The following is a 111,779-nucleotide window of genomic DNA, read 5'->3' as shown; positions in this document are numbered from 1 at the left end:
CTCGAGCCAGCCGCCGTGGAGCCCGCTGATGCCGAGCAGGCTCACCGCCACGGTGGTGAGCATCGTCGCGCCCATCAGGAGCCAGGTGCCGCGGACGGAGCGGGCCCTGATCCACTCGGAGGCCAGACGGCTCATCTCTCTCACTCCTCGTCTCGGGGCTGTGCGGCGGTCATGCGCAGGAACGCGTCCTCCAGCGAGCCCTTGCGGGGCGAGAGCTCGGCGAGCTCGACGCCTGCGGTGGCGGCGATGTGCCCCACGTGGTCGGTGGTGGCGCCAGGGATGTCCAGCCCGTCAGGGCCGCTGTCGCTCGCCGCGAGGCCCGCGCTGGAGAGGGCCGCGCGGAGCGCGTCGCGATCAGGCGTCCGGACATGCGCCTGTGTGGTGGTGTGCGCGCTCAGGAAGGCGGGGAGCGGCTGATCGGCCAGCAGGCGCCCGTTGTCGATGACGAGCAGATGGTCTGCGGTGAGCTCCATCTCGCCCATGAGGTGGCTTGAGAACAGCATTGTGCGGCCCTCGGCAGCGAGTTCCCTCATGAGCGTGCGCGCCCAGCGGATCCCCTCCGCGTCGAGGCCGTTGAGCGACTCGTCGAGGATGACGATGTCGGGATCACCGACAAGCGCCGTGGCGATGCCCAGCCGCTGCTTCATCCCGAGTGAGAAGTCTCCAGCGGGGCGCGTGGCCGCATCGGCCAGCCCGACCTGCTCGAGCAGCTCGGCGACGCGGCCGCGGGGGACGTCGCCGGTGCGCGCGATGGAGAGCAGATGGTCGGCGGCGCTCCGCGACGGGTGCACTGCTCGCGCGTCGAGGAGCGATCCGACCACCTGCATGGGGTGGCGGAGCTCCGCGAGGCGCCGGCCGTTGATCGTGGCCGCGCCCTCGGTGGGGCGGTCGAGCCCGAGGATCATCCGCAACGTGGTGCTCTTGCCTGCGCCGTTCGGGCCGAGGAACCCGGTGACGATCCCGGGCCGCACATGGAAGGACAGGCCGTCCACGGCGGTGACTCGCCCGTAGCGCTTGGTCAGGCCGTGTGCCTGGAGCGAGGCGGCACGGCGACGAGGCGCTGTGTGGGGGATGGTGCGCGGCCTGCCGGTGAGACCGGCGGGCCGCCGGTCGGACGGGGCTCGCGGGGTGGGAGTCGTGGCGGACACGGGGCGGCTGTTCGAGGCCATGTGAGCGACACTACACCGTGCGGTGTAGGTGCTGCACTGGTCGGTGTAGGCTCCCTGGTGGACGTGGACGTGATCCCCAGGAACGACCCGGAAGGCTGATGTGACCGCCGAATCGAGCGAGAAAACGGTGCGCGAGGGTCTCGCGCACAAGCGCGCGGGGATCCTCGCCGCGGCACGTGAGCTCTTCGTGCGGAACGGGGTCGAGCGCACCAGCATGGATGCCGTCGCGGCACAGGCCGCCGTGTCGAAGCGGACCGTCTACGACTACTACGGCGACAAGCGCAGACTCCTGCTGGGCGTCATCGAGGACGCGGGCACGTCGGCGCTGCGCACGCTGCGCGCCGCGATCGCCGACAACCTGCCAGACGGCGCCGAGATCGACGACACCGCGGGCCTGGAGCGCGCGCTCGCCGACTTCGCCGTGCAGCTCGGGGCCTCGATGCTCGCCTCGGCGGACTACGCCGCCGCGGTCAAGCTCATCACCGAGAACGAGGCCATGCTGCCCGAGCTCACCGGCCATCCGCTCGGAGTCGCGCACCGGCGGGCGCTCGCCGAGCGCATCGCCCACTACGCCGAACGGGGACTGCTCGACGTCGACGACCCAGCCGTCGCCGCCGACCACTTCAACGCGCTCACGGTGCTGCTCGTCCTCAACGAGGACTACTCGACCCGGAACGACCCCGGCCGCGTCCACGACATCATGGCCGGCGGCGTCCACGCCTTCATGCGCGCCTACGCCCGGCGGCCCGATCCGCGCTGACCAGCGGCCGTCACCTGCGTCCGCGCCCGCCGATCACCGGGCGCACACGGCGCCGGCGATCCCGCGGACGGGATCGCCGGACTGCCGTCGCGGGTGCGATCAGGCCGTCGCGGCCTGGGCCTCGATGGCCAGGCAGGCCTGGATCGTCTCGACGATCGCCGCGGGCACGTCGGCGTCGGCGTAGCGGAGCACGGCCTGCGTCGGAGCCGGGTCGGACACGGCATCGCGGGCGTTGAACCGCGTGGAGTCGCTCACGTGGATCCCATGCTCCTTGCCCGCGGCGGCCGCTGCGGCGTCATGCTGCTCGACGACGGGGAGCAAGACCTCGAGCGGCACGACGCCGACCTCGTCGGGGTCGCGGCCGATCAGCTCGCAGATGGTGCGGTGGAACTCGAGGTACGTCAGGTTGTAGCCGTTGATCGGGTACCGCCCGCCGTGCTCGCCGTGTTCGATGGCTCCGACGGTGGCCTGGGCGACCTGCTCGACGGTGACCGACGACGTGGAGCCGGCGCCGACGCCCACGAAGCCCGGCTGCCTGCGGATCAGGTCGATGAACATCTGCCACAGCGGTGTGCGGCCGGGCATCGTGCCGAAGATGTACGGCAGGCGCAGCGACATGACGTCCATCGCCCCGTCGCCCTCGAGGTACGCGATCTCCTCCTGCGCGAGCCGGGTGCGCGGGTAGCCGTTGCGCGTCCGGTAGCCCAGGTCGGGCCACTGCTCGGCGAACTCGGCGGTGTAGGAGTTGAACAGCACGAACTTCTCGACGCCCGCGGCCCGCGCGAGCCGCGCCACGCGCTGCACGGGGCGCACGTTCGCCTCGTAGAAGAAGTGCGCTGACGGGGCGTCGGGAATGACGCGCTCATCGGCGCCCGCGGCGTAGACCACCGCGTGCCGTCCTGCGAGGAGCGTCGCGAGCTCGTCGTCGGACAGCGCGCTGACATCGGCCAAGACGTTCTCCACCTCGGCGGGGAACAGGTCTTCGACAGGCATGGGCGGCAGCGCCAGCGACGTCACGGCGTAGCCCCGCCGCAGCAGCTCGAGCGTGGTGTGGTAACCGAGGAGGCCGGTGCCTCCGATGACGAGGACCGAGTCCATGGTGTGGCTCCCTACAGTGCTCCGGCGCCCCCGGCGCCGTGACGGCCCGTGCCGCCGTGACCAGTCTGTTCGGGGGCGTCCGAGGCCGATGAGGGCCTAGGTCCTGCGCTGGTCGGGCCCTAGGTCCTGCGAACGGGCTCGCGGCCGAGAGCCACTTGCGGAGCGGTCCCGCACCCGCCCTACGCCGCGCGAATGTGCGGGTACTGCGCGGCCCGGCCTTGGAAGTCGAGGATCGCCGGGTTGACCACGGACCCGTCCCGCACCTCGATGGCCCGGCCGATGGTCTGGTCCTCGTCCCACGCCGCCGGGCCCGCCATAACCGTGGGCAGGAAGGGGAGCAGCGCCTCGCTGATCTCCCAGGTGGCTGACGCCCACAGGTAAGACGGGCTGTGGTCGACCCCGTAGTAGCGCACGCGGTCCCCGACGTCGAACGTCGGCGAGGCGAACGTGGTGGTGCGCGCCCATGTGAACCCCATGCCCTCGTCGCACGAGACGTCCACGACCAGGCTGCCCGGTCGGAACCCCTCCAGCTGGGCCTCGCTGAGGTAGGTGAGCGGGGCGGCGGGATCCTGCAGCGTGCAGTTGACGACGATGTCGAACGTCGCGAGGAACGGGGCGAGCGGCTCGCGCCCGGTCTCGGTGAGGACATGGCTCACGAACGGCGCGACCTCGTCATGGTCGAGCTGCGAGATCCGCACCGAGTGGATCGGGGATCCGACGGCCGCGACGCCCCGCTGCGTGAGGACGTGGACGTCGTGCACGCCGTGCGCGTTGAGCGCCGTCACGGCCCCGCGCGCGGTCGCGCCGAAGCCGATCACCACCGCGCGCAGTCGCCGCCCGTAGTCGCCGGTCGCCCCGTTCAGCTCGAGCGCGTGCAGCACCGAGCAGTACCCCGCGAGCTCGTTGTTCTTGTGGAACACGTGCAGCCCGAACCCGCCGTCGTGGGCCCAGTGGTTCATGGCCTCGAAGGCGATCAGCGTGAGCCGCCGGTCCACGGCCACCTGGGTCAGCGCGGCGTCCTGCACGCAATGCGGCCAGCCCCACAGCACCTGCCCCTCGCGCAGCTCGGCAAGGTCGGCCGCCTGCGGCTTGGGCAGGAGCACGACGTCGGCGCGCTCCAGCAGCTCGGCGCGCGAGCACACGTCGCCGACCAGCGTGCGCAGGTGGTCGTCGGTGGCCCCGAAGGCGGCGCCGTAGCCGTGCTCGAGGATCATGCGGGCGCGGAGGCCGGGGTCGATCCGCTCGAGATGCTCGGGGTGGATCGGGAGCCGGCGCTCGTCCTGTTTGCGGGACGTCGCCGGCACTCCGAGGTGGATAGCGCCGGACCTGGCGGTCATCGTGGCTCCCTCGTGCGGACCACGTGGTCCGCGCCCCGACAGTACGGCATCGGGTCGGGACCCCTGGGGTGCGGCGTCAGCGCGTGCGCCCGAGGGTCAGGACACCAGGCCCGCTCGATGCGCGATCACAGCGAGCTCCGTCCTGTCCCGGGCGCCGAGCTTGGCCAGGATGCGGCTGACGTAGGTGCGCGACGTCGCGGGGCTCAGGAACAGCCGGGCCGCGATCTCGTCATTCGTGTCGCCGTTGCCCACCCGGACGAGGACCTCGAACTCGCGCTCGCTGAGCAGCGCCAGGCGGGGGTCGGCCGTCGGCGCGGGAGGCCCGGCGGCGACGATGTCCACGAGCTTTCCCGCGATGGCGGGGGAGAGGAGCTTCTCGCCGCCCGCGACCCGGCGGACGGCATCGCGGAGATCGGGGCCGGGGGTGTCCTTCAGCAGATAGCCGACGGCGCCGGCGCGGATCGCCTCCACCACATCCCGGTCGTCGTCGAACGTCGTGAGGATGACGATGCGCACGTCGTCGAGCCGCGCGTCCTGGCGGATGAGCCGGGTCGCCTCGATGCCGTCCATCACCGGCATCCGGATGTCCATCAGCACGACGTCGGGCCGGCGCCGCAGCGTGCTCTCGACGCCGCGCCGGCCGTCGTTGGCCTCCGCGACCACGCGCAGGTCGCCGTCATTGGCCAGCAAAGTGCGCAGGCCCGTCCGCACCAGGTCCTGGTCGTCGACGAGGACGATCGAGATCACGGCCCCTCCCAGGGCAGCGTGGCGTCCACCTCGAAGCCGGGGTCGGTGCGGCGGGTGGCGAGGCTGCCTCCGAGTCCCTCGACCCGCTCGCGCATCCCCAGCAGGCCGTGGCCTGCCGGCGCCGTCGAGGTGACCGGCCCGTTGTCAGCGACCCGGACGCGCACGGCTCCGTCGTCCGCGTCGATCCGCACGGTGGCCTCCGTGGCGGCGGAGTGGCGCACGATGTTGGTGATCGACTCCTGGACGACGCGGAAGACAGCCGTCTCGATGGCGCCGGGCAGCGGCCCTTGCACGTCGTTGTCCACGGTCACGGAGATTCCGGCGGCTCGCGCGGGCTCGATCGCGGCGTCGAGCGCGGCGATGCCCGGGGTGTGGCGTGGCGGCTGCTCGCCGCGGCGCAGCCCCGCGACGGTGCGGCGGAGGTCCGACATCGCCCCCGACGTCGTCGTCCGGATCACCTCGAGTGCCCGTGACGCGTCATCCGGAGCCGTCGCCTCCCGGGCGACCTCGGTGTGGAGCGAGATCACCGCGAGCGAGTGCCCGATCGAGTCGTGGAGGTCGCGGGACGTCGCGAGCCGCTCGGCGGTGAGACGCTCCTCCGCCTCCCGGCGGTACTGCTCGGCGGTGAGCGACGCGATCTGGGTGGACTGGCGCTGGACCTCGCGCCGCGACCGGATGCTGTCGCCCAGCGCGACGGCGGCGGCCAGGACGAGGAGGTTCTGCGGCAGGTCGTAGCCCAGGACGAACGCGGGATCCTGGCCGGCGGCGAGCCGATACGTCGCGGACACCGCCACGACCACGAGGGAGCCGCCGATCGCGGCCGCGAGTCGCGCGGACTCCGCCGCGGAGAACACCGCGGCGGCGACGGGCGCGGCAACGCCGATCGGCGTGTAGCCAGCGGCGTAGTAGGCGACGAAGCCCAGGACGGTCAGCGCGACCACGAGCGTCGGGTACGCACGTCGGACGAACATCAGCGCGCCCAGCCCGACCGCCCAGAGGTAGGCCCACGCGTCGGGCCGCTCGTCGCCGACCCCTGCGCTGATCAGCAGCGAGAGCGTGAGGGCCACCCCCACCGCGAGCAGCGCGTCGTACAGCAGCCAGGGCGCAGACGCGGGCGTGCTGCCCGCTGGACGACCGGCAACGCGGTGCGCCGTCATGCGCACATCGTACGAAAAGACGCGTCGACAGGGCGGGCGGGCCCGGTGCGCCCCGCGGGGCTAGGCGGGGTCGAGTGGCGCTCTCGCCGCGGCACTAGGCGGGTCGAGAGGCGTGGCCAGGGAGGGGGCCGGATCAGGCGCGGCGGGGAACCGCCCGGCGAGCGCGGCCTGGATCTCCAGGTGGCGCACCAGGAACGCCCGCTCGTCGAGCCGCTTGCGCCGCAGCCACGCGGTGACCTCGTCGTTGCACTTGCTGGCGTTGCAGGACCGGCAGGCCGGCGCGATGTTGTCCAGCGTGTAGCGGCCGCCCCGGGAGAGCGGCAGCACACAGTCGCGCTGCAGCGGCGTGCCCGTGGCCCCGCAGTAGGCACAGCCACTCCAGGCGTGCTGGAGCGCGGTCCACTGCTCGTCGGTCAGATCATGCTCGACGCTGTCCATCCGGCGCTTGCGCTTGCGTGCCGCCCGGGCCCGACGACTTCTGACGACCGCCATCCGCCCAGGCTAGGCGCTGTGTTGCCCGACGAGCGGCAGGCCTCGCCGCACAGCGTGTGGATGACGCCTCAGCCACTGCCCAGGCGTCGCCCCTCCCGGGCGGGGGGCGCCACCCGCCGGTCCCCGCCGTCGCGGCTCGCCCCACGGGCGCCGAACGGTCGTGGCTCGGCGCCGCCCGCCACCGGGCGCCCGGGCGGATGAGCGCGCGGATCAGCGTCGTCGGGCGTGGCGCCGTGGCCGAACGGCTCGACGGGCTCGCCCTCGACGGCCTGACCGGCGCCCGGGAGCGCACGCGAGTCGCACTCCTCTGGGCGGGCACGGGCGTCCGCGCCGAGCGGGAGGCCGTCCATGTCGGAGGCGCCCGCCACGCCTGGCGTGGGGTTCACGATGCTGGACCCAGCTCCCTCGGGGAGGGCGAGATCCCCGTCCTGGCCTTCCGCGAGGTCGGCGCCCCAGGGGGCGGCGGGCTCGTCGGCGGGCTCGAATGGGCCCCCTGGGATGGCCGCGTCATCGTGACCGACCGCCTCGACACGCGCCCCGACAGGCTGCTCCCCGGCGCCGGCCTGTCTCCGGTCAGGAAGCCCGGGACGGGCGCGGGCATCCCCCTGTGACTCGTCTGCGGGGGCGTCGAACGGCGCCCCCACCAGTGGCTCCGTCATCGTCGAGCCCTCCCGTCACTTCGTCTGGATGGCGGTGATCTCCGCGAGCCCGCCGGGGCCGCCCGACGCGGTCGCCCTCACGCGGACCGTCCACCGGTTCGCCTTCGCGGCCGTCGCCACTCCGAGGAGTTGCACGAGCTGGTGCTGGTCGTCCACCCGCAGCCGACGCCACCCCACGTACCAGACCGAGTACCGGTACTCGATCCACGCGTGGGTCCCCGAGCTGAACACGTTGATGACCTCGGCGTCGTAGTCGATCCACTGGCTCTCGTCCCACGCAGACATGGCATCCCCCCGCAACCTCGGGCCGCCAGCGGCTGTGGCGGCGCTCAGTCCTATCGGACACCCGTTGCACCGCGAGCGACACCGGACAGCCCGGCCCCGGGCCGCCGCCGACCGACGTCCCGCCGACCCGTCAGGACAGATCGATACGATCGAGCCGGCCCGGGGCGTCCCGGGCCGGGAGACGAAGGTGGTGGCGCACCGATGAAGGTCGCGCGGTTGCACGGAGTCGGCGACATCCGGCTCACCGACGAGCCAGACCCGGTTCCCTCGGCAGGCGAGAGCCTCGTCCGGGTGACCGCCGTGGGGTTGTGCGGTTCCGACCTGCACTGGTTCACGGACGGGGGCATCGGCGACGCCGGGCTGACGAGCCCGCTGGTGCTGGGCCACGAGATGGCCGGGGTGGTGGTCGGCGGACCGGATGACGGCCAGCGGGTGGCGATCGACCCCGCGGACCCGTGCGGCGTGTGCGAGCACTGCCTGGAGGGCAACCGCAACCTGTGCCCGACCGTCAGGTTCGCCGGGCATGGGAAGACCGACGGCGGGCTGCGCGAGCTCATGGCGTGGCCGAGCCACCTGCTCCACCCCGTGCCGGACACGCTGTCCGCGGCGGACACGGCGGTGCTCGAGCCGCTCGGCGTCGCGCTGCACGCGATGGACTTGGGCAAGCCCCGCCTGGGCGCCACGGTCGTGGTGGTCGGCTGTGGGCCCATCGGCCTGTGCCTGGTGCAGCTCGCCCGGGTCGCGGGCGCCGGGCGCGTGATCGCTGTGGAGCCGCTGGCCCACCGCCGTGCCGCCGCCGACGCGCTGGGCGCCGACGAGTCGCTCGACCCCCGCGACCCCCAGATCCTCGACCTGGTCAGCGCGGCCACCGGCGGCGGGGGAGCGCACCTCGTCATCGAGGCCGCCGGAACCGACGAAGCGGTCGACCTCGCGATGCACGCCGCCCGCCCCGGCGCCCGGGTGGTCCTCGCGGGCATCCCGTCCGAGGACAGCACGACGTTCCCCGCGTCTGTCGCCCGCCGCAAGGGGCTGACGATCCTGATGTCGCGGCGCATGAAGGAGATGTACCCGCGCACCATCGCCCTGGTGGAGCGCGGGCTCGTCGACGTGGCGTCACTGGTCAGCCACACGTATGCGCTGGCCGACGCCGCCGAGGCCTTCCGCGTCGCGGACGACCGCACCGGGCTGAAGGTCGTCGTCGAGCCGACCGGGGACGTGGCCACCGCGTGAACGCGCCACTCGTCATCGCCGTCGACTGCTCCACCACCGCGGCGAAGGCCGTCATCTCCACGGCCGACGGCCAGGTGGCGGCCTCGGCGTCGCGCCCGCTGCTGACCGTCCAACCGCGGGCGTCCTGGCATGAGCAGGACGCTGCCGAGTGGTGGACGGCCACCCGGGACGCGATCGCCGCGGCGGTCGGCATGCTCGACGAGCCCGGGCGGGTGGCCGCGCTGTGCCTGACCCACCAACGCGAGACGTTCGTGTGCCTGGGCGCTGACGACCAGCCGCTGCGGCCCGCGATCCTGTGGCTCGACGGCCGCGCGCACGCCGAGATCGCCGAGCACGGGTCCGCCCGCGTGCACGAGCTGTCCGGGAAGCCGGGCGACACCACCCCCGCGATCTACAAGCTCGCCTGGCTGGCCCGGCACGAGCCGGAGACGCTGCGCGACGCCGCCCGCGTCGGAGACGTGCAGGCAGTCCTGAGCCTGCGCCTCACCGGACGATGGGCGACGAGCCCGGCGTCCGCCGACACCCTCGGGCTGTTCGACCTGCCCCGGCGGACCTGGTCCAACGAGCTCCTGGACATCGCCGGGGTCCGCTCCGCGCAGTTGCCGGACCTCGTCCCGGCGGGCGAGCCGATCGGCATGCTCCTGCCCGACGTGGCCGCCGCCCTCGGGCTGCCCGCGCCCGTGCCGCTGCTCTCCGGCATCGGGGACGGGCAGGCCGCCGGTCTCGCGCTCGGGGCATCCGAGCCGGGCATCGCCTACCTCAACCTGGGCACCTCGATGGTGCTCGGCGTCGCCTCCGACGGCTACCGGTGGGACCCCGCGTTCCGCACCCTCGCCGGCATCGGGCCGCACGACCACACCCTCGAGACGGTCCTCAACGCGGCCGCCTACGTCGCAACCTGGTGCCGCGAGCAGCTCGCCGGGGACGCCGACCTCGAGCAGGCCGCCGCCGCGCTCCCGCCCGGCGCCGAGGGGCTGCTCACGCTGCCTTACTGGAACGCCGCGCAGACTCCCCACTGGGACCCGCTGGCCCGGGGCGCCGTCATCGGCTGGCACGGACGCCACACCGCCGCGCACCTGTACCGGTCGATCCTCGAAGGCGTCGCCTACGAGCTCCGGCTGCACCTGGAGCGCCTCGAGGCGGCCACCGGGACGCCCGTCACGCAGATCCGGGCAGTGGGCGGCGGGGCGCGCAGCCCGCTGTGGGTGCGCATCGTCAGCGACGTCACGCAGCGCCCGGTGCACGTCTGCTCGGCCGGCGAGGCGAGCGCCGCCGGGGCCGCCGCGCTGGCCTGGTCGCACCTGACGGGCATGACCCCCCAGCAGGCCGCCGCACAGGCGGCGGGGCCACTGCTGGACGGCCACGACGTGCGTCCCGACCCCGCGACAGCCGCGCGCCACACCGCGCTGTACGAGGTCCAGCAGCGGCTGTACCCGCAACTGCGGGAGGTGTTCTCAGCGCTCGCGGACGCGCGCGACGTGCCGATCGGATGAGGCGCTAGGCCTCACTCGACCTCGCGCAGGCCCCCGGTGGCGACGTCGTACACGAAGCCGCGCACCGCGTCCCGGTGCGGGATCGCGGACTCGGCGCGGATGCGGGCGATGTTCTGCCGCACGTCCGCGTCCAGGTCGCTGAACGCCTCCGACGCCCAGGTCGGCTTGATGCCCGTCTCGGCTTGGATGCCGAGCCGGAACGCGTCGTCCTCGAAGGTGAGCATCCCGCAGTCCGTGTGGTGGACCAGCACGATCTCGCGGGTGCCCAACAGCCGTTGGCTGATGGCCAGCGACCGGAGCTCGTCCTGTGTGACCACGCCACCGGCGTTGCGGATGACATGCGCGTCGCCTTCGGAGAGGCCGAACAGCCCGTAGACGTTCAGGCGCGCGTCCATGCACGCGACGATCGCCACGTGCCGGGCGGGCGGCAGGGGCAGCGACCCCTTGTCGAACGACTCGGCGTAGCGCTGGGCGTTGCGGAGGAGGTCGTCGGTGACTGTCATCTCGGCCTTTCCAGAGGTGGCGGGGACCTGCGGGGGCGACGTCAGATTAGCGAGGTTCGTCCGGGATGGGCGGTGTGCGTCTCATCGCGCCGTAGGTCTCATCGCGCCGTGGGAAGGAGGACCTCACGCGAGATGGCGGTGGCGATGTCGGCGACCAGCCTGCCGTCGGTGGGGACGCGGAGCACCCAGTCGCCGGCGCGCTCGTCGAGGTGGGCGGCCATCGTCCCGCTGCGCCGCACGTGGAGGTCCAGTGCCGTGCCGACTTCTCGGCGGGCCAGCCGCGCGTGGGCGGTCTCGTCCGTGGCGGTGAGGAGCACGCCGTGGACGCGTGCCGAGCCGCCGATGGCCCGCAGCACCATGGACGGCTCGAGGACGCTCACGGTGTTCACGTAGACCAGGCGGCGGTGGCCCGCCGCGGCGTAGTTCTCCCACACAGCCCGCAGGTTCGCCTCGGTGAGGGCGGAGCCGTCTGGGTCGTCGGCGGGCTTGGGATACGCCGCGCCGAGGTTGTCGCCGTCGACGAGGCAGTGCGCCACACCGCGGCGCTGCCACTGCTCGGAGAGCTCGTGGGCGACTGTCGTCTTCCCCACGCCGGAACGGCCCCCGATCAGCAGCAGCTCGAGGCGGTCACGGTCGGGTGCGCCGATGGTGGTCATGGGCGCATCCAGGCAGGCGAGGCCCGATGCGGTCCACCTGATTTCGCGCCAGCAGGGCCGTCCCGTCGGGCGCTCCGGCCCGGCGAAGTCCGGGATCTCACACTGAATGGGTACCGTAGGGCGACACACCCCGGCTCGCAGGGTCGAGCTGGGCCCCCACACGTACGTCAGGTCCTCTCTCACCACGACATGGGTCACGACGCCAGAGCCAGAACGCCGCGTGCACGTGCTGCACCTCGCGGGCGGTCGGCTCTCCGTCCAGCCCTGTGGGCCTGGCAGGCCTCGATGACGCGACATCCGCGCCGCCCCGGCCGCACCTGCACATCCGGCTCCGCCCCTCGTCGCGGCGCCACCTCGACCTGAACGATCCGAGGGCGAACGCCCTCCTGCTCTGGAGTCACTACATGCAATCTGCACACACCAAGAAGCTGGCCTCCCCGCCGCCCGTCCCGCGTGGCGCCCTGCGCATCACGCCGCTCGGCGGCGTCGGCGAGGTGGGCCGCAACATGACGACCTTCGAGTTCGGGGGCAAGATCCTCGTGCTCGACTGCGGCGTCCTGTTCCCCGAGGAGACCCAGCCGGGGATCGACGTGATCCTCCCCGACTTCTCGTCCATCCGGCACCGCCTGAAGGACATCGTCGGCATCGTCCTGACGCACGGCCACGAGGACCACATCGGCGGGGTCCCGTACCTGCTGCGCGAGCGGCCCGACATCCCCGTCATCGGCTCCGAGCTCACGCTGGCGTTCATCAACGCCAAGCTGCAGGAGCACAAGATCAAGGCGAACACGGTGCGCGTCGAGGCCGGTGACGCGCACAAGTCCGGGCCGTTCGACCTGGAGTTCATCGCCGTCAACCACTCCATCCCCGACGGCCTGGCCGTGGCGATCCGCACGCCTGCCGGCCTGGTCATGGCCACGGGCGACTTCAAGATGGACCAGTTCCCGCTGGACGGGCGCCTGACCGACCTGCGCGCGTTCGGCCGCCTCGGCGAGGAGGGGCTGGACCTCGTCCTGACCGACTCGACGAACGCCGAGGTCCCCGGGTTCATGATGTCCGAGCGCGACCTGGCGCCGGCCATCGACAACGTGTTCGCGACGGCGCCCAAGCGCATCATCGTCTCGAGCTTCGCGAGCCACGTGCACCGCATCCAGCAGGTGCTGGACGCCTCGCACCGCTCGGGCCGCAAGGTCGCGTTCGTCGGGCGCTCGATGGTCCGCAACATGGGCATCGCCAGCGAGCTCGGGTACCTGAACATCCCGCAGGGGCTGGTCGTGGACTTCAAGAAGCTCAGCTCGATGCCGGATGACAAGGTCACGCTGATCTGCACCGGGTCGCAGGGCGAGCCGATGGCGGCGCTGTCGCGCATGGCCAACGGCGACCACCAGATCCGCCTCAACGCGGGCGACACGGTGCTCATGGCCAGCTCGCTGATCCCCGGCAACGAGAACGCCATCTACGGGATCATCAACAAGCTCACCGACCTGGGCGCGAACGTGGTCCACAAGGGCAACGCGAAGGTCCACGTCTCCGGCCACGCCAGTGCCGGCGAGCTCGTGTACTGCTACAACATCCTCAAGCCGAAGAACGTCGTGCCGTACCACGGCGAGTCGAAGCACCTGCACGCCAACGCCGAGCTGGCGATCCGCACGGGCGTCGACCCGGAGCGCGTGATCATCGCCCGCGACGGGTCCACGATCGACCTGGTCAAGGGCAAGGCGACGCTGTCCGGCCAGGTCCAGGCGGACCTGGTCTACGTGGACGGCGACACTGTCGGCCGGGCCACCGAGGACACGCTCAAGGAGCGCCGCCGGCTCAGCGACGGCGGGCTCGTCACGGTGCTGGCCATCGTCGACCCGGCCACGAACACGCTGGCCGAGCCGCTCGAGTACGTCACGCGCGGATTCGTCCACGACGAGATCCACCTGGAGAACGCCTCCGCCGAGGTGGAGCGCGCGCTGGCGAAGGCCGCCGCGCAGGGCATCGACGACCTCGAGAAGGTCGAGCACGTCATCTCTGGCGCGGTGTCGAACTACCTCAAGCGCAGGTCGCGCCGCGAGCCCGTCGTCGTGGCCATCGCCGTCGACGCGTAACGCTCGGAGCCAGCGGCCCGTCCACACCCGTGGGCGGGCCGCTCGTCGTTCAGGCGCGGATGTCGAACTCCTGGAGCCTCTTGCGGTCCCGCTTCGTCGACGACGCCTGCAACGCCAGCAGCTGGGCGTAGATGCCGTCCGTGGCGGCCAACTCCTCGGGGCTGCCGATCTCGTCGACCCGGCCGTCCTTGAGCGTGACGATCCGGTCCACGGCGGAGATGGTGGACAGCCGGTGCGCGATGATCAACGTCGTCCGGTTCGTCATCAGGCGGTCGAGGCCCTGCTGCACGAGGCGCTCCGACCTCGAGTCCAGGGAGCTGGTCGCCTCGTCGAGCACCAGGATCGGCGCGTCCTTGAGCATCGCGCGGGCGACGGCGATGCGCTGCTTCTGCCCGCCGGACAGCTTGAGGCCGCGCTCCCCGATGGGGGAGTCGTAGCCCTGGGGGAACGCGCTGATGAACTCGTGGGCGTTGGCGGACCGCGCGGCCGCGACCACCTCCTCGTCGGTCGCGTCGGCCCGGCCGTAGGCGATGTTCTCCCGGACCGTCCCGGAGAACAGCGACGGATCCTGGAAGACGACGCCGATGCCCGCCCGCAGATCCTCGAGCGGCAGGTCCGCGATGTCCTTCCCGCCGATGCGGATGGTCCCCGCCGTCGGGGCGTACAGCCGTAGGAGCAGGCTCACCAGCGTCGTCTTGCCCCCGCCGCTCTCGCCGACGAAGGCGATGTGCTCGCCCGGCCGGATCGAGAAGCGCAGATCGCGCAGCACGTCCCCGCCGCCCGGGTACCCGAATGACACGCCGTCCAACTCGATCTCCGCCGAGCGGCGGTCGACGGCGCCGGCCGCCGCGGGCGCGCCGGGTAGCGCCGGGAGGACATCGGCCTCGGACAGCTCGTCCATCGCCCGGAAGTAGTCGCGACTGCCGGCCACGGCGCGCTGCGACGCGTCGACCACGTGGCTCATGGAGAACACGGGTTGCCGGGCCATCGTGACGAGCTGGATCAGCAGCACCATCACGCCGATGGTGAACGCCCCGCGCGCGGTCTGCACGAACAAGATCGAGAAGATGCCGAAGAACAGCAGGTTCAGCACGGCGCGGCGACCCGCGTCCATCTGGTGCCAGTAGCGGGACTGCGCCCGCGTGGTCTGCACGGTGCTGTCGTAGTGGCGGGTGAACCCGGCCAGCTCCCGGCGCTCCTGGACGAAGCTCTTGACGACGCGGATCTGCCCGATGACCTCCGCGAAGCGGCCGCCCGCGAGGTCGAGCTCCCGGTTCTTCTCCGACTCGAACGCCTGCCAACGCGTGCTGGTCTTGGTGGTCAACCACAGGAACAGCGGGTAGATCGACGCGAGCAACAGGGCCATGGGCCAGGAGTAGTAGGCCGTCACCGCGAGCACCGCCACGACCGTGAGCACCATCTGGAAGAACATGTTGGCGAACATGTTGAGGAAGCCGGTGACCTCCGTGATGGAGCGCGACAGCCGGTTGATCACCGCGCCCGTCAGCTCGTCGTCGAAGTAGCGCTGCGGCAGGGAGAGCAGCTTGGCGAAGTACCTCGCGGACATGATCGCCCGGAGCCGTGCGGCCATGGTGTCGCCGAGGTAGCCGCCGATGTTGCTCAGCAGCGTGGTCGCGAGCTCGGCGGCCAGCAGCGCCGCCGCCAGCCACACCACCGTGGCGACGCCGGAGGCTGTGCCCTGGTTGACCGCCACGACGTGGTCGGTGGCGGCCTTGATGACGAACGGCGTCAGGAGGGCGGCGCCGGTGACCGCCACCGAGCACACGATGATCCCGAGGTAGAAGGGCCACAGCTCTCGGGTGGAGCTGAGGACCCGGATGATGCTGCGCACGGTGGCGGGGACTCCTTGCGGGTGTGGGGCGCGAGGGCGCGGGGGCCTACGGCGGAACAGCCATTCTGCGGTGTCGCGCCGACGGGCCGGACCACAGCGGATCTCCCCGGTGCGCCCGAGGGGCGTCGCGAATGTGCGCGGCTCACATTTCTTCGCAGGGGTCGTAATTGTCGCGCCAATGCGATGGTCAATGCCATTCGCTGGCATTCCTATGGGCCATCCGGTCGGGCTCCCATGGAATGCCGAAGTGGGCTGCTGTTTTCTGCTGTGTTATCATGAGCGCGCATTGCGGCCCGTCCCCACGACGAGGATCTGCGCACCCGGCGACCTCTTTCACGGAAGACGCCGTTGGCCACAGGCGCATGCACGCCGCTTGTCGTGGCGGTGATTCTCTTCGAGAGGGGACTGGTCCACCATGAGGCTCGCGTTGGCAGAAGCGGACGTTGACGAGGTGGCGGAGGCCCCCGCGGCGGACGCCACCGAGCCCGACAGCACGCACGGCTTCGTCCTCTCCGACGCGTCCGTGGAGGACGACCCCGCGCCCGTGGTCCACACCGCCGGGGCATCCGCCGATCCGGTCAAGGACTATCTGCGCCTGATCGGCCGGGTCAAGCTGCTCGACGCCGCGCAGGAGGTCGACCTGGGCGGGCGCGTCGAGGTCGGCATGTACGCCACCCACCTGCTGGAGAACCCGGACATCGCCACCCGTGCGACCCGGCGCGAGCTCGAATGGCTCGCGCAGGACGGCCGGCGCGCCAAGAACCACCTCCTCGAGGCCAACCTGCGGCTCGTCGTGTCGATCGCCAAGCGCTACACCGGGCGCGGCATGCCATTCCTCGACCTCATCCAGGAGGGGAATGGCGGCCTGATTCGCGCGGTCGAGAAGTTCGACTACAGCAAGGGCTTCAAATTCTCGACGTATGCGACCTGGTGGATTCGCCAGTCGATCACCCGGGCCATGGCGGACCAGTCGCGCACGATCCGCATCCCGGTGCACATGGTCGAGCTCATCAACAAGCTCACCCGCTGGCAGAAGCAGATGATCCAGGAGCTCGGCCGCGAGCCGACCACTGAGGAGACCGCCGCCGAGTTCGACCTCACACCCGAGAAGGTCGAGGCGGCGCTCAAGCACGCGCGCGACCCCATCTCGCTGCAGGCTCCGCTCGGCGAGACGGGGGACTCGGAGTTCGGGGACCTCATCGAGGACTCCGAGGCGATCGCCCCCGCCGACGTGGTGCAGTTCCGGCTGCTGCGCGACCAGCTCAACGGGATCCTCGACACATTGTCCGAGCGGGAGGCGGGCGTGGTGTCGCTGCGCTACGGGCTGGCTGACGGCCGCGTGCGGACCCTGGAGGAGATCGGCGCGGTCTACGGCGTCACCCGCGAGCGCATCCGGCAGATCGAGTCCAAGACCATGTCGAAGCTGCGCCACCCGTCACGTTCCCAGGTGCTGCGCGACTACTTGGACTGAGCGGCCCGTCCAGGACGGGCGTCCTGCTCCCGGTGGTGAGGCGCGCGCCGCCGGGATAGGAAAGTCGCATGGCAGAACAGCACACCCCCCAGGACCCGACCACCCAGCACCCGCGGCCCGAGCAGTCGCCTGAGCAGATCGAGCACCCGGGCCGGACCTCGCAGATGCGGCAGCGACCCGACCACGGGGAGGACTCCTACCGCGGCTCGGGGCGGCTCGAGGGCCGTCGCGCGCTGATCACCGGCGGGGACTCCGGCATCGGGCGGGCCGTGGCGATCGCGTTCGCCCGCGAGGGCGCCGACGTCGCCATCTCCTACCTGCCCGAGGAGGAGTCGGACGCCCAGGAGACGGTGCGGCTCGTCGAGGCCGCGGGGCGGCGGGCGCTGGCCGTGCCGGGCGACATCCGGGAGGAGGCGCACTGCGTCGACCTCGTGGAGCGCGTGGCACGGGAGTTCGCAGGCCTGGACATCCTGGTGAACAACGCCGCCTACCAGATGTCGCAGGACGGGGGCCTGCGGGGCATCACCACCGAGCAGCTCGACCGGGTGCTCAAGACGAACCTCTATGCGATGTTCTGGATCACGAAGGCGGCTCTGGCACACCTGGGCGCGGGCGCCTCGATCATCAACACCACCTCGATCCAGGCCTACGACCCGAGCCCGCAGCTCCTCGACTACGCCACCACGAAAGCCGGGATCCTCAACTTCACGCGGGGACTGGCCCAGCAGCTCGCCGAGGAGGGCATCCGCGTGAACGCCGTCGCCCCGGGGCCCATCTGGACGCCGCTGATCCCCGCGACGATGCCCGCGGAGAAGGTCCAGCAGTTCGGCGCGGACACGCCCCTGGGCCGGGCCGGGCAACCGGCCGAGCTCGCGCCCCTCTACGTGTTCTTCGCCTCGCAGGAGTCGAGCTACGTCACCGGGGAGGTGCTGGGCGCGACCGGGGGCCGGCTGCTGTCCTGACGGCGGGCCGCCCTGAGGCGTGTCGCCGCCCGCGCCGGGTCACGTCGCCACCTGCAAGAAGGTGACCTCCCGCCCGTCCGGGTCCTGCACGAGGAACATCCCGGAGGCCTCACCGAGCGTGACCACGTCAGAGTGGGCGATGCCCAGCGACTCCACATGGGCGACGGCGACGCCCAGGTCCGGCACACGCAGGCTCAGGTCGCAGCCCGGCGCGGTGCTGGTGACCTCGTCCTCCTCGCGGAGCTGCAGCGCGGTGGAGGGCGTCAGCAGGAACACCGACGTGCCGTCGTCCGGCTCCATCGGCTCCAGCTCCAGCATCCGCTGATACCAGAGGGTGGATGTGGGCAGGTCGGTGACCACGATGCGCAGGATCACGTGGGAGAGGTCCACAGGGCTCCGTTCGCCGGGCGCTGGCGGCCGGGGATCGCCGGCCGTCGCCGGACGCCGGGCGACCGTCGCCGGGGACGGCTCCCCGTTGCTCCGATTCTGCGACTGCCACTGGCAGGCGACAAGGGGGCCGGGCCGGGCGGCCCGTGTCCCGAGGCGCGCTAGGCGTCCCAGCGGGTGGCGTCGGCGACCTGGAGCGTCGCCCACGGGCTGATCCGGCCGGGCTCCTGGGCGAGCCGGCGGAACTCGGCGAACTCGACCCACCTGTGGTCCTCGACCTCGGTGGGGTCGGGGACCACGGGCGTCCCCACGGGGACCACGACGGCGTACACGGGGCAGATCTCGTTCTCCACGATCCCGTTGCCCATCTGCGCGCGGTAGCGGAACTCGGGGATGACGGGGCGCAGGCCCTCGAACCGGGTGATCCCCAACTCGTCCTCCAGGCGGCGCCCGATGGCCGACTCGATCGACTCGCCGGGGCCGGGGTGGCCGCAGCAGGAGTTGGTCCACACCCCGGGGAACGTCTTCTTGTCCACGGCGCGGCGGGTCATCAGCAGCAGGCCGTCGGCGTCGAAGACGTAGCAGGAGAAGGCCAGGTGCAGGGGCGTGTCGGCCGTGTGCACTGTCGCCTTGGGCGCGGAGCCGATCGGGTTCCCGGCCTCGTCGAGCAAGACCACGCGCTCCTCAGGCTCGGAGCTCGCTGTGCGGGAAGGATCGAGAGGGACGTTCGCCATGCCTAGACCATGCCACGGAAGCAGCGGGGACCTGGCGCCGGCGCAATCATGCCGCGGCCCACCCCGTCCACCGCTCCACCCGGGCCACGATCGCCGGCCCGGCCGGTGGGCGCCTGCGGTACTGCGGATACCGCTCGGAGAGCGCGTCGACCGCCTGGTCGTGCGCGGGGCCGCTTGTCACGATCTCCGCGCGCGCGTCGGCCCGCACCCACCACAGCCGCTCCCAGTCATCTCCGTACTCGTCGACGAGCAGGGCGACGCGCGGATTCTCTGTGATGTTGCGCAGGCGCCTCAGGGCCCAGGTGCGCTTGGGCTTGTGGTCGACCACCAACAGCACCTGGTCGTCGACGAGGGCGTGCACCACGGGGACCAGATGGGGCATCGCGTCGGCCCCGGTCGTCGCCAGGTAGGCGTGGTCGGCGGCCGCGAACCGCCTGCGGCACTCGTCAGGGCCCATGCGGACAGGATGCCCGCCGGAGCACGGCACGGCACGATGCCGGACATGGACGTGAGGCCTGTGGGCTCGGCGCGTGCGGTCGGCCGTGTGGCTGTGGTGGGCACGGCCCTTGTCGCGCTCCTGGCCGGCTGCACGCCACCGGCGGCCTCGCCATCGCCGTCACCCACGAGCCAGACGACCGCCGGGCCCACCCCCGAGCCGCTGCCGCCCGGCGTCACCGTCGAGGTCCGGCAGGCGCGCGTCGAGTGGGCCGACCGGATCGTGCGGGTGCGGGTGTCCAACGACACCGCCGACGCGCTGGCCGTGTCGTCCGCGGAGATCGCAGGGGCGCGGTGGGCGGGGCCGGCACGCTCGCTGGACCCCGTGACGGCGGGCGCGGGCGGCGTGGCGGAGGTCCGGGTCCGCCTGGGGGAGGCCCGGTGCGGGCAGGCGGGCGCCGCCGACGTGCTCACCCTCGTCGTCGAGGCCGACCGCGACGACGCGGCGCCCCGCCCCGTCGCGGTCTTCACCCATGTCCTCGACGACGCCGCCGATCCAGGAGGCGTCCTCACCCGTCGCTGGCAGGAGGACTGCGCCGCGGCGGCGGTGGCGGCCGGCGCGCGGCTGTCCTGGTCGCCGGGCCTGGAGGTGGTCGAGGGGCCCGCGGGGCCGCTGGCCCGTCTCACGCTGCGCCTCGAGCCCGTGCCCGGCGGGCCGCATGTCGAGGTGGCGGCCGTCGACGCGACGACGCTGCTGTCGCCCGCGGAGGGGCCGCAGTGGCGCCCGGCCCTGGCCAGCGCCGACGGCCAGCCGGTGACGGCGACGCTCGACGCGGTTCCCGCGCGCTGCGACCTGCATGCCATCGCGGAGGACAAGCGCGGCTGGCAGATGCCCGTGCGGGCCAGCGTCGACGGCGTGGCGCAGGAGGTCTTCTACCTGCCCCTGCCCGACGACAGCCGGGTGGCGCTGCCCTCGTACCTCAGCCAGGCGTGCGGGCGGTCGGCGGGCTGACCGCGCCGGTCGTCGGGGGCGCCCGCCCGACGGGGCAGACTTCCCCTGTGCCCTCCGATGTGCCCTCCGACCCGCTCACGCGGCTGCTCGCCTCCCCGCCGGACCTCCCGGTGCTCGCCAGCCTGCCCGCGCTCGTCGACGCGGTCCGGGCGCGCGGCACGGCTGTGGTGCAGGCGCCGCCCGGCACCGGCAAGACGACGCTGGCGCCGCCGGCCCTCGCCCTCGCCGTCAGCGGGCGCGTGGTCGTGACGCAGCCACGCCGGCTCGCCGCGCGCGCCGCCGCCCACCGGCTCGCCGGCCTGCTCGGCGAGCCCGTCGGCCAGACGGTGGGGTACGCGGTGCGCGGTGAGCGGCGCAGCAGCCCTGCCACGCGGGTGGAGGTGGTGACCACCGGGGTGCTGCTGCGCCGGCTGCAGCGCGACCCGGAGCTCGCCGGGGTCGGCGCCGTCGTGCTCGACGAGTGCCACGAGCGGAACCTCGACGCGGACCTGGTGCAGGCGCTGCTCGTGGACGTGCGCGCGCACCTGCGCGAGGACCTCGTGCTCGTGGCGATGTCCGCCACGGTGGAGGCGTCCCGCACCGCGGCGCTCATCGGCGACGGCACACCGGCGACGGTCGTCGAGGCCCGGGGGAGCCTGCACCCCGTCGACGAGCTGTGGCGCCCGCCCCCGCCCCGGGTCCGGCGCGTGGACGAGCGGGGGGTCACACCGGGTTTCCTCGACCACGTCGCCGGGTGCGTGCGGGAGGCGCTCGCCGAGCGGGAGGGCGATGTCCTGGTGTTCGTGCCGGGCGCGGGCGAGGTGAACGGCGTCGCCCGGCGACTCGCGGGGGTCGATGCCGACGTCCGCCCGCTGCACGGCAGGCTGCCGCACCGAGAGCAGGACCTCGCCCTGGCCCTGGGGCCACGCCGCCGGGTGGTCGTGGCGACGGCGGTGGCCGAGTCCTCGCTCACCGTGCCGGGGGTGCGGGTCGTCGTCGACGCCGGGCTCGCGCGCCAGCCCCGCACGGACCACCGGCGCGGGCTGGCCGGGCTGGTGACTGTCAACGTCAGCCGGGCGGGCGCCGAGCAGCGTGCCGGGCGGGCGGGGCGCGAGGGGCCGGGCGCGGTGTACCGGTGCTGGTCGCAGGCCGAGCATGCGCAGCTCGCGGAGCACCCGGAGCCGGAGATCATGACGGCCGACCTCACGGCGTTCGCCCTGGAACTGGCCTGTTGGGGCTCGGCTGACGGCGCCGGGCTCGCGCTGATGGACGCCCCGCCACCCGCGGCGATGGCCGTGGCCCGCAGCACCCTGGGCGCCCTGGGCGCGGTCGGCTCGGACGGGCGGGTGACCGACCGGGGGCGGGCCATCGCCCGGGTCGGTGCTGATCCCCGCCTAGCCCGCGCGCTGATCGACGCCGCGGGAACCGTGGGAGCCCGGCGCGCGGCCGAGGTGGTCGCGATGCTGTCCGCCGACGTCCGCGCGCCCGGGGGAGACCTCGTGGCCGCGCTGCGGGCGCTGCGCCATGGCGGCCCCGAGGCCCGTGCGAGCGGGTGGCTGGACGAGGTGCGCCGGTTGGAGCGCGCGATCCCCGCGAGCGGCTCAGGCGGTCGGGCCGGTGCGGCCGGGGCGCACGCCGGGGAACGCGGCCTGACCGACGACGTCGCGGTGGGGCTGGTCGTCGCCCTCGCGCACCCGGACCGGATCGCCAGGCGCCGCGCCGGCGGGTCCGCGTATCTGATGGCCTCCGGCACTGGCGCCGCGCTGCCCGCCGAGCACTCGCCCTTGCACGGCATCGAGTGGCTCGCGGTGGCCGACGCCGATCGCGGCGCGGGACGCCGTGACGCGACGATCCGCTCGGCGGCCCCCATCGACGAGGACCTCGCCATCCTGGCGGCGCAGGCGTTGCGGCATGACGAGGAGACGGTGGCGTGGTCGGACGGACAGGTCGTCGCGCGGCGGGCCGCCCGCCTCGGCGCCATCGAGCTGCGCTCGACGCGGCTTGCCGACCCGCCGGCCGCGCTCGTCGTCGCCGCGGTGCGCGAGGGCCTGCGGCGTGAGGGCCTGGCGATGCTGCCCTGGACCGACGCGGCGGTGGGGCTGCGCCAACGGCTCGCCTTCCTGCGGTCGGCCTTGGGCGAGCCCTGGCCCGACATGGGCGACGAGGCGCTCCTGGCGGGAGTCGACGCCTGGCTGGGCCCGGACCTGGCACGGGTGCGCGGCTCCCGGGACCTGCGGCGGATCGACATGCGCGGCGCGCTGCGCAGGCTGCTGCCCTGGCCCGAGGCCGCCCGCCTCGACGAGCTGGCGCCCGAGCGGCTGCAGGCGCCGAGCGGCTCGCATGTGCGGCTCGACTACTCGGGCGACCAGCCTGTGCTCGCGGTCCGGCTGCAGGAGGCCTTCGGGTGGCGGCGCACCCCGCGCGTCGCCGACGGCCGGGTGCCCGTGCTGCTGCACCTGCTGTCCCCGGCGGGGCGCCCGGCGGCCGTCACCGCCGACCTGGAGTCGTTCTGGCGCACCGGGTACCCGCAGGTGCGCGCCGAGCTGCGCGGGCGCTACCCCAAGCACGCCTGGCCGCAGGACCCGTGGACGGCCGAGCCGTCGCGCGGGGTGCGCCGCGGCTGACCGTCCACGCGGCGCAGGGGCCCGCCGGGCGCCCGCCTGCGCGGGTCAGGCGTGGCGCAGGACGCTCACCGCGAAGTCCGCGTCGTCATGCCACGCGCCGATCTGCCAGGTCGCGAAGCGGTGCTCGACCCGCAGCCCCGCATCGGCCACCGCCGCGTCGAACAGCTCCAGGGGCAGCCTGCCGACCTGGTACCCGACGACCACGAAGCCGTCGGGGGCCACCGCCGCGCCGACCCGGCGCAGCGCCTCGGACTCCGTGCCCCGCACGAGGAAGGGCATGACATTGCCGGCCAGCACGGCGGCGTCGAAGGGCTCGCCCTCGCCCATCGCGTCCAGGTCGAGGGCGGCGAGGTCCGAGACCAGCCAGCGCGGCCCCGGGTGGTCGTGCTCCGCGGCCTCGATGAGGATCGGGTCCACGTCGACGCCGACCACGCGGTGCCCGCGCGCATGCAGCTCGGCGCCTACCCGGCCGGGGCCGCAGCCCGCGTCGAGGATGCGCGCGCCGCGCTCCACCATCGCGTCGACCAGCCGCGCCTCGCCGGCGAGGTCCTGGCCGGCGGCGGCCATCGCGCGGAAGCGCTCGATGTACCAGTGGGAGTGCTCAGGGTTGGTGAGGCCGGGCCAGCCGGCTCCGTCAGACGTGGACATCCCCGTAGTCTGTGCCGACGTCGGGCCCCTGGCCACCTGCGACACCCGGGCGCCCGTCGAGCGGGGGAACGTCACAGTCCCACTCCGAGAGCCGCACGCAGTCGCGGCCCTCGTTCTTCGCCCGGTACATGGCCGCGTCGGCCGCCGCCAGGACCTCCGCGGCGCTCCTGTCCCCCCGGTGCGAGGCCACCCCCGCCGAGAATGTCACGTCCGAGAGCTCGGCCCACTCCGCCCGCAGCGTCCCCAGCAGCGTCAGCGCCTGCCCGGGCCGGGTCCGCGTGAGCACCAGCACGAACTCCTCGCCGCCGAACCGGGCCGCGTAGTCCCTGCCGCGGGTCAACGCCGACAGCGTGTGGCCGAAGCGCTCGAGGATCACGTCGCCCGCGGCGTGGCCGAGCGTGTCGTTCACCCGCTTGAAGTGGTCGAGGTCGCAGATCACCACGCAGTCCCCGGGGGCGAGCCGGGTGAGCCGCTCGTCCAGGCCGCGGCGGTTGCCGAGCAGGGTGAGGGAGTCCGTCGTGGTCGCCGCCCGCAGCAGCTCGGTGACGGTGCGATTCCGGGACATGCTCGCCGCCAGCGTGAGGCTGATCGCGAGCCACGCCGCGCAGTAGATGCCGACACGCAGCCACGCCGAGACGCTGAAGGTCGAGAGGGTGGCGATGTAGGCGATCGTCGCCACGGGCAGGATCGCGACGCCGACCCAGGCGTGGTGGAAGAGCCCGACGTAGACGAAGCACACCGGGATGAGCCCGACGTACGCGTGGGCGAGGCCCTCGGTCCCCAGGGCGATGACCAGCAGGGCGCCGAGGCTCGCGATCGGGAACACCACAGTGGACACAGCAGGCAGGCTCCGCCACGGCGCCCACAGGCTGGCGGCGAGGAGCGCCAGCGCGGCCAGGGCCGTCGACGCCCACACCCCGGGCGACTGCGCGTCGACCTGGAGCAGTGGCGCGGTCACCGTGATGACCACGACCTGGAACAGCAGCATCATCCTGCCGACGACCGCCGCCTGGCCCCCGGAGCGAGACCACTCGGGAGTGTGGCGCAGGAGCCAGCGCACCGGGGACGAGTCGAGTGTCGTGGCGGCGCTGGTGGGGGAGGCGGGCGGTGTCGTGCGCACACCGCACCGATCGGCGTCCGGGGCACGGGCCTGCGGGGTTCGCGGCGAGACGTTGGTCACGTCACCCGGTCGGGGGTGTGCCGACCACGGGCGGCGACTCTCGCTCAGGTCCCCTCGCGGCTGCCCAGCCTGATCGGGATGAAGAACGCGAGGGTGCAGCTCAGGATCCCGGTGGCGAACACCCAGCCATTCGAGCGCGCGAACCCGAGCGAGAACAGCCAGAACCCGAGCATCAGGAACAGGAAGCAGAGCACGAACAACGCCGGGCGGGCCTCCGGGGGCGCGGGGCGCGGAGTGTCGTCGTCATCGGAAGGTGTCACGTCGCGCTCCCTCACCTGGTCGGCCTCGCGCTCTCCCACCCAGGATGCGGCGCCACCCCAACGGGTGCGAGCGTTCGCCCACGGCGCCCGCCCCCACCTGTCAGCATTGAACCGTGGAGTGCCGGGAATATGTCCTGGGAGCGCCACCCCTAGAGGACGGACCGACGCCCCCGCCATGACCACGACCCTGCCCCAACACATCGACTACCAACCCCTGCTCGCCGATCCCAGCGCCGAGGAGCTCGCGCGGCTCCGGACCGCCCTGGGCGCCGGGGAGTTCGGGCGGCCCTCACGTGACCGCTACGCCAAGAAGTCGCGCGTGGGCATCGCCATGGCCGCGATGGTCGGCGGTTTCCTCGGGCTCATCTTCGGGATCATGGCCCTCGTGGCGCTCTTCAAGGGCAACACGGAGGACGCGCTGATCGGCCTGTGGTTCACGGCCGGGGTCGCGGCCATCGGCCTGGTGTTCGGATGGCTCGCCGACCGCAGCGAGCGCCGCGGGTTCGCCGCCATCTGGCGCCTGGTCGGCTTCGCGCGGGCCAACGGGCTCCACGTCGAGCCCGAGGCGAAGGTCAAGCTCCTTCCGGGGAGCATCTTCATCACCAAGAGGCACGCCACCACCAGCGAGAAGGTCAGCTGGACGGCAGGCGGGCACGCTGTGCAGGCCGCGGTCCACCACCGCGCGAGCGGCGGACCCCAAGCCCGCTCCTTCACCTCCCGCTATCTGGCGGTCCAGCTGGGAGCCGTCCCGCGGCTCACGTTCGTCACCGCCGGCCGGCGCGGCGCCGCGCGGCCCGCCGCCATCGCCGGCCCCGAGACGACTCTCACGGGCGACCGGGGCGGACGGGGGACGCTCACGAGCCTCGCCGCCACCACGCCCGCCGCCCGCGCGTTCCTCACGGAGGAGCTCGCCGGGCTGCTGACCGACCCTGGCCACCCGTGTCACGCGGAGGCCAAGGACGGCTGGTTCTTCGCCTACTACCCCGCGAACCAGAAGGCCGACGAGGCCTACTGGCGCCACGCATTCGCGCTCGCGGACGCCGTCGCCCGCGCCCATGAGCAGTCGAGCACGCACAGCACCCCCTGACCTCTGCTCGCCATCGACGTGACAGGAAGGCCGCGCATGCGCGGTGGCCCCAGCCGCGCGTGTGAGCATGGACAGGTGGAGTGCCACGAGACCTCGCTCGAGTTTCCCGGACCGGTGGACGCGCGCCTGACGCTGGCCCCGCTGGCACGCGGCAGGTTCGACCCGGCCTTCCAGCGCACCGCTGACGGCGCGCTGTGGCGCACCACCCGCATGCCGGACGGCCCCGCCACCTGCCGCATCGTGCAGGCCACTCCCTGGCAGGCGCGCGTCACCGCGTGGGGGCCGGGGGCGGCGCAGGCGCTCGCGGCCGCGCCGGCGCTGCTGGGCGCGCAGGACGACCTGAGCGCCTTCGACCCCGCGGACAACCTGGTCCGGGACGCGCACCGCAGGTTCCCGGGGCTGCGGCTGCTGCGCACCGGGCGCGTGCTGGAGGCGCTGGTGCCCGCTGTGCTCGAGCAGCGCGTCATCTTGAGGACCGCGCACGACGCATGGCGGTGGCTGCTGCTGCGCCACGGCACGGCGGCGCCGGGCCCCGCGCCGGTGGGCATGCGGGTGCCGCCCGACGCGCAGGGATGGCTCGCGGTGCCGTCGTGGGACTTCCACCGCGCGGGAGTCGATCCGCGGCGGGCCCGGACGGTGCGCGAGTGCGCGAGTGTGGCCGCCCGGCTCGAGGAGGCGGCGACGATGCCGCCCGCGCTCGCCCGCGCGAGGCTGCGCCTGGTGCCGGGGGTGGGCGTGTGGACGGCCGCGGAGACGGCGCAGCGGGCGTTCGGCGACCCGGACGCGATCTCCGTGGGCGACTACCACCTGGCCGCGCAGGTCGGTTGGGCGCTGGCCGGGCAGCGGGTCGACGACGAGCGGATGATCGAGCTGCTCGAGCCGTACCGGCCGCATCGGCAGCGCGTGGTGCGCCTCCTGCACCTGTCCGGCGCCATGCGGGCGCCCCGCAGGGGGCCGCGCCTGGCAGTGCAGGACCACCGGCGGAACTGAGCCGCCCGAGGCTCAGGGCGTGGGCGGGGGTCGCGTGGCCGGGCCGCCCGGGTCGTCCTGCTGCCGTTCGAGCATCACCGTGCGCGCGATCACCTGCTGGTGGGTGGCGGTGCGCTCCGAGCGCCCGCTGCCCACGAAGCTCACAGCCCAGTGCAGGAGCGTGGTCAGGCGGTTCTTGAACCCGATCAGGTAGACGAGGTGCACCCCGAGCCACAGCACCCACGCGGGCAGCCCCCACACCTTGCGGTCGCCCAACTCGGCGACGGCGTAGAAGCGGGAGACGATCGCCATGCTGCCCTTGTCGCGGTACTGGAACGGTTGCCCGGTGGGGGCGCCGCGCAGCCGCCGCGCGATCTGGCCTGCCGCGTGCTCCGCGCTCTGCATCGCGGCCTGCGCGAGCCCGGGGACCCCGTCGAGCGACATCATGTCGCCGACGACGAAGACCTCGGGGTGGCCGGGCAGCGTGCAGTCGGCCTCGACGCGGACCCGGCCGGCGCGGTCAGTCGGGGCGCCGGACTGCTCGGCGAGCGTCGCGCCCAGCGGCGAGGCTTGGACGCCCGCCGCCCAGATCTTGGTCTGGGTGTCGATGCGGGTGACCGTCCCGTCGGGTCCCTCGAGGCTCACCCCGTCCTGGTCGACGCCCACCACGCGGCGGCCCAACTGCAGCTCCACGCCCATCCTCTCCAGATGGTCGGCGGCCCGGTCGCGCAGTCGTGGGTCGAAGGGCCCGAGCACCGCCTCCGCGAAGTCGGCGAGGACGATGCGCACGTGGGCGGGGTTGATGTTGCGGAAGTTGTCGCGCAGCGCCCGATGCGCGAGCTCGGCGATCTGCCCGGCCATCTCCACCCCGGTGGGCCCTGCGCCGACCACCACGAACGTGAGCAGCGCGCGGAGCTCCTCCACCGTGGCCGCGGGGTCTTGCGCGCGGACCTCCGCGTGCTCGAACGCGCCGAAGATGCGCCCGCGCAGCTCCAGCGCGTCGTCGATGGTCTTCATCCCCGGGGCGAACTCGGCGAACTCGTCGTGGCCGAAGTAGGACTGCCCCGACCCCGCGGCGACGATGAGCATGTCGTAGGTCGTGCGCAGCGTCCCCGCGGGCGACTCGGAGACGACTGAGCGGGCGGCCAGGTCGATCTCGGTGACGGTGCCCAGCAGCACGCGCGCGTTGCGCTGGCGCCGCAGCACCTCGCGGGTCGCCGGCGCCACCTCGCCGACGGACAGCACCCCCGTGGCCACCTGGTAGAGCAGCGGTTGGAACAGGTGGTAGCCGGTGTTGGCCAGGACGGTGACGAGCACCTGCTCGTGGGCGAGCGCCTTGGTCGCGAAGAGGCCGCCGAACCCTGATCCGATCACCAGCACATGAGGGCGTGGCCCCCGCGCTGAGCCCTGGCTCGCCTGCATGGTCCCCCCACTCGTCACCGGTCGGCTCGTCATCGACGCTAGGCCCGCGCCGCTGGCGCCGCGCGCCGAGCAGGGGCGCCCGCGCCCGCCTCGGACTCCGGGGTGCGGGGACGCGGGGGGAGCGCGACGCTGGACCGGCCACATCCCGAGGCCGGAGGCGAGGAGGCAGCCGTGGAGTTCCAGGAGGCCGTCGAGATCGTGGGCGAGTGCGTGGACGCCGCCGGGGTCGCGGCGATCGTGGTCGGCGCCGTCGCGGCCGGCGTCCAGGCGGTGCGCCGGGCCGGGGCGCGGTCGGGGCCCGTCTACCAGCCGTTCCGCCAGCAGCTCGGCCGGTCGATCCTGCTGGGCCTGGAGCTGCTGGTGGCCGCGGACATCATCCGCACGGTGGCCGTGAGCCCCACCTTCGAGAGTGTGGGCGTGCTGGCGGGCATCGTGCTCATCCGCACCTTCCTCAGCTTCTCCCTGGAGTTGGAGATCACCGGGCGGTGGCCGTGGCAGCCGGCGCCCGACGTGGTCCGCGGCTCCTGATGGCGCAGGCGCGGGTCGGGGTCAGCGGCTGGCACTACCCGCCGTGGCGGGGCTCGTTCTACCCGCCTGGCCTGCGCCAGCGCGACGAGCTCGCCTACGCGGCGCAGCGGCTGGGGACCATCGAGGTCAACGGGTCCTTCTACGCGCTGCAACGACCCGCCAGCTATGCGTCGTGGGCGGCGGCGACCCCCGACGGCTTCGTCCTGTCGGTCAAGGGCGGGCGCTTCATCACGCATATGAAGCGGCTTGTGGACGTGGAGGCGCCGCTGGCGAACTTCTTCGCCTCTGGCGTGCTCGCGCTGGGCCCCCGCCTGGGGCCGGTGCTGTGGCAGCTCCCGCCGAGCCTGCCCTTCGAGCCGGATCGCCTGGCCGCGTTCCTCGAGCTCTTGCCGCGCACCACCGCCCAGGCGGCGGCCCTGGCCGCCCGCCACGACGAGCGGCTGGACGGCCGGGCGCTCACGACCACGGATGAGGACCGGTCGGTGCGGCACGCCGTCGAGGCGAGGCACCCCTCGTTCGCGTCCCCGGCTTTCGTCGAGCTGCTTCGCCGCTATCAGGTGGCGCTGGTGGTCGCGGACAGCCCGGGCCGCTGGCCGTCCCTGGCCGACGTCACCGCCGACTTCGTGTACGCGCGCCTGCACGGCGACACCGAGCTGTACGCCTCCGGGTACACCGACGCCGCACTCGACACCTGGGCGCGCCGCGTCCGGGGCTGGCGCGCGGGGGAGGGCGACGTGGGCGCCCCTCTCCTCGCCCCCGCGCCGCCGCCGCGCCCCGAGGGCCGCGACGTGCTCGTGTATTTCGACAACGACGCCAAGGCCCACGCGCCCCACGACGCGATGGCGCTGGCCGCGCGCGTCGACTCCGGCGCCCCCGCCTGAGCCGCCCGCCGTGGGGAAGCCCCCTGGTCAGCCCGTCGGGCTGACGAGTCCCCGGTGTGCCGCCGTGGCCCGCTCACCGGTGGGGCGACGGTCCCAACCGGGCCGTCGCAGCGCGTAGAGGACGAAGGGCGGTGCGCCCACTGCCGCGACCAGCGCGGCGATGAGCCACGGGTAGGACTCGGCGCCGACCAACGCGTCCGCGGGCGGGATGAACGCCACGAGGAACCCGGCCAGCGAGGCGAGGAACCCGATCACTGCCACCACGGGGAGGGCGGGGACCCGGAATCCGCGGACGACGCTGGGATGGACGCGGCGCAGGCTCACCGCGGCCGCGAACATCATCATGTACATCACCAGGTACAGCGCCGCCGCCATCGCCAGCAGTATGACGAGGACCGCGGACGCGTCGGGGGTGAGGGCGAACAACGCGGCGAAGGCCGTGACCACCACGCCTTGCGCGAGGAGGACGCCGCGCGGGGCGCCGCCCGGCCCCTCGGCCTGCAGCAGTGGCGGCAGCAGCCCGGACCGGCCGGCCAGGGCCAGGCCGCGGCTGGGCCCGGCGGTCCAGGCGATCGCCGAGCCGACGGCCCCCACCGCGAGGAGCACGGAGACCACCGGGAGCGCCCACCCCGCGCCCCAGTGCCCCAGGTAGCGGCTCAGGGCGTGGTGGACGGCCGCCAGGCCCGTGTCCTCCCGCTGCACGGCGAGGGAGATCGCGAGGGCGGGCAGCACGAGGACCCCGACCACCAGCGCAGCGGCGGCGGCCATCGCCCGCGGGACGCTCCGCGCCGGCCCTCGCGCCTGGTCGCCGTGCGCGGCGCCGACCTCCAGCCCGGTGAAGGAGAGCACCCCGGACACGAGCAGCACGATGGAGGCCGCCCCTGAGTACGGCGGCACGAGCTCGGTGGCGTCGAGGCTCACCTCGGACGGCTGGCCGGTGGCGACCCACCCGAGCCCGAGGCACACGAGCAGCGCGGCGGGCAGCAGCACGCCGAGCGCGCCGGCCCAGGCCCCCACGCGGGCGAAGAGCGTCCCGCCGCGGGCGACCAGCAGGGTGGAGCCCCAGAAGAGCACGAGGATCACCGCAGCCGCGCCCGGGCCCGAGGCGGCGGCGTCAGGCCCCCTCGCGGCCAGGGCGAGGCATGCCGCCGCGAACGCGAGGAGGACGGGGATGCGGACCACGCCCTGGACCCATTGGAGCCACGCGGCGGCCAGCCCCCACCGCGGCCCCAGGCCCTCGCGCACCCACACCGCCACGCCGCCGTGCCACGAGCTGCCGAGCTCGGCGACCACGAGGGCGACCGGCGCCAGGAACAGCGCCGCCGGGACGAGCAGGAACGGCACGGCGCCCAGCCCGTAGGCGGCCATCGCCGGCACTGTGCTCATCGAGACGACGCCGACCACCGCCAGCAGGGCCAGCTCCGACGTGCCCAGCAGCCCTCGGCCACGCGCCCACGGGCCCGGGCGCCGGCGCTGCGGCCGGGCCCGGAGCGGGTGGACCAGCTGCGACTCGGTCACAGGCACGTCGTCGCCCGCAGGCGCGGCCCACCCGCTCGACACTGCTGACGCTCAGTGGTGGAACGCCGACTGCGGGGCCTCCTGCGGGACGGCGCCCTCCAGGCCGTCCAGGTACTGCGTCTGCGTCTTGATGTCGTTGAGCAGCAGCGCGGCCAGGTCCATGCTCAAGCCGTTGCGCACAACGATGCGCTGCACCGTCACGTTCGACAGGTCGTCCGGCAACGGGTACGCCGGAACCAGCCAGCCGCGGGTGCGCAACCGGTCTTGCAGGTTGTACAGGGTCCACTTGTCCGTGTACCCGTCCTTGATCCGCCACGCGAACACCGGGATGTCGCTGCCGTCGTTCCACAGCTCGAATGGCCCGAGCTCGGAGATCCCCTTGGACAGGAACAGCGCGACGTCCTGCGAGGCCTTCTGGACCTCGTAGTACCCCTTACGGCCCAGCCGCAGGAACAGGTAGTACTGCAGCAGCACCTGTGCCCCCGGACGGGAGAAGTTCAGCGCGAACGTCGGCATGTCCCCGCCCAGGTAGCTCACGTAGAAGATGAGCGACTCCGGCAGGTACTCCTTGTCACGCCACACCACCCAGCCGAGCCCGGGGTACACCAGGCCGTACTTGTGGCCGGACGTGGAGATCGAGTGCACCCGGTCGATCTTGAAGTCCCATGCGAGCTCGGGCTGCAGGAACGGGGCGACCATCGCGCCCGAGGCGCCGTCCACGTGGATCGCGATGTCCAGGCCGGTCTTCTCCTGGATGCGGTCGAGCGCCTCGGCGACCTGCTGCACCGGCTCGTACATGCCCGTGTAGGTGACGCCCAGGATCGACACCACGCCGATCGTGTTCTCGTCGACGTACTTGTCCAGGTCGTGCCCGTCGAGCGTCTTGTGCTCCTCGGTGATCGGCACCAGGCGCGGCTCGATGTCCCAGTAGTTGCAGAACTTCTCCCAGCACACCTGCACGGCCGAGCTCATCACCAGGTTGGGGTGCTCGGTGGACTTGCCGTCCTTGCGGCGGGCCTCCTGCCAGCGCCGCTTCAGGGCCAGCCCGCCGAGCATGCAGGCCTCCGAGGAGCCGATCGTCGAGCACCCGATGGTCTTCGAGGCGTCGGGGGCGTGCCACAGGTCGCCGAGCATCTTCCAGCAGGTCTGCTCGATGGCGGCAGTCTGCGGGTACTCGTCCTTGTCGATCATGTTCTTCTGGAACGAGTCGTTGTAGAGCTTGATCGCGTGCTCGTCCATCCAGGTGCCCACGAACGTCGCCAGGTTGAGCCGCGCGTTGCCGTCGAGCATCGTCTCGTCGTGGACGATCTGGTACGCGGTGGCGGGCAGCATCGACTCCTCGTCGATGGACGTGCGGGAGGAGACGGTGCCCTCGCCTCGGCGGGCGAAGATCGGGTCCGCGGCGTTCAAGCTCTCGTTCAGGCTCTCGTTGGTCGACATCTCATCCTCCAGTGGCCCCTGGCCCGGGCCTCGTTCGAACGGTCGCCCGTGGCGTCGCCGCCGCGGCCGGTGATCTGAGGGGGGTGAGCGCAGGGTCGCGGACGCGACCGGCCAGGCCTGTGCCCGGCTGGTCGAAGGCGCCCAGGAAGCGGAGGGGTGGCGCCATCAGGCGACGCGTGCGCGCGTCAGGGCGGGGGCGTCCGAGGGGTTGTCGTGGGTGGTGTCATATCTGCCCCCTTACTCCCACCCTGCGTCAGATCAGGCTACGTCCGACCACGGCGGGCGGCGCGCCCAGCCCGCGGCGCCCGCTCACAGCCACTTGCGGCTGCGGAAGACGCCGAACAAGACCACCGAGCACGTCGCCATGAGGGCCAGCGCCATGGGGTACCCGAACGGCCAGTCGAGCTCGGGCATGTTCTCGAAGTTCATGCCGTAGACCCCGCCGACGAGGCTGGGGGCGAACAGGATCGCGGCCCACGCGGAGATCTTCTTGACCTCCTCGTTCTGGACCAGGCTCGCGCTGGTCATCGCCCGCATCTCCTCGTTCTGCCGCTCCGTCACCACCGTCGCGTTGAGGGTCAGCGCGTTCTCCAGCAGCGCCCGGTAGTAGTCCACCTTCTCGACGATGCGCTCCACGTGGTCCTCGACGTCGCGCAGGTGGCGGCGCAGATCGGCGTCGACGCCGTACTTGTCGAAGCCGCCGCGCAATGCCGCGAGCATTCGCAGCAGCGGATGCGTGGCCCGCTGGAACAGCATCACCTCGCGGTAGAGCTGGTAGATGCGCCGGGACACGTCCGGCTTGCCGGCGAACACGTCGTCCTCGATCTCGTCGATGTCGTTGCGCAGCCCGTCGACCACCGGGGCGTACTCGTCGACGACCTGGTCGAGGATCGCGTACAGCACCGCCTCCGGGCCCAGGCGCAGCAACTCCGGGGTGTCCTCCATGCGGCGGCGCACCTTCGCCAGGTCCGGCGACTCCGCATGGCGCACCGTGACGACGAAGTCCGTGCCCGTGAAGACGTGCACCTCCCCGAACTCCACCCGCTCGTCCTCGTCGACGTACCGCGCCGGCCGCAGCACCGTGAACAGGACGTCCCCGTACCGCTCCAGCTTGGGGCGCTGGTGGGCGCTGATCGCGTCGTCGACCGCCAACGGGTGGATGTCGAACTCGTCGGCAATCGAGTGGATCTCCGCGTCGTCCGGCCGGTATAGACCGATCCACGCCATGCCGCCCTCGCTGGCGAGCAGCTCATACGTCACGTCGAGGGACTCGGGCTCGGCCCGGCGCCGGCCGTCCACGTAGATGGCGTTGTCGATCACTGTCATGGGCGCTACCTCCAGATGCTCGCCCCAGGGCACTTGCCGCCCGTGGGCCAGACCATCATGTCCCGCGCCCGCGGCCCCGGGCCCCGCACCGGCGCCCCACGGTGTGTTGCCGGGCCTGCCGGGCAGTGGCAGCGTGCACCCCATGGCTGAGGCGCACGACGTGCTGGTGGACGGGTTCGGGCGGGTGCGGGAGGTGGTCCACGCCGTGCTGCGCGGGATGACGCCCGACGACCTGGCATGGCGCCCCGGCCCTGGGGCCAACACCATCGGCTGGCTCGTGTGGCACCTGACCCGGGTGCAGGACGACCACGTCGCCGACGCGTTCGACCTGCCGCAGGTGTGGGCCGAGCACGGCTGGGCGCAGCGCCTGGGCCTCGGCCGTCCCCTCGGCGACACCGGGTACGGGGACTCCGCCCAGCAGGTGGGCGAGGTGCGGGCCGAGGCCGACGCGCTCGCGGGCTACCACGACGCCGTGCACGCGAGGACTGTGGAGCTGCTGGCCGGGGTCGACGCCGCCGAGCTCGACCGGGTCGTCGACACGTCCTGGGACCCGCCCGTGACGCTCGGAGTCCGGCTGGTCAGCGTGCTCGCCGACGACCTGCAGCACGCCGGCCAGGCCGCCTACGTGCACGGCCTGGCCCGCGCTCGCGGGTAGGCGGTCAGAAGTCGATCTGGGCCGCAGCGGACGCCGCGTCGCTGCGGCCGGCCGCGACGTCGTGCAGCGCGTCCCAGGCCGTGTCCATGAGGGCGAGGTTGGTGATGAGAGCCGCCTCGAGCAGCGCGTCGAAGGCCGCGTCGTCGAGCTCCGCCTCGCCGATCTCGATGCCGGTGCGCGCCCGCACCTCGCCGTCCTCGAGGTCGATCTCCACGGCGCCGGACAGCAGGCCGTAGTTGATCAGGGCGAGCAGCTCGACGACGGCGGCGCGGTGCTCGGCGGGCACGTCGTCGGGCAGCACGGAGAAGATGCGCACGCCCGCGGGCTCGTCGTTGACGTGCACGAGCACCGGCCACGGCTGGGCCTCGTCGTCGGTTGTGTGCAGCAGCATCAGGCTGGGGTCCTCGGCCGCCTCGACGACCCACTCCCGTGCCTCGAAGAAGGAGGCGACCCGGGCCCGCAGATCAGTCGTGGACATGCTCAACCGCCGATCCCGTGGAGCTGTCGCTCCACGATGTTGTGAATGCTCTGCCGGTGCTTCTGGTAGAGCGCCGTGTCGTCCGCCGACGCGGATCCGCCGGCGACGGCTTGGGACACCCTACGGAACTCCGCCAGGTCGCTCGCGTCGATCGTGGCGAAGAAGCCGGCCAGGTTCGTCTCGGCGATGATGTGCAGGATCTTGGAGGCACGCGCGAAGACCTGCGGATTCGTGCTGCCGAGGCAGCGCACCAGGTCGTCGATGCGCCGGAAGACCTGCCGGGTGACCCGCTTGGCCAGCGCGGCCTTCTGCTCGGCGGTGGCGGTCGACAGCAGCGTGGCGCCCTTGCGCCCTTGGGCGATGTCCTGGGTGGGGTCCGCGATGGCGGCGCGCACGTTGGCCTGCGACGCGTCGACCTTCCCGCCGAAGAACTGCTTGGCCCCCCACCAGGCGCCGCGGTCGGTCGTGCCCCCGTAGCCGATCTCGTTCTTCACGGTGCGCAGGTGGTGGATCCGCTTGGCCCGCTTGACGCCCGACTTGAGGGTGGAGTAGCCGGCGGCCGCGGCCTTGAGCGCCTTGCCGGTGATCTTCGTGGCGCCGAAGTCCCCGGCGGCGGACACCGTCCCGGCGGCGTCCATCACGTTGCCCGCGGCCTCGACGGCGTTCACGGCCGCCGTCTCGGCCTTGCGCCGGGTGCCGAAGGAGGCGAGCTTGCCCAGGCTCCGCGTGTCGGTGTAGTCGGCGCTGAAGCCTGTCTGGGCGGTGGCGTACTCCGCCTCGGCCCGCTTGCGGTGCTCGGTGCCGTAGCCGAACTCCTTGTGGTCCTGGTCGCGGCAGTGGTTGAGGAAGGCCAGGACTGTCGCGTCGTCGGCGCCTGCGACGGAAGGGTCCGATCCCGTGTACCCGGCCAGCACGGTCCCGAAGCGGGTGATGTCCTCGGCCTTGGTGGTCTTCTTCGCGGTGGACGCGGCCTTCTGGCGCAGCTTGCGCTCGGCCTTCTTCTCGGCGGTCTCGCCGACGACGGCGGCCGCGGCGGCTGTCTCAGAGGTGTAGGACCGGTAGGCGGTGGCGAACTCGCGGAACCTGGCCAGCCGATGCGGGTCGGGCAGGTGGTGGTCCTGCTCGCGCTTGACCCTGATCTTCTGGTTGTGCAGCCGTCCGGCGGTCGCGCCGTCCTCCAGGGCCTGCTTGCCCTTGGCGATGCCGGTGTAGATGTTGGCGATGTCCCCGAAGACGGGGATGTCCTGGCCGCCGAAGCCCTTGGCCGCCCCGGCCATGGAGTCCATCGTGCCGGTGGCGTCGCCGAGGAAGTCCCACAGGCCGCCCTCGAGCTCCACCCCCTTGTCGTTGCGCGCCAGGGAGTCCCCGCCTTGCTGGCGGGCGGCGTGCAGGTCGCTCGCGGCGCCGAACACGTCCTTGGCGCCCATGCCCAGCTTGATCAGCCCCATGCCCGATCCGTAGAGGCCGGCTGCCGCGTCGCCGCCGTCCATGTCGCCGAGCACGTGCTTCTCCTCCTTCGTCACCGTCGCGTCCTTGATCGCGAGGATGGCGTCGGCGATGTCGGCGAGCTGGTCGAGCGCCGACGGGTCGTCCGTCTCGGCCTCGTGCACGCCGCGCTCGCGGACGCCCAGGGTCGGGGCGGGCGGCGCGGGCGGCGCCGCGGGAGTCCTGCTGAACAGATTGGTGAGGAAGTTGCGGCGGATCGTCATGTCGTGGCCGCAGCCCGACCCGTGGTGGTGCTCGATGGCCACGGGCGCGGCAGTGGCGGCGGGGGAGCGGCGCAGCGCCTGCACCACGCGCGCGGCGTTGCGCTCGGCCTCGGCCTCGGCGGGGTCGTCGGCGCGGCCCACGGTCATCGCGGAGCGCTGCACGGCCCCGGCGCCCGGGGCCGACTGCTGGACGACGTGCGTGAGCTCATGGGCGAGCAGGTGCTGGCCCTCGGCGCTGCGCGGGTTGTAGGAGCCGGCCGTGAAGTACACGTCGGAGCCCAGGGTGAACGCGCGCGCCTGCACGGACCGGCTGAGCGTGTCCGCCTCGGAGTCCGCGTGCACGCGCACGTCCGACATGTCGCGCTGGAGCTGCTCGCCCATGGACCGGGCGACGTCGGCGGGCAGCGGGGCGCCCTGGCCCCGGCGGCGGCGCAGCGTGGCCACCACGTCGGCGTCCACGTCCGAGCCGCCGAGGAGGTCGGCCCCCGCGCCCGCGCGGCGCAGGCGCTCGTCGCCCGCGTGGACCAGGCCGGGGGCGGGAAGCCGCCGCGCGTTGCTGGGCGCGGCGCCGTCGGGCGCGGAGGCCTCGCTCCGCTGGTGTCCGGCTCGGGCGGCGGGACGGGTGCGCTCGCTCACGGCAGGCTCCTCTGGCGGGGGTGCATGGTCCCCGCCACAGTACGAGCGGGGTGCGGGCGCGGGGGAGCGGTCCCGGGGAATCTCCGTAGTGATTGCGCAGGCAGGAGCCGTGTCGCGGGCTCTCAGCCGCGCGCGCCGGGCAGGGCGGGCGCGGGCGGCGGGATGTCGGCGAACCCGCCCGGGGGCATCCGCCGGCCCAGCTTGGCGTACTCGCGCCGCGCCGCTGCCGCCAGGGTCCGCATGCCGATCCGCCCGCCCGCGGCGGCCGCGTCGTAGGCCGCGGCCATGACGATGTTGCGGATGTCGCCGCCTGCCAGCTCGACGCCCTCCGCGAGCAGGTCGAAGTCCACTGGGTCGGAGGCGTCCAGTGGCTCCAGGTGGGTCAGGTGCTGGCGCCACAGGCTCCGGCGGGTGGGCACGTCCGGGTCGGGGAAGTGGATGACGAAGTGCAGGCGCCGGGAGAACGCCGCGTCCAGGTTGGCGCGCAGGTTCGTGGCCAGCAGCACGATCCCGTCGAACTGCTCCATGCGCTGCAGCAGGTACGACACCTCGAGGTTCGCGTACCGGTCCCGCGAGTCGCGCACCTCGGAGCGGCTGCCGAACAGCGAGTCCGCCTCGTCGAAGAACAGGACCACGTTGAGGCTCTCGGCCTCGTGGAACACCCGCTCGAGGTTCTTCTCGGTCTCCCCGACGTACTTGTCCACCACGCTGGACAGGTCCACCGGGTACAGGTCCAGGCCGAGCGCGTCGCTGACGACATGCGCGGCCAGCGTCTTGCCGGTGCCCGGGCCGCCGCTGAACAGCGCCGCGAGGCCCGAGCCCTTGCCGCCCTGGCCGTGCACCGGGCCCTGCGCGAGCACGGCGTCGCGGTGCTGGGCCCAGCTGATGAGCTGGGCGACCTGCTGGCGGGCGGTGTCGGGGAGCACCAGGTCGGACAGCGTGGCGCTGGTGCGCCCGGGCAGCCTGCCGCCCGCGCCCCCGCCCAGCCGCCGTGCGGCCTCCCGGACGAGCGCCGGGCCCACCGGCTCGTCGCGCACCGCGCCGAGCATCCGCGCGTACCGGACCGTCGAGGCCACGTCGCCGGGCTCCAGGCGCAGCCCGACCACGTCCCGCCACTCGGCGGCGGCGAGGTCGGCGCCCGGCAGCTCGCGGTCCCACACCTGCCCGCGGACCGCTGGCGGCAGCCTCGTCGCCTCGACGCACAACGGGAGGTCGCGGGACCAGCCCCGGTCCCACCCCCGATGCCCGACGCCGACGACGGGCACCGCCGCGTCGCCCAGCGCCTCGACCACGGAGAGGTCGGCGGGCTGGTCGGGGGCCGCCACGATCGCGTCGTCGACGCCCAGCACCACGAGCCCGGCCCCGACCATGCCCGCCTCGCGTGCCGCCACAGCGACTGCCGAGGCTCCGCCCGTCTCCGCCGGGCGCCGCCGCAGGTCCACGACCAGCGGCCGGATGCCGAGCGTGCCGAACGCCCCAGCGGCCACCGCGGCGCCGGGCGCGCCCAGCGGCGAGCGCACGTACACCAACCGCACGCCGAGCTCCACGGCCCGCGCGACGCTGTGCGCCTCGGGCAGGTCCACGCCCCCGGCGGGCACGGTCATCGCCGCCACGAGCGGGTCGGGGGTGTCGTCGCCCACCAGGTGGCCGACCACGCGGTCCGGCGCCTGCAGGGTGCGCCCCAGCCACGGGCCGTCGCCGTGCACCAGGAGCAGGCGGTGCCGGCGCAGCGGGGCCGAGGGGTGCAGCCGGGCGCGGGCCTCGGCGGATCCGCTGCCCAGCCCGCACAGCTCCAGCGCCGTGCCGAGGGCGACGTGGCCGCCCATGGCCGTCGGGCCCGACCCGCCGAGCAGGTCGAGCGCCGTGCCGAGGTTCGCGTCGACGTCGGGGGCGACGGCCACCATGAGCAGCCGCACATCGAGGGCGTCCAAGCCGAAGATCTCCGCCAGGGCGGCGACCCGGTCCGTGTCGGCGTCCTCGTCGGCATCGGCCTCGGGGTGGTCGGCACGCAGGACGGGGACGAGCGCGCGCAGCCGGTCCAGCGCCTCATCGTGCGCCTGCGGCGCGCGCGCCCGGAGGTCGACGGCGCCCGCGACCTGGGTCACGACGTGGGCGAGATGGCGGCGCATGGCACTCCTGGCAGTGGCGGGGCGGGCTGGGCCCGGCGCCCAGCAGGAGGGCACGTTACTGGCGCCCGCGCCCGCCGCCGGGCCCGCCACGCTCGTCAGGGTAGGCGAGCCCGCACTGTCACCCGGTCACCAGGCGGAGCGCGCGTAGTCCTTCAAGAAGCACCCGTACAGGTCCTCGCCCGCCTCGCCCCGCACGATCGGGTCGTACACGCGCGCGGCGCCGTCCACGAGGTCCAGCGGCGCGTGGAAGCCCTCCTCGGCGAGGCGCACCTTCGTCGGGTGCGGCCGCTCGTCAGTGATCCACCCGGTGTCGACGGCTGTCATGAGGATGCCGTCCTGCGCCATCTCCTCCGCGCTGGTGCGCGTGAGCATGTTCAGCGCCGCCTTGGACATGTTCGTGTGCGGGTGCCCCGGCCCCTTGTACCCGCGCGAGAACACGCCCTCCATCGCGGACACGTTCACCACGTAGGTGCGGCGCGCGGGGGACGCCTTCATCGCCGGGCGCAGCCGGCTGATGAGGATGAACGGCGCCGTCTGGTTGCACAGCTGCACTTCCAGCAGCTCCATCGCGTCGACCTGGTCCACCGTCGCCACCCACGAGTTCGTCTCGCCGGTGTCCGGCACCAGGCCGCCCGCGTCAATGGACGTCCCGGCGACGAGCCGCTCGAGCGACGCCGCCTCGGCCGTCAGCGCCATGGACGCCACGTCCTGGCGCTTCGCCAGCTCGAACACGGGGCTGGTGAGCTCGGTGACGGCGCCGGCCAGCGCGCGCGGGTGCGCGTCGCTGGTGTGGCCCAGCGTGCGGATCTCCGGCATCGGCCCGGCGGGCAGCGGCTCCAGCTCGGCGTCCGCCAGCGGCGAGTACGCGCCGGGGGAGCGGCGCACGGTCTGCGCGGCGTTGTTGATGAGGATGTCCAGCGGCCCGGCCGCGGCCACCGAGTCCGCCAGCGCCACGACCTGCGCCGGGTCCCGCAGGTCGATGCCCACGATCGACAGCCGGTGCAGCCACTCGGCGCTGTCCTCCATCGCCGCGAACCGGCGCGCCGCGTCGCGGGGGAAGCGGGTCGTGATGGTCAGGTGCGCCCCGTCGCGCAGCAGGCGCAACGCGATGTACATCCCGATCTTCGCGCGCCCGCCCGTCAGCAGCGCCCGGCGCCCGGTCAGGTCGGTGCGCGCGTCGCGCTTCGCGTGGTTCAGCCGCGCGCACTCCGGGCAGAGCTGGTGGTAGAACGCGTCGACAGTGGTGTAGGGCTCCTTGCAGATGTAGCACGGCCGCGGCCGCAGCAGCGTCCCCGCGATCGCGCCCTGCGCGTTCGACGTGATCGGCAGGCCGCGCGTCTCGTCATCGATGCGCCCCGGGCTGCCCGTGGCCGTCGCCGCCACCACCGCGCGGTCCGCCTCGCTGATCGCCGCGCGCTTCTCGGTGCGGCGCTGCTTCTTCGCCGCCTTGAACAGGCCAGCGGTGGCCCGCCGCGCCACCGCCAGGTGGGGGTGGTCCGAGGGTAGGTCGCCGATCTGGTCGATCACCCGCAAGAACACCTCGAGGTCCGCGGGGTCCACGCCCTCGGCGGCCCCCGCCGCGCGCACGTCAGAGGAGTCCGTCGCCGTCATGTTGCTGTGCCGTCCTACGTTCTGTGGGGCCGGTCGACCGGCCACCCCGAGATGAGCCGCGCTTACTGTACGGGCCGCGCCTGGCGATCCTTGACCGCGCCTCACGGCCGACTTACGTTCGAAGGAGGCCGACCGTGCGACGGTCGCGTGGTCCGCCACTGGAGGAGCCATGCTTTCCGACTACGCGCCCTGCCCCACCTTGGCAGTAGCGGACCTGGACCGGGCACGCGCGTTCTACGAGGGGACCCTCGGATTCGTGGCCGCTGATGACGAGGTTCCCGAGGGGGTGTTCTACACCGCCGGCGGCGAGCGCTTCCTCGTCTACCCGTCCGCCTTCGCCGGCACCAACCAGTCGACCGCGATGTCCTTCGAGGTCGACGACACAGACTTCGACGACGAGATCGCGAACCTGCGCCAGCACGGGATCGCCTTCGAGACGTTCGAGGCCGAGGGCATCGTCTGGTCCGACGGGATCGGCACGATGGGCGACGTCCGGTCGGTGTGGTTCTCCGACCCGGACGGCAACATCCTCAACGTGGAGTCCTCGGCCTGAGGCCACGCTGAGCACCCTCGCGCAGAATGGCCCGGTGCGCGCACGCCCGATGACACCCGACGCGGTGGTCCACCACCTCGTCCAGGAGATCGGCGCGCGCCCCGCCGGGCGGCTGCGCGTCGCGGTCGACGGCCACCCCGGCGCCGAGCCGGGCACGCTCGCCGACGCGCTCGTGGACCCGCTGCGGGCTGCAGGACGGCCCGTGGCGCGCGTCCACGCCCACGACTTCCTGCGCCCGGCCTCCGTGCGCCTGCAACACGGCCGGGGTGACCCGGACTCCTATTTCGAGACGTGGGTCGACCACGGCGCCCTCGCCCGGGAGGTCCTCGACCCGTTGGGCCCCGACGGCGACGGGCGGTACCTGCCCACCCTCTGGGACCCCGAGCGTGACCGCGCCACCCGCGCCGCCTACCAGCACGCCCCCGACAACGCGGTCCTCATCCTCGACGGGGCGCTGCTGCTCGGCCGATGGCTCGACTTCGACCTCACGGTCCACCTCGCGCTCCGGCCCGACTCCCGGGCCCGCCGCACGCCGCCCCACGAGGCATGGACGCTCCCCGCTTACGAGCGCTACAGCGCCGAGGCCCAGCCCGAGGAGACCGCCGACATCGTCGTGCGCGTCGACGACCCGCGGCGCCCGGCGCTCGTCGTCGAACGCTGACGACACCTTCCGCGGTGGCCACCAGATGAGACAGTCCAGAGAGTGGGACACATGACGACCAGTGCCGCGTTGCTCCTCTACCGGGGAACGCCGCCCGGCGTCGAGGTCCTCCTCGGGCACATGGGCGGCCCCTACTGGGCTGCCAAGGACGCACGGGCCTGGACGATTCCCAAAGGCGAGCACACGCCCGACGAAGACCCGCACGCCGCCGCCATCCGTGAGTTCACCGAGGAGATCGGGACCCCGCCCCCGCCCGGCCCCGAGCTCTACCTCGGCACGGTGCGCCAACGCGGCGGCAAAACCGTCACCGCCTGGGCCCGGCGCGCTGACCTGGACGTCAGCACCATCACCAGCAACACCTTCGAACTCGAATGGCCTCCACGCTCCGGACGCCGCCAGCACTTCCCCGAGCTCGACCGCGCCCGCTGGCTCACACTCGACGAGGCCGCGCTCGCGGTCGTGGCGGGCCAGGCCGAACTGCTCGAGCGGCTCCGCGCCGCCCTCGTCAACGGCGTCTGACGCCGCCCGTCGGCCAGCGCGTGACCGACTACCGGCGGGCCCCGTGACGAGGCCGGCACGGGCGCACCGCGGGCCTCCAGGACCTCAGCGCACGGACGTCCGTCCGGCATGACGTGGTTGTGGCCCGGGGAAACGGCCCGGCATCGTGGCGGCGTTCCGGCACCACGCAGCGTCGCGTCGTCAACCACGGAGAAGCCACCATGGCCAGCACCCGAGTCGTCCACCCGTCCACCGAGGCGCCAAGCACCGAACGCGCCCAGCACGAGGTCGTCACCACCGCAGCGGGGCGCCGTGCGCTCGCCGTCCTGCGCATCGCCACCGGGTTCGTGTTCCTGTGGGCCTTCCTCGACAAGACGTTCGGCCTGCGGCACAGCACAGGGGCGCCCCGCCCGGACGGCTCCGTCGCGCCCTCCTGGCTCGACGGCGGGGAGCCCAGCCAGGGCTACCTGCAGAACGGCGCCGTGGGCCCGGCGAAGGAGATCTTCGCCGCGATGGCCAGCCCGGCCACCGACTGGCTCTTCATGCTGGGCATGCTGGGCGTCGGCGCCGCCGTGGTGCTGGGCATCGGGCTGCGGTTGGCCGCCTGCGCGGGCTCGCTGCTGATGATGACGTTGTGGGTCGCCCAGTGGCCGCCGCAGGACGGGTCGATGAACCCGGTGGTCGACCAGCACCTGGTGTACACGCTCGTGCTGGTCGTGTGCGCGCTGCTGCTGGCGGGCGACACCTGGGGGCTCGGTCGGCGCTGGGCGGCGCTGCGACTCGTGCGGCGGGCCCCGCTGCTCCGGTGACCGCGCTCGCCCGCGTGACAGGCGCCCATGCGGGGGAGCCCGTCCGTGCCACCCTGCTCGCATGGACCTTCCTCCGCCCACCGTGAGCAGGCGCCACCCCGAGCGACACATCGCGTGGCCGGTCAATGCCCAGCGGTGGACGGAGCTGACGTTCGCGCACTGGCGCTACGACCCGGACGTCGTCCAGCGGCTCCTGCCCGCCGGGCTCGAGGCGCAGGTCCTGGACGGCTCGGCTTGGGTGGGCCTGGTGCCCTTCCGGATGGGCGGGGTGCGGACGCCGCCGCTGCCGCCGATCCCCGTCTGGTCGGACTTCCCCGAGTTGAACGTCCGCACCTACGTGCGCGGGCCGGACGGCCGCGAGGGCGTGTGGTTCTTCTCCCTCGCCTGCCCACGCCGGGCGTTCGTCGCCGCCATGCGGTGCGTCGGACTGCGTTACGAGTTCGCCCGCGCGCAGATCGCCGACGCGGGCCAGGGAACCGGTTCGGGGGCCCGGTACCGCTTCCACGGGCGCGGGGCCGGATCGCGTCCCGAGTGGAGGTTCGACGCCCGGGCCACCGTGGGGGAGCCGCTCGGCGAGGGCGCGCGCACGCCGCTGGTGGACTCCCTGACGGCCCGGTGGGCGGCGTACAGCCGCGTCGCCGGGAGGCTGTGGCGCATCCCCATCAGCCACGAGCCGTGGCCGCTGCACGAGGCGTCCCTCGCCGGCGAACTGGTCGGCCCGATCGCCGCGGTGGGGCTCCCCGCACCCGACGGCGCACCCCTGGTCCACTACTCCTCCGGCGTCGAGAGCCGCATTGGCCTGCCGTCGCTGGTCGGCTGACCGACGTGCCCGATCACGAGGGGCGGCCGCCGACGGTCCGCTGACTGTCAGCCCAGCCCTGCCTCGTGCACGCACCGCGCGATCTGCACCCGATTCGTGGCGTGGAGCTTGCTGAAAAGGCTCCCGACGTGCGTCTTCACCGTCGCGACGCCCAGATGGTGCGCGCGCGCGATCTCGGCGTTCGTCAGGCCCTGGGCCACCGCGACCGCGATCTCCCGCTCTCGTGGGGTGAGCCGCGCGAGCCCCTCCTGGGCGCGGCGCCGTGACGCGTCGACCCCGCCCTGGGTCGCCGCGGCGATGACCTGGGCGGTCACGGTCGGCGAGAGGATGGGCTCCCCAGCGGCGACGCGCCGCACCGCATGGACCAGCTGGGCCGCAGGGGTGTCCTTGAGCAAGAACCCTGCGGCGCCGTGGCGCAGCGCGGTGAGCACCATCTCGTCGGTGTCGAAGGTGGTCAGCACGATGATCCGTGCCCGCGAGCCCTGCTCGACGAGCCGGCGCGTGGCGGTCAGGCCGTCGGTCCGCGGCATCCGGATGTCCATGAGGACGACGTGGGGCGACGTGCTGGCCACGAGGGTGAGGGCCGCGTCGCCGTCCGCCGCTTCCCCGACGACCTCGATCAGTGGGTCGCCGCCCAAGATCATCCTGAGCCCGGTCCGCACCAGGGGGTCGTCGTCCACGATCGCCGTGCGCACCGTCGGCTGGTCGGGCATCGTCCGCTCGCTCATCAGTGCTCCCACGGAAGAGAGGCTGTCACGAGGAACGCCCCGGCATCGTCGACCCCGTGCGTCAGCACCCCGCCGGCCAGTGACGCCCGCTCCTCCAACCCGGTGAGCCCCAGGCCGGCGCCGGGGACGCCGCGCGGCGCCTGGCCCGTCGTCGCGTTGCGGACCTCGACCGTGAGGCGCGTGCCCTCACGTGCCAGCCGGAGCGCCACCGCGGCGCCAGGCGCGTGCTTGCGCGCATTGGTCAGGGCCTCCTGCACGATCCGGAAGGCTGTGCGGGACAGCGTCACAGGCAGCAGCGCGAGCGCGCCGGCGTCCGAGCCCGCGTCAGTGGGGGCCCCGCCCGGCGGGCCGGGAAGGCTGGCGATGTCCAGGTGCACCGGGGTGCCCGCCTCCACCGTCTCCGCGAGCAGCGCCCGGAGCTCGCGCAAACTCGGCTGGGGCGGCTCCGCCTCGGCGTCGTCCACGAGGTCTGGGGCCCCGGCGCGCAGCACCCCGAGCACCTGGCGCAATTCGATCAACGCGCTGTGGGCGTTCTCCTCGATGATCGCGGCGGTCCCCGCCGTCTCGGCCGGGGTGAGGTCTGTGCGGTAGGTCAGGGCGCCGGCGTGCATCGCGACCAGGGAGATCCGGTGGGCGAGCACGTCGTGCATCTCCCGGGCGATGCGGGTGCGTTCTGCGTCCCGTGCCGCCTCGGCCCTGAGCGCCTGCTCGCGCTCAGCCGTCTCGGCGCGCTCCTGGAGGGTGGCGAGGAGTTCCCGACGCGCCCCGATGTAGAACCCGGTGGCCACGCATGCCGCATAGACGGCCAAGGCGACGGCACTTGCCGCGAGCGCGTAGGCCGTGGACGCCTCGCCCCCGGGGAGCGCCGGACGGTAGACCCCCTCGTAGACGGCCCCAGCCGCGAGCCAGACAGCGCCCACTCCCACGGCCCCGCCCCAGCGTCGGCGGGTGCCCATCGACACCGCCGCGAGGATCGCTGCGCCAACGGCCGCCCCGGACAGCGCCGACAGCGCCCCGGTGACCGCCGCGATCGCCGTCGGGAAGCGGCGGCGCAAGGGCAGCAGGGCCAGGCTGACGACGCCGAAGAGCAGGTCGAGCAGCATCGCGGCGCCGAGTGCCCCCACGGCCTCGTCGGGCATCACGACGTCGTCGCGGGGCAGCAGATCGAAAGCCACAGCGAACCAGAGGACGAGCGCCACGCCCGCGGCGACGAGGTACCGCCAGATCCGCGACCAGCGGCGGAGCGGTCGGGGAGCGGTCACGGGCATGCGCTCAGGCTAGGCGGGGCCAGGGCAGTCCGCCTCAACCGGCCGGCTGTCGCCACCTACGACCAAAGGGGGAGGCGGTCCAGGCTTGTGGCCGATCCGTTGGCATGACCGGGAACAGGATCGTGGCCGCATGATCACAGCGCAGCACCTCACCAAGCGATACGGCGATCGCGCCGCAGTCGACGACATCTCCTTCGTGGCGAGGCCCGGAAGGGTGACCGGCTTCCTCGGGCCCAATGGCGCCGGGAAGTCCACCACCATGCGCATGCTCTGCGGCCTGACAACGCCCACCTCGGGAACCTCCACGATCCTGGGCAAGCCCTTCCGGGCACTGCCGTGCCCCGGGCGCAGCATCGGCGTGCTGCTCGACGCGTCAGCGCAGCACGCCGGACGCACAGGCCGCGAGACCCTCGCACTGTCCGCCCGGCTCATGGGGCTGCCCGCCGCCCGTGTCGACGAGACGCTCGCACAGGTGGGCCTGACAGATCAGGAGGCCCGAGGCCGCACCCGCACCTACTCGCTGGGCATGCGCCAGCGGCTCGGCCTGGCCCACGCGCTGCTCGGCGACCCGGCCGTGCTGATGCTCGACGAGCCAGCGAACGGCCTCGACCCAGCGGGCATCCGCTGGATGCGGGACCTGCTGCGAGGCTTCGCCGCCGAGGGCGGAACCGTGCTGCTCTCCTCGCACCTGCTGCGCGAGATGGAAGCTGTGTGCGACGACCTCGTCATCATCGGCGGGGGACGGGTGCTCGCGCACGACAGCGCCGCCGCGCTGCTCAGCGGTCCCAGCACGCGGGTGCGCAGCGAGGACGACGGGGCGCTCGCTTCGGCCCTGGCCGGGGCTGGCCACGACGTCGAGCGCGCCGACGACGGGTCGCTGGCCACCACTGCCGCGACCCACGAGGTCGGCCGGGTCGCCCTCGCCGCCGCCATCGCCCTCACCGAGTTACGAGCCGCGACCACCACGGGACTCGAACAGCTGTTCTTCGACACGACCGCCCCGCACGGGCGAGAGGAGATCTCCGCATGAGCGGTGCGACCATCACCCGTCCCGCCGGCCCCGGTGGCGCCGCCTCCCACGCCTGGCCGCCGATCCCGTTCGCGCGGCTCACGGCGGTGGAGTTGCGCAAACAACTCGACACCCGGGCCGGTGTATGGCTGATGGTGGTGATCGTCCTCGTCAACGCGGCGCTCATCGCTCTGACGCTTGTGGCATCCGCACCGGAGGACCTCACCTGGCAGGAGCTCACCGGGGCCGCCTCGATCGGCCAACTCCTCCTCCTGCCCCTCGTGGGCGTCCTCGCCGCGACGGGGGAGTGGTCTCAGCGCACGGCACTGACCACCTTCGTCCTCGAGCCACGGCGCATGCGGGTCACGCTCGCCAAACTCGCCTCGTCGGTGGCGCTGGGGCTCGTCGTGATGGCGGGGGCGCTCGCGGTGGCGGCTGCGCTCAACGTGCTCGGCATGACCTTGCGCGACGGTGACGGTTCCTGGTCCATGGACGCTGGGGTGGTCGGCGGGAACACCCTCGCGTTGGTGATCCTGGTGGTGCAGGGTGTGGCGTTCGGTCTTGCACTGCTCAGCACGCCCATGGCGATCGTCGCCTACCTCGCCCTCCCGACCGCTTGGTCGGTGCTCGGCTTGCTCGTCACGGGCTTGCGGGCGCCCGCGGAGTGGCTGGACGTCAACGCGACCCTCATGCCCCTCATGGCCGGAGAGATGGCCGGCGATGACTGGGCGCGGCTCGGCGTCTCTGTTGCGGCGTGGGTGGGCGTCCCCCTGGCCATCGGCCTGTGGCGAACGGGCCGCCGCGAGGTCAGCTGACCACTCCAGCTCGGGTGAGCGAGGCTCCGCACGCACAGGAAAGGCCGTTCCGGATCGCTCCGGAACGGCCTTTGACCTGCTATGACGCTGGTGGGCGATACTGGGATCGAACCAGTGACCTCTTCCGTGTCAGGGAAGCGCGCTACCGCTGCGCCAATCGCCCAGAAAACTGCGAGGTGGAGATGGGATTCGAACCCACGTGGACGGCTTTGCAGGCCGCTGCCTAGCCACTCGGCCACTCCACCATGAGAGCCGGTCCCGGCCGGCGCGCGACCAAGATCCATCTCCGAGCGGACGACGGGATTCGAACCCGCGACCCTCACCTTGGCAAGGTGATGCTCTACCACTGAGCCACGTCCGCACAACGGTCCCACCGGCTCTCACCGGCGTTTCCCGTGCGTGAGAACAATAGCCGACTCTGCGGGTGGTGGTGTCACCCGGCTCGCCGTTGCCGCCAGGGCTGGGGGGTTCCATGCTGGTTCTCCCGGTCCGCACCGGCGGGTTCCCGGGAGGGGGAGGCGCGGCATGGCACGACGAGGTGTGGGGATCGCGGTGCTGGTCGTGGGGCTCGCCCTGGTGGCCACGGGGTGCGCTCCGGGGCCTAACTACGCGGCACAGGCGGGAGGCGGCGACCCCGCCGGCTTCTGGCTCGGCCTTTGGCAGGGCCTCATCAGCCCGATCGTGTTCGTGATCTCGTTGTTCACGGACACGATCAACATCTACGAGGTCGACAACAACGGGAACTGGTACAACTTCGGCTTCATGCTCGGCGTGTCCTTCGCGTTCGGCGGCGCCGCCGGGTCAGGTGGCGCAGGACGTCGGCGTCGGCGTCGCGGCCACGCCTGAGCCGCCCCGGGCGCCCGCAGGGCAGGAATAGCGCGGCGGTCGGGGTGATTGGGTGGACATGAGCTCACCTGTCACCGTTCACGTCTGGTCCGACATCGCCTGCCCGTGGTGCTTCGTCGGCAAGCGCCGTTTCGAGCGCGCCGTCGCCGACTTCGAGGGCGAGGTGGTCGTGGAGTACCACTCGTTCGAGCTGGCGCCGGACACGCCTGTGGACTTCGACGGCAGCGAGGTGGACTTCCTCGCGCGGCACAAGGGCATGCCCGAGGCCCAGGTCACCCAGATGCTCGGCCAGATGACCGAGCTCGCCGCGGCCGAGGGCCTGGCGTTCGACTTCACGTCAGTCCGCCACACCAAGACCCTGCTCGCCCACCAGGCGCTGCACCACGCCAAGTCGCAGGGCAAGCAGCTCGAGCTCGTGGAGCGGCTGTTCAGCGCCTACTTCGAGCAGGGCCGGCATGTCGGCCGCGCCGAGGTGCTCGCCACGTTGGCGGCCGAGGTCGGGATCGACGAGGCGGGCCTGCTCGAGGCCCTCGCGGACGGGCGCCACGCCCCCGCGGTGGAGGCGGACATCGCCGCCGCCCAGCAGCTCGGCATCCAGGGCGTGCCGTTCTACGTCATCGACGATAGGTACGGGATCTCGGGCGCCCAGTCGCCAGACGTCTTCCGCTCGGCGTTGGAGCGGGCCGTGCAGGACCGCGCGGCGGTGGGCGGGGGCGCATCGGCCGACGCAAGCGCGGCGGGTGGACGATGAGCGCGCCCGACGGCCAGGCGGCGTCACCTCAGCTCGCCCTGGGGGCGCTGGCGGGGAGTTTGACGTCGTGGGGCGACGCCGACGCGGGAGCGTGCGTTGACGGGGTCTGCGCGCTGCCAGGAGACGCTGCCGTCACCCCGCAGCCCTGAAGCCCCCACGCACGGCGCACCGGCGGCGAGCGAGTCGCCTGCCGGTGCGCCGTGCGTCTTGGTGACTACTTCCCGGCGCCGCGCGCGGCGGCGCGGTCCTCCAACAGGCTCACGTCCCGCACAGCGCCCTTGTCGGCCGAGAGCGCCATGGCGGCGTAGGCGCGCAGGGCGGGGGAGACCACACGGTCGCGGGTGCGCGGGTGGTAGCCGCCGTCCGCCTCGAGCCGCTCGCGCCGGGCGGCCAGCACCTCGTCCGGCACGTCAAGCCGGATGGACCGGTTCGGGATGTCGATGACGATGGTGTCGCCGTCCTCGACGAGCGCGATGGCGCCACCGGCGGCCGCCTCGGGGGAGACGTGGCCGATGGACAGCCCGGACGTCCCGCCGGAGAAGCGCCCGTCGGTGACCAGCGCGCAGGCCTTCCCGAGGCCGAGGCCCTTGAGGTACGACGTCGGGTAGAGCATCTCCTGCATGCCAGGACCGCCGCGGGGGCCCTCGTAACGGATGACCACCACGTCGCCGGCCTTCACGCGCTTGGAGAGGATCGCCTCGACCGCGTCATCCTGCGACTCGACGACGAGCGCCGGGCCGGAGAACGTCCAGATCGACTCGTCGACGCCCGCCGTCTTGACGATGCAGCCGTCCTCGGAGAGGTTCCCGCGCAACACCGCGAGGCCGCCGTCCACGGAGTACGCGTGCTCGACGGAGCGGATGCAGCCGTTCGCCGCGTCCACGTCGAGCTCATCCCACCGTGAGGACTGCGAGAAGGCCTTCGCGGAGCGCTGGCGGCCCGGTCCCGCATGGAACAGCTCGATGGCCTCCTCGGATGCGCTGCCACCGCGCACGTCCCACTCCTTGAGCCACGACTCGAGCGAGGGCGAGTGCACCGAGTGGACGTCCTCGTGCAGCAGGCCGCCGCGGTGCAGCTCGCCGAGGATGGCGGGGATGCCGCCGGCGCGGTGCACGTCCTCCATCAGGTAGATGCCGTTGGGCGCCACCTTCGACAGGCACGGCACCTGGCGTGAGCGCGCCTCGATGTCGGTGAGCGTGTAGTCGAGCTCGGCCTCATGGGCCGCCGCGAGCAGGTGCAGCACAGTGTTCGTCGAGCCGCCCATCGCGATGTCCAACGCCATGGCGTTGTCGAAGGCCGCGTGGGTGGCGATCGCGCGGGGCAGCACGCTCTCGTCGTCCTGCTCGTAGTACCGGCGGGTGATCTCCACGGCGACGCGGCCGGCGTCCTCGTAGAGCGCGCGGCGGGCGGTGTGCGTGGCCAGCGTCGAGCCGTTGCCGGGCAGGCCCAGGCCGAGGGCCTCGATGAGGCAGTTCATCGAGTTCGCGGTGAACATCCCGGAGCAGGAGCCGCAGGTGGGGCACGCGGCCTCCTCGATGCGGTCGATGTCCGCGTCGGAGACCTTGTCGTCCACCGCTTCGGCGATCGCCGTCACCAGGTTGAGGCCGGTGCGGGTCGTGCCGTCCGTGAGCGTGGCCGAGCCGCCCTCCATCGGGCCGCCTGAGACGAACACCGTCGGGATGTTGAGCCGCAGCGCGGCCATGAGCATCCCGGGGGTGATCTTGTCGCAGTTGGAGATGCACACGAGGGCGTCGGCCCGGTGGGCCTCGACCATGTACTCGACCGAGTCGGCGATCAGGTCCCGGGAGGGCAGCGAGTAGAGCATGCCCGCGTGGCCCATCGCGATCCCGTCATCGACGGCGATGGTGTTGAACTCGCGGGCGACGCCCCCGGCCTCGTGGATCGCCTCCGAGACGATGCGTCCCACCGGCTGCAGGTGGGTGTGGCCGGGCACGAACTCGGTGAAGCTGTTCGCGATCGCGACGATCGGCTTGCCGATGTCCTCGCGGGCCACGCCGGCGGCGCGCAGCAGCGCGCGGGCTCCGGCCATATTCCTGCCGTGGGTGACTGTGCGTGAGCGGAGCTGGGGCATGTGCACATCTCATCACTCCGCCGTGGGTGGTGGCGGCATTGACCGGGCGATGGACACGTCACGGCCGCCGGCGCCCGATTCTTCCCGCAGCGCCCCCACATGGCCTTCGTCCCATGCCTGCGCGGATTCCGCGGCCTACGGTCGAATCGGGCCCACGAGTCGCCCCGCGCGCGAGCCCCGAGAACCCTGCGGGACCGTGTGAACCGGAGGCCCCCGCATGCCCGTCCTCGTCGCCTACGCCACCAAGTACGGCGCCACCCGCGGGATCGCTGAGCACATCGCCCACGAGCTCACCAACGCCGGGCGCCCCGCGGTGGCGCTGCCCGCCGCCACCGTGCACGACCTCAGCGACTACTCGGCAGTCATCCTCGGCAGCGCCGTCTTCGTGGGGAAGTGGCATCGCGACGCCCGCCACTTCGTGCGCCGCCACGGCGAGCAGCTCCGCCAGCGGCCGGTGTGGCTGTTCAGCAGCGGCCCCCTCGGCGACGCGACGCACGACAAGGACGGGAAGGACCTGGTTGAGACCTCTCAGCCGCTCGACCTCGCCAAGCACGTGGAGGCGACGGGCGCCCGCGGCACGACGGTGTTCTTCGGCGCGCTCGACTCAGCGCGCCTCGACGGGCCCGCCCGGCTCCTGATGCGGGTCCCCGCGGCGCGCGAGGTCATGGTCGAGGGCGACTTCCGAGACTGGGCCGCGATCGGGGAGTGGGCTCGGGGGATCGCCGCCGAGCTCCCCGCTGAACCGGCCTGAGCGGGAGCGACTGGGGGTCGTGCGATCCCGCAAGGGGCGCGGTCAGACCGCGTCGGCCCCGCGCAGCCCTTGCAGGATTCCGTGGGCAGCTGCTGTCTGCGGTCCGAGCGCGACGAGGTAGCGGCGGCCGTCCGACGTCGCGATCTCGACTGTCTCGTCGTCACCCGTGCTGATGAGCACGCCCCGCTTCCGGTGGCTGCCCTTGATCCCCCAGCCGCCGAAGTCCTCGAGGGGCCGCACGGTCCGCAGCTCAACGGACTCCACGTTCTCCCACCGGATCGTCCGGCGCCAGAACGGTGCGAGTGCGACGGCGACGCGTCTCTCGTCGGCGTAGAGGGCCGCACCGGTGGCGAACACGATGACCAGGAGCAGGGAGACCGCGACCCCGACGGCGACCCATTCCGCGGTGGACGACGCGGTCGCGGCGATGACGACGGCCACGATCGCCGGGCCGATGGCGATCATGAGCCGAAGGCCGGGGTGGAACGGGCGGAAGGCGATTCGGCGCATAAGTCCCCCTCTGTCGTGGTCGGCTTTGACGACTGCGGCTTCGCGCGACGCAGGTTACCGAGATGGCAGATCAGATGGGGCGTCGCCGGTGGGAGGGGTGCTTCCCAGGATGGGCACAACGAAGGCCCCAGGTCGATGACCTGGGGCCTTGCTGGTGGGCGATACTGGGATCGAACCAGTGACCTCTTCCGTGTCAGGGAAGCGCGCTACCGCTGCGCCAATCGCCCAAATGGGTGGTGCTGCGAGGTGGAGATGGGATTCGAACCCACGTATACGGCTTTGCAGGCCGCTGCCTCGCCACTCGGCCACTCCACCCTGAGATCGTGACTCCCCAGCGGTGCAACAGGTGCGCCGATCAAGGATCCATCTCCGAGCGGACGACGGGATTCGAACCCGCGACCCTCACCTTGGCAAGGTGATGCTCTACCACTGAGCCACGTCCGCGCGACACTCCCGCTCGGTTCTCACCGGCGTTCCGTGTGCGTCCCAGACTCTAACTGACGAGTTCGGCGTGCGTCCAACCGGCCTCGCCGCGGCGCCCCCGCCCGGGTCGGTACCGTGGCGCTGTGCCTGTGACCAGCCTCGACGCCCCGCGCACGCCGGAGCCCCCCAGCGCGGGCGCGGCGTGGTTCGCGGGGGTGCGCGCACAGGGGGTCGTCGAGTGCGTGGACGTGCGGGCCTCACCCGAGCGGTTGGCGGCGCCTGGGTTCTGGGCCGTCGTGGGGGAGTTCGACGGATCGGTGCGCGCCTGGCGGTTCGCCGAGGTGAGCCGCGGGGCACATGAGGGCCCCGCGGAAGAGCAGCCCGCGGGCGGCGCGTGGCACGGGCCGGCCCCCGACGCATGGTCGTCGTCGATGAGCCGCGCGCAGTACCTGGACGCCGTCACGCGCACGCGTGAGGAGATCCGGCGGGGGAGGGTCTACCAGGCGAATATCTGCCGGGTGCTGTCCGCGCCGCTGGAACCGGTGGGCGGCGGGGAGCCGGACGCCCAGGCGCTGTCGGCAGTGCTCACGACGGGCAACCCCGCGCCGTACGCGGGTGGGGTGCACGTCGCGACAGGGGGCGGCGCCGAGCCGGTCTGGGTGGTCACTGCCTCGCCCGAGCTGTTCCTGCGTGTCGACGGCGACGTCATCACCTCGGCGCCTATCAAGGGGACCGCTGAGCATCCCGACGCGCTCCAGGCCAAGGACCGCGCTGAGAACGTGATGATCACGGACCTGGTCCGCAACGACCTGCAGCGGGTGTGCGAGCCGGGAACCGTCGAGGTCGTCGACCTGCTGGCCCTCGAGCAGCACCCGGGCCTCGTCCACCTTGTCTCGACGGTGCAGGGCCGGTTGCTGCCGGAGGTTGCGGGCTCGCCGCGGATGTGGGCGGATGTGCTGGACGCCGCGTACCCGCCGGCGTCGGTGTCGGGGGCGCCGAAGAGCTCGGCGCTGCAGGTCATCGCGGAGCTCGAGCGGGCGGCGCGGGGGCCGTATTGCGGCACAGTCGGCTGGATCGACGTGGCGGAGGACGGGTGCGTCCGCGCGGAGCTCGCGGTCGCTATCCGGTCCTTCTGGTGGACGCCCGACGCGCACGCCGGGGGTGTGCTGCGGTTCGGCACCGGGGCGGGCATCACCTGGGGGAGCGACGCCGAGGGCGAGTGGGCGGAGACCGAGCTCAAGGCCCGCCGGCTCGTGGCCCTGGCGTCCGCCGAGCGCTGACCTGCTTCGCGCCCGCGCGCCGGGCCGCGGCGCCAGACTGGCGGCATGAGCGATCCTGCACGCCCGGTGATCTGGTCCGACGGCCGTCTGCGGTCCCCGGACGAGCCGTTGGCGACCGGTGTGGACCACGGCCTGACGGTCGGGGACGGGGTCTTCGAGACGTGCGGCGTCGTCGCCGGGCAGGCGTTCGCGCTGAGCCGTCATCTGCGCCGGCTGGCCCGGTCCGCCCACGGCCTCGGCCTGCCTGCGCCGGACGTGGACGAGGTTCGGGCGGGGGTCTCGGCCGTGCTCGCCGCCGCGGGCCCCGATGCCGGGCGGGTGCGGATCACCCTCACGGGCGGTCCGGGGCCGCTCGGCTCACACCGGTTCGCACCCGAGGACGCGCATCCCACGCTGATCGTCCTCGCGGGACCGGCTCCCCGCTCTCCGGTGGCCCGGGTGGCGCGTGTGCCGTGGGTCCGCAATGAGCGTTCCGCCGTCGCGGGCCTCAAGACGACCTCCTACGCCGAGAACGTCGTCGCGCTCGCCGAGGCGTACCGGCAGGGCGCCGACGAGGCGCTGCTGGCCAACACGGTCGGCGAGTTGTGCGAGGGGACGGGATCCAACGTCTTCGTGGAGCGCGGCGGCGAACTGCTGACGCCCCCGTTGTCGAGTGGTTGCCTCGCCGGCATCACCCGTGAGCTGCTGCTGGAGTGGGGAGCGGAGGCGGGCCTGCCGGTCCGCGAGGCCGCCGCAGGCGAGCTCCCCTACACGGTGCTCGACGAGGCGCCCTCCGGCGGACTCGGCCTGCTGCTCAGCGGGTCCGTCCGCAACGTCGCGCCGGTGGTCGCGCTCGACGGCCTGGACCTCGGGGTGGGCGAGGTCAGCGCCGCGGCCCGCACGCTCTTCGAGGCGCGTATGGCCCAGGACGTCGATCCCTGACAGGCCGCGGGTCACGCGTCGACGAGCGCGACCCTCACCCGTGCCGTGTCGCCGATCGCGAGATGCTCAGCGGCGCGGACGGCCTTCTTGACCGGCAGCACGTAGGTGCCCCGGGCCTTGTCGGGGAACACCGACGTGCGCCACGTGGTCTGCCCAATGGTCACGTCGACGCGCATCGATCCGAATCCCCGGGCTCCGCGGTCGGCCACGTCGGCGATCTCGTCGGCTGCCGCGTCGGGCAGGCTCACGAAGGTCCACGTGTCCGTCTTCCGGGCGTCCCAGACCCAGATGGCGGCCTCGAACTCGAAGGTCACACGCGTCCGATGCGCAGTGGTTGCGCTCTCAGGCCGTCAACAGCGCGGCGATGAGGGCCGAGATCTCGCTCTCCATGCGGTCGCTCTCGGAGCCGAGCGGCACGAGTGCCTGAGTGGCTGCCAGGAATCGCTCGAAGGGCTCGGCGGGGGTGGCCAGCAGCGCGCTGCCCTCGACGCCGCTGAGTGACAAGAGCGCGTAGTCGGGGTCCTCGTCCCGCCACACCTGCACGTCGCCGGTGCCGGCCGGCGCGTCGCTGCGGGCCAGCATCCCCTGCACGAGCAACTCGCGGCCGAGGAGCCAAGTCGACATGGTGTGAGGACCGGTGAAGACAGCGCGAACCGTGTACGGGTCGGCTATCCGGAACGAGATCTCTGCGGTCACCGGGATCACGCTCGCGTCGGAGCTGATCAGCTGCATGGTGACGACCTCGACGACGTCGTACGACTGCTGCGTCACCGGCGTCCTCCTGATTCGCACGGGAGTGGAGATGCCATCATGACAGTGGGACGGCTCTTCGTGGGGGACTTCGTCTCGCAGTTCACCCATCAGGCCGTGCGCAGGCCCGGTTCGGAATATCGGCAAACGTTCGGTAGCATCCTCCACGACGTCAACCACGGTTGTCGGCCTCCGGGCCGTGACTGTGTCGCGACGGGCGATTGGCTCAGTGGTAGAGCGCCTCGTTCACACCGAGGAGGTCACTGGTTCGAACCCAGTATCGCCCACCATCGTTTGTGCAGGTCAAGGCCGGTTCCCGAGTTTCGGGGGCCGGCCTTCTGCGTGGTGCGCTCAGCGTCGTCTCGGGCCACGGATGAGCGCCCCGGAGGCTGAGTGGCGCGCGCGACGGTCTAGGCGTCGGAGGCGTCGAACGCGCGTGAGGAGCGTGCGGACGTCGTCGGTGTGGCGAGCGAGGCCAGCAGCGCCATCTTCTCGGCGTCCTCGGTGCCTGGCGCCACGTGGTGCAGCGTCAGAGCGAGCCCGTCGGCCCCGCTGATGAGCAGCCTCTCCTTGTGGAGCGTCAGCTCGCCCACCTGGGGATGGTGGATCACTGTCGTCGTGCTCTGGCGCGGGTGGACGTCATGCCGGGCCCAGAGTTGGCGGAACCTCTCGCTCGCGACCGAGAGCTCGCCGACGATCTGCACGAACCGGGGATCGTCGACGTCGGCGCCCGCCGATTCGCGGAATCCGGCGACCATGCTGGCCCTGGCCCGCTCGAAGTCGGGGCACAGCGCGGCCTCGGCCGGGTCGAGGAAGATGGCGCGCAGCCGGTTCTGGCCGACCCGGATATTGGGTGAGATCGCGGTGACCAGGGGATTCGCGGCGAGCACGTCGTAGTGCCGGCTCTCCACGAACGCCGGGATCCCGATCGAGGCGACGAGCTGGCGGATCCCGGTGGGCACGGTCGCGGGGCGGTGGCGACGCGGACGTCGGCGCCGCTGATGGTGCGCGGCGAGCTCCAGGAGGTAGGCGGTGGCGGCGTCGTCCAGCCGCAGCACACGGGCCAGAGACTCCAGCACCTGCGCCGACGGGTTGTGGTTCCGGCCCTGCTCGAGGCGGAGGTAGTAGTCGGAGCTGATACCCGCGAGCATCGCGACCTCCTCGCGGCGCAGGCCGTCCACCCGTCGCTGTCCCACCGTGGGCAGGCCGACGTCCTCGGGGCGGACGAGCTGGCGCCGTGCCCGGAGATAGGCGCCCAGGCTGCTGGGATCGGTCACGGAGCCACGCTAACGCGGCCCCTCACGCGCCAGGGTGTCCCTGGGACTCCTAGGAAGACCAGGGCTCTCGCACAGCGCGGCGTCGCGGCCGACGCTGGCCCCATGACTCACACAGAACTCCCCGGCGGGACTTTCACCCTGGGCGCCGGCCTGGTCGTCACCCGCACCGGCTACGGCGCCATGCAGCTCGCGGGGCCCCAGGTGATGGGGCCGCCCCGGGACCCCGACGAGGCCATCCGCGTGCTCCGCGCAGCGGTCGAGCTCGGGATCACCCACATCGACACCGCCGACGCCTACGGCCCCCACGTGACGAACGAGCTCATCCACGAGGCGCTGCGCCCCTACCCGGACGCGGTGCGCATCGTCACCAAGGTCGGGGCGCTCCGCGACGCCGATGGCGGATGGCCCTCCGCCCGGGCGCCACAGCAGCTGCGCGACGCCGTGCACTCGAACCTGAAGACCCTCGGGCTCGACGTGCTCGACGTCGTCAACCTGCGCGTGGGAGGGCCGCTCGGCCCCGAGCCCGGGTCCATCGCCGAGGCGTTCTCGACACTCGTCGAGCTGCAGCAGCAGGGCCTGATCCGGCGCCTGGGCGTCAGCAACGCGACCTCCGGCCAGGTGGCCGAAGCGCGGGCGATCGCCCCCATCGTGTGCGTGCAGAACTTCTACAACGTGGCGAACCGCGACGACGACGCGCTCATCGACTCGCTGGCCGCCGACGGGATCGCCTACGTGCCCTTCTTCCCCCTCGGGGGCTTCAGCCCGTTGCAGTCGGACGCGTTGAGCGCCGTGGCCGCCCGACGCGACACGGCGCCGCTGTCGGTGGCGCTCGCCTGGCTGCTGCACCGCTCGCCCAACATCCTGCTCATCCCTGGCACCTCCTCGGTGGCGCATCTGCGGGAGAACGTCGCCGGCGCCGGGTTGGTCCTGTCGGAAGCCGACCTGGCCGAGCTCGACGCCATCGGCGCGCCCTGACCACCCCCGGTCACTGGGACGGGGCGTCGCCGGCATCGAGGAGCGACGCGGTGGCAGGCGCCATGGACCAGCTGGCCAGCAGGTCCATGGCCCGCCGCGAGGGCGATCCCGGCTCGGTGGTGTAGACGAACACGGTGACGTGCGGGTCGTCGGGCAGGGCCAAGGTCTCGTACTCCACTGTCAGATCGCCGACCACGGGGTGCCGTAGGCGCTTCGACCCGTGGGTCCGTTGGTGCACGCGGTGCTCGTCCCACCACCGTCCGAACTCGGGGCTCCGATCACGGAGCTCGGCGATGAGCTCGAGCGTCGCGCGATCTGCCGAGGGACCGGCCTCCAGGCGCAGGCTCTCCACAGCGGCTCGCGCCTGGGCTTCCCAGTCGACGAAGAGCGCCCTCGGCTCGTCGTCGAGGAACATCCAGCGCGCGTAGTTCCGGGCAGGCGCGGGGAAGCGCTCGAAGTCGGTGAAGAGCGCTCGCGCGATGCGGTTCTGGGCCAGCACGTCGGCGCGGCGGCCCAGGACGAGCACGGGCTCGCCGTCGAGCGCGTCCAGGAGCTGGCGCAGCCCGGGGCGGACGCGCTGCACGGCGGTGACCCGCGGGTGTGCGGTCGTGCCGCCGAGGTCGAAGAGGTCGACGAGATGCGCCCGGCCCGCGGGGTCCAGCTCCAGGGCGCGGCCGATCGCGTCGACGACCGCTGGCGAGGGCACGATGCGCCGCCCCTGCTCCAACCGTGTGTAGTAGTCGGTCGAGGCGCCCGCGAGGAGGGCGACCTCCTCCCGGCGCAGCCCTGGCACCCGGCGGACGCGGCCGTCCGCTGGCAGCCCCGCTCGGGCGGGGTCGCACTGGCCGCGGGCCCGCCGCAGGAAGTCGGCGAGCTCGACGTTGTGAGCGCTCCTGTCCGCCATGGCCTCAGTGTGCCGGGCCGTCGGCCGGCCACACCCAGCGAGGGTGGGTCGCCGAGTCCTAGGCCGGTGGGGGCCAGGACGGGCATACCCCGGAGAGGCCGTCCACACCGTCCGCTCGGCGGCGAGGCTCGACAGCGAGCCGCTCGACCGGGCGGCTGCACGGCAACGAAGGAGAGCCGCCATGAGCCACCCCATCGACCGTCCCGCCGTCTGGTTCATCACAGGCACGTCCCGCGGCCTCGGCCTCGAACTGGCCTCCCAGCTCCTCGCGCAGGGCGAGAAGGTCGCCGCGACCACACGCTCGAGCGAGCGCCTGCTCGCCGCGCTCGGCAGCGGGGTCGACACCTCGGCCCTGCTGCCGCTCCAGGTCGACCTGCGCGACGAGGCTGCGGTCACCGCGGCCGTGGAACAGGCCCACACTCGCTTCGGCTCGCTGGACGTGGTGGTCAACAACGCCGGCTACGCGTTCCTCGGCGCCGTCGAGGAGGCCAGCCCAACCGACGTGCGCGCCATGCTCGACGTGCAGGTCGTGGGCGTCTGGAACGTCCTGCGCGCCGCGCTGTCACTGCTCCGCGCACAGCGCGGCGGCCACATCGTCAACGTCTCATCCGTCCTCGGCCTGACCGCCGTGCCCGGGTGGGCCCTGTACTGCGCGGGCAAGTTCGCGCTCGAGGGCCTCACCGAGGCGCTCGCGGGCGAGGTCGCCGAGTTCGGCATCGACGTGACCCTCGTCGAGCCCGGGTACTTCCGGACCTCGTTCCTCACCGAGGACTCCCTCGCGCTGCCCTCGGGCGCCATCGACGCCTACCCGTCGTTGCGCGAGATGACCCAGAGCCACCTCGGGCTGCAGGGCAGCCAGCTCGGAGACCCCGCCCGGGGATCCGCCCAGATCATCGCCCGGGTCCGGGACGGCGTCACCGCGCCCCTGCGACAGCTTCTTGGGTCGGACGCGCACGCGTTCGCCGCCGCGAAGGTGGACCTGCTCCGCGACACGCTCGACCAGTCCCGCCAGAGCGCCCCGGCGACCGACTTCGCGACTGTGTGGCCCGGCCCGGCCCAGGGCCCCCGCAGCCGCACCCAGGCGGCGGCGCGGCGGCCCGCGGCCGGCCACGGCTCGGGCTCCTGGCCGACCGGCGAACGGGCGGGGGACCAGGCTCGGTAGCATCGTGCGTGCGCCCGCCGCTCGTGGCAGGCCTGACCTGAGGAGATCGCACCCGTGCCCGAGGACATCACCCTGACCGTCGACGGAACGAGCACCACGGTCGAGGCGGGCACGACGGGCGCCGACATCTTCGGCTCCCGCCGCGAGGTCGTCGTGGTCCGCGTCGACGGCGAGCTGCGCGACCTGTCGCTGCCCCTGCCCGACGGCGCCGTGGTCGAGGCCGTGACCATCGACTCGCCCGACGGGCTGTCCGTGCTGCGCCACTCGGCAGCGCACGTGCTGGCCCAGGCCGTGCAGGAGGTCAACCCGCAGGCGAAGCTCGGCATCGGGCCGCCCATCACCGACGGCTTCTACTACGACTTCGACGTCGAGACCCCGTTCACGCCCGAGGACCTCAAGGCCCTCGAGAAGGCCATGCAGCGCATCGTCAAGGAAGGCCAGGCCTTCCGCCGCTGGGACGTGACCGAGGAAGAGGCCCGTGAGGCGCTCGCGGACGAGCCGTACAAGCTCGAGCTCATCGGGCTCAAGGGCACGGCGGCGGAGGCCGGCGAGGGCGCGAGCGTCGAGGTGGGGCTCGGCGGCCTGAGCATCTACCAGAACGTCCGGCGCAACGGCGAGGTCGCCTGGCAGGACCTGTGCCGCGGCCCGCACCTGCCGAGCACCAAGCTCATCGCCAACGGCTTCCAGCTCACTCGCTCCGCCGCCGCGTACTGGCGCGGCAGCGAGAAGAACCCGCAGTTGCAGCGTGTGTACGGCACGGCGTGGCCCACCAAGGACGAGCTCAAGGCGTACCTCGAGCGCCTGGCCGAGGCCGAGCGCCGCGACCACCGCAAGATCGGCGCCGAGCTCGACCTGTTCTCGTTCCCTGACGAGCTCGGCTCGGGCCTGCCGGTGTTCCACCCCAAGGGCGGCATCATCCGCAACGAGATGGAGGAGTACTCCCGCAAGCGCCACATCGAGGCCGGGTACTCATTCGTCAACACCCCGCACATCACCAAGGGCAACCTGTACGAGATCTCGGGCCACCTCGACTGGTACCGCGACGGCATGTTCCCCCCCATGCACATCGACGCCGAGCTGAACGACGACGGCAGCGTGCGCAAGCCGGGCCAGGACTACTACCTCAAGCCCATGAACTGCCCGATGCACAACCTGATCTTCCGCTCGCGCGGCCGCTCGTACCGTGAGCTGCCGCTGCGGTTGTTCGAGTTCGGCACGGTGTACCGCTACGAGAAGTCCGGCGTCGTGCACGGCCTGACCCGTGTGCGCGGCCTGACGCAGGACGACGCGCACATCTACTGCACGCGCGACCAGATGAAGGACGAGCTCGCCACCACGCTGCAGTTCGTCCTCGACCTGCTCAAGGACTACGGCCTCGACGACTTCTATCTGGAGCTCTCGACCCGTAACCCGGAGAAGTCGGTGGGCTCGGAGGAGGTCTGGGAGGAGGCGACCCAGACGCTCGCCGAGGTCGCGGAGGCCTCGGGCCTCGAGCTCGTGCCCGACCCGGGCGGCGCCGCGTTCTACGGCCCGAAGATCTCGGTGCAGGCGAAGGACGCCATCGGGCGGACGTGGCAGATGTCCACGATCCAGCTCGACTTCAACCTGCCGGAGCGCTTCGAGCTCGAGTACACCGCCCCGGACGGCTCGCGCCAGCGTCCCGTGATGATCCACCGCGCGCTGTTCGGCTCGATCGAGCGCTTCTTCGGGGTGCTCACCGAGCACTACGCGGGCGCGTTCCCGGCCTGGCTGGCGCCCGTGCAGGTGCTCGCGGTGCCGGTGGCCGAGCCGTTCAACGAGTACCTCGGCGGTGTGGTGGACCAGCTCCGCGCCCAGGGCATCCGGGCCGAGCTGGACACGGGCGACGAGCGGTTCGGCAAGAAGATCCGCAACGCCAGCACGCAGAAGATCCCGTTCGTGCTCATCGCGGGCGGCGACGACGTCGACGCGGGCGCTGTGTCGTTCCGCTACCGCGACGGCCAGCAGGACAACGGCGTGCCGGTCGCCGAGGCGATTGAGCGCATCGTGGCGGCCGTGCGCGATCGTGTGCAGGTCTGAGCGCCCCATGAGCGACGACGATCCGGTCGAAGTCGAGCTGCCGGGCGAGCGCCCGGGGGTTGCCGACGGCTTCGAGCGGCTGTGGACCCCGCACCGGATGGCGTATATCGGCGGCGAGAACAAGCCTGCCGACGGCGCCGCCGGCGCGGGGTGCCCGTTCTGCCGGGCCCCCAGCCTGAGCGACGAGGACGGCCTGATCGTCGCCCGCGGGACCGCGGCGTATGTGGTGCTCAACCTCTACCCGTACAACTCGGGGCACCTGCTGGTGTGCCCGTACCGGCACGTCGCCGACTACACCGACCTCACACCCGAGGAGGCCGCGGACGTCGCGGACCTCACGCGGGTGGCGATGCGCGTGGTGCGGGCGGTCTACGCGCCGGACGGCTTCAACCTCGGCATGAACCAGGGGCAGGTCGCGGGAGCCGGCATCGCCGCACACCTGCACCAGCACCTCGTGCCGCGCTGGGGCGGGGACTCGAACTTCCTGCCGATCGTCGCGCGCACCCGGGCACTGCCCGAGTTGCTGGCCGACACCAGGGCTCGCCTCGCTGCCGCGTGGCCGACAGACCAGAAGGGATGATCGAGGCGTGCTGAACCGACTGCGGGGGTTCATGACGCGGGTCATGACGCCCCTCGCCGACGTGCTGCTCAAGCGCGGGGTGTCACCGGACGCCGTGACGATCGCGGGCACGCTCGCCGTCGTCGTGGCGGCGCTGTGGCTGTACCCCACGGGCCACCTGCTCGCGGGGACGCTGCTCATCGCGGCGTTCGCGTTGACCGACTCCCTCGACGGGGTGATGGCGCGCCGCGCCGGCCGCTCGAGCAGCTGGGGCGCGTTCCTCGACTCGACTCTCGATCGTTTCGGCGACGCCGCGATCTTCTCCGGCCTCGTGCTGTGGTTCTTCGGCCGCGGCGACGACACTCTCGCGGGCGGGCTCGCGTTGGCCTGCCTGGTGCTGGGCTCGGTGGTCCCGTACGCCCGCGCCCGCGCTGAGGGATTGGGGATGACGGCCTCGGTGGGCATCGCCGAGCGGGCCGACAGGCTCGCCGCGGTCCTCACCGCGACTGCGCTCGTCGGGATCGGGCTGCCGTCGGTGATCCTCACCGTGGTGCTCGGGCTGCTCGCCATCGCGTCCGCGATCACTGTGGTGCAGCGCATGGCCACGGTGCGCGAGCAGGTCAGGGCGGCGGCGTCATGAGCAAGGATCTGACGGCCCCGCTGATCACGTTCTGCTGGCGCCTGGCGGGCAAGGTCCCCGAGACCGTGCTGCGCGGCGCGAGCGTGATCGGCGCCGACGCCACCTGGTTGCTGCACGGCGGCGGTGTGCGCCAGTTGGAGGCCAACCTGCGGCGTGTGCGGCCCATGGCGACCACGCGTGAGTTGCGCAGCCTGAGCCGGGCGGGCATGCGCTCGTACTTCCGGTACTTCGCGGAGGCGTTCGCGATGAGCCGGTTGACGCCCGAGCAGATCGCCGCGCGGGTCCGCCCCGTCGCGGTGGAGGAGATCGAGGGCGCCCTCGCCGCGGACCAGCCGGTCGTCATGGCGCTGGGCCACATGGGCAACTGGGACCTGGCCGGCGCGTGGGGGACTGTGCGGCTGGCGCCCGTCACGACGGTGGCCGAGCGCCTCAAGCCCGAGGAGTTGTTCCAGGAGTTCCTGGAGTTCCGGCGCGGCATCGGCCTGACGATCATCCCGCTGTCCGGTGACGGGAGCGTGTTCCGCCAGCTCCTGCGGGCGGCGCGCGGCCCACGCGCGATCATCCCGCTGCTCGCGGACCGCGACCTGTCCGCGCGCGGTGGGGTCGAGGTCGACCTGTTCGGCGCGCGCGCCCGGGTCGCCGCAGGCCCCGCCTCGCTGGCGGTCGCCACCGGGGCGCCGTTGGTCGCGGTGACGATCTCCTATGAGCGGCTGCGCGGCGACCGACGCCGGGCCGCCGGATCGCCGTGGGGCATCGTCATCGAGTTCCACCCGTTCGTCCCGGTGCCCCCGCAGGGGTCGAGCTCTGAGAAGGTGGCGGCGATGACGCAGGCCTGGGTGGACGGCCTCGCCGACGGCATCTCGCGGGCCCCACAGGATTGGCACATGCTGCAGAAGGTGTTCGTGGACGACCTGGACCCCCGGCGGTACGCGCAGACGCTCGCCGCCGCGACGCCGACGGCGGACGGGGCGCCTGATGGCGCGGTCGACGGGCAGGCCCCGGCATGAGCGCCACCGTCGAGCCCACCGTGGGCGACCGGCCGCTGCGGATCGGGATCGTCTGCCCCTACTCCTTCGACGTGCCCGGCGGCGTGCAGTTCCACGTGCGGGACCTCGCCGAGGCGCTGATCGCTCGCGGCCACGAGGTCTCGGTGCTGGCGCCCGCCGATGACGAGACGCCCATCGCCCCGTACATGACCTCCGCCGGACGCGCGGTGCCGGTGCGCTACAACGGCGCCGTCGCGCGCCTCACCTTCGGCCCGGTGACGGCGGCGCGCGTGCGGCGCTGGCTCGCGGCAGGCGAGTTCGACGTGCTGCACCTGCATGAGCCCGTCACCCCCAGCCTCGGCATGCTCGCGCTGTGGATCGCCGACGGCCCCATCGTCGCCACGTTCCACACCGCGCTGCTGCGCTCGCGCCCCCTGCAGCTCGCGTACCCGCTGGTGCGGCAGTCGATGGAGAAGATCGGCGCGCGCATCGCAGTCTCCGAGGACGCCCGGCGCACCCTCGTGGAGCACCTGGGCGGGGACGCCGTCGTGATCCCCAACGGCGTGTACGTGGACACTTTCGCCGACGCCGAGCCGGACGCCCGCTGGGTCGGCACGCCCGAGGCCCCGACGGTGGCGTTCCTCGGCCGGCTCGACGAGGCCCGCAAGGGGCTCGCGGTGCTGCTCAGCGCCGTGCCGGAGATCCTGCGGACGCAGCCTGGGGCCCGCTTCCTCATCGCGGGCCGGGGAGAGACCGGGCCGGACGACGTGCGCGCGCTGATCGGCGAGCAGGCGGCGCGCGCGGTGGAGTTCCTCGGCGAGATCACCGACCAGGAGAAGGCGCAGTTGCTGTCCTCCGTGGACGTGTACTGCGCCCCGCAGACGGGCGGCGAGAGCTTCGGCATTGTGCTCGTGGAGGCGATGAGCGCCGGGGCCGCGGTCGTGGCGAGCGACCTGGGCGCGTTCCGGCGCGTGTTGGCCGAGGGTGAGGCCGGGGTGCTGTTCCGCACCGGCGACTCGCAGGACCTGGCCCGGACGCTGCTGCGGGTGCTGGGCGACGAGGAGGAGCGCCGCGCGCTGGTCGGCAGGGCGTCTGACGCGGTGCGCCGTTACGACTGGTCCTCGGTGACGCATGAGGTGCTCACCGTGTACGAGATGGTGGTCGAGGGACGGGACACGCCCGTCGGCGAGGACCCGCTGTCCCGCCGGGGCGCGCGGATGCTCGAGCGGCGACGTGGACGGGGTGAGGCTCGATGAGCTGGTCGGAGTCGGCAGTGCTCGTCGCGGCGCTGATCGCGCTCAGTGTCTGGTGGGTGTGGGTGGCGGCGTCCCGGCTGGACCGCCTGCACCGCAAGGTCGCGGCCTCGCTCGCCGTCGTCGACGCGCAACTCCTGCGTCGTGCCTCGGCCGCCTCGCAGCTCGCGTCGTCGGGGCTGATGGACCCCGTGAGCTCGCTGCTCGTCGGGGAGGCCGCCTGGCGGGCCATGGTGGCGGGCGGGCAGGACGTCCCAGCCCTCACGACGCTCCCCTTGGAGCTCGACGGCGGCGCGGCGGCACAGGTCCGCGGCGCCGACCCGCATGCCCAGGCGGACCGGGGGATGGCGGAGAGCGAGTTGTCCGCGACGCTGCGCGCTGTGCTCGACGACCCGGAGGAAGTCGCGGAGCTGCGCGCGGAGCCCGGCGGGTCCGAGCTGCTCGACGCGCTGGCGGCCGCCTGGTACCGGGTGCAGCTCGCCCGGCGCTTCCACAATGAGGCCGTCGCGCAGACCCAGCGCCTGCGCCGCGGGTGGGGCGTGCGCACGCTGCGCCTCGCCGGGAGCGCCGCGCTGCCCCAGACCCTCGAGCTCGACGACGCGTGGCCGGACGCCCTGGGACGGCCCGGCCTCCCGGCGGCGACTGCAGGGCGGACAGGCCCTTCGGCCTGAACAGGGCGCGGACTAGGATGCTGTGAAGAGCACAAACGCTCCCCACCTCATCCGCCCGCTTGATCTGTGAGGCCAGTGTGACCACTGATTCCAGCACGTCCGCCACGTCCGTCACCGAGGGCGCCGTGGGCACTGCCCGCGTCAAGCGCGGCATGGCCGAGATGCTCAAGGGCGGCGTGATCATGGACGTCGTCAACGCCGAGCAGGCGAAGATCGCCGAGGACGCCGGCGCCGTCGCCGTCATGGCGCTCGAGCGCGTTCCGGCGGACATCCGCTCGCAGGGCGGTGTGGCGCGCATGAGCGACCCCGACCTCATCGACGGCATCATCGCCGCCGTCTCCATCCCGGTGATGGCGAAGGCCCGCATCGGCCACTTCGTCGAGGCCCAGGTGCTGCAGAGCCTCGGCGTGGACTACGTCGACGAGTCCGAGGTGCTGACCCCGGCCGACTACGAGCACCACATCGACAAGTGGGCGTTCACCGTGCCGTTCGTGTGCGGCGCCACCAACTTGGGCGAGGCGCTGCGCCGGATCACCGAGGGCGCGGCCATGATCCGCTCCAAGGGCGAGGCCGGCACGGGCGACGTCTCGAACGCCACGACCCACATGCGCACGCTGCGCGACCAGATCCGCCGCCTCACCTCCCTGCCGGAGGACGAGCTCTTCGTCGCCGCCAAGGAGCTGCAGGCGCCGTACGACCTGGTCAAGGAGGTCGCTCGCACCGGCAAGCTCCCTGTCGTGCTGTTCACCGCGGGCGGCATCGCCACCCCGTCGGACGCCGCGATGATGATGCAGCTCGGCGCCGAGGGCGTGTTCGTCGGCTCCGGCATCTTCAAGTCCGGCAACCCGGCGGACCGCGCCGCGGCGATCGTCAAGGCCACCACGTTCTACGACGACCCGAGCGTCATCGCGAAGGTCTCGCGCGGTCTGGGCGAGGCCATGGTCGGCATCAACGTCGACGACGTGCCCGTGGGGCACCGGCTGGCCGAGCGGGGCTGGTGACCGACTCCGTCGACGGCCCGGTCCGCGCCCTCGGCCCCGAGTGGGTCCTGGGCGCGGACGGGCTGCGGTTCCGCCGTGCCGCGCGCGTCATCCTGCTCGACCAGGAGGACCGTGTGCTGTTGGTGCGGGGGCATGACGTGGACCAGCCGAGCCGGAGCTGGTGGTTCACGGTGGGCGGCGGCATCGACGCGGGGGAGGACGCCCGCACCGCCGCGGTGCGGGAGGTCCGCGAGGAGACGGGCCTGCGGCTGCGGCCGGAGGAGCTCATCGGCCCCGTCTTCACCCGGTCGGCGATCTTCGACTTCGTCGCCGAGCACTGCCGGCAGGACGAGGAGATCTTCGTGGCGCGGCTCGACGCGGGCGCCGCGGCCGATGTCGCCGGCCTGAGCCGGGCCGGGTGGACCGACCTGGAGCACGACGTCATCGACGAGCTGCGGTGGTGGGACCTGGACGACCTTGAGCGCGAGACGCTCGAGGTCTTCCCGGAAGGGCTCGTCGGGCTCGTGCGCAGCCTGTTGCCGGAGTGGGACGGCCAGACCCGCCACCTCGGGTTGGGCCGCGGATGAGCACGCTGGAGGGCTGAGGCCAGGGCTGCGCCGCCGCATCGTTTCCGGGAGCGCGGACCATGGGGTTACGGTGCGGTACGTGCCGATCACCACCTCGCCAGTCGTCCGGATGCACCGCAGCGGGATCCGCAAGCTCATGGAGCTCGCCATGCTCGACCCCGAGGCGATCAGGCTCGAGCTCGGTGAGCCCGACGTGCCCACGCCGCCGCATATCGTCGAGGCGGCCGCGCAGGACGCCCGCAGCGGGCACACCGGGTACACGTCGAGCATCGGCTCACTCGAGCTGCGCGCCGCGTTGGCCCAGAAGGTCGGCGCCGTCAACGGGCTGACGGCCACCGCGGACGACATCGTGGTCACCCACGGAGCGATGCACGGCCTGGCCATGGCCATGAACGCCACGATGGGCCCCGGCGACGAGCTGCTCGTGCCCGACCCGGAGTTCCCGAACTGGCGGATGGCCGCCACCGCCGCGGGGGCCGACGTGCGGACCTACCCGGCGCACGCCGCCGCGGGCTTCATGCCGACGCTCGACGACATCGAGGCCGCGATCACGCCGCGCACCAAGGTCCTCCTGGTCAACTCCCCGAACAACCCCACCGGCGCGATGTACCCCGCGGAGCTGCTTGCGGGGATCGTCGAGCTCGCCCGGCGCCACGACCTGTGGGTGTTCTCCGACGAGTGCTACGAGCAGATCACCTTCGGCCCCGCGCACGTCAGTCCCGCCGCCTTCGACACCGACGGGCGGGTCGTCACGTTCTACACGTTCTCGAAGACCTACTCGATGACGGGGTGGCGGCTCGGCTACGTGGTCACCGGTGACCCGGTGGTGCACGACCTCCTGGGCCAAGTCGCGGAGGCCACTGTCGCGTGCCCGTCGACGGTGAGCCAGCGCGCGGCGCTGGCGGCCCTGCGCGGCCCGCAGGACGACGTGACGGATGCCGTCGAGGCCTACCGCCGCCGCCGGGACGCGGCAGTCGCGCTCCTCACGGCGCGAGGCGTGCCGTGTGTGCAGCCAGACGGGGCGTTCTACCTGATGGTCGACGTGTCACGGGCCACCGGGGACAGCGAGGAGTTCGCGCTGGCACTGCTCCGCGACCGCCATGTCGCGGTGTCGCCCGGATCGGCCTTCGGCGCCGGCGGCGAGGGGATGGTGCGGGTGTCGCTCGCGTCCGACGAGGCCGCGATCCTCACCGGCCTGAGCCGGCTCGCCGACCAGGTCGACGCCTGGCACTCGGCTCCGGCTGCCGTCGCCACTGGGACGCCGTCCCCGGGCGTCTGACCTCGACCGTAGGATGCGCAGCCGTGACGGCGACCATCGGGATCCTGGCCCTGCAAGGCGACGTGCGCGAGCACGCGCGAGCGATCGAGCACGTGGGGGCGCGCGCCGTCCCGGTGCGCCGGGTCGCCGAGTTGGACGCGATCGACGGATTGGTGATCCCCGGCGGGGAGTCGACCACCATCGACAAGCTATTGCGCGCATTCGACCTGTTCGGGCCGCTGCAGGAGCGCCTGCGCGCGGGGCTGCCGGCCTACGGCTCATGTGCCGGGATGATCCTGCTCGCCGACCGGGTGATCGGCGGCACCGCCGACCAGCAGGTGCTTGGCGGGCTCGACATCACGGTGCGGCGCAACGCCTTCGGCCGGCAGGTCGACTCCTTCGAGACAGACCTGGTCATCGACGGCATCGAGGACAGCCAGACCGCGCCGTTGCACGCCGTCTTCATCCGGGCGCCCTGGGTGGAGGAGGTCGGGCCGCGCGCCGTGTCGCTCGCGAGCATCCGCACAGGGCCAGCCGCCGGTAGGATCGTCGCGGTGCGCCAGGGCCCACTGCTCGCGACCTCCTTCCATCCGGAGGTCACCGGCGACGCGCGGGTGCATCGACTGTTCGTGCAGATCGTCCGCGACAGCCTCTGAACCGCCCGTCGCGGCGTTGCTCGGGCGTCGTGGGCGGAGACGAAGGGGTAGCGATGTCCGGTCACTCCAAATGGGCCACCACCAAGCACAAGAAGGCCGTCGTCGACGCCAAGCGGAGCAAGCTCTTCGCGAAGCTGATCAAGAACATCGAGGTGGCCGCCCGCACGGGCGGCGGTGATGTCGCGGGCAACCCGACGCTCTTCGACGCGATCCAGAAGGCCAAGCGGACGTCGGTCCCCATCGACAACATCAACCGCGCCGTCAAGCGCGGCTCCGGCCAGGAGGCCGGTGGCGCCGACTACGAGACGATCATGTACGAGGGCTACGGCCCCGGCGGCATCGCCGTGCTCGTCGAGTGCCTCACCGACAACCGCAACCGCGCCGCGTCTGACGTGCGCGTCGCGTTCACCCGCAACGGCGGCCAGATGGCCGACCCAGGGTCGGTGTCGTACCTGTTCTCGCGGCGCGGGGTCGTCATGGTGCCCAAGGAGGGCACGGACGAGGACTCGGTCATGGAGGCGGCGCTCGACGCCGGCGTCGAGGAGGTCAACGACTTCGGCGACTCGTTCGAGGTGCTCTCCGCCGCGACCGACCTGGTTCCTGTGCGCACCGCGCTGCAGGAGGCCGGCATCGAGTACGACTCCGCGGACGTGGTGTTCTACCCGTCGATGCAGATCGAGGTCGACGTCGAGGGCGTCCGCAAGATCATGCGCTTGATCGACGCGCTCGAGGACTCCGACGACGTGCAGAACGTGTACGCGAACTTCGACGCCTCCGACGAGGTCATGGCGGAGCTCGAGTCTGAGTGACCCGTCTGGGCTCGCCGGGCGGTGCTGCCGCCCGGCGGGCTCCTGGGCTGGGAGACTGACCCGATGCGCGTGCTCGGAGTGGACCCCGGCCTGACCCGGTGCGGACTGGGCGTGGTCGACGGGCTGCCCGGACGCGGGGTGCGGATGGTGGCGGTGGGTGTCGCCCGCTCGAGTCCCGACCATGAGGTGGACCAACGGCTGCTGGCGATCTCGCTGCAGCTCGAGGAGTGGCTCGACGAGCACGCCCCGGACACTGTCGCGGTGGAGCGGGTCTTCGCCCAGCACAACGTCAGCACCGTGATGGGCACCGCCCAGGTGGCGGGGCTGGCGATGCTCGCGGCCGCGCGGCGGCGCATCCCGGTCGCCCTGCACACCCCGAGCGAGGTCAAGGCGGCGGTCACGGGCAACGGCCGCGCCGACAAGCCCCAGGTGCAGGTGATGGTGCAACGGCTGCTCGCGCTCGACGAGCTGCCCCGCCCCGCCGACGCCGCCGACGCGCTCGCCCTGGCGATCTGCCACCTGTGGCGCCCAGCCGGGGCGCTCGGTGCCCCGCAGCGGGCACCCGGGTCGATGACCCCCGCGCAGCGCGCCTGGGCGGCTGCCGAGCAGGCCGCACGGGGCGCCCGGGCCTGAGGACGCGTGTCGTTCGTACACCTGTTCGTGCCCGTGGGATAGTGCTGTCGGATGCGCGCCGCTCGCGCTCCAGTGATGAGGGAGGACCACGGGTGATCGCGTCGGTACGGGGCACTGTGCAGGCTGTGCGGCTGGACGCCGCAGTGGTCGAGGTCGGCGGTGTCGGCATGCTCGTGCAGGCCACGCCCACGACCCTGGCGTCGCTGCGGGTGGGCGCCGAGGCACTGCTGTGGACCTCGCTCGTGGTGCGCGAGGACTCGTTGACGCTGTTCGGATTCGCGGACGCCGACGAGCGCGAGGTCTTCGAGATCCTGCAGACGGTGAGCGGGGTGGGGCCGCGGCTCGCCTTGGCGATGCTCGCGGTGCACAGCCCCGACGGGCTGCGGCGCGCGGTGGCCGGGGAGGACCTGGCCGCGCTCAAGCGGGTGCCCGGCATCGGGCAGAAGGGCGCCCAGCGGCTCGTGCTCGAGCTCGGGGGTCGCCTCGGAGCGCCCGCGACGGTCGTCGAGGGGGGCTTCACGCCAGTGGCGGCCACCGACCGGCGCGAGCAGGTGGTGGAGGCGCTGATCGGCCTCGGCTGGAATGCCCGGGCCGCCGACGACGCCGTGGCGCAGGTCCTCGAGCAGGGCGACGTGGCGCCGGGCGATGTCGCCGCGGTGCTGCGCGCCGCGCTCCGAACGCTGGGCGGCGGCCGTGGCTGAGCCCGACGGCGAGCTGGTGGAGATGGACGAGATCTCGCTGGTGCGCCCCGAGGCCTCCGACCTGGAGCGGGCCGCCGAGGCGGCACTCCGCCCGCGCAGGCTCGACGAGTTCGTCGGCCAGCACGTCGTGCGCGACCAGCTCTCGCTCGTCCTCGACGCCGCCGTCGGCCGAGGCAAGGCGCCCGACCATGTGCTGCTGTCCGGGCCTCCGGGACTCGGCAAGACGACGTTGGCGATGATCATCGCCGCCGAGCTCGGCGCGTCGCTGCGCGTGACCAGCGGGCCCGCGATCCAGCACGCCGGCGACCTCGCCGCGGTGCTCTCCTCGCTCGAGGAGAACGAGGTGCTGTTCCTCGACGAGATCCACCGGCTGGCACGCCCCGCCGAGGAGCTGCTGTACGTGGCGATGGAGGACTTCCGCGTCGACGTCATCGTCGGCAAGGGCGCCGGGGCGAGTGCGATCCCGCTGTCGCTGCCGCCGTTCACCGTCGTGGGGGCCACCACTCGCGCCGGGCTGCTGCCCGCGCCGCTGCGCGACAGGTTCGGCTTCACCGCGCACCTCGACTTCTACTCCGCCGACGAGCTCGAGCAGGTGCTCACCCGCTCCGCCGGGCTGCTCGGCGTGCCGCTCGAGGCCACTGCCGCGGCGGAGATCGCCTCCCGGTCGCGGGGCACCCCCCGGATCGCGAACCGCCTGCTGCGCCGCGTCCGTGACTGGGCGCAGGTGCGCGGCGACGGGCGGCTCTCGCTCAGCGCGGCCCAGGCGGCGCTCGAGGTGTACGAGGTGGACGCGCTCGGGCTCGACCGGCTCGACCGCGCCGTGCTCACCGCGCTGTGCACCCGGTTCGGCGGCGGGCCCGTGGGCCTGACGACCCTCGCCGTCGCCGTGGGGGAGGAGCCCGAGACCGTCGAGACGGTGGCCGAGCCGTTCCTGGTGCGCGAGGGGCTCGTCGGGCGGACGCCGCGCGGCCGGATCGCCATGCCCGCCGCCTGGGAGCACCTCGGCCTCACGCCACCCTCGCCGACGGGGACGCTGTTCTCTTGAGGCCGCGTTCCTCGTAGGCTCGAGGACTCGGAACTCTCGGCGCGTGTGAAACGTTGTGCACGCCGTCATCTGCCTCCACTCCGCGGAGAAGTCCGCGGGGAGGTTAGGCGCGAGCAGGCTGGGCGCCTAGACTACGGCGGACATCTCGATCAGACCGGAGACGGATCTTCCATGGACTTCTCGTTCATCATCATTTTGGCGCTGGCCTTCGGCGCCATGTGGCTCATGACGAACCGCACCCGCAAGCAGCAGCGTCAGGCCGCTGACTTCCGCGCGAACCTCGAGGTCGGCCAGGAGGTCATGACCGGTTCTGGCCTGTTCGGGACTGTCGTGGACATCGAGGACGACATCATCACGCTGGAGTCGACCCCGGGCAACGAGTCCCGCTGGCTGCGCGCCGCGATCGCCAAGCTCGTCGAGCCGCCCGTCGAAGACGACGAGGAGTACGACGAGGACGAGGTGGACGACGAGGAGTCGTACGGCTCCGAGGACGAGCAGGCCGCGGACGCGATCGACGTCCCCGACGACCTGTCCTCGATGCCCCCGGCCCGTCCCGCCCGTGACGAGGACGACCCCGAGAAGAAGTAGCTAGCCCTCAGACCCGCGAGGCAGAGCGCCGAGCGGGAACGGTCCCACCGCCCGGCGCCTGCCGGGCGGTGCGCGCACGAGAGAAGACACTCCGTTGGCTCAGCCACCCAGCCGCCGGCCCCGGCCGGTACGCACCCTCGCCGTGCTCGGCGCGATCATCGTCGGGCTCTTCGGCTCGCTCTTCGCCGGCACGCAGTTGTCGGACGCCACGTGGACGCCCAAGTTGGCGCTCGACCTCGAGGGCGGCACCCAGCTCATCCTGACGGCGGTGACGGAGAACAACGAGCCGATCACCTCGGAGACGATCTCGCAGGCGATCAACGTGATCCGCCAGCGCGTGGACTCCTCCGGCGTCGCCGAGGCCGAGATCACCAGCCAGGGCGGCCGCAACATCGTGGTCTCGCTGCCGGGGACTCCGGACGAGGAGACCATCGCGCTGGTGAGCAAGTCGGCGCAGATGACGTTCCGACCGGTGCTGGCCATCGGGGCGCCGCAGGCGACGACCACGGACACGGCGACGGACGCCCCGACGGATGGCGCGGAGGGCACAGAGCCGACCGAGGGCGCCACCGAGGAGGCGGCCCCGTCGGACACCCCGACGAAGGCCGCGCCGGACAGCCCGAGCGACACGGAGTACTACGTCACGCCGAAGGTCGAGGCGGACTTCGACGCCCTCGACTGCACCAACCCCGACAACCTCGTCGGTGGCGAGGTGGCCGACCCGGACAAGGCGCTCGTCACGTGCGCTGACGACGGCACGGCGAAGTACCTGCTGGGCCCGGTGGAGATCAAGGGCGCCGATGTCGCCTCCGCGACTTCCGGCCTGAGGACGACGCAGACCGGAGCGACGACCAACGAGTGGGTCGTCGACATCAAGTTCAACTCCGAGGGCTCCGACCTCTTCCGCGAGACGACCACGCGCCTGCAGTCCCTGGCGTCCACGCCCCCGCAGAACCAGTTCGCGATGGTGCTCGACGGCCTGGTCATCTCGGCGCCGTCGCTCGACGCCGGCGTCATCATCTCCAACGGCGAGGCGCAGATCTCCGGCAGCTTCAACCGGGAGAGCGCCGCGACGCTGGCCAACCAGCTCAACTTCGGCGCGCTGCCGCTGACCTTCGACCTGCAGAGCCAGGAGCAGATCTCCGCGACGCTCGGCACCGAGCAGTTGCAGAAGGGCCTCATCGCGGGCGCCATCGGCCTGCTCCTCGTGGTCATCTACTCGCTGTTCCAGTACCGCGCGCTCGGCCTGGTCACCGTCGCGTCGCTGCTTATCGCGGGCGTCGTCACCTACGGCGTGATCTCGGTGCTGTCGTGGACGCAGGGCTACCGCCTGTCGCTGCCCGGCGTCGCCGGCCTGATCGTCGCCATCGGCATCACCGCCGACTCGTTCATCGTGTACTTCGAGCGCATCCGCGACGAGCTGCGCGATGGGCGGAGCCTTGGCCCGGCCGTCGACCGCGGCTGGGACCGCGCCCGGCGCACGATCCTCGCCTCGGACGCCGTGAACTTCCTCGCGGCCGTGGTGCTGTACTTCCTGGCCGTCGGCGGGGTGCGCGGCTTCGCGTTCACGCTCGGCCTCACCACCTTGATCGACCTGCTCGTGGTGTTCTTCTTCACGCACCCGCTGATGACGCTCCTGGCTCGCACCCGGTTCTTCGCCTCGGGCCACCGGTTCTCGGGTCTCGACCCGCGCCGGCTCGGCGCGACGGCGACCCGGTACGTCGGGCGCGGCAAGGTCGTCGGCCTGGCGCCCACGGGCAACGGGCACGCCCCGGAGAAGGCAGCCGACCGCGTGCCGGTGACGGCAGGGGTGGGCGCGGCGACGATGACGATCGCCGAGCGGCGCGCCGCCGAGCGTGCCGCAGCGCAGTCCGACGCCGAGGCACACGAGGACGAGGCGCGCGACGGGGTGGACGCAGGTGGCGGCCACGAGAGACCAGGCGACACGACATCCCCGGATGTGTCCGGCGAGCACGGGTCCGACACGACCGAGGGGACGGAGCACTGATGGCTGTCGGATTCGCCCAGTGGGGCAACGACCTGTACACCGGTCGCCGCTCGTACGACATCGTCGGACGGCGCCGCGTGTGGTACACGATCTCGGCGGTGATCGTGCTGCTCTCCGCGATCCTGCTCGTCAAGCCCGGGCTCAACCCCGGCATCGAATTTCGCGGCGGCTCGCAGTTCGTCGTCTCGGGGGTCGCGACCACTGACCAGTCACTGGCCAGCGACATCGTCCAGGAGGTGGCGCCCGAAGAGGTGCCCCGCGTGACGACCGTCGGCGGGTCGGCGCTGCGCATCCAGACGGTCGCCCTCGACGAGGAGCGGCTCGCCCAGGCGCAGCAGGACCTCGCCGAGGCGTTCGACGTGCCGGTGGAGAACGTCGCCAGCTCGTTCGTCGGGCCGTCCTGGGGCAAGGACGTCACCCAGAAGGCCGTCAACGGCCTGCTGGTGTTCCTGCTGCTGGTGACCGTCGTCATGACCGTGTACTTCCGCAACTGGCGGATGGCCGCGGCCGCGCTGATCGCGCTGTTCCACGACCTGATCATCACCGTCGGCATCTACGCCGCCGTTGGCTGGGAGGTCACGCCCGCCACGGTGATCGGCTTCCTGACGATCCTCGGGTACTCGATCTACGACACCGTCGTGGTCTTCGACAAGGTGCGCGAGAACACCGCCGACGTGCTCGACCAGACGCGGTACACCTACGCCGAGAAGGCCAACCTGGCCGTCAACCAGACCTTGGTGCGGTCCATCAACACCTCGGTCGTGGCGTTGCTGCCCGTCAGCGCGATCCTGTTCATCGGCGCGTTCCTGCTCGGCGCCGGGACGCTGCGTGACATCGCGCTCGCACTGTTCATCGGCATGGCCGTCGGCACGTTCTCCTCGATCTTCCTCGCCACCCCGGCCGAGGTGACGCTCCGTGAGCGTGAGCCGAAGATCATCGCGCACACCGCGAAGGTGCTCGCCGCCCGTGCGGCGACCGCCGAGGGGTCCACCGAGGGCTCGTCCGGGGCGCCTGTCGCCATCCACGTGGGCCAGTTGCGGCCGGGAGCCCATCAGGGCACTGCCGCACAGCCCAAGCGCCGCAAGTCTGGGAAGAAGTAGCACCAACCATGTCCTCAGCAGCACTGCGCGGAGACGCGCTGATCCACCGCATGAACGAGCTCATCCGCGATGTCCCCGACTTCCCGTCGCCGGGCATCGGCTTCAAGGACATCACGCCGCTGCTCGCGGACGCCGAGGCGTTCGCGGGCATGGTCGCCGAGATCGCAGGACGCGTCGACGGTCCTGTGGACCTGGTCGCCGGCACCGAGGCTCGGGGCTTCATCCTCGCGGCGCCGGTGGCGATGGCATTGGGCGCGGGGTTCGTGCCGGTGCGCAAGCACGGCAAGCTCCCCGGCCCGACAGCCGCGGAGGAGTACTCGCTCGAGTACGGCACCGCGACGGTGGAGGTGCACCCGTTCACCGTCCCGCGCGGCGCCCGCGTGCTGATCGTCGACGACGTGCTGGCGACCGGTGGCACCGCCGGCGCGACGATCCGGCTCTTCGAGCGCTGCGGCGCGGAGGTCGTCGGACTGTCGTTCCTGGTCGAGCTCGCGTTCCTGCCGGGGCGCGAGGTGCTGGCCGGCCATCGTGTCGACTCGCTCATTGCCGTGGCCTGACAGGTCGGCGACGTAGACTCTTGCGGATCGGTGGACACGCGGGAGGGGTGAGATGAGCGACAACGCACGGACGACCCGCTCGGACGTCCCCACAGTCTCGACGGACGGGTTGTCCGGTAGCAGGGTGCGGTCACGGCTGGCGAGGTTTGGCGCGCGCGGTCCCGCGACGTCGCCGGCGTTGGAGCCGTTGCTGCAGGCCATTCGCACGAACCATCCCAAGGCCGACCTCGGGGTGGTCGAGCAGGCATACGTCGTCGCGGAGCGCGCGCACCGCGGGCAGCTGCGCAAGAGCGGCGACCCGTACATCACCCACCCCGTGGCGGTGGCGACGATCCTCGCCGAGTTGGGCATGACGCCGCCGACGCTCGCCGCCGCGTTGCTGCACGACACCGTCGAGGACACCGACTACTCCCTCGACCAGCTCCGGGCGGAGTTCGGCCCCGAGATCGCGATGCTCGTCGACGGCGTCACGAAGCTCGACAAGGTCGCCTATGGCGACGCGGCGCAGGCCGAGACGGTCCGCAAGATGGTCGTCGCGATGTCGCGCGACATCCGCGTGCTCGTGATCAAACTCGCTGACCGCTTGCACAACGCCCGCACCTGGAAGTTCGTCGCGGCGTCCTCGGCGGAGAAGAAGGCCCGCGAGACGCTGGAGATCTACGCGCCGCTGGCCCACCGCCTGGGCATGAACACGATCAAGTGGGAGCTCGAGGACCTGTCGTTCGCGACGCTGTACCCCAAGGTCTACGACGAGATCGTGCACCTCGTCGCCGAGCGGGCCCCCGCCCGCGAGGAGTACCTGGCGGTCGTCCGCGACCAGGTGGGCGCGGACCTGCGCTCCGCCAAGATCAAGGCCACCGTCACCGGTCGGCCGAAGCACTACTACTCGATCTACCAGAAGATGATCGTGCGAGGCCGCGACTTCGCCGACATCTACGACCTGGTCGGCGTCCGGGTCCTGGTGGACTCGGTGCGCGACTGTTACGCGGCGCTCGGCGCCCTGCACGCGCGATGGAATCCCGTCCCCGGACGGTTCAAGGACTACATCGCGATGCCGAAGTTCAACCTCTACCAGTCGCTGCACACCACGGTCATCGGGCCGGGTGGCAAGCCGGTGGAGATCCAGATCCGCACGCACGACATGCACCGCCGCGCGGAGTACGGCGTCGCGGCGCACTGGAAGTACAAGGAGACTGCCAAGAACGCCGGCAGCGGCGCCACGGACCCGGCCGGCAACGACATGACGTGGCTGCGTCAGCTCGTGGACTGGCAGAAGGAGACCGCGGACCCCAGCGAGTTCCTCGACTCGCTGCGCTTCGAGATCGCGGGCGCCGAGGTCTACGTCTTCACGCCGAAGGGCGACGTCGTCGCGCTCCCCGCCGGCTCCACCCCGGTGGACTTCGCCTACGCGGTGCACACCGAGGTGGGGCACCGGACGATGGGCGCGCGGGTCAACGGCCGCCTCGTCCCGCTCGACTCCGCGCTGGAGAACGGCGACGTGGTCGACGTGCTGACCTCGAAGTCCGAGACCGCCGGCCCGAGCCGCGACTGGCTCGGCTTCGTCAAGAGCCCCCGCGCGCGCAACAAGATCCGCCAGTGGTTCTCCAAGGAGCGGCGCGAAGAGGCCATCGAGCACGGCAAGGACGCGATCGCGAAGGCGATGCGCAAGCAGAACCTGCCGATCCAGCGCCTGCTCTCCCATGAGTCCCTCGTCGCGCTGGCCAACGAGATGCGCTACGCGGACGTCTCGGCGCTGTACGCCGCGATCGGCGAGGGCCAAGTCTCGGCGACCACTGTGGTGCACCGACTGGTGCAGTCGATGGGCGGGGAGCCGGGCGCCGAGGAGGACATCGCCGAGACCGCGCGGCCCGGCAACACTGCCCGCCGGGTGCGGACCGGCGACCCGGGCGTCGTGGTCCGCGGGGTCGATGACATCTGGGTGAAGCTGGCGAAGTGCTGCACCCCGGTGCCGGGCGATGAGATCGTCGGCTTCGTCACGCGTGGCCAGGGCGTCAGCGTGCACCGCACCGACTGCATCAACGTCGAGCAGCTCCGCGCGCAGCCCGAGCGGATCGTCGACGTGGAGTGGACGCAGGGGAGCAGTGCGCTGTTCCTCGTCCAGATCCAGGTGGAGGCGCTCGACCGCAGCCGGCTGCTCTCGGACGTGACGCGCGTGCTGTCCGACCACCACGTGAACATCCTCTCCGCGTCGGTGTCGACCTCCCGCGACCGTGTGGCGATGTCCCGCTTCGTCTTCGAGATGGCCGAGCCATCGCACCTGGCGTCGGTGCTGTCGGCGGTGCGGAAGGTCGAGGGCGTCTTCGACGTCTACCGCATCACGGGCGCCAAGGCCGCTGAGGAGCCTGTCATCCGCGCCTGACCGCGCGGGGTGTGTGACGCGAGCAGCGACAACGTGGAGCGTGCCTCGCGCACCCCCGGATGACCTGACATCGCGCTCAGCGTGTCGAGTGCCATGTCGGGGTCGAATCCGATCGCCTGAAGGGCGCGTAGCGTCGCGAGGGTGCTCGTGGGCGAGCCCCAGCGGGCGACGTCCACCCCGGTGCGCTGCACCGTCGTGACACGGACCCCGGCGATCTCCATGGTCTGCTCCGCCGGGAGCACGCACTCGTGGGTGATGCGCAGCGGGTGCGGGTCAGGCCGCCGGCGACGGGGCCCCACGAGCACCTGCATCCTCGCGGGCAGGCCCGTTCCGGTGTGCACCCAGGCGGCGGTCTCCCGCCCGACCGCAGCACGCACGGGGACGAGTGCGCGGAGCGCGGTGGCACGGTGAGCCGGGGTCGTCGGGGCTCCCGTGGGGACGGCGAGGTCGCCCCACACCCGATGGGCGTGGCCGTCGCGGAGCAATGCGTCGAACGCCACGGCGCCGACGGTCGCGGGGGAGACCGCGTCGTCAGCGGGAGGGATGGCGGTGCGGGGCATCCACGGCGCTGTCACGTGCCCAGCATGCCGCCGCGGCGCCGTCGAGGGATGCGCCCGCCGCATCCCTGTGGACAGTGGGGCCCACCGCCGGACATGACGACGCCCGGGGCAGCGAAGCCGCTGCGCCCGGGCGCCGGTGGGACGGGTGCGCGGGTCAGCCGCGCGCGTCCTGGGCGGCGCGCTGGACCTGCTCGAGCCAGGCGCGCCGTGCGTCGAGGGCGGCCTGCGCCTCCTCGACCTTGCGCTTGTCGCCCTTGGCCTGAGCCTTCGCCAGGTCGTCCTCGAGTGCGGCGATGGCGCTCTCGAGCTGTGCGGCGGCGCCCTCGGCACGTGCGCGCGTCTCCGGGTTGCTCCGGCGCCACACCGCCTGCTCGGCGTCGCGCACTGCCGTCTCGACGGCGCGCATGCGGCCCTCGACGCGCTGGACGTCGCCGCGGGGCACCTTGCCCGCGGACTCCCAGCGATCCTGCAGCGTGCGCAGCGTCGCCTTGGCAGCTGCCAGGTCGGTCACCGGGACGAGGCGCTCGGCCTCGACGAGGATGGCCTCCTTGACCTCGAGGTTCGCCTGGTATTCAGAGTCCGTGGCCGCCGACTCGGCGTCGCGGGCCGCGAAGAACGCGTCCTGCGCGGCGCGGAACCGGGCCCACAGCGCGTCGTCGTCCGCCCGGCTCGCACGGCCAGCCGCCTTCCAACGGGTCATGAGGTCGCGGTAGGCGCCAGCGGTGTGGCCCCAGTCTGTGCTGGTCGAGAGCCTCTCGGCCTCCTGGACGAGCGCCTCCTTGGCCTGCTTGGCGCCCGCGTTGCGGGACTCGAGCTCGGCGAAGAAGTGCCGGCGCTCACGGTCGAACGTGGTGCGCGCGTGGCTGAACCGCTTCCACAGGCTCTCCTCGGTGGGCCTGTCGATGCGCGGGCCGGACCGCTGGGCGTCCTTCCACTGCTCGAGCAGCAGGCGGAGCTGCTCGCCTGCCGGACGCCACTGGATGCGCTCGGGGTCGGTCGAGGCGATCTTCTCCGCCTGCTCCACGATCTGCGTCCGCGCGGCCACAGCGGCCTCGCGGGCCGCGGCGCGCTCGGCCTCGGCGGCTGCGCGGCGCTCGGCGGCCACGGACCTCAGGCCGTCCAGGCGGGCGCGGAGCCCGTCGAGGTCGCCCACGGCGGCCGGCTCGGCGAGCTCCTCGGTGAGCCGGGCGAGCGTCTGGTCGATCTCCTTGATCGCGAGGTCACGGGCCGTGAGCCGAGTCTCGAAGAGCACGACCTTGGCCTGCAGGTCGAGATACCGGCGCACATACAGCGCGAGGGCCTCCTCGGCGGTCGCGCCGGGGAACTGGCCCACGAGGCGTTCGCCGGCGGCCTCGGTGACGAAGACCGAGCCGTCGTCGTCGACACGGCCGAAGGTAGCCGCGTGGGCGGCCTCAGCCGGCTCAACGGCCTCCTGCTCGGGCGCGTCAGCGTCGACCGGCGCCGTCGGTGTGGCTTCGCCCTCCGGGACGGTGGACCCGGCGACCTCGTCGCGCTCGCGCTCCTGGGCGGCAAAGTTCTCGGTCACTGGGTCTCCACTCCCTCGATGATGACGTCGAGGGCGGGGGCGACTCCGTCGTCCCCGTTCCCCGCGTCAGCGATTGCCTGCACCACGTCCAGACCGGACGTGATGCGGCCGAACACCGTGTATCCACCAGCCGCGTCGGACTGGATGGTCGAGTCCTCGTAGACGAGGAAGAACTGGCTGCCCATCGACTCGCCGTCGCCGCCGACCCGGGCCATGGCGAGAGTGCCGGCCGGGTAGAAGTCGTCGGCCGGCGCGTTCTCGATAGGGCCCCACGAGTACCCCGGGCCACCGGTGCCGGTGCCCGTCGGGTCGCCGCACTGCAGCACCTTGATCCCGGTGGTGACCAGACGGTGGCAGGCGGTCGTGTCGAAGTACTGGTCGCGGGCGAGCGTCACGAAGTTCGCCACCGCTTGGGGCGCGTTGACCCCGTCGAGCTCCAGGCCGATGTCGCCCTGGCTGGTGCGCAGGGTCCCGGTCCAGGCACGGCCCTCTGCCAGTGCGGGGTCGGGCACGAGCGCGTCGCTCGTGGGAGCGGTGGTCTCGGCCGCGGGGGGCACGTCGTCGGATCCGCCCAGCGTCGCGATCGCCGCGGCGACGCCGACGCCGATCACGAGCACGCCGACGACCGCGGCGGCGATCAGGGCGCGCTGGCGCCGGCGACGCGCCTCACGCGCCGCCTGCCGCTGCTGCCACTTCTCGTACCGACGACGCTCGTATTCGCGCTTGCTCGGTGCCACGCACACTCCTCGACGACGGGCGGCCTGCTGACACCTGGTGAACACCGTGGCCAGCGGTCCCGCGCTCCTGACCCCGACAGTCTAGGCAACGCAAGGGCCTTGGGCGCCACGCCACGTCGGGAAACACATCTGGGCGTCGCGCGGAGGGTGGCGGCGCCCGCCTGGGTACGGTGGGCGGATGCAGCTCATCACCGTCGTCGCCCCCGTCTTCGGAGCCAACTGCTACCTGCTGGCGGCAGACGACGGGACGTGCGTGATCGTCGACCCGGGCGGCGGCGCAGCGCCCGGCGTGCGGCGCGCGGTGCAGGAGAACGGCCTGGTCCCGGTCGCGGTGCTGGCGACCCACGGGCATGTGGACCACACCTGGGACGCCGCGGAGCTCGTCGAGGAGTACGGGATCCCGCTGCGGCTGCACCAGGCTGACGCGTACCGGCTCGCCGACCCGTTCGGCACATTGGGCCTGGGCAGCGCGCACGATCCCGGCGGCCCGCTCGCGCAGTCCTTGGCGTCTGTGGGCGTCTCGCCGGCCGACTACCGCGTCCCGGCACGGATTGAGCCCTTCGGGGCCGAGCCCGGGGACGATGGCCGATCAGCCGACGAGGTGCTCGAGCTCGGCGGCCTGAGCCTCGTGGCGAGGCATGCGCCCGGCCACACCGAGGGCGCGACGCTGTACCTGCTCGACGTGCGGCCCGCGCCTGTGGCCTTCACGGGCGACGTCCTGTTCGCGGGGACCGTCGGGCGCACCGACCTGCCCGGTGGCGACGACCAGGTCATGACGCGGACGCTCCGCGAGGTGGTGCGCGCGCTGCCCGGTGACACGGTGGTGCTGCCGGGCCACGGGCCGGGCTCCACGATGGACGACGAGCTGGGGCGCAACCCGTACCTGGCAAGATGAGGCCTCATGGCACGCCCCACCCCCTTGTCCGGATTCCCTGAGTGGCTGCCCGACGGCCGCATCGTCGAGCAGCATGTCCTGGACGCGCTGCGCCGCACGTTCGAGCTGCATGGCTTCGCCGGGATCGAGACGCGTGCGGTCGAGCCGCTCGACCAGCTGCTGCGCAAGGGGGAGACCTCCAAGGAGGTCTATGTGCTGCGCCGGCTGCAGGAGGACCCTGCTGCCTCGGCTGAGGACGACCGCGCGGGCCAGCTCGGCCTGCACTTCGACCTGACGGTGCCGTTCGCCCGTTACGTGCTCGAGAACTCGGGCCACCTCGCGTTCCCGTTCCAGCGCTACCAGATCCAGAAGGTGTGGCGCGGCGAGCGCCCCCAGGACGGCAGGTTCCGGGAGTTCACGCAGGCCGACATCGACGTGGTCGGCGCAGGCGCGCTGCCGTACCACTACGAGGTCGAGCTGCCGTTGGTGATGGCCGAGGCGCTGGGCTCGCTGCGCGACATCGGGGTGCCGCCGGTGCGGATCCTGGTGAACAACCGCAAGGTCGCCGAGGGGTTCTACCGCGGGCTCGGGCTCGAGGACGTCGAGGGCGTGCTGCGCTCCATCGACAAGCTGGACAAGATCGGCGCCGACGCGGTGGCCGCGCTCCTCGTCGCCGAGACTGGCGCCACTGAGGAGCAGGCGCGCGCCTGCCTCGAGCTCGCGGCGATCTCCGGCTCGGACGACTCGGTGATCACCCGGGTGCGCGAGCTGGCGGCCTCGCACTCGGTGACGTCGGAGCTGCTGGACGAGGGGCTCGAGGAGCTCGGCGCCCTGGTGCGCGCCGCTGCCGAACGGGCGCCCGGCGTCGTCGTCGCCGACCTGAAGATCGCCCGCGGACTCGACTACTACACCGGCTCGGTCTACGAGACGGTGCTGGTCGGCCACGAGCAGTTGGGCTCGATCTGCTCGGGCGGCCGGTACGACACCCTCGCGTCGGACGGCGCGACGACCTACCCGGGCGTGGGGCTGTCCATTGGCGTGACCCGCCTCGTGTCCCGGCTGCTCGGCGCGGGCCTGGTCCGCGCGACGCGCCCGGTGCCGAGCGCCGTGCTGGTCGCCGTGACGTCGGAGGAGACGCGGGCGGAGTCAGACGCCGTGGCGCGCAGCCTGCGGAGCCGGGGGATCCCCGTCGAGGTGGCGCCCGCCGCCGCGAAGTTCGGCAAGCAGATCCGGCATGCGGACCGTCGCGGCATCCCGTTCGTGTGGTTCCCCGGCGCCGTCGGCGAGGACGGGGCGCGCGGCGCCGACCAGGTCAAGGACATCCGCTCCGGTGAGCAGCAGGACGCCGACGCTGCGACGTGGGAGCCGTCGGCCGTGGACTGGTGGCCTCGGGTGACGCCCGCGGTCTGACGGGTCGCGGCCCCGCGCAATTGACACCGAGTCGAACACGTGTTCGACTCGGTGCATGCGGTGGGATGGGCAGGCGGTCGCGGCAGGGGATGGCGGGGCCCTGCCCGGCCTCGCCCTGTCGGGCCTGGTGCGCAGTGTGCGCACACCGGACTTCGCCGGCGTGACCTTCCATGAGGTCGCGGCCAAGAGCGCGCTGAACAAGGTGCCCGAGGCGTCGACGATGCCGTTCCGCTGGACCGTCAACCCGATGCGCGGCTGTGTGCACGCCTGCGCCTACTGCTACGCGCGGCCCACACACGAGTACCTCGAGCTCGACGCGGGGCGCGACTTCGAGACGCAGATCGTCGTCAAGACGAACGTGGTCGAGGTGCTGCGCGCCGAGTTGGCGCGCCCGTCCTGGCGGCGTGAGCACGTGGCGCTGGGCACGAACACCGACCCGTATCAGCGTCCTGAGGGCCGGTACCGGTTGATGCCGGGCATCATCGACGCGCTCGCCTCGTCGGGCACGCCGTTCTCGCTCACGACCAAGGGGCCGCTGATGCGCCGGGACCTGCCGGCCCTGGCGGAGGCGGCGCGACAGGTCCCGGTGGGCATCGCGGTCTCGCTCGCGGTGCTCGACCCCGCGCTCCAGCAGTCCGTCGAGCCGGGCACGCCGTTGCCGCAGGCGAGGCTCGACCTGATTCGCGCCGTGCGTGACGCGGGTCTGCCGTGCGGCGTCTTCGTCGCCCCGGTCATGCCGTGGCTCACGGACTCCGAGGAGCACCTCGACGGGCTGCTCGCCGCTCTGGCCGACGCGGGCGCCACGGGGGTGACTGTGCTGCCGATGCACCTGCGGGGGTCGGTGAAGCCGTGGTTCCTGCGCTGGCTGGCCCGGGAGCAGCCTGCGCTGGTCGCCCGCTACCGCCGTCTGTACGGGCGTGGCGCCTACGTGCCGGTCGAGTACAAGAACTGGCTGTGGGCACGGGCGCAACCGCTGCTGAAGGCGCACGGGTTCTCAGCAGGCGTCGATCACCGTGGCCCTGGTGGCCGGTCTGGCGCGGGGGAGCGGCCCGAGGAGGGGAGTTACCCCACGGGCAGCATCCCGGAGCCCGCGCCAGGTGGGGGAGTGGCGTCGTTCGAGGTGGACCAGCCCGTGTTGTTCTGAGTGCCCAATCCGGCTGAGCCGGACCGCCGGGCCGTCAGGCCAGCCTGCCGATGGCCGCCGAGGTGGCCGGCGTCCGCAGCGCGCCTTCCTCGGCCCGCGCCTACCTGCTCTCGTTCCTGATAACGGAAGCATGCGCCTCGCGCTGGGCTCGGCCTCCCGCGAGGCATGCACGCGCTGCGCGCGGGCTGAGGACCAACCTCGTTGGTTCCGTTATCATCAGGCGATGAGCAGATTGCCGGGCAGGGCCCAGTCCTTAGGGGAGGTCGTCGAGGCGTACCTCGCCCGGCTCGACGCGGCGCCGGCCACCGTCCGTCAGCGGCGGTGGGCGCTCCGGGATCTCGAGGCGTTCGTCCACGAGCTCGACGTGCCCCAAGCCGGCACAGCACGGCTGGCGCTCGATCCCGCGACGCTGGGGGACTGGTTGGCCGCTCGCGCCGACTCCACAGTCTCGGCGCAGCGAGCGCGGGCCAGCGCGGCCCGCGCCCTCGTGGCCTTCACCCGCGACCACCTCGGGGCGCCTGACCTGGCAGATCCGGGGAAGACGCTCACGTTGCCCACGGCGCCACGGGCGGAGCGGGATGCCGATCGCGGCAGGGCGCTGATCGCCGCGGTCTCCTCGGGGCGGCCCCGCAGCGTCCTGCCGCCGGTGTGGGCGCGCTTCGTCGCGCACGTGAGCCTCCTCGCGGCCACGGGCGCCGGTGAGGACGAGCTGGCGGCCCTGCGGGTGTCCGACGCTGTCGGCCCGCGTGTGCTGGACGCGCCACTGCCCGAGGCCGCACGACATGCGGTGCAGGCCTGGCTCGCCGCGCGGTCCTGGGTTGTGCAGGGCCTGCAAGGCAGCGACCCCGGCGCGCTGTGGGTGCGGGTGCACGCCGGATCAGACCGGCGCACGGGCCACATCGCCCCTGCCGGCCTGGCGATCAGCGTGCGCGGCCTGCGGCTGTCGTTCACCACCGTCCGCGACGCGTTGGCCGCCGAGGGCCGCCACGTTGGCGACGTCCACGTGCGCGACGTCCGGGCGGTCGCGGGCCGCGAGTGAGGGTAGCCACAGGCCGCGAGCGCCGTGCGGCCTGTGGCTAGCCGTCAGTTCTCGGCGAGTCGCGCCGGGAACCCGCCCTTCGCGATCGGCCCCCACTGCTCCACGGTGACGCGGATCAGCGACTTGCCCTGCTCGACCATCGCCGCCCGGTACTCGTCCCAGTCGGGGTGCTCGCCGGAGATGCAGCGGAAGTACTCGACGAGGGGCTCGACGGAGTCCGGCAGGTCGAGCACCTCGGCGGTCCCGTCGAGCTGCACGTACGGGCCGTCGAAGTCGTCCGACAGCACGCACAACGACACCTCCGGCGAGCGCCGGGCATTCACCGCCTTGGCACGGTCCGGGTAGGTCGAGATGACCACGCGGCCGGCGTCGTCCACCCCACAGGTGACGGGTGACATCTGCGGGGCGCCCGAGGCGCGTCGGGTCACCAGGACCGCTTGGTGACGCACTCGGACGAAGTCGAGCATCTCGTCACGCGAGACGCGGCGGGCGGAGGCGATGGCACGGGGCACGGGTACTCCTAGCGAGATCGGTCAGCGGGCCCCAGTATCGGCCAGCACATCCCAGAATCGGCCGCGCGCGTCGTGGTCGGCGCGCCTACCGTGAGTGGATGACGCACGGGGCGGGGGCCGGGGCGCAGGACCGCCCCGTCGGGTGGACGGCGCTCGTCTTCATCGGGCTGGGCCTGTCGATGATCGTGATGGACGTGACGATCGTGAACGTCTCGTTGCCGCAGATCATCAAGGACCTGGACATCAGCTCCATCGACTCGGAGTGGATCCAGTCGATGTACTCACTGGTCTTCGCCGCGTTGCTGATCACCTTCGGGCGGCTCGGCGACCGCATCGGGCGGCGCACGGTGTTCGTCATGGGCGCCATCGTGTTCGGGGGGGCCAGCTTCCTCGCCACCCAGGTCGACACCGGGGGCCAGCTCATCGCCGTGCGCGCCCTCCAGGGCGTCGGCGGGGCGATGCTGTCGCCCAACTCGCTGTCGCTGCTGAACTCGCTGTACCAGGGCAAGCGCCGCAACGTGGCGTTCGCCATCTACGGGGCGATCCTGGCGGGCATGGCCGGGATCGGCCCGCTGCTCGGCGGATACCTGACGGAGTACTACTCGTGGCGGCACTCGTTCGGCGTCAACGTGCCGCTCGCGATCGTCGTCATCCTGGGCTGCCTGAGGTTCGTGCCGAACACGCGCGACGAGCAGGCGCTGGGCCGCGACCTCATCGGGATGGCCCTGTCCGCGATCGGGATCGGCGCGCTGGTGTTCGGGCTGATCGAGGGCCGCTCCGACGGCTGGTGGATCGCGATCCGGGACGTCCACCTGTTCGGCGTGACGTTCCCGAAGGGCGGCCTGTCCCCGGTGCCCATCGCGTTCGCCATCGCGGTGGTGACCCTGGTCGGCCTGTGGTTCTTCGAGGAGGAGCGCCGACGGCGCAAGGCGGCGCTGCTCATCGACATGACGCTGTTCAAGATCAGGTCGTTCGGGTTCGGATCGCTCGTCGCCCTCATCGTCTCGCTCGGCGAATTCGGCATCCTGTTCGCCTTGCCGCTCTTCGTGCAGAACGCGCTCGGTTACAGCCCGCTCCACTCGGGCGCCCTCACCGCCTCGCTCGCGGCGGGCGCACTGGTCGCCGGCGCGACGGCGGCGCCTATCGCCAACCGCACGAGCCCACGGACCGTCACACGCATCGGCATGTCGCTCGAGGTGATCGGCATCGTGTCGCTCGGCCTGGTGGTGTCCGCGCACGTCCCGGCCTGGAAGATGGTCGTCTGCCTCGTCGTGTACGGCCTGGGGATCGGCCTCGCGCAGTCCCAGCTGGTCAACATCATCCTGGGCCAGGTGCCCGTGGAGGAGAGCGGGCAGGCGTCCGGCACCGAGGCGACGGCCCGGCGCATCGGCACGGCGTTGGGCAGCGCTGTCATCGGCACCATCCTGTTCGTCGGGCTGCAGTCGGACACCGAGCAGAAGGTCGGCGAGGTCGAGGGGGTCACGTCGGAGCAGGCGTCCGAGATCGGGAAGACGGTCGAGAACACCGACGGCGTGGCCATCGACGAGATCGCGCAGCAGCCGGGCGGCGAGCCAGTCGCCGAGGCGTCACGCGAGGCGTTCGCCGAGGCGCTGCGACGCACGTCCTTCGTCGCGGGCGGCCTCGTGGCCATCGGCCTGGCCACCACCGCTGTGCTCCCCTCGGGCAGGCCGGAGGAGACGACACGGCGCAAGCCCTCAGGCCCGCGCCGGCCCGCCACCCAGTGACGCTCTTGCGCCTCACCGGCCACATCGCGGGATTCGGCTCCACCGCAGGCGCCCGGATGGTCGTCGGCCGCTGGACCATGAGCCCTTGGGGGCGGTTCGCCGACGTCATGGTGGCCCACCCCGACGGCCATCGCCTGCTGCTGGCGCCCGACGCCGGCGTCGCCGAGCTCGTCGCGTCGGCCTACACGTTCGACGACGTCCACATCGTCCCCGTCATCGTGGCGGCCGACCCGGGGCAGCGGGTCTGGCGGCTCACCGCAGGGCCGCTCGACGCCACGATCACGATCGGCGGGCGGACGCCGCTAGGCCGGATCCTGCGCGCGGCGCCCGCCGGCCACAGGAGCGGCCGCCTCTTCGCCGCCGCAGTCGACCCCGTCGCGCGGCTGCTCCTGCCCGGGGTGCGCACGTCCGGCAGCGCCGGGCCCGGGTGGCACGAGTGGTACGCGGCCACCGACCAGCACGCCATCGTCGCCGCGCGGTCGGTGTGGGGCGACGACGACCTGGGCGGGCTCGCCGACGTGAGCCCGCCCGTGGGCTTCGGGTTCGGCTCCACGCCACGCGCGCCCTCGGTCACGGCGTTGACCAGCCACATCCGGACGCCCGACGGCGCGGCAGACGGCTCGGGACGGGGACCCGCCGGACCTTGACTAGGATCGGGGGTGCGTGGATCCCACGCGCTTCCCAGCCCGTCCCGGAAGGACTCTTCGTGCTCCGCACCCACACCGCCGGCTCGCTCCGAGCCGAGGACATCGGCTCCACCGTCACCCTCACGGGCTGGGTGGACCGGCGCCGTGATCACGGCGGGGTGGCGTTCATCGACCTGCGGGACGCCTCCGGCATCGCCCAGGTGGTCATCCGTGACGAGGCCGTGGCCCACGGCCTGCGCAACGAGTACGTGCTCCAGGTCACCGGCCAGGTCGGCCGCCGGCCCGCGGGCAACGAGAACGCCAACCTCGCCACCGGTGAGATCGAGGTCGTCGCCGACGAGGTCGTCGTGCTCAACGAGGCCGCGCCGCTCCCGTTCCAGGTGTCCTCCGCCCTCGACGAGACCGTCGGCGAGGAGGCCCGCCTCAAGCACCGCTACCTCGACCTGCGCCGCCCCGCGCCCGCCCACGCGATGCGCCTGCGCTCGAAGGCCAACCAGGCCGCTCGACGCGTGCTCGACGCGCACGACTTCGTCGAGATCGAGACGCCCACCCTGACCCGGTCCACGCCCGAGGGCGCCCGCGACTTCGTGGTGCCGGCCCGCCTCGCGCCTGGCTCCTGGTACGCGCTGCCGCAGTCGCCGCAGCTCTTCAAGCAGCTGCTCATGGTGGCGGGCATGGAGCGCTACTACCAGATCGCCCGCTGCTACCGCGATGAGGACTTCCGCGCGGACCGCCAGCCGGAGTTCACCCAGCTCGACGTCGAGATGAGCTTCGTCGAGCAGGACGACGTGATCGCCCTCGGCGAGCAGATCCTCGTCGCGCTGTGGGACCTCATCGGGTACAAGATCCCGACGCCGATCCCGCGCATGACCTTCGCCGACGCGATGAACCGCTACGGCTCCGACAAGCCCGACCTGCGGTTCGGCCTCGAGCTGGTCGAGCTGACGGACTACTTCAAGGACACGCCGTTCCGCGTGTTCCAGGCGCCGTACGTGGGCGCCGTCGTCCAGCCGGGCGGCGCCTCGACGCCGCGCCGCGGGTTCGACGCCTGGCAGGAGTGGGCCAAGCAGCGCGGCGCCAAGGGCCTCGCGTACGTCACCATCTCGGAGGACGGCGAGCTCGCCGGCCCCGTCGCGAAGAACCTCTCCGAAGCGGAGCGCGCTGGCCTGGTCGAGGCCGTGGGCGCGAAGCCCGGTGACGCGGTCTTCTTCGCCGCCGGGCGCCGCACCGACGCGCAGGCCCTGCTGGGCGCCGCGCGGCTCGAGATCGGCCGCCGCGCCGACCTCATCGACCCCGACGCGTGGGCGTTCGTGTGGATCGTCGACGCGCCGCTGTTCAAGCCGACCGGCGAGGACGACGACGTGGCCGTCGGCGAGGGCGCCTGGACCGCCGTGCACCACGCGTTCACCTCGCCCACGCCCGAGTGGATCGACACCTTCGAGCAGGACCCGGGCGCCGCGCTGGCGTACGCCTACGACATCGTGTGCAACGGCAACGAGATCGGTGGCGGCTCGATCCGTATCCACCGGCGGGACGTGCAGGAGCGCGTCTTCCGAGTCATGGGCATCGGCGAGGAGGAGGCCCAGGAGAAGTTCGGCTTCCTGCTCGACGCCTTCCAGTTCGGCGCGCCGCCGCACGGCGGGATCGCGTTCGGCTGGGACCGCATCGTGGCGCTGCTGACGCGCTCGGAGTCCATCCGCGATGTCATCGCCTTCCCGAAGTCCGGTGGCGGCTACGACCCGCTCACGGGCGCGCCGGCCCCGATCAGCGAGGCGCAGCGCCGCGAGGCGGGCGTCGACGCGAAGCCGAAGCCGGTGGCCGCTCCGGCGGAGTGACGTTCAGACGTCGACCATGACGATGGGGCGGGGATGCGCGAGTGCGCGACCCCGCCCCAGCGTCATGTGGGCCGTGTGAGCGCCCCAGAGCGGGCTTGACCGCCTAGAACAGGGTGTCGGCTGTCCAGGTGTCCGCCGCGGCGGGCTGCGGCGCCTCGGCCGCGACGGCGGCCGCCGCCAACTCTGCGTCATGCGGCGCGAGCTCCTCCTCGTCGCGTGAGCAGGGCTCCGGGCCGTCTGGCACGTCCGCCACAGCCGCCCACGGCTCGCGCGCCACCGGGGCGGCGGGCTCGCCGGCGTGGCACAGCACCCGCCCCGCGTACCCGATGAGCGACGTGAGCTCCAGGGCGGCGAGCGCCGCCGTGACCCGGCCGTGGTCCAGGGGCAGGCGCCCGGCTCCGGGCTGCTCCCAGTCCAGGCCGAGGGGGATGTCCGTGGACATCGTCATGATCTCCACGTTCTGCCAGAACGCCTCCCGCGCTTCCGCGCTGGAGAGCTTGGCGACGACGGCCTTGCCCACCTCCGCCGCGACCCGTGCCCCGCCGTTCGTGTCGATGTCCGCGAGCGCCGCCTCGACGCTGCCGAACGCGTTGAGCAGCTTGGTGGCGGTCTTCTCGCCGATGCCGCGGACCCCGGTGAGGTTGTCGGAGGCGTCGCCGCGCAGGGCTGCGTACTGGCGGTACTGCCCGGGCTCGATGCCGATCATGGTGGTGAGGCGTTCGGGGGTGAGCACGGGGGAGGCGTCGATGCCGCCGTTGATGACGCGCAGCACGGAGGTGCTGGTGTCGATGAGGCCGAAGGAGTCGCGGTCGGAGGTGACGACGACTGTGGACCAGCCGGCGGCGCGGGCCTGTGCGGCGGCGGACGCGACGACGTCGTCGGCTTCGAGCCCGTCGGGGACGACCACGGTGATCCCGGCGTCGCGGAGCAGGTCGGCGGTCATCTGGAGCTGGTGGACGAGCTCGGGGGCCTTGGGGCCACGGGTGGCCTTGTAGTGGGGGTGGGCGGCCTTGCGCGCGCTGCTCGTGTGGTCGTCGAAGCCGACGACGAGCGCGTGGGCGCCGATGCGGTCGACGGCGCCGAGGAGTTGGGAGACGAACCCCTTGACGGCCCAGGTGGGGCGCCCGTCGCGGGTGGTGAGCTGGGTGCCGAGCAGGGCGTGGAAGGAGCGGTGGACGAGGGAGTTCCCGTCCACGGCCAGGAGCGTGGGTGTCGCGGTCATGTCTCGGCTCTGTGGGGTGTCAGTGGGTGAGGGAGAGCTTGTCGTAGACGCGGCGCAGGAACCTCGGCGCCCACCAGTTGACGTTGCCGAGGATGGTCATGGTGGCGGGCACCAGGAGCATGCGGACGATGGTGGCGTCGATGATGACGGCGACCGCGAGCGCGAAGCCGACCTCCTTGATGACCAGCAGCTTGCCGGCGACGAATCCGGCGAAGACGACCACGATGATCGCGGCGGCGGAGGTGATGATGCGGCCGGAGCGCTGCAGGCCGAGGCGCACGGCGTCGTCGTTGGACAGCCCGGAGTCGTGGAGCTCCTTAATGCGGGAGAGCAGGAAGACCTCGTAGTCCATGGCGAGCCCGAAGGCGAAGGCGACGACGAGGGCCACGACGTACGTCTCGATGCCCCCGGTGGAGGTGAAGCCGAGGATGCCCTCGAGGTGGCCGTCCTGGAAGGCCCAGACGAGGACGCCGAGGGAGGCGGCGAGGGACAGCGCGTTGGTGAGCAGCGCCTTGATGGGGATGGCCACGGAGCCGGTCATGAGGAACAGCAGCACGAGGGTCGCGAAGACGACGATGCCGATGGCCCAGGGGGCCCGGTCGGCGAGGGCGTCGATGAAGTCGATCTGCCCGGCGGCCTGCCCGGTGACCCAGGTGCGGAACGGGGGGTCGAGGTCGCGGATCTCCTGCACGACGTGCTGGGAGGTGCTGTCCCCGGCGTCGGCGGTGTCGGGGCGCACGCCGATGATGACGTAGGAGCCGATGGGGGTGGGGGTGTCGACTGAGGCGACGTCGTCGAGCTGGGTGAGCTCCTGGGCCCAGGCGGTGGCCTCGTCGAGGGACGTCTCGGCGATGACGGTGACCGCCGCGGAGGTGGCGGCGGGGTAGTCCTCGGTGAGTGTGGTGACGTACTCGCGTTGTGTGCTGCCCGTGGGCAGGAGCTGGGTGGTGGAGTTGCGGAGCTCGATGTGGGCCAGCGGGGAGGCGAGGGCGCCGAGCAGCACGACGGTGCCGAGCACGACCCACCAGGGGTGGCGCTGGACCCTGGCGGTGAGCCGGGAGAAGAACCCCTCCTCGGACTGCACGTCGGCGGTGTGGGCGAGAAGTCGGCGGATGCCGGGGATCCTGGCGAGCAGCCCGGGGCGGGCGAGGCGCCGGCCGAACAGCACGAGCAGCGCCGGCACGAGGGTCAGGGCGGTGGCGACGGCGACGAGGACGATGACGACTCCCGCGGCGCCGAAGGCGCGCAGGATGTCGGGTCGGAAGGCCAGCAGGCCGGCGATGGAGATGGCGACGGTCAGCGCGGAGAACGCGACGGTGCGCCCTGCGGTGGCCATGGTGCGGGTCAGGGCGGTGACGACGGCGCCGTCGCCGCGCCGGCGTCGGGCGCCCTCGCCGCCGTCCTCGACGAGGAGCGGGTGCAGCTCCTCACGGAACCGGGAGACGATCAGCAGCCCGTAGTCGATGCACAGGCCCAGGCCGAGCAGGGTGACCACGTTCACGACGGACGAGTCGAGGTCCATCAGGTACGAGAAGCCGAGCAGCGTGCCCAGGCCGAATGCGATGGAGGCGATCGCCCCGATCATCGGCATGGACGCGGCGAGGAACCCGCCGAAGACCAGCACCATGATGAGCAGGGCGACGGGCAGCGCGATGGCCTCGCCGGTGGCGAGGTCCTTCTCCACCTGGCTGGTGATGGCCTCGAAGATCAGGCTCGTGCCGCCGACGATGCCGGTGGCGTCCGGCGCCACGGCCTGCAGGGTCTCCGGGACGGTCTCGAGCACCTGCTCGACCTCGTCGAGCGCCGCCTCCTCGGCGTTCTCGTCGAGGCCCGGCTCGAGGCTGACGACGATGAGGAACCCTTCGCCGTCGTCGGCGACCAGGGGTGCGGCGGCGGGGTTGGCGACTCCGTCGGGCAGGGCGAAGGGGTCGATGACGGACGCGACGCCGTCGATCTCGATGAGCTCCTGGCGCACGGGGGCGAGCGCGGGGCCGATCTCGGGGTCGGTGGGGTCCACGCCGTTGACCAGCAGGTTCAGCGACGCTCCGGTGTCGGCGGCCTCGGCGAGGATGTCGGCGCCCTCGGAGCTCTCCGCTCCCGGGACGGTGGGCTCGCCGGTGCTGAGCCGGTCGAAGAGGCTCTCGCCGTGCAGGCCGAACAGGGCGAGGCCGAACCCGAGTGCGGTGACGACGGCCCACACCAGGACCGTGAGTCGTGGATGGTGGGCTACGCGGCGACCGAGACTTTCGAACACGCGGGTCAGCATCGCAGCATCGAGGCGCTGCGCGCACGTCCGGCTCCCCGTGGGCCGAAGTGTCTGTGAGGAAGTGTCGGCGGACGTGCGTAGGCTCGCGCCATGGACCTGTTCGACTCCGTCATCTCGACGGGGCAGGGGATCCCCGCACCTGGAGCCGGGTCGCCGCTCGCCGTGCGGATGCGCCCCCGCACCCTCGACGAGGTCGCCGGGCAGGATCACCTGCTGGTGCCCGGCTCGCCGCTGCGCCGTCTCGTGGAGCCCGGCGAGGGCGCCTCGCGGCGCGCGGCGCCCAGCTCGGTGGTGCTGTGGGGGCCGCCCGGCACCGGGAAGACCACCCTCGCCTACCTCATCGCGAACACCTCGGGCCGCAAGTTCGTCGAGTTGTCCGCGGTGACCGCCGGGGTCAAGGACGTGCGCGCCGTGATCGAGGGAGCACGCCGCCGCCTCGCCGCGGACGCCTCGGAGACGGTCCTGTTCATCGACGAGGTGCACCGGTTCACCAAGGCCCAGCAGGACGCCCTGCTGCCGAGCGTGGAGAACCGGTGGGTGACGCTCGTCGCGGCGACCACGGAGAACCCGAGCTTCTCGGTGAACTCCCCGCTGCTGTCCCGCTCCCTGCTGCTCACGCTGCGCCCGCTCGAGGTCGAGCATGTCCGCGACCTGGTGCGCCGCGCGGTCGCCGACGAGCGCGGGCTGGGCGGCGCCGTCGTGCTGGACGACGCCGCCGAGGAGCACCTGCTGCGCCTGGCCGGTGGCGACGCCCGCAAGGCGCTGACGATCTTGGAGGCCGCGGCGGGCGCAGCCCTGTCCCACGCCCCGGCCCCCGCGCCTGGCGACGGGCCGCCCAACGACGACGAGGACGCGCCGGCTCCTGACAACGCGGAGGCGGCCGCCCACATCGACCTCGCGACGATGGAGCGGGCCATCGACGTCGCCGCCGTCCGGTACGACCGGGACGGCGACCAGCACTACGACGTCATCAGCGCCTTCATCAAGTCGATGCGCGGCTCCGACGTCGACGCCGCGCTGCACTACCTCGCGCGGATGATCGCCGCGGGGGAGGACCCGCGGTTCATCGCCCGCCGAATCGTCATCGCCGCCGCCGAGGACGTCGGCATGGCCGACCCCAGCGCCCTGCAGACCGCCGTGGCCGCCGCCCAGGCGGTGGCGCTGATCGGGATGCCCGAGGCGAGCCTCATCCTCGCCGAGGCTGTCGTGCACCTGGCCACAGCCCCCAAGTCGAACGCCTCCTACCAGGCGATCAACGCGGCGCTGGCCGACGTGCGGGCCGGGCGCATCGGCTCGGTGCCCGAGCACCTGCGCGACGCCCACTACCCCGGCGCGGGGGCCCTGGGCCATGGACGCGGCTACGTCTACTCCCACGACGAGCCGCATGCGGTGGCCTCGCAGCAGTACCTGCCCGACGAGCTCGTCGGGACCCGGTACTACCAGCCATCCGACCGCGGGTTCGAGCGGTCCGTCACCGACCGCCTCGACCGCATCCGCGCCATCCTCGACGCGGGCACGTGACAACCGACGCGACCACGGGCGCCGCGCTGGACGTCGCGCCACAGAGCCGTGGCCGCGCCGCCGATTGGGCTCCGCGGCGCCCCACCCGGTAAGGTGGGCAGGTCGTCAGGCGCTCATGCGCCCTGCGACCACCCTGGGGCCTCAGCCGCCACCACCAGGAACCACCCCCAGCATCATTCGGGGGATCCCTGGCGTCCATGGTCGGCCCCACCCCGCGGCACAACTCCTGTGCGCGGGTGTGACGTCTACAACGACAGGAAGTACATCTGTGAGCAGTGTGACTCGCTCGCGTCGCCAGGTGCGCCTTTCCCGCGCCCTCGGCCTCGCGCTGACGCCCAAGGCCGTCAAGCACTTCGAGAAGCGTCCCTACCCCCCGGGCGAGCACGGCCGCGCCCGTCGCCGCACCGAGTCGGACTACGCCGTCCGTCTGCGCGAGAAGCAGCGTCTTCGCGCGCAGTACGCCCTGCGTGAGAAGCAGCTCGCCCGTGCGTACGAGGACGCCCGCAAGGCCCCGGGCCTGACCGGTGAGGCGCTCGTCGAGAACCTCGAGACCCGCCTGGACGCCCTCGTCCTGCGCGCCGGCTTCGCCCGCACCATCCTGCAGGCCCGCCAGACGGTCGTGCACCGCCACGTGCTCGTCGACGGCAAGATCGTGGACCGTCCCTCGTTCCGGGTGAAGCCCGGCCAGACGATCCAGATCAAGCCGAAGAGCCAGGCCACCGTGCCGTTCCAGGTCGCCGCCGCTGGCGCGCACCGCGACGTGCTGCCCACGCTCCCGGGCTACCTCGACGTCCAGCTCGAGAAGCTGAGCGCCGTCCTCGTCCGCGCCCCCAAGCGCGCCGAGATCCCCGTGACCTGCGAGGTCCAGCTCGTCGTCGAGTACTACGCCCGCTGACGCGAGCCGCTCGACACCCGCAACGCCCCGCGCGCGCCGACCTCGGCGCACGCGGGGCGTTCGGCTGTCCGGGTAGGGTTTCGCAAGGTCGGGCGCATGCCCGGCGCCGACGCGCCACCGCGCCGCAGGGCGGTGCCCCCGCGTGGGTGGCAGACGAACCGGGCCCAGGCCCAGGGAGGACAGCACATGTCGCTCGGAGACGTGGCGAGCCTGATCGCCGCCGTCGCGTTCGTGCTGCTGGTCGGCGTGCTCGCCATGCCGCTGGTCAAGCTCGGCAGGCTCTTCGACGAGACCCGGGTCTCGGTCAAGGAGCTCACCGACCACACGCTGCCCGTCATCGACGAGACCGCCGCCGCGGTGGCCTCCACCAACACGCAGATCGAACGGGTCGACACCATCACGTCCTCGGCGGCGCAGGTCTCCGAGAACGTGTCCGCGCTGACCTCCCTGTTCGCCGCGACCGTCGGCTCGCCCATGATCAAGGTCGCCGCGTTCTCCTACGGCGCCCGGCGCATGTTCGCCGGCGCGGCCGAGAACCTGCGAGGCAGGCGATGAGGCGGCTCCTGTGGGTCGCGGTCGGCGTCGGCCTCACCGTCGTGGTGATCCGCAAGGCCGGCGACCTCGCCGACCGCTACGCGCCGCCGGGCGCCCGCCAGGCCGCTGGCGCGCTCGCCCAGGCCAGCACCGTCGCCCGCGGCGCGAAGGCGGAGTTCCTCGCCGCGATGCGCGAGCGCGAGGAGCAGCTGCGCCACGACCTGGTCGGCGACGTGGACGTCGAAGCCCTGCGGGAGGAGCGCGCCAGGCATCGAGCCGCGTCGCCAGCCCCGACCCGGCGGCAGCGGGCCGCAGCCCGCGGCTGGGCCGACCAGCCCACCGAGGACCCCGAGGACGACGCGAACGTGCCCTACTCGTTCTTCTGACGAGCAGGGCGGAACACTGCGGCCGCTTCGAGCGCTGCACCACATGGAGAACGACCGTCGGCCCCACCGCCGGCCCCACACGAACACCGAGGACATCATGCGCACCGCCGAGATCCGCAAGCGTTGGCTCGACCATTTCGAGGCCCGCGGCCACACAGTCGTGCCGTCCGCCTCGCTGATCTCCCCGGATCCCTCGACGCTGTTCGTCATCGCCGGCATGGTCCCGTTCATCCCGTACATGCTCGGCGAGCAGACCGCGCCGTGGCCGCGTGCGACGAGCGTGCAGAAGTGCGTGCGGACCCTCGACATCGAAGAGGTCGGCAAGACGACGCGGCACGGCACGTTCTTCCAGATGAACGGGAACTTCTCCTTCGGGGACTACTTCAAGGAGGAGGCCATCACCTTCGCCTGGGAGCTCATCACGAACCCCCAGGACCAGGGCGGCTACGGCTTCGACCCCGAGTCGATCTGGGTCACCGTCTTCCACGACGACGACGAGGCCGCCGAGCTGTGGAGGCGGATCGCCGGCATGCCCGACGAGCGCATCCAGCGTCGCGGCATGAAGGACAACTTCTGGTCGACGGGCGCGCGTGGCCCCGCTGGCCCGTGCTCCGAGATCTACGTCGACCGCGGCCCCGCCTACGGCGCCGAGGGCGGCCCGATCGTCGACGAGGACCGGTACATCGAGATCTGGAACCTCGTGTTCATGCAGTACGAGCGCGGCGACGGGGGCGGCAAGGAGGACTTCCCGATCCTCGGCGAGCTCAAGCAGAAGAACATCGACACCGGCATGGGCCTCGAGCGGGTCGCCTACCTGCTGCAGGGCGTCGACAACATGTACGAGATCGACGAGGTCTTCCCCGTCATCCAGGCAGCGCAGGAGCTCTCCGGCCGCCGCTACGGCGCCGACCACGAGGACGACGTGCGCATGCGCGTCGTCGCCGACCACGTGCGCAGCGGGCTCATGCTCATGGGCGACGGCGTCACCCCGTCCAACGAGGGCCGCGGCTACGTGCTGCGCCGCCTGCTGCGCCGCGCGGTGCGCGCCATGCGGCTGCTGGGCGTCGACGAGCCCGCGCTGCCGTCCCTGCTCCCCGTGAGCAAGGACGCGATGAGCGCGTCCTACCCCGAGCTCGCGGAGAACTTCGACCGGATCAGCCGGATCGCCTACGCCGAGGAGGACGCGTTCCGGCGCACCCTCGTCGCCGGCACCACGATCCTCGACACCGCGGTGCAGACCGTGAAGAGCAGCGTGCCGAGCCCCGACGCGCGCCCCGTGCTGTCCGGCGCGCAGGCGTTCCAGCTGCACGACACGTACGGCTTCCCGATCGACCTGACCCTCGAGATGGCCGCCGAGCAGGGCGTCGCCGTCGACGAGACCGCGTTCCGCTCGCTCATGCAGGAGCAGCGCCAGCGCGCCCGCGCCGACGCCCTCGCCAAGCGCGCGGGCCGTGCCGACACCGCCGCCTACCAGGAGCTGCACTCCACGCTGAGCTCCGGGCAGGGCGGGCCCGTGCAGTTCCTCGGGTACACCGACTCCACGGCCCGCTCGCGTGTCGTCGGGCTGCTCGTCGACGGGGTCCCCGGCCCGGTCGCCGTCGCGCCCGCGGACGTCGAGATCGTGCTCGACCGCACCCCGTTCTACGCCGAGGCGGGCGGCCAGCTCGCCGACCACGGGACGATCACGCTCGACGGCGGCGCCCGGGTCGAGGTGGACGACGTGCAGGCGCCGGTCAAGGGCCTGTCCGTGCACCACGGCCGGCTCGTCGACGGCATCCTGACAGTCGGAGAGGCTGGGACGGCGACGATCGACCTCGACCGCCGCAAGGCGATCAGCCGCGCGCACACCGCCACGCACATGGTGCACAAGGCGATCCGCGAGGCGCTGGGCGACACCGCCACCCAGGCCGGCTCCGAGAACGCGCCCAGCCGCATCCGTTTCGACTTCCGCTCCGGCGCGGCCGTGCCCGCCGGGGTCCTGTCCGAGGTGGAGGAGCGGGTCAACACCCAGCTCGCCGAGAACCTCGAGGTCACCGACCAGGTGATGCCGATCGCCGAGGCCCGCGCGCTCGGCGCGATGGCGCTGTTCGGCGAGAAGTACGGCGACCAGGTGCGCGTGGTGTCCATCGGCGGCGACTGGTCCCGCGAGCTCTGCGCGGGAACGCACGTGCGCAGCTCCGGCCAGCTCGGCCTGGTGACGCTGCTCGGCGAGGCGTCCATCGGCTCCGGCGTGCGGCGCATCGACGCCCTCGTGGGCGCCGGCGCCTACGGTTACCAGGCCAAGGAGCACGCCCTCGTGGGCCAGCTCAGCGGCCTGCTCGGCTCGCGGCCCGACGAGCTCGGCGACCGCGTGTCCTCGCTGTTGACGCGCCTCAAGGAGTCGGAGAAGGAGCTCGCGGCACTGCGCCAGGCCCAGGTGCTCGCCGTCGCGGCCTCGCTCGTCGCCGGCGCCACGGACGTCGACGGCGTCCGGGTCGTCACCCACGACGCGGGGGAGGTCGGCTCCGCCGACGACCTGCGCACCCTCGTGCTGGACGTCCGCTCCCGGCTGGGCGACTCCACGCCCACCGTCGTGGCCGTCGGCGGCGTCAACAAGGACCGCCCGGCCGTCGTCATCGCCACCAACGCCCCAGCCCGTGAGCGCGGCATCCGCGCGGGCGCGCTCGTCAAGAGCGCCACCAGCGTGCTCGGCGGCGGGGGCGGCGGCAAGGACGACCTCGCGCAGGGCGGTGGATCCGACGCGGCCCGGCTGCCCGAGGCGCTGGACGCGGTCCGCTCCGGGGCGCGTGCGGCCGGCTGACGTGAGCGAGGACCTCGTCGTCCGGGGCACGCGCCTGGCGGTCGACGTCGGCAGCGTGCGCGTCGGCGTGGCCGTCAGCGACCCGGACGGGCTGATCGCGACACCCGTCGAGACACTCGCGCGCGACACTCGCCGCCCGGCGCCCGGGGCCCTGCCCACGGACCTCGCGCGCCTGGTCGACGAGGTGGGGGAGCGCAACGCCGCTGTCGTGTATGTCGGGCTCCCGCGACACCTGTCGGGGGACGAAGGCTCCGCATCGGCTGCCGCACGCGCGTACGCTGTCATGTTGGCGCAGGCGATCGCACCCGTTCCGGTGCGGCTCGTCGATGAGCGGATGAGCACGGTGTCCGCCCATCAGGCGCTGCGAGCGGCTGGCAGGTCGACTCGCCACCACCGGCAGGTCGTCGACCAGGCGGCCGCTGTGGTGATCTTGCAGACCGCGCTCGACGCGGAACGCGCCACGGGCCGACGGCCCGGCGAACGGGTGGTCGCCCCGGACGCAGGCGCCTCCGACGGGCGCGAGGGGGGCTGCGGGGACGAGCAGGACCAGCAAGCAGAGAGTCTGCCTGCGCGGCGCCACGCCGACGACGGACCGGAGGGTCGACCCAGTGAGTGACCTCTTCCTCGGGACGGTTTCCCAGCACGAAGCCGGGCAGCCCACCCCGACGCGCAGGAGCCGTTCACGGCAGGACGGCAAGGCGCGCCGCAACCGGCAGCGCCGCAACCGCCGCCGTCGCTCGATCCTCGTGCTGATCATGGCCATCGGCCTGGTCGGTGGCGCCGGCTACGTCGTGACCAGCATCTTCAGCGACTTCTTCGGCGGCTTGTTCGGCGGCTCCTCCGAGAACGCCGAGGTCTCCGACTACGAGGGCCCAGGCCAGGGCGAGGCCACCGTGACCGTGGCCAGCGGCGACACGGGCGGCGCCATCGGCGAGAAGCTCGTGGAGGCCGGTGTGGTGGCCACCACGTCCGCGTTCACCAAGGCGTATGCGGCCAACCCCCTCGCCACCCAGATCCAGCCCGGCGCGTACAAGCTGCGCCTGCAGATGCGCGCCTCCGACGCCGTGGACGCCCTGCTGGACTCCGCGAACCGGGTCTCGCTCAAGGTCACCGTCACCGAGGGCCTGTCAGCCACGCAGATCTACGAGAAGATCGCCAGCATCACCACCATCCCCGTCGCCGACCTGCAGGCCGCCGCGGCCGACCCCGGCGCCATCGGCCTGCCCGCCGAGGCGAACGGCCAGATCGAGGGGTGGCTCTTCCCGGCGACCTACAACGTCGATCCGGGCGCCACGGCGGTGTCCATGCTGAGCGCGATGGTGAGCAAGACCGTCGAGGTGCTCAACGCCAACGGCATCCCGCAGGACCAGTGGGAGACCGTGCTCATCAAGGCGTCGCTCGTGGAGCGCGAGGGCAAGTCCTACGAGGACCGCACCAAGATCGCCCAGGCGATCGAGAACCGGCTGGGCCGCGGCATGCGCCTGGAGATCGACGCCGTTCTCGCCTACGGCCTCGGGAAGTCCGGCACGGCGCTGTCGAACGCCGACAAGGAGATCGACACCCCGTTCAACTCGTACCGGAACATCGGGCTGCCGCCCTGGCCGATCGCGTCGCCTGGCGAGGAGTCGATCCAGGCGGTGCTCAACCCCACCGCCGGGCCGTGGATCTTCTGGGTCACCGTCAACCTGGAGACAGGTGAGACGAAGTTCGCCGAGACCTTCGACGAGCACAAGGTGCACGTCGCGGAGTTGCGGAAGTGGGAGGCCGAGAACTCCAAGTGACGGCCACACCCTCCGCACCGCCGTCGGCGCGCCGAGCCGCCGTGCTCGGGCACCCGATCACGCACTCCCTGTCACCCGTGCTGCACCGCGCCGCCTACGCGGCGCTCGGCCTCGCTGAGTGGCGGTACGACGCGGCGGACGTCACCGAGGAGCAGCTCGCCGGCTTCCTGGCCGGGCTCGGCCCCGAGTGGGCCGGGCTGTCGTTGACGATGCCGCTCAAGCAGACGGTGCTGCCGCTGCTCGACCACGTCGAGCCGCTCGCCGAGGTGGTCGGCGCCGTCAACACCGTGCTCGTGCAGGCCAGCGGGGGCGGGCGGCCGATCCTCACCGGCGCGAACACCGACGTGCACGGCCTGGTCGCGGCGTTGCAGGAGGGACTCGGCGCCGCCGCGCCAGGCGCGTCCCGCACCGCCGCCGTGCTCGGCGCCGGCGCCACAGCCGCCTCGACGTTGGCCGCGCTGGCCCAACTCGGCTGCACCACGCCCGTGGTCTACGTGCGCTCGCTCGCGCGCATCGGCCCGCTGATGCGCTCAGCCCATCGCATGGGCGTCGAGCCGAGGTACGCGCTGCTCGCCACCGCGCCAGCCGAGGTGCCGGCGGCAGACCTCGTCGTCTCCACACTGCCGCCGCGCGCCGCGGACGGCCTCGCCGCCGAGATCGCCGCCTCGGGCGCCGACCCGCACGGCGTGCTGCTCGACGTGGCCTACGACCCGCGGCCCACCGCCCTGTCGGTCGCCTGGGCCGCCCAGCGGGGAACCGTCGTGCCGGGGGAGCGGATGCTGCTGCACCAGGCGGGGGAGCAGGTCCGCCTCATGACCGGCCACCCGGCGCCCCTGGCCGAGATGGACGCCGCCCTCAACTCCGCACTCGTCTGAGAGATCACCCCACCGGCGCTCACGCCACAGGGCTGGCCTGCCGATCTACTCCACGGGCATCTGCGCGAACCCGGCGCGGACCCGGACGAGAGGACGATCGGTGAAGCAACTCGGGGAGATCTTGCTGGACGAGGGCCTGGTCACCGAGGCCCAGCTCATCGCTGCGCTCGATGAGCAGAACAGCCGCGGCCAGTCGATGGGGCGCACCCTCGTCGAGATCGGCGTCTTGACCGAAGGCCAGCTCGTCTCGGCGCTCGCCCGGCAGGTCGGGATGGACTTCATCGACCTCGACGAGTACCCCGTGGACCGTGTGGCGCTCGCCCTCGTGCCTGCGAGCCTCTGCCGGCGGTACACAGTGCTGCCGGTGCGGCTCGACAACGGCACCCTCATCCTCGCCACCGCCGACCCCGGCAACGTGGTGGCCGTCGACGACGTGCGCACCGTCTCCGGGATGCAGGTCCGGCCTGTGGTCGCGACCTACGACAACCTCGTCCGCGCCATCGACAGGTTCTGCCGCGCCGACGGCGAGATGGAAGACCTGTCGTCCGCCTTCGAAGAGGAGTCGCGGCAGTCCGCAGCCGAGGCCGACCTGTCCAGGATCGGCGACTCGGTCGACGACGACGCGCCCATCGTGCGCTACGTCAACCTGCTCGTCACGCAGGCCATCACCGACCGCGCCTCCGACATCCACATCGAGCCCACCGAGCACGACCTGCGCGTGCGGTACCGCATCGACGGCGTGCTCCACGAGATGCAGCGCTCGCCCAAGCAGATCCAGGGCGGGGTGATCAGCCGCGTCAAGATCCTCTCTGACATCGACATCGCCGAACGGCGCAAGCCCCAAGACGGGCGCATGTCCGTCACCCACAACGGGCGCAAGATCGACCTGCGCGTGGCGACACTGCCCACCGTGTGGGGCGAGAAGATCGTCATGCGCATCCTCGACAACTCCACCGCGAGCCTCGACCTGCGCGACTTGTCCTTCCTCGACGAGAACTACGCCACCTACCACGAGGCGTTCACCAAGCCCTACGGGATGATCCTCGTCACCGGCCCCACCGGATCCGGGAAGTCCACGACCCTCTACGCGACGCTCAACGCGGTGTCCAAGCCCGAGATCAACGTCATCACCGTCGAGGACCCCGTCGAGTACCGGCTCGCCGGGATCAACCAGGTGCAGGTCAACCCCAAGGCCGGGCTCACGTTCGCTGGGGCCCTGCGCTCGATCCTGCGCTCCGACCCCGACGTGGTGCTGCTCGGCGAGATCCGCGACCACGAGACCGCGCAGATCGCCATCGAGGCCGCCCTCACCGGGCACCTCGTGCTCTCCACGCTGCACACCAACGACGCGCCGTCCGCCGTCACCCGGCTCGTCGAGATGGGCATCGAGCCGTTCCTCGTCGGCTCCGCGCTCGACGCCGTCGTCGCCCAACGGCTCGCCCGCAAGCTCTGCGACAAGTGCAAGGAGCCGTACCTGCCCACCGAGGTGGAGATGGTCAGCGCGCGGTTCCCGTGGCTGCCGGGGGAGCAGATCCCTGAGCTCTACCGGCCTGTGGGGTGCGTGACCTGCTCCAAGACCGGCTACCGGGGACGCATTGCGCTCCACGAGGTCATGCGGGTCACCGAGGAGATCGAGCGCCTTGCCGTGGCGCACGCGTCCGCAGCCGAGATCGGCGCGACGGCCCGCAGCCAGGGCATGCTCCAGCTTCGCGACGACGGATGGCAGAAGGTCGTGCTGGGGCAGACCTCGATCGAGGAGATCTTGCGCGTCGTCGCGTGAGCGTCCGGTTTGTCTCTCAAGCGCGTGCGCCGCGCAGCCGATGACTCAGCAGAGCGTCACGTCAGTCGCCGTCAGGTGCGTCCGGCACCCGGTGCGCCAGTCGTGCCCAGATGTGGAGGCCTCCCGTGAGTGACCCGTACCAGAGCCCGGCGGCGCGCCCGTCGCATCAGCAGCAGCCGCCGCCGTACTCGCCCCCGTACTCGCCCCCGGGCGCGCCTCCGGTCGGGTTGCCGCAGTACGTCCCCCAGCCGGCTTACGGCGCCCCTGCGCCACTGGCCGCGCCCGCGCCCACCGCGCCCGCGGCGCCCCCGGCGCCCGCACAACCCGCCACACGGGTCGCACCCGCGCGGGTCGGGATGTCCCAAGGGCCCACCGCGGACGACCTGTCGCTCGACGCCGTGCTGATCGAGATGATCGCGCAGAACGCCTCGGACCTGCACCTGACCACCGGCGCGCCGCCGATGGTCCGCATGTCGGGGTCGTTGCGCCCGCTGGGCGGGTTCCCCACGCTGAGCGGAGAGTCGCTGCAGCGCACGATCTACTCGATCTTGACCCAGAAGCAGCGGGAGAAGTTCGAGGCAGACCTCGAGCTGGACTTCGCGTACGCGGTGCGGGGGCACGCGCGGTTCCGCGTCAACCTCTACCAGCAGCGCGACTCGGTCGGGGCGGCGTTCCGTGTCATCCCGTATGAGATCAAGCCGCTCGAGGATCTGGGCGTCCCGCCGATCGTCGGCAACTTCGCGAACCTGCCCCGCGGCCTGGTGCTCGTCACAGGCCCGACGGGCTCGGGCAAGTCGACGACGCTCGCCTCCATCGTCGACCTCGCGAACCGGACGCGCGAGGACCACATCATGACGGTGGAGGACCCGATCGAGTTCCTCCACCGGCACAAGAAGTCGTTGATCAACCAGCGCGAGGTCGGCACGGACACCCACTCGTTCGCGAACGCGCTCAAGCACGTGCTGCGGCAGGACCCGGACATCATCCTCGTCGGCGAGATGCGGGACTTGGAGACCATCTCGGTGGCGCTCACCGCAGCCGAGACCGGCCACTTGGTCTTCGCCACGCTGCACACGCAGGACGCGGCGCAGACGATCGACCGCGTGATCGACGTCTTCCCTTCACATCAGCAGGCGCAGGTGCGCACCCAGCTCGCCGGCGCGATCCAGGGCGTGGTCAGCCAGACGCTGTGCAAGCGCGCGGACGGGCCAGGGCGCGTGGTGGCCACCGAGGTGATGGTCGCGACGCCCGCGATCCGGAACCTGATCCGGGAGGGCAAGACGCACCAGATCTACTCCGCGATGCAGGCCGGCGCGCAGCAGGGCATGCACACGATGGACCAGCAGTTGGCCGAGCTGGTCAAGGCCGGGCGCATCACGCACGAGACCGGCATCGAGAAGTGCCACCACATCGAGGACTTCAACCGCCTCACGGGCCGGCTGGGCGGCGGGCAGGGCAGGGCCGCGATGGGCGGCCCGAACTACGGCATGCAGGGGATCTGATGGCTGCGACGAAGACCTTCGAGTACGCGGTCCGCGACCGGTCCGGCAAGCTCGTCAAGGGGCGCATCGAGGCGCCCAACCAGGCGGCGGTGGCCAACCGGCTCCGCGGCCTCGGCTTGGCGACGGTGTCGATCACCGAGGTGCAGACGACGGGGCTCAAGCAGGAGATCTCGATCGGCTCGTTCGGCAAGACGAAGGTCAAGCTCAAGGACCTGGCCATCATGTCCCGGCAGATGGCGACGATGACCTCTGCCGGCTTGTCGTTGCTGCGGACGCTGGCAATCCTGGCGGACCAGACCGAGAACCCGGCGCTGGCGAAGACGCTCGCCCAGGTGCGCAACGAGGTCGAGACGGGCCGGTCGTTGTCGAGCGGCCTCGCCCGGCACCCGGATGTCTTCCCGCCGCTGATGGTCAACATGATCCGGGCGGGGGAGACCGGCGGGTTCCTCGAGAAGTCGTTGTTGTCGGTGGCCGACAACTACGAGGCCGAGGTCAAGCTGCGGGCGAAGATCAAATCGGCGATGACGTACCCCGTCATGGTGCTGTGCATGGCGATCGTCGCCGTGGTCGCCATGCTGCTGTTCATCGTGCCGGTGTTCGACGAGATGTTCGCGGGGCTCGGCGGAACGCTGCCGCTGCCCACGCTGATGCTGGTCTACATGGCCGACATCATGAAGTGGCTGGCGCCGGTGCTGGTGGTCGCCGCCATCGCGTTCGCCGCGTGGTGGGGAAAGCACAAGAACGACGAGGGAATCCGTTCCCGAATGGACCCCCTCAAGCTCAAGGCGCCGATCTTCGGGCCATTGTTCCAGAAGGTCGCCATTGCACGTTTCGCCCGAAACTTCGGAACGATGCTCGGCGCTGGCGTTCCCATTCTCCAGGCGCTCGACATCGTGGGCGGGACGAGTGGCAACTGGGTCGTCGAGCAGGCCGTGAAGTCTGTCCAGGAATCCGTCCGGACCGGGAACTCCCTGTCCGGGCCGCTTGGCGAGCACCCGGTGTTCCCCCCGATGGTGGTGCAGATGCTCGCCGTGGGCGAGGACGCCGGCTCGATGGAGACCATGCTCGAGAAGGTGTCGGAGTTCTACGACCAGGAGGTCGAGGCCACCACCGAGCAGCTGACCTCGCTCATCGAGCCGCTCATGATCGCGTTTATCGGCGTCATCATCGGCGGCATGATCATCGCCCTCTATCTGCCGATCTTCAACGTCTTCGACCTGATTGAGTAGACAATTCGGACGCCCTTGTTCGGCCGATGGAGTGAAACTAGGAAATCAGCGGCGAACGCGCTCAAGTCCCCGCGAGACGCCTCCGATGAACATCGTGCAGGACCTGATCCGGGCTCGCCCGGTCTGAAGAAGAGAATCCACGACCCTCCACTCGAACGGGAGCATCACCATGATGGCTCGTCTGCAGAAGTCCATCCAGGAGAAGGACAACGACAAGGGCTTCACCCTTGTCGAGCTTCTCGTGGTCATCATCATCATCGGCATCCTCTCCGCGATCGCGGTGCCGGTGTACCTCAACCAGCAGGCCAAGGCCAAGGACTCCGCCGCGAAGGCTGACCTGGGCAACCTGAAGGTCGCCGTGGCGAGCTACCTGGTCGACAACCCGGACGCGACGTCGATCGCTCTTGCTGACCTCGACTGGAAGAAGACCGAGGGCGTGAAGAACGTCACCGACCCCATCACGATCACTGGCGGCGCGTTCACGATCTCGGCGACGTCCGCGGCGGACAACACCTTTGTCACTGACGAGACAGGTGGCATCACGAAGGCCGGCGAGGACGCCGGCGAGTGATCTTGGCATCACCCCGAGGGCCTCAGGCCCTCTGACGGTGCTGGGGTGTCGCGCACAGGCGCGGCACCCCAGCAGCACGTCCCATCTCCCCACCGCGAAGGAGCACCGTGCACCCGAAGCCGGAGAACCGCGACGACGCCGGGATCGGCCTGGTCGAGATCGTCGTGTCGATGCTTCTGTTCGCGCTCCTCATGGCCACCGCGGCTCCGCTCTTCGTCGGCTCGGTGCGGTCCTCCGCCCGTTCGGCGCAGGTCGCGAGCGCGAGCCAGATCGCGAGCCAGCAGGTCGAGCGCGCACGCTCGGCGGCCACGTCGTGCGCCGCCTACACGGCTTTCCTCACGGTGGCCCCGGCCCCGCTCCCTGACTCGCGGGGCATTGTCTTCACCATCGACCAGACACCCTCGACGTCGGTGACGTGTCCTCCCGCCGGCGGGGGCCTCGTGGACTTCGACGTCACGGTGACCGCGGAGATCCCGGGCCGGCCGGTGTCCTCACACCTGAGCACTGCCATCTGGGTGGCGAGCTGACATGCGGGCGGCACTGCGGACCCGCATGCGGGGAGGCGACAGGGGGCTCACGCTCGCCGAGCTGCTCGTGTACTCGGTGTTGCTGCTCGTCGTCGTCGCCATCACGGGAACACTGCTGATCCGGGGCTTCGTCATCCAGCGCGATGTGCGCGACATGACGACGGCCTCGAATGACGGCCAGGTCACGATGGCGTCCATCGAGGCCGGTCTGCGCAACGCCGCCACTGTGACGACGCCGTCCGTGTTCGACGGGCGCCTGCTCGTCGTCATGACGCGGGTGGGCGACCAGGATGACGCGCCGTCGTCCTGGCAGTGCCGCGGGTGGCTTTACGACACGGCGTCGAAGTCGTTGCGCACGATCGAGGGCGCGCCCGGCGCCGCCGCCCCGACCAAGAACCTCTCACTGACATCCGATTTCTCGGCATGGCGCACGATCCTCACGGACGTCGTCCCTGTCACGAGGACGGGCGTCACCCAGCCCGTGTTCGCAGCCGAGGGCGCCACCGGCTCACAGATCTTGTTCGACGTCCTCGAAGGCGCGGACGGCAAGAGCGTCACGTTCGGCTCTGCGGCGATTCCGCGCCCGCAGGGGACCATCACCGGTGGGGAGACATGCTCATGAGGTCCATGCTCGCGCGCCGTCCCGGCGACGACCGGGGCAGCGCCATGGTGATGGTCATCGGAGTCGCCTCCGTGATCGCGATCCTCGGCGCCACGCTCGTGTCCCTCACCGTCTTCGCCTCCGCGACCAGCGCGTCCACGCGCGCAGGCATCCAGGCGCAGGCCGCCGCCGAGGAGGCCATCGACAGCACGATCGCCCAGCTGCACCAGTCGGCGTACCGCGGGCAGGAGACCACGTTCCCCTGCACGCTGCCGTACTCCACGACCAGTGGCTCAGGCACCGCGAACGTGACGTTGAAGCTGCGCTACCGCGCAGTCGGCTCGATGGACTTCCTG

General features: G+C 72.4%; 107 protein-coding genes, 7 tRNA genes and 1 pseudogene (2 of these 115 cut by a window edge). 70 read left to right on the top strand and 45 right to left on the bottom strand.

Annotation, left to right across the window (positions count from 1 at the left end):
- Positions 1-135 carry the start of an ABC transporter permease gene (locus QUV83_RS04525; RefSeq protein WP_289562981.1) on the bottom strand. The gene continues 621 nt to the left of window position 1, outside the view, so 135 of the gene's 756 nt are visible here — the first part of the coding sequence; it begins with the start codon at positions 133-135; the stop codon falls past the left edge of the window.
- Between the two features lie 5 nt (positions 136-140).
- Positions 141-1,169 (bottom strand): ABC transporter ATP-binding protein, encoded by a 1,029-nt coding sequence (locus QUV83_RS04520; protein ID WP_289562980.1) that lies wholly within the window; start codon positions 1,167-1,169, stop codon positions 141-143.
- Between the two features lie 127 nt (positions 1,170-1,296).
- Between QUV83_RS04520 and QUV83_RS04515 the strand changes: the two genes are divergently transcribed.
- On the top strand, positions 1,297-1,929 hold the full coding sequence (locus QUV83_RS04515) for a TetR/AcrR family transcriptional regulator (protein ID WP_289562979.1): 633 nt from the start codon (positions 1,297-1,299) through the stop codon (positions 1,927-1,929).
- 99 nt (positions 1,930-2,028) lie between these two features.
- Here the strand turns inward: QUV83_RS04515 and QUV83_RS04510 are convergent, their stop codons facing one another.
- From QUV83_RS04510 to QUV83_RS04490, 5 genes are all read right to left on the bottom strand, one after another.
- Positions 2,029-3,027: an NAD-dependent epimerase/dehydratase family protein gene (locus QUV83_RS04510; RefSeq protein ID WP_289562978.1), complete on the bottom strand. Its 999-nt coding sequence runs from the start codon at positions 3,025-3,027 to the stop codon at positions 2,029-2,031.
- A 179-nt stretch (positions 3,028-3,206) separates the two neighbouring features.
- The gene (locus tag QUV83_RS04505) at positions 3,207-4,364 is read right to left on the bottom strand and encodes a N(5)-(carboxyethyl)ornithine synthase (RefSeq protein ID WP_289562977.1); all 1,158 of its coding nucleotides are present in this window, start codon (positions 4,362-4,364) and stop codon (positions 3,207-3,209) included.
- A gap of 96 nt (positions 4,365-4,460) precedes the next feature.
- A complete protein-coding gene (locus tag QUV83_RS04500) occupies positions 4,461-5,111 on the bottom strand; it encodes a response regulator (protein ID WP_289562976.1) in 651 nt (216 codons plus the stop codon).
- The gene (locus QUV83_RS04495) at positions 5,108-6,268 is read right to left on the bottom strand and encodes a sensor histidine kinase (RefSeq protein WP_289562975.1); all 1,161 of its coding nucleotides are present in this window, start codon (positions 6,266-6,268) and stop codon (positions 5,108-5,110) included. Before QUV83_RS04495 ends, QUV83_RS04500 begins: the two co-directional genes overlap by 4 nt.
- A gap of 60 nt (positions 6,269-6,328) precedes the next feature.
- The gene (locus QUV83_RS04490) at positions 6,329-6,760 is read right to left on the bottom strand and encodes an HNH endonuclease (RefSeq protein ID WP_289562974.1); all 432 of its coding nucleotides are present in this window, start codon (positions 6,758-6,760) and stop codon (positions 6,329-6,331) included.
- 197 nt (positions 6,761-6,957) lie between these two features.
- Between QUV83_RS04490 and QUV83_RS04485 the strand changes: the two genes are divergently transcribed.
- Positions 6,958-7,371: a hypothetical protein gene (locus tag QUV83_RS04485; RefSeq protein WP_289562973.1), complete on the top strand. Its 414-nt coding sequence runs from the start codon at positions 6,958-6,960 to the stop codon at positions 7,369-7,371.
- A gap of 63 nt (positions 7,372-7,434) precedes the next feature.
- Here QUV83_RS04485 and QUV83_RS04480 read toward each other — a convergent pair whose 3' ends face one another.
- Positions 7,435-7,704, bottom strand: coding sequence for a hypothetical protein (locus QUV83_RS04480; protein ID WP_289562972.1), 270 nt, complete (start codon positions 7,702-7,704; stop codon positions 7,435-7,437).
- A gap of 201 nt (positions 7,705-7,905) precedes the next feature.
- Here QUV83_RS04480 and QUV83_RS04475 point away from each other — a divergent pair, with 201 nt between their 5' ends.
- A complete protein-coding gene (locus tag QUV83_RS04475) occupies positions 7,906-8,934 on the top strand; it encodes a zinc-dependent alcohol dehydrogenase (RefSeq protein ID WP_289562971.1) in 1,029 nt (342 codons plus the stop codon).
- A complete protein-coding gene (locus QUV83_RS04470; protein WP_289562970.1) occupies positions 8,931-10,427 on the top strand; it encodes a xylulokinase in 1,497 nt (498 codons plus the stop codon). The genes QUV83_RS04475 and QUV83_RS04470 overlap by 4 nt, the downstream gene beginning before the upstream one ends.
- 11 nt (positions 10,428-10,438) lie before the next feature.
- Here the strand turns inward: QUV83_RS04470 and QUV83_RS04465 are convergent, their stop codons facing one another.
- Both QUV83_RS04465 and QUV83_RS04460 read right to left on the bottom strand, forming a co-directional pair.
- Complete coding sequence (locus QUV83_RS04465) at positions 10,439-10,930, bottom strand: beta-class carbonic anhydrase (protein WP_289562969.1); 492 nt, start codon at positions 10,928-10,930, stop codon at positions 10,439-10,441.
- A gap of 98 nt (positions 10,931-11,028) precedes the next feature.
- Positions 11,029-11,586 carry an AAA family ATPase gene (locus QUV83_RS04460; protein ID WP_289562968.1) on the bottom strand — a complete coding sequence of 186 codons (558 nt, stop codon included), beginning with the start codon at positions 11,584-11,586 and terminating at the stop codon, positions 11,029-11,031.
- Positions 11,587-11,990: 404 nt separating this feature from the next.
- On the opposite strand from QUV83_RS04460, the gene QUV83_RS04455 reads away from it, so the two are divergent.
- Positions 11,991-13,679, top strand: coding sequence for a ribonuclease J (locus QUV83_RS04455; RefSeq protein WP_289562967.1), 1,689 nt, complete (start codon positions 11,991-11,993; stop codon positions 13,677-13,679).
- A 49-nt stretch (positions 13,680-13,728) separates the two neighbouring features.
- Here QUV83_RS04455 and QUV83_RS04450 read toward each other — a convergent pair whose 3' ends face one another.
- Positions 13,729-15,531 (bottom strand): ABC transporter ATP-binding protein, encoded by a 1,803-nt coding sequence (locus QUV83_RS04450; protein WP_289562966.1) that lies wholly within the window; start codon positions 15,529-15,531, stop codon positions 13,729-13,731.
- 433 nt (positions 15,532-15,964) lie between these two features.
- On the opposite strand from QUV83_RS04450, the pseudogene QUV83_RS04445 reads away from it, so the two are divergent.
- Positions 15,965-17,002, top strand: a pseudogene (locus QUV83_RS04445) (RNA polymerase sigma factor); the annotation flags it as partial.
- 68 nt (positions 17,003-17,070) lie between these two features.
- Positions 17,071-17,964, top strand: coding sequence for an SDR family oxidoreductase (locus tag QUV83_RS04440; RefSeq protein ID WP_289562965.1), 894 nt, complete (start codon positions 17,071-17,073; stop codon positions 17,962-17,964).
- Positions 17,965-18,003: 39 nt separating this feature from the next.
- On the opposite strand, the gene QUV83_RS04435 is transcribed toward QUV83_RS04440, so the two are convergent.
- The 3 genes from QUV83_RS04435 to QUV83_RS04425 form a co-directional block, all read right to left on the bottom strand.
- Positions 18,004-18,354, bottom strand: coding sequence for a VOC family protein (locus QUV83_RS04435; protein ID WP_289562964.1), 351 nt, complete (start codon positions 18,352-18,354; stop codon positions 18,004-18,006).
- Between the two features lie 158 nt (positions 18,355-18,512).
- Positions 18,513-19,085, bottom strand: a complete 573-nt coding sequence (gene idi, locus QUV83_RS04430; RefSeq protein WP_289562963.1) for an isopentenyl-diphosphate Delta-isomerase — start codon at positions 19,083-19,085, stop codon at positions 18,513-18,515.
- 46 nt (positions 19,086-19,131) lie between these two features.
- A complete protein-coding gene (locus QUV83_RS04425) occupies positions 19,132-19,542 on the bottom strand; it encodes a TIGR03668 family PPOX class F420-dependent oxidoreductase (RefSeq protein WP_289562962.1) in 411 nt (136 codons plus the stop codon).
- Between the two features lie 45 nt (positions 19,543-19,587).
- Between QUV83_RS04425 and QUV83_RS04420 the strand changes: the two genes are divergently transcribed.
- Entirely contained in the window at positions 19,588-20,532 is a 945-nt protein-coding gene (locus QUV83_RS04420) for a hypothetical protein (protein ID WP_289562961.1), read from the top strand.
- A 47-nt stretch (positions 20,533-20,579) separates the two neighbouring features.
- Entirely contained in the window at positions 20,580-23,135 is a 2,556-nt protein-coding gene (gene hrpB / locus QUV83_RS04415) for an ATP-dependent helicase HrpB (RefSeq protein WP_289562960.1), read from the top strand.
- Between the two features lie 45 nt (positions 23,136-23,180).
- Here the strand turns inward: hrpB and QUV83_RS04410 are convergent, their stop codons facing one another.
- The 3 genes from QUV83_RS04410 to QUV83_RS04400 all read right to left on the bottom strand — a co-directional run bounded on the left by QUV83_RS04410 (position 23,181) and on the right by QUV83_RS04400 (position 25,223).
- Entirely contained in the window at positions 23,181-23,783 is a 603-nt protein-coding gene (locus tag QUV83_RS04410) for a class I SAM-dependent methyltransferase (protein ID WP_289562959.1), read from the bottom strand.
- Positions 23,770-24,903 (bottom strand): GGDEF domain-containing protein, encoded by a 1,134-nt coding sequence (locus tag QUV83_RS04405; protein WP_289562958.1) that lies wholly within the window; start codon positions 24,901-24,903, stop codon positions 23,770-23,772. The genes QUV83_RS04410 and QUV83_RS04405 overlap by 14 nt, the downstream gene beginning before the upstream one ends.
- A 104-nt stretch (positions 24,904-25,007) precedes the next feature.
- Positions 25,008-25,223: a hypothetical protein gene (locus tag QUV83_RS04400; RefSeq protein ID WP_289562957.1), complete on the bottom strand. Its 216-nt coding sequence runs from the start codon at positions 25,221-25,223 to the stop codon at positions 25,008-25,010.
- Between the two features lie 175 nt (positions 25,224-25,398).
- Here QUV83_RS04400 and QUV83_RS04395 point away from each other — a divergent pair, with 175 nt between their 5' ends.
- Both QUV83_RS04395 and QUV83_RS04390 read left to right on the top strand, forming a co-directional pair.
- Positions 25,399-26,310, top strand: a complete 912-nt coding sequence (locus QUV83_RS04395) for a hypothetical protein (protein WP_289562956.1) — start codon at positions 25,399-25,401, stop codon at positions 26,308-26,310.
- Between the two features lie 75 nt (positions 26,311-26,385).
- Positions 26,386-27,300, top strand: a complete 915-nt coding sequence (locus QUV83_RS04390; protein ID WP_289562955.1) for a DNA-3-methyladenine glycosylase family protein — start codon at positions 26,386-26,388, stop codon at positions 27,298-27,300.
- A 12-nt stretch (positions 27,301-27,312) separates the two neighbouring features.
- Here the strand turns inward: QUV83_RS04390 and QUV83_RS04385 are convergent, their stop codons facing one another.
- Positions 27,313-28,653 carry an NAD(P)/FAD-dependent oxidoreductase gene (locus tag QUV83_RS04385; protein ID WP_354003922.1) on the bottom strand — a complete coding sequence of 447 codons (1,341 nt, stop codon included), beginning with the start codon at positions 28,651-28,653 and terminating at the stop codon, positions 27,313-27,315.
- A 219-nt stretch (positions 28,654-28,872) separates the two neighbouring features.
- Between QUV83_RS04385 and QUV83_RS04380 the strand changes: the two genes are divergently transcribed.
- Positions 28,873-29,229, top strand: coding sequence for a DUF1622 domain-containing protein (locus QUV83_RS04380; RefSeq protein WP_289562954.1), 357 nt, complete (start codon positions 28,873-28,875; stop codon positions 29,227-29,229).
- Positions 29,229-30,110: a DUF72 domain-containing protein gene (locus QUV83_RS04375; protein ID WP_289562953.1), complete on the top strand. Its 882-nt coding sequence runs from the start codon at positions 29,229-29,231 to the stop codon at positions 30,108-30,110. Before QUV83_RS04380 ends, QUV83_RS04375 begins: the two co-directional genes overlap by 1 nt.
- 27 nt (positions 30,111-30,137) lie before the next feature.
- Here QUV83_RS04375 and QUV83_RS04370 read toward each other — a convergent pair whose 3' ends face one another.
- From QUV83_RS04370 to QUV83_RS04360, 3 genes are all read right to left on the bottom strand, one after another.
- Positions 30,138-31,628, bottom strand: a complete 1,491-nt coding sequence (locus tag QUV83_RS04370) for an amino acid permease (RefSeq protein WP_289562952.1) — start codon at positions 31,626-31,628, stop codon at positions 30,138-30,140.
- Positions 31,629-31,679: 51 nt separating this feature from the next.
- On the bottom strand, positions 31,680-33,068 hold the full coding sequence (locus QUV83_RS04365; RefSeq protein WP_289562951.1) for a glutamate decarboxylase: 1,389 nt from the start codon (positions 33,066-33,068) through the stop codon (positions 31,680-31,682).
- 309 nt (positions 33,069-33,377) lie between these two features.
- Positions 33,378-34,394 carry a magnesium and cobalt transport protein CorA gene (locus QUV83_RS04360; protein WP_289562950.1) on the bottom strand — a complete coding sequence of 339 codons (1,017 nt, stop codon included), beginning with the start codon at positions 34,392-34,394 and terminating at the stop codon, positions 33,378-33,380.
- A 142-nt stretch (positions 34,395-34,536) separates the two neighbouring features.
- On the opposite strand from QUV83_RS04360, the gene QUV83_RS04355 reads away from it, so the two are divergent.
- Positions 34,537-35,049 (top strand): mycothiol transferase, encoded by a 513-nt coding sequence (locus QUV83_RS04355; protein ID WP_289562949.1) that lies wholly within the window; start codon positions 34,537-34,539, stop codon positions 35,047-35,049.
- Between the two features lie 4 nt (positions 35,050-35,053).
- Here the strand turns inward: QUV83_RS04355 and QUV83_RS04350 are convergent, their stop codons facing one another.
- The 4 genes from QUV83_RS04350 to QUV83_RS04335 form a co-directional block, all read right to left on the bottom strand.
- A complete protein-coding gene (locus QUV83_RS04350) occupies positions 35,054-35,527 on the bottom strand; it encodes a YbjN domain-containing protein (RefSeq protein WP_289562948.1) in 474 nt (157 codons plus the stop codon).
- 2 nt (positions 35,528-35,529) lie between these two features.
- Entirely contained in the window at positions 35,530-37,872 is a 2,343-nt protein-coding gene (locus tag QUV83_RS04345) for an eCIS core domain-containing protein (protein WP_289562947.1), read from the bottom strand.
- A gap of 122 nt (positions 37,873-37,994) precedes the next feature.
- Positions 37,995-40,001, bottom strand: coding sequence for an ATP-binding protein (locus QUV83_RS04340; RefSeq protein ID WP_289562946.1), 2,007 nt, complete (start codon positions 39,999-40,001; stop codon positions 37,995-37,997).
- 126 nt (positions 40,002-40,127) lie between these two features.
- Positions 40,128-41,612, bottom strand: a complete 1,485-nt coding sequence (locus QUV83_RS04335; protein WP_289562945.1) for an SDR family oxidoreductase — start codon at positions 41,610-41,612, stop codon at positions 40,128-40,130.
- A 169-nt stretch (positions 41,613-41,781) separates the two neighbouring features.
- On the opposite strand from QUV83_RS04335, the gene QUV83_RS04330 reads away from it, so the two are divergent.
- From QUV83_RS04330 to QUV83_RS04310, 5 genes are all read left to right on the top strand, one after another.
- Positions 41,782-42,165, top strand: a complete 384-nt coding sequence (locus QUV83_RS04330; RefSeq protein WP_289562944.1) for a VOC family protein — start codon at positions 41,782-41,784, stop codon at positions 42,163-42,165.
- A gap of 34 nt (positions 42,166-42,199) precedes the next feature.
- Complete coding sequence (locus tag QUV83_RS04325; protein WP_289562943.1) at positions 42,200-42,826, top strand: uridine kinase; 627 nt, start codon at positions 42,200-42,202, stop codon at positions 42,824-42,826.
- A gap of 51 nt (positions 42,827-42,877) precedes the next feature.
- Positions 42,878-43,345: an NUDIX domain-containing protein gene (locus tag QUV83_RS04320; protein WP_289562942.1), complete on the top strand. Its 468-nt coding sequence runs from the start codon at positions 42,878-42,880 to the stop codon at positions 43,343-43,345.
- Between the two features lie 200 nt (positions 43,346-43,545).
- On the top strand, positions 43,546-44,133 hold the full coding sequence (locus tag QUV83_RS04315; RefSeq protein ID WP_289562941.1) for a DoxX family protein: 588 nt from the start codon (positions 43,546-43,548) through the stop codon (positions 44,131-44,133).
- A 61-nt stretch (positions 44,134-44,194) separates the two neighbouring features.
- On the top strand, positions 44,195-44,953 hold the full coding sequence (locus QUV83_RS04310) for a YqjF family protein (protein ID WP_289562940.1): 759 nt from the start codon (positions 44,195-44,197) through the stop codon (positions 44,951-44,953).
- 47 nt (positions 44,954-45,000) lie between these two features.
- On the opposite strand, the gene QUV83_RS04305 is transcribed toward QUV83_RS04310, so the two are convergent.
- Together QUV83_RS04305 and QUV83_RS04300 are read right to left on the bottom strand one after the other, a co-directional pair.
- On the bottom strand, positions 45,001-45,681 hold the full coding sequence (locus QUV83_RS04305) for a response regulator (protein WP_289562939.1): 681 nt from the start codon (positions 45,679-45,681) through the stop codon (positions 45,001-45,003).
- On the bottom strand, positions 45,681-46,949 hold the full coding sequence (locus QUV83_RS04300; protein ID WP_289562938.1) for a sensor histidine kinase: 1,269 nt from the start codon (positions 46,947-46,949) through the stop codon (positions 45,681-45,683). The genes QUV83_RS04305 and QUV83_RS04300 overlap by 1 nt, the downstream gene beginning before the upstream one ends.
- 130 nt (positions 46,950-47,079) lie before the next feature.
- Here QUV83_RS04300 and QUV83_RS04295 point away from each other — a divergent pair, with 130 nt between their 5' ends.
- Positions 47,080-47,979, top strand: a complete 900-nt coding sequence (locus QUV83_RS04295; protein WP_289562937.1) for an ABC transporter ATP-binding protein — start codon at positions 47,080-47,082, stop codon at positions 47,977-47,979.
- Complete coding sequence (locus tag QUV83_RS04290) at positions 47,976-48,773, top strand: ABC transporter permease (RefSeq protein ID WP_289562936.1); 798 nt, start codon at positions 47,976-47,978, stop codon at positions 48,771-48,773. The genes QUV83_RS04295 and QUV83_RS04290 overlap by 4 nt, the downstream gene beginning before the upstream one ends.
- Before the next feature lie 88 nt (positions 48,774-48,861).
- Here the strand turns inward: QUV83_RS04290 and QUV83_RS04285 are convergent.
- The 3 genes from QUV83_RS04285 to QUV83_RS04275 all read right to left on the bottom strand — a co-directional run bounded on the left by QUV83_RS04285 (position 48,862) and on the right by QUV83_RS04275 (position 49,134).
- A tRNA-Val gene (locus tag QUV83_RS04285) sits at positions 48,862-48,936 on the bottom strand.
- A gap of 11 nt (positions 48,937-48,947) precedes the next feature.
- Positions 48,948-49,018: transfer RNA gene (locus tag QUV83_RS04280), tRNA-Cys, on the bottom strand.
- Between the two features lie 44 nt (positions 49,019-49,062).
- Positions 49,063-49,134, bottom strand: a tRNA-Gly gene (locus QUV83_RS04275).
- A 164-nt stretch (positions 49,135-49,298) separates the two neighbouring features.
- On the opposite strand from QUV83_RS04275, the gene QUV83_RS04270 reads away from it, so the two are divergent.
- Together QUV83_RS04270 and QUV83_RS04265 are read left to right on the top strand one after the other, a co-directional pair.
- Positions 49,299-49,619 carry a hypothetical protein gene (locus QUV83_RS04270; RefSeq protein ID WP_289562935.1) on the top strand — a complete coding sequence of 107 codons (321 nt, stop codon included), beginning with the start codon at positions 49,299-49,301 and terminating at the stop codon, positions 49,617-49,619.
- Between the two features lie 58 nt (positions 49,620-49,677).
- Complete coding sequence (locus tag QUV83_RS04265; protein ID WP_289562934.1) at positions 49,678-50,370, top strand: DsbA family oxidoreductase; 693 nt, start codon at positions 49,678-49,680, stop codon at positions 50,368-50,370.
- 214 nt (positions 50,371-50,584) lie between these two features.
- Here QUV83_RS04265 and ilvD read toward each other — a convergent pair whose 3' ends face one another.
- Positions 50,585-52,462, bottom strand: a complete 1,878-nt coding sequence (gene ilvD / locus QUV83_RS04260; protein WP_289562933.1) for a dihydroxy-acid dehydratase — start codon at positions 52,460-52,462, stop codon at positions 50,585-50,587.
- Between the two features lie 217 nt (positions 52,463-52,679).
- Here ilvD and QUV83_RS04255 point away from each other — a divergent pair, with 217 nt between their 5' ends.
- Entirely contained in the window at positions 52,680-53,213 is a 534-nt protein-coding gene (locus QUV83_RS04255) for a flavodoxin domain-containing protein (RefSeq protein ID WP_289562932.1), read from the top strand.
- 42 nt (positions 53,214-53,255) lie between these two features.
- Here QUV83_RS04255 and QUV83_RS04250 read toward each other — a convergent pair whose 3' ends face one another.
- The 4 genes from QUV83_RS04250 to QUV83_RS04235 all read right to left on the bottom strand — a co-directional run bounded on the left by QUV83_RS04250 (position 53,256) and on the right by QUV83_RS04235 (position 54,167).
- Positions 53,256-53,723, bottom strand: coding sequence for a hypothetical protein (locus QUV83_RS04250; RefSeq protein WP_289562931.1), 468 nt, complete (start codon positions 53,721-53,723; stop codon positions 53,256-53,258).
- Between the two features lie 152 nt (positions 53,724-53,875).
- Positions 53,876-53,950 (bottom strand) — tRNA-Val (locus QUV83_RS04245).
- Between the two features lie 17 nt (positions 53,951-53,967).
- Positions 53,968-54,038, bottom strand: a tRNA-Cys gene (locus QUV83_RS04240).
- A 57-nt stretch (positions 54,039-54,095) separates the two neighbouring features.
- Positions 54,096-54,167 (bottom strand) — tRNA-Gly (locus tag QUV83_RS04235).
- A 128-nt stretch (positions 54,168-54,295) separates the two neighbouring features.
- On the opposite strand from QUV83_RS04235, the gene QUV83_RS04230 reads away from it, so the two are divergent.
- Together QUV83_RS04230 and QUV83_RS04225 are read left to right on the top strand one after the other, a co-directional pair.
- On the top strand, positions 54,296-55,426 hold the full coding sequence (locus tag QUV83_RS04230; protein ID WP_436231882.1) for a chorismate-binding protein: 1,131 nt from the start codon (positions 54,296-54,298) through the stop codon (positions 55,424-55,426).
- Between the two features lie 45 nt (positions 55,427-55,471).
- Positions 55,472-56,347: an aminotransferase class IV gene (locus tag QUV83_RS04225; RefSeq protein WP_289562929.1), complete on the top strand. Its 876-nt coding sequence runs from the start codon at positions 55,472-55,474 to the stop codon at positions 56,345-56,347.
- Between the two features lie 11 nt (positions 56,348-56,358).
- Here the strand turns inward: QUV83_RS04225 and QUV83_RS04220 are convergent, their stop codons facing one another.
- Both QUV83_RS04220 and QUV83_RS04215 read right to left on the bottom strand, forming a co-directional pair.
- A complete protein-coding gene (locus tag QUV83_RS04220; RefSeq protein ID WP_289562928.1) occupies positions 56,359-56,661 on the bottom strand; it encodes a DUF1905 domain-containing protein in 303 nt (100 codons plus the stop codon).
- A 28-nt stretch (positions 56,662-56,689) separates the two neighbouring features.
- A complete protein-coding gene (locus QUV83_RS04215) occupies positions 56,690-57,118 on the bottom strand; it encodes an SsgA family sporulation/cell division regulator (RefSeq protein ID WP_289562927.1) in 429 nt (142 codons plus the stop codon).
- Positions 57,119-57,312: 194 nt separating this feature from the next.
- On the opposite strand from QUV83_RS04215, the gene QUV83_RS04210 reads away from it, so the two are divergent.
- A tRNA-Val gene (locus QUV83_RS04210) sits at positions 57,313-57,387 on the top strand.
- Positions 57,388-57,507: 120 nt separating this feature from the next.
- Here the strand turns inward: QUV83_RS04210 and QUV83_RS04205 are convergent.
- Positions 57,508-58,374, bottom strand: a complete 867-nt coding sequence (locus QUV83_RS04205) for a helix-turn-helix transcriptional regulator (protein WP_289562926.1) — start codon at positions 58,372-58,374, stop codon at positions 57,508-57,510.
- 102 nt (positions 58,375-58,476) lie between these two features.
- On the opposite strand from QUV83_RS04205, the gene QUV83_RS04200 reads away from it, so the two are divergent.
- Entirely contained in the window at positions 58,477-59,349 is an 873-nt protein-coding gene (locus QUV83_RS04200) for an oxidoreductase (RefSeq protein WP_289562925.1), read from the top strand.
- Between the two features lie 10 nt (positions 59,350-59,359).
- On the opposite strand, the gene QUV83_RS04195 is transcribed toward QUV83_RS04200, so the two are convergent.
- Positions 59,360-60,253, bottom strand: a complete 894-nt coding sequence (locus QUV83_RS04195) for a helix-turn-helix transcriptional regulator (protein ID WP_289562924.1) — start codon at positions 60,251-60,253, stop codon at positions 59,360-59,362.
- A 181-nt stretch (positions 60,254-60,434) separates the two neighbouring features.
- Between QUV83_RS04195 and QUV83_RS04190 the strand changes: the two genes are divergently transcribed.
- The 20 genes from QUV83_RS04190 (at position 60,435) to QUV83_RS04095 (ending at position 80,884) form a co-directional block, all read left to right on the top strand.
- A complete protein-coding gene (locus QUV83_RS04190) occupies positions 60,435-61,415 on the top strand; it encodes an SDR family oxidoreductase (protein WP_289562923.1) in 981 nt (326 codons plus the stop codon).
- A 54-nt stretch (positions 61,416-61,469) separates the two neighbouring features.
- Positions 61,470-63,473 carry a threonine--tRNA ligase gene (gene thrS, locus QUV83_RS04185; RefSeq protein WP_289562922.1) on the top strand — a complete coding sequence of 668 codons (2,004 nt, stop codon included), beginning with the start codon at positions 61,470-61,472 and terminating at the stop codon, positions 63,471-63,473.
- 7 nt (positions 63,474-63,480) lie between these two features.
- Positions 63,481-64,053, top strand: a complete 573-nt coding sequence (locus QUV83_RS04180) for an HIT family protein (RefSeq protein ID WP_289562921.1) — start codon at positions 63,481-63,483, stop codon at positions 64,051-64,053.
- Positions 64,054-64,060: 7 nt separating this feature from the next.
- Positions 64,061-64,672 carry a phosphatidylinositol phosphate synthase gene (pgsA, locus tag QUV83_RS04175; protein ID WP_289562920.1) on the top strand — a complete coding sequence of 204 codons (612 nt, stop codon included), beginning with the start codon at positions 64,061-64,063 and terminating at the stop codon, positions 64,670-64,672.
- Complete coding sequence (locus tag QUV83_RS04170; protein WP_289562919.1) at positions 64,669-65,679, top strand: phosphatidylinositol mannoside acyltransferase; 1,011 nt, start codon at positions 64,669-64,671, stop codon at positions 65,677-65,679. The genes pgsA and QUV83_RS04170 overlap by 4 nt, the downstream gene beginning before the upstream one ends.
- Before the next feature lie 35 nt (positions 65,680-65,714).
- Positions 65,715-66,914, top strand: coding sequence for a glycosyltransferase family 4 protein (locus tag QUV83_RS04165; protein ID WP_289563067.1), 1,200 nt, complete (start codon positions 65,715-65,717; stop codon positions 66,912-66,914).
- Positions 66,911-67,582 carry a hypothetical protein gene (locus tag QUV83_RS04160; protein WP_289562918.1) on the top strand — a complete coding sequence of 224 codons (672 nt, stop codon included), beginning with the start codon at positions 66,911-66,913 and terminating at the stop codon, positions 67,580-67,582. Before QUV83_RS04165 ends, QUV83_RS04160 begins: the two co-directional genes overlap by 4 nt.
- A gap of 77 nt (positions 67,583-67,659) precedes the next feature.
- Positions 67,660-68,583, top strand: a complete 924-nt coding sequence (pdxS, locus tag QUV83_RS04155) for a pyridoxal 5'-phosphate synthase lyase subunit PdxS (RefSeq protein WP_289562917.1) — start codon at positions 67,660-67,662, stop codon at positions 68,581-68,583.
- Positions 68,580-69,149: an NUDIX hydrolase gene (locus QUV83_RS04150; protein ID WP_289562916.1), complete on the top strand. Its 570-nt coding sequence runs from the start codon at positions 68,580-68,582 to the stop codon at positions 69,147-69,149. Before pdxS ends, QUV83_RS04150 begins: the two co-directional genes overlap by 4 nt.
- Before the next feature lie 79 nt (positions 69,150-69,228).
- The gene (locus QUV83_RS04145) at positions 69,229-70,428 is read left to right on the top strand and encodes a pyridoxal phosphate-dependent aminotransferase (RefSeq protein WP_289562915.1); all 1,200 of its coding nucleotides are present in this window, start codon (positions 69,229-69,231) and stop codon (positions 70,426-70,428) included.
- A 23-nt stretch (positions 70,429-70,451) separates the two neighbouring features.
- Positions 70,452-71,063 (top strand): pyridoxal 5'-phosphate synthase glutaminase subunit PdxT, encoded by a 612-nt coding sequence (gene pdxT, locus QUV83_RS04140; RefSeq protein ID WP_289562914.1) that lies wholly within the window; start codon positions 70,452-70,454, stop codon positions 71,061-71,063.
- Positions 71,064-71,116: 53 nt separating this feature from the next.
- The gene (locus QUV83_RS04135; protein WP_289562913.1) at positions 71,117-71,872 is read left to right on the top strand and encodes a YebC/PmpR family DNA-binding transcriptional regulator; all 756 of its coding nucleotides are present in this window, start codon (positions 71,117-71,119) and stop codon (positions 71,870-71,872) included.
- A gap of 63 nt (positions 71,873-71,935) precedes the next feature.
- Positions 71,936-72,505 carry a crossover junction endodeoxyribonuclease RuvC gene (ruvC, locus tag QUV83_RS04130; protein WP_289562912.1) on the top strand — a complete coding sequence of 190 codons (570 nt, stop codon included), beginning with the start codon at positions 71,936-71,938 and terminating at the stop codon, positions 72,503-72,505.
- A 92-nt stretch (positions 72,506-72,597) separates the two neighbouring features.
- Positions 72,598-73,206, top strand: coding sequence for a Holliday junction branch migration protein RuvA (ruvA, locus tag QUV83_RS04125; RefSeq protein ID WP_289562911.1), 609 nt, complete (start codon positions 72,598-72,600; stop codon positions 73,204-73,206).
- A 22-nt stretch (positions 73,207-73,228) separates the two neighbouring features.
- A complete protein-coding gene (gene ruvB, locus QUV83_RS04120; protein WP_289563066.1) occupies positions 73,229-74,251 on the top strand; it encodes a Holliday junction branch migration DNA helicase RuvB in 1,023 nt (340 codons plus the stop codon).
- A 171-nt stretch (positions 74,252-74,422) separates the two neighbouring features.
- On the top strand, positions 74,423-74,839 hold the full coding sequence (gene yajC, locus QUV83_RS04115) for a preprotein translocase subunit YajC (RefSeq protein WP_289562910.1): 417 nt from the start codon (positions 74,423-74,425) through the stop codon (positions 74,837-74,839).
- A gap of 94 nt (positions 74,840-74,933) precedes the next feature.
- Positions 74,934-76,847, top strand: a complete 1,914-nt coding sequence (gene secD / locus QUV83_RS04110; RefSeq protein WP_289562909.1) for a protein translocase subunit SecD — start codon at positions 74,934-74,936, stop codon at positions 76,845-76,847.
- The gene (secF, locus tag QUV83_RS04105; RefSeq protein WP_289562908.1) at positions 76,847-77,947 is read left to right on the top strand and encodes a protein translocase subunit SecF; all 1,101 of its coding nucleotides are present in this window, start codon (positions 76,847-76,849) and stop codon (positions 77,945-77,947) included. The genes secD and secF overlap by 1 nt, the downstream gene beginning before the upstream one ends.
- A gap of 8 nt (positions 77,948-77,955) precedes the next feature.
- Positions 77,956-78,504 carry an adenine phosphoribosyltransferase gene (locus QUV83_RS04100; RefSeq protein WP_289562907.1) on the top strand — a complete coding sequence of 183 codons (549 nt, stop codon included), beginning with the start codon at positions 77,956-77,958 and terminating at the stop codon, positions 78,502-78,504.
- A gap of 52 nt (positions 78,505-78,556) precedes the next feature.
- Positions 78,557-80,884, top strand: a complete 2,328-nt coding sequence (locus tag QUV83_RS04095; protein WP_289562906.1) for a RelA/SpoT family protein — start codon at positions 78,557-78,559, stop codon at positions 80,882-80,884.
- On the opposite strand, the gene QUV83_RS04090 is transcribed toward QUV83_RS04095, so the two are convergent.
- The 3 genes from QUV83_RS04090 to QUV83_RS04080 form a co-directional block, all read right to left on the bottom strand.
- Entirely contained in the window at positions 80,833-81,459 is a 627-nt protein-coding gene (locus QUV83_RS04090; protein ID WP_289562905.1) for a hypothetical protein, read from the bottom strand. The two genes, QUV83_RS04095 and QUV83_RS04090, sit on opposite strands and share 52 nt — an antisense overlap.
- A gap of 139 nt (positions 81,460-81,598) precedes the next feature.
- Positions 81,599-82,990 (bottom strand): DUF349 domain-containing protein, encoded by a 1,392-nt coding sequence (locus tag QUV83_RS04085; RefSeq protein WP_289562904.1) that lies wholly within the window; start codon positions 82,988-82,990, stop codon positions 81,599-81,601.
- The gene (locus QUV83_RS04080) at positions 82,987-83,727 is read right to left on the bottom strand and encodes a peptidylprolyl isomerase (RefSeq protein ID WP_289562903.1); all 741 of its coding nucleotides are present in this window, start codon (positions 83,725-83,727) and stop codon (positions 82,987-82,989) included. The genes QUV83_RS04085 and QUV83_RS04080 overlap by 4 nt, the downstream gene beginning before the upstream one ends.
- 178 nt (positions 83,728-83,905) lie before the next feature.
- Between QUV83_RS04080 and QUV83_RS04075 the strand changes: the two genes are divergently transcribed.
- From QUV83_RS04075 to QUV83_RS04060, 4 genes are all read left to right on the top strand, one after another.
- On the top strand, positions 83,906-84,622 hold the full coding sequence (locus QUV83_RS04075) for an MBL fold metallo-hydrolase (protein ID WP_289562902.1): 717 nt from the start codon (positions 83,906-83,908) through the stop codon (positions 84,620-84,622).
- Positions 84,623-84,628: 6 nt separating this feature from the next.
- Complete coding sequence (hisS, locus tag QUV83_RS04070; RefSeq protein ID WP_289562901.1) at positions 84,629-86,011, top strand: histidine--tRNA ligase; 1,383 nt, start codon at positions 84,629-84,631, stop codon at positions 86,009-86,011.
- A 55-nt stretch (positions 86,012-86,066) separates the two neighbouring features.
- On the top strand, positions 86,067-87,155 hold the full coding sequence (locus QUV83_RS04065) for an Rv2578c family radical SAM protein (protein ID WP_289562900.1): 1,089 nt from the start codon (positions 86,067-86,069) through the stop codon (positions 87,153-87,155).
- Between the two features lie 223 nt (positions 87,156-87,378).
- Positions 87,379-88,194, top strand: coding sequence for a hypothetical protein (locus tag QUV83_RS04060; protein ID WP_289562899.1), 816 nt, complete (start codon positions 87,379-87,381; stop codon positions 88,192-88,194).
- 44 nt (positions 88,195-88,238) lie between these two features.
- Here the strand turns inward: QUV83_RS04060 and QUV83_RS04055 are convergent, their stop codons facing one another.
- Positions 88,239-88,706 (bottom strand): PPOX class F420-dependent oxidoreductase, encoded by a 468-nt coding sequence (locus QUV83_RS04055; RefSeq protein WP_289562898.1) that lies wholly within the window; start codon positions 88,704-88,706, stop codon positions 88,239-88,241.
- Between the two features lie 98 nt (positions 88,707-88,804).
- On the opposite strand from QUV83_RS04055, the gene QUV83_RS04050 reads away from it, so the two are divergent.
- The 3 genes from QUV83_RS04050 to aspS are packed head-to-tail and all read left to right on the top strand — an operon-like array spanning position 88,805 to position 92,933.
- Positions 88,805-90,451 (top strand): MFS transporter, encoded by a 1,647-nt coding sequence (locus tag QUV83_RS04050; RefSeq protein ID WP_289562897.1) that lies wholly within the window; start codon positions 88,805-88,807, stop codon positions 90,449-90,451.
- Positions 90,448-91,098 carry a hypothetical protein gene (locus tag QUV83_RS04045; protein WP_289562896.1) on the top strand — a complete coding sequence of 217 codons (651 nt, stop codon included), beginning with the start codon at positions 90,448-90,450 and terminating at the stop codon, positions 91,096-91,098. The genes QUV83_RS04050 and QUV83_RS04045 overlap by 4 nt, the downstream gene beginning before the upstream one ends.
- 59 nt (positions 91,099-91,157) lie before the next feature.
- Positions 91,158-92,933, top strand: a complete 1,776-nt coding sequence (aspS, locus tag QUV83_RS04040) for an aspartate--tRNA ligase (RefSeq protein ID WP_289562895.1) — start codon at positions 91,158-91,160, stop codon at positions 92,931-92,933.
- 103 nt (positions 92,934-93,036) lie between these two features.
- Here the strand turns inward: aspS and QUV83_RS04035 are convergent, their stop codons facing one another.
- Together QUV83_RS04035 and QUV83_RS04030 are read right to left on the bottom strand one after the other, a co-directional pair.
- The gene (locus QUV83_RS04035; RefSeq protein ID WP_289562894.1) at positions 93,037-94,155 is read right to left on the bottom strand and encodes a 5'-3' exonuclease; all 1,119 of its coding nucleotides are present in this window, start codon (positions 94,153-94,155) and stop codon (positions 93,037-93,039) included.
- A gap of 19 nt (positions 94,156-94,174) precedes the next feature.
- Positions 94,175-96,421 (bottom strand): MMPL family transporter, encoded by a 2,247-nt coding sequence (locus tag QUV83_RS04030; protein ID WP_289562893.1) that lies wholly within the window; start codon positions 96,419-96,421, stop codon positions 94,175-94,177.
- Between the two features lie 90 nt (positions 96,422-96,511).
- Here QUV83_RS04030 and QUV83_RS04025 point away from each other — a divergent pair, with 90 nt between their 5' ends.
- The 15 genes from QUV83_RS04025 to QUV83_RS03955 form a co-directional block, all read left to right on the top strand.
- Positions 96,512-97,942, top strand: a complete 1,431-nt coding sequence (locus QUV83_RS04025; RefSeq protein WP_289562892.1) for a replication-associated recombination protein A — start codon at positions 96,512-96,514, stop codon at positions 97,940-97,942.
- Positions 97,943-98,210: 268 nt separating this feature from the next.
- Positions 98,211-98,837, top strand: a complete 627-nt coding sequence (gene rpsD / locus QUV83_RS04020; RefSeq protein ID WP_289562891.1) for a 30S ribosomal protein S4 — start codon at positions 98,211-98,213, stop codon at positions 98,835-98,837.
- A 186-nt stretch (positions 98,838-99,023) separates the two neighbouring features.
- On the top strand, positions 99,024-99,392 hold the full coding sequence (locus tag QUV83_RS04015; protein WP_289562890.1) for a DUF948 domain-containing protein: 369 nt from the start codon (positions 99,024-99,026) through the stop codon (positions 99,390-99,392).
- Positions 99,389-99,757 (top strand): hypothetical protein, encoded by a 369-nt coding sequence (locus QUV83_RS04010; RefSeq protein ID WP_289562889.1) that lies wholly within the window; start codon positions 99,389-99,391, stop codon positions 99,755-99,757. Before QUV83_RS04015 ends, QUV83_RS04010 begins: the two co-directional genes overlap by 4 nt.
- Positions 99,758-99,854: 97 nt before the next feature.
- Positions 99,855-102,557 (top strand): alanine--tRNA ligase, encoded by a 2,703-nt coding sequence (alaS, locus tag QUV83_RS04005; RefSeq protein WP_289563065.1) that lies wholly within the window; start codon positions 99,855-99,857, stop codon positions 102,555-102,557.
- Entirely contained in the window at positions 102,544-103,173 is a 630-nt protein-coding gene (gene ruvX, locus QUV83_RS04000) for a Holliday junction resolvase RuvX (RefSeq protein WP_436231880.1), read from the top strand. Before alaS ends, ruvX begins: the two co-directional genes overlap by 14 nt.
- Positions 103,166-104,338: an endolytic transglycosylase MltG gene (gene mltG, locus QUV83_RS03995; RefSeq protein WP_289562887.1), complete on the top strand. Its 1,173-nt coding sequence runs from the start codon at positions 103,166-103,168 to the stop codon at positions 104,336-104,338. Before ruvX ends, mltG begins: the two co-directional genes overlap by 8 nt.
- On the top strand, positions 104,335-105,213 hold the full coding sequence (locus QUV83_RS03990) for a shikimate dehydrogenase (protein ID WP_289562886.1): 879 nt from the start codon (positions 104,335-104,337) through the stop codon (positions 105,211-105,213). Before mltG ends, QUV83_RS03990 begins: the two co-directional genes overlap by 4 nt.
- A gap of 100 nt (positions 105,214-105,313) precedes the next feature.
- Entirely contained in the window at positions 105,314-106,993 is a 1,680-nt protein-coding gene (locus tag QUV83_RS03985) for a GspE/PulE family protein (protein WP_289562885.1), read from the top strand.
- 125 nt (positions 106,994-107,118) lie between these two features.
- Complete coding sequence (locus QUV83_RS03980) at positions 107,119-108,495, top strand: type IV pilus twitching motility protein PilT (protein ID WP_289562884.1); 1,377 nt, start codon at positions 107,119-107,121, stop codon at positions 108,493-108,495.
- On the top strand, positions 108,495-109,724 hold the full coding sequence (locus QUV83_RS03975; RefSeq protein ID WP_289562883.1) for a type II secretion system F family protein: 1,230 nt from the start codon (positions 108,495-108,497) through the stop codon (positions 109,722-109,724). Before QUV83_RS03980 ends, QUV83_RS03975 begins: the two co-directional genes overlap by 1 nt.
- 172 nt (positions 109,725-109,896) lie before the next feature.
- Positions 109,897-110,295: a type IV pilin protein gene (locus QUV83_RS03970; protein WP_289562882.1), complete on the top strand. Its 399-nt coding sequence runs from the start codon at positions 109,897-109,899 to the stop codon at positions 110,293-110,295.
- Between the two features lie 107 nt (positions 110,296-110,402).
- Complete coding sequence (locus QUV83_RS03965; RefSeq protein WP_289562881.1) at positions 110,403-110,822, top strand: hypothetical protein; 420 nt, start codon at positions 110,403-110,405, stop codon at positions 110,820-110,822.
- Position 110,823: 1 nt separating this feature from the next.
- Positions 110,824-111,444 (top strand): hypothetical protein, encoded by a 621-nt coding sequence (locus tag QUV83_RS03960; protein WP_289562880.1) that lies wholly within the window; start codon positions 110,824-110,826, stop codon positions 111,442-111,444.
- Positions 111,441-111,779, top strand: partial view of a hypothetical protein gene (locus tag QUV83_RS03955; protein ID WP_289562879.1) — the start only. Its footprint extends 1,323 nt past the window's final position; the window shows 339 of its 1,662 coding nt (coding positions 1-339); the start codon lies at positions 111,441-111,443; its stop codon lies off the right edge, out of view. Before QUV83_RS03960 ends, QUV83_RS03955 begins: the two co-directional genes overlap by 4 nt.

Source organism: Cellulomonas cellasea (assembly GCF_030372105.1).
In the GTDB taxonomy this organism is placed as follows: Bacteria; Actinomycetota; Actinomycetes; order Actinomycetales; family Cellulomonadaceae; genus Cellulomonas_A; species Cellulomonas_A cellasea_A.
The sequence above is the reverse complement of the archived record's forward strand: the minus strand, read 5'-3'. Positions and strand labels throughout refer to the sequence as shown.

Coding starts and splice junctions, on each gene's coding strand:
- QUV83_RS04520 (WP_289562980.1), bottom strand. CDS start 1,169: ATGGCCTCGAACAGCCGCCCCGTGTCCGCCACGACTCCCACCCCGCGA.
- QUV83_RS04510 (WP_289562978.1), bottom strand. CDS start 3,027: ATGGACTCGGTCCTCGTCATCGGAGGCACCGGCCTCCTCGGTTACCAC.
- QUV83_RS04505 (WP_289562977.1), bottom strand. CDS start 4,364: ATGACCGCCAGGTCCGGCGCTATCCACCTCGGAGTGCCGGCGACGTCC.
- QUV83_RS04495 (WP_289562975.1), bottom strand. CDS start 6,268: ATGACGGCGCACCGCGTTGCCGGTCGTCCAGCGGGCAGCACGCCCGCG.
- QUV83_RS04490 (WP_289562974.1), bottom strand. CDS start 6,760: ATGGCGGTCGTCAGAAGTCGTCGGGCCCGGGCGGCACGCAAGCGCAAG.
- QUV83_RS04485 (WP_289562973.1), top strand. CDS start 6,958: ATGAGCGCGCGGATCAGCGTCGTCGGGCGTGGCGCCGTGGCCGAACGG.
- QUV83_RS04480 (WP_289562972.1), bottom strand. CDS start 7,704: ATGTCTGCGTGGGACGAGAGCCAGTGGATCGACTACGACGCCGAGGTC.
- QUV83_RS04475 (WP_289562971.1), top strand. CDS start 7,906: ATGAAGGTCGCGCGGTTGCACGGAGTCGGCGACATCCGGCTCACCGAC.
- QUV83_RS04465 (WP_289562969.1), bottom strand. CDS start 10,930: ATGACAGTCACCGACGACCTCCTCCGCAACGCCCAGCGCTACGCCGAG.
- QUV83_RS04460 (WP_289562968.1), bottom strand. CDS start 11,586: ATGACCACCATCGGCGCACCCGACCGTGACCGCCTCGAGCTGCTGCTG.
- QUV83_RS04455 (WP_289562967.1), top strand. CDS start 11,991: ATGCAATCTGCACACACCAAGAAGCTGGCCTCCCCGCCGCCCGTCCCG.
- QUV83_RS04440 (WP_289562965.1), top strand. CDS start 17,071: ATGGCAGAACAGCACACCCCCCAGGACCCGACCACCCAGCACCCGCGG.
- idi (WP_289562963.1), bottom strand. CDS start 19,085: ATGGCGAACGTCCCTCTCGATCCTTCCCGCACAGCGAGCTCCGAGCCT.
- QUV83_RS04425 (WP_289562962.1), bottom strand. CDS start 19,542: ATGGGCCCTGACGAGTGCCGCAGGCGGTTCGCGGCCGCCGACCACGCC.
- QUV83_RS04420 (WP_289562961.1), top strand. CDS start 19,588: ATGGACGTGAGGCCTGTGGGCTCGGCGCGTGCGGTCGGCCGTGTGGCT.
- QUV83_RS04410 (WP_289562959.1), bottom strand. CDS start 23,783: ATGTCCACGTCTGACGGAGCCGGCTGGCCCGGCCTCACCAACCCTGAG.
- QUV83_RS04395 (WP_289562956.1), top strand. CDS start 25,399: ATGACCACGACCCTGCCCCAACACATCGACTACCAACCCCTGCTCGCC.
- QUV83_RS04375 (WP_289562953.1), top strand. CDS start 29,229: ATGGCGCAGGCGCGGGTCGGGGTCAGCGGCTGGCACTACCCGCCGTGG.
- QUV83_RS04365 (WP_289562951.1), bottom strand. CDS start 33,068: ATGTCGACCAACGAGAGCCTGAACGAGAGCTTGAACGCCGCGGACCCG.
- QUV83_RS04360 (WP_289562950.1), bottom strand. CDS start 34,394: ATGACAGTGATCGACAACGCCATCTACGTGGACGGCCGGCGCCGGGCC.
- QUV83_RS04355 (WP_289562949.1), top strand. CDS start 34,537: ATGGCTGAGGCGCACGACGTGCTGGTGGACGGGTTCGGGCGGGTGCGG.
- QUV83_RS04350 (WP_289562948.1), bottom strand. CDS start 35,527: ATGTCCACGACTGATCTGCGGGCCCGGGTCGCCTCCTTCTTCGAGGCA.
- QUV83_RS04340 (WP_289562946.1), bottom strand. CDS start 40,001: ATGCGCCGCCATCTCGCCCACGTCGTGACCCAGGTCGCGGGCGCCGTC.
- QUV83_RS04335 (WP_289562945.1), bottom strand. CDS start 41,612: ATGACGGCGACGGACTCCTCTGACGTGCGCGCGGCGGGGGCCGCCGAG.
- QUV83_RS04330 (WP_289562944.1), top strand. CDS start 41,782: ATGCTTTCCGACTACGCGCCCTGCCCCACCTTGGCAGTAGCGGACCTG.
- QUV83_RS04320 (WP_289562942.1), top strand. CDS start 42,878: ATGACGACCAGTGCCGCGTTGCTCCTCTACCGGGGAACGCCGCCCGGC.
- QUV83_RS04315 (WP_289562941.1), top strand. CDS start 43,546: ATGGCCAGCACCCGAGTCGTCCACCCGTCCACCGAGGCGCCAAGCACC.
- QUV83_RS04310 (WP_289562940.1), top strand. CDS start 44,195: ATGGACCTTCCTCCGCCCACCGTGAGCAGGCGCCACCCCGAGCGACAC.
- QUV83_RS04305 (WP_289562939.1), bottom strand. CDS start 45,681: ATGAGCGAGCGGACGATGCCCGACCAGCCGACGGTGCGCACGGCGATC.
- QUV83_RS04300 (WP_289562938.1), bottom strand. CDS start 46,949: ATGCCCGTGACCGCTCCCCGACCGCTCCGCCGCTGGTCGCGGATCTGG.
- QUV83_RS04295 (WP_289562937.1), top strand. CDS start 47,080: ATGATCACAGCGCAGCACCTCACCAAGCGATACGGCGATCGCGCCGCA.
- QUV83_RS04290 (WP_289562936.1), top strand. CDS start 47,976: ATGAGCGGTGCGACCATCACCCGTCCCGCCGGCCCCGGTGGCGCCGCC.
- QUV83_RS04270 (WP_289562935.1), top strand. CDS start 49,299: ATGGCACGACGAGGTGTGGGGATCGCGGTGCTGGTCGTGGGGCTCGCC.
- QUV83_RS04265 (WP_289562934.1), top strand. CDS start 49,678: ATGAGCTCACCTGTCACCGTTCACGTCTGGTCCGACATCGCCTGCCCG.
- ilvD (WP_289562933.1), bottom strand. CDS start 52,462: ATGCCCCAGCTCCGCTCACGCACAGTCACCCACGGCAGGAATATGGCC.
- QUV83_RS04255 (WP_289562932.1), top strand. CDS start 52,680: ATGCCCGTCCTCGTCGCCTACGCCACCAAGTACGGCGCCACCCGCGGG.
- QUV83_RS04250 (WP_289562931.1), bottom strand. CDS start 53,723: ATGCGCCGAATCGCCTTCCGCCCGTTCCACCCCGGCCTTCGGCTCATG.
- QUV83_RS04225 (WP_289562929.1), top strand. CDS start 55,472: ATGAGCGATCCTGCACGCCCGGTGATCTGGTCCGACGGCCGTCTGCGG.
- QUV83_RS04200 (WP_289562925.1), top strand. CDS start 58,477: ATGACTCACACAGAACTCCCCGGCGGGACTTTCACCCTGGGCGCCGGC.
- QUV83_RS04195 (WP_289562924.1), bottom strand. CDS start 60,253: ATGGCGGACAGGAGCGCTCACAACGTCGAGCTCGCCGACTTCCTGCGG.
- QUV83_RS04190 (WP_289562923.1), top strand. CDS start 60,435: ATGAGCCACCCCATCGACCGTCCCGCCGTCTGGTTCATCACAGGCACG.
- QUV83_RS04180 (WP_289562921.1), top strand. CDS start 63,481: ATGAGCGACGACGATCCGGTCGAAGTCGAGCTGCCGGGCGAGCGCCCG.
- QUV83_RS04170 (WP_289562919.1), top strand. CDS start 64,669: ATGAGCAAGGATCTGACGGCCCCGCTGATCACGTTCTGCTGGCGCCTG.
- QUV83_RS04160 (WP_289562918.1), top strand. CDS start 66,911: ATGAGCTGGTCGGAGTCGGCAGTGCTCGTCGCGGCGCTGATCGCGCTC.
- QUV83_RS04135 (WP_289562913.1), top strand. CDS start 71,117: ATGTCCGGTCACTCCAAATGGGCCACCACCAAGCACAAGAAGGCCGTC.
- ruvC (WP_289562912.1), top strand. CDS start 71,936: ATGCGCGTGCTCGGAGTGGACCCCGGCCTGACCCGGTGCGGACTGGGC.
- ruvB (WP_289563066.1), top strand. CDS start 73,229: ATGGACGAGATCTCGCTGGTGCGCCCCGAGGCCTCCGACCTGGAGCGG.
- yajC (WP_289562910.1), top strand. CDS start 74,423: ATGGACTTCTCGTTCATCATCATTTTGGCGCTGGCCTTCGGCGCCATG.
- secF (WP_289562908.1), top strand. CDS start 76,847: ATGGCTGTCGGATTCGCCCAGTGGGGCAACGACCTGTACACCGGTCGC.
- QUV83_RS04100 (WP_289562907.1), top strand. CDS start 77,956: ATGTCCTCAGCAGCACTGCGCGGAGACGCGCTGATCCACCGCATGAAC.
- QUV83_RS04095 (WP_289562906.1), top strand. CDS start 78,557: ATGAGCGACAACGCACGGACGACCCGCTCGGACGTCCCCACAGTCTCG.
- QUV83_RS04075 (WP_289562902.1), top strand. CDS start 83,906: ATGCAGCTCATCACCGTCGTCGCCCCCGTCTTCGGAGCCAACTGCTAC.
- hisS (WP_289562901.1), top strand. CDS start 84,629: ATGGCACGCCCCACCCCCTTGTCCGGATTCCCTGAGTGGCTGCCCGAC.
- QUV83_RS04065 (WP_289562900.1), top strand. CDS start 86,067: ATGCGGTGGGATGGGCAGGCGGTCGCGGCAGGGGATGGCGGGGCCCTG.
- QUV83_RS04060 (WP_289562899.1), top strand. CDS start 87,379: ATGAGCAGATTGCCGGGCAGGGCCCAGTCCTTAGGGGAGGTCGTCGAG.
- QUV83_RS04050 (WP_289562897.1), top strand. CDS start 88,805: ATGACGCACGGGGCGGGGGCCGGGGCGCAGGACCGCCCCGTCGGGTGG.
- QUV83_RS04035 (WP_289562894.1), bottom strand. CDS start 94,155: ATGACCGCGACACCCACGCTCCTGGCCGTGGACGGGAACTCCCTCGTC.
- QUV83_RS04030 (WP_289562893.1), bottom strand. CDS start 96,421: ATGCTGACCCGCGTGTTCGAAAGTCTCGGTCGCCGCGTAGCCCACCAT.
- QUV83_RS04025 (WP_289562892.1), top strand. CDS start 96,512: ATGGACCTGTTCGACTCCGTCATCTCGACGGGGCAGGGGATCCCCGCA.
- QUV83_RS04015 (WP_289562890.1), top strand. CDS start 99,024: ATGTCGCTCGGAGACGTGGCGAGCCTGATCGCCGCCGTCGCGTTCGTG.
- QUV83_RS04010 (WP_289562889.1), top strand. CDS start 99,389: ATGAGGCGGCTCCTGTGGGTCGCGGTCGGCGTCGGCCTCACCGTCGTG.
- alaS (WP_289563065.1), top strand. CDS start 99,855: ATGCGCACCGCCGAGATCCGCAAGCGTTGGCTCGACCATTTCGAGGCC.
- QUV83_RS03975 (WP_289562883.1), top strand. CDS start 108,495: ATGGCTGCGACGAAGACCTTCGAGTACGCGGTCCGCGACCGGTCCGGC.
- QUV83_RS03970 (WP_289562882.1), top strand. CDS start 109,897: ATGGCTCGTCTGCAGAAGTCCATCCAGGAGAAGGACAACGACAAGGGC.
- QUV83_RS03960 (WP_289562880.1), top strand. CDS start 110,824: ATGCGGGCGGCACTGCGGACCCGCATGCGGGGAGGCGACAGGGGGCTC.